The following is a 115,343-nucleotide window of genomic DNA, read 5'->3' as shown; positions in this document are numbered from 1 at the left end:
GACGCCCTGCAGGGCTCCCCGGTGCGCACCGGGGCGCACGTGGTCGGCTTCGACCAGGACGAGGACGGGGTCACCGTGCGCTTCGCGGACGGCGGCAGCGAGCGGGGCGACCTGCTCATCGGGGCCGACGGCATCCACGGCACCGTCCGCGACTGCCTGTTCGGCCCCGCCGACAACCGCTACAGCGGCTACATCGCCTGGCGCGGCCGCTCCCCCCTCCAGCACCCCGACATCCCGGCGGGGACCTTCAACGCGATGTTCGGGCCCGGGGTCCGGTTCACCTACTACGACGTCGCTCCCGGCCTGGTGCACTGGATGAGCGTGGCCAACGGGGCCGCCGGCGGACGCGACGAGCCCGGCGTGCGCGAGATGCTGCTGCGCCGGCACCGCGGCTGGGGCGGACCGGTCGCCGACATCCTCGCCGCCACCCCGGAGGAGGGCATCATCCGGGGCGACGTCGAGGGCCGCCGGCCCGAACGCCGCTGGGGCCGCGGCCGCGTCACCCTCCTCGGGGACGCCGCGCACCCCATCACCTTCAACATCGGCCAGGGCGCCTGCCAGGCGCTGGAGGACGCCCTCGTGCTCGCCGAGCACCTGGCACACGCCGGCAGCGACCCGGTCGCGGCGCTGCGCCGCTACGAGCAGGAGCGCCGCGCCCGCACCGCGCCGCTGCAGCGGATCGCCTGGCGGATCGGGCGGATGGGCGCGGTGGAGAATCCGCTGCTGATCCGGGCGCGCGAGGCGTTCATGCGCAAGAACTGGAACACCAAGGCCTTCGCCGCGGCCGAGAAGGGCCAGGTCGCCTACGGCACCCGCTGGGCCCGCGAGACCCGCCCGGACAGCCCGGTCCCCGCCCCCCGCACCACCGTGGACTGACCCCGGGCCCGAACTCCGTTGGCCCCGCCCCGGGTTCGTGCCCTCGCGGACCGGTCCCGGGCCCGTACCACGGTGGACCGGCCCCGGCTCGAACTCCGGGGGCTGACGCCAGGACCGAACTCCGGTGGGCTGACGCCGGGCCGCCAGCGCCGTGGACCCGTCCCGGGCCCGAACCGTCGTGCACCGGCCCCGGGCCCGCACCGTCGTGGGCCAACGCCCCCGTCCGGCCCGGGCCCCGGCCCGCCCGGTCCGGGGCGTGCCTGGCCAGGGGTGCACCTCGGACGGGGGCGCGTCATGCTCCAGGGCGCACCCTGGTCCGGGGTGCGCCCCTGGTCCGGGCTCCGCCTCCGGTCCGGGGCGCGCCCGAGCGCTCCGGGCCCGAGCGCTCCGGACCCGAGCGCTCCGGACCCGAGCGCCCCCGCCGCCCGTGCGCGTCGGCCGCCGGGGCATCGTCCCGGGCCGCGTTCCCGCCGGCGAGGGCGGCGGCGTCCGGAGTGCCCGCCTGCCGCAGCCGTCGAGCGGGGCCGCCCGCCCGAGCACCCCCGCCTGCGCACCCTGGCCCGTCCCCGAAGCCCCGGGCCGGCCTCCGCGCCGACCCGCCCCACCGCGCCCTGGTGCGGCACTCCGGCACCCCGGCCGCATCCGCAACTTCCCGCCGCCGCGGCCCGCGTTCACGCCCCGCAGGGCACAGCTCACGATCCACGCCGGGACCGGCCGCACCCAGTACCGGCCCCGCCCGCGCGTCGGCGCCCGCCCGGAACGCCCGCCCGCAGGACGGGTTCGACGGGTTCCCCGGCACCGAACCGCAACAGGACCCGAAGCAACGACATGGACGCTCTGTCGGGAAACACCCCCGGCCGAACCTTCCGCACCCACCCACCCCCGGGTCAGCCCGGCGGAGCCGCCCGCCGCAGCGCCCCCGGCCGCACCCCGGCCCGTGCCGCCGGGTACAGCCCGTCCCAGACCGGGTGGTCGGGCGGAAACCCCAGGGAGACCAGGACGTTGACCAGCATCCCGTACGCCATGAACGTGGTGGTCCGGCCGGTGTCCGCGCCGAGCGGGAGATGGACGGTGTCCCACAGCCGCTGCCACTCGGCGCGGACCGCCTCGCCGAACCCGGCGTCGCCCTGCGCCTCGCACGCCGCCACCGCGACGTACACCTGCATCTGCATCAGCAGCCGTTCCGGCTCCTTGAGGATGACGCGGGTGTACGCGTTGGCCATCGCGCCCAGCGCCTCCTCGCCCGTCAGCCCCTCGGTCGCCTCGGCGAACAGCCGCGTGGTGTCGGCCAGGCAGCGCCGCGCCGCCGCGAGGAACAGCGCCCGCTTGCCCGCGAAGAGGCGGAAGAGGTACGGCTGCGACACCCCCGCGCGCCGGGCGACGGCCTCGGTGGAGGTGCCGTCGTACCCGCCCCGGGCGAACTCGCTCAGGGCCGCGCGGATGACGCTCTCGCGCCGCTCGTCTGCACTCATCCTCACCATGACCGCAAGTTAGTGGTTGATCACTAACTTGGTCAAGGGGGGCGGGGCGGGAAAAGCCCGGCCCGGGTGGAATCCGGGTGGAATCCCGGCGGACCCCGGGCGGAAAGGACGCCGCCGGGACGGGGGGAATCCGGTGGAGGAAATCCAGCGTGGTGGTGCCGGTCCAGACGCATTCGAGGAATGCGCCAGAACTCCGTGCCAGATTCACAGAATCGAGATCCGCTCGCCGACGGCTCGATGACCTTTCTCCGGCGCTTTCGTCAACTCAGTGAGGCAGGAACGGGGATGATCGACAATTTCTTCACGATGTTTCCCGGGCAGGGCTCGCAGCGCGCGGGCATGGCCGGGCATCTGCTGCGTGAGCACCCCCGCACCGCCGGACGCGTCCTGGCGCGCGCGCAGGACGCCACCGGCCTGCCGCTGACCGCGCTGTGCAGCACGGCGGGGGAGGAGGAGCTGGCCCCGACCGAGATCGCCCAGCCCGCCATCGTCGCCACCAGCCTCGCGGTGCTCGAAGTGCTGCGCGAGGAGGCCGGGTTCGTGCCGGCCGTGGTGGCCGGGCACAGCCTGGGCGAGTACACGGCGCTGGTCGCCGCCGGGGTGCTGGGCGCCGACGAGGCGCTGCGGCTGGTACGCCGCCGCGGCGAGCTGATGGCCGGCGTCTCGCGCCGGGCCGGCGGGGCGATGACGGCCGTACTGGGCCTCGGCCCCGCCCGGATCGAGGAGATCTGCGCGGGCTGCGCCCCGCTGGGCGTGGTGGAGATCGCCAACTACAACGAGCCGGGCCAGACGGTGATCTCCGGGCAGCGCGCGGCGGTCGAGGAGGCCGCCCGCCTCGCGCTGGCGGCCGGCGCCGAACGGGTGGTGGCGCTGAAGGTCTCGGCGCCCTTCCACTGCTCGCTGATGCGGGCGATCGAGGACGAGTTCGCCGCCGAACTGGAGCGCGTCACCTTCGCCGCGCCCCGGCTGCCCGTGATCAGCTCGGTCACCGGCACCCTGGTGCGCGACGGCGCCCACGCCCGTGACCTGCTGCGCCGTCAGCTGGCCGGGCCGGTGCGCTGGGTGGACGTGCTGGGCGCCGCGGGAGCGCACGGGACGGGCGGCTGCCTCGAGGCCGGCCCCGGCCGGGTGCTGAGCGGCTTCGCCAACCGCACCGGCGTCCACTCCGTGGTGCGCAGCACCCACGACGCGCGCCGCATCACCGCGCTGCTGCGCGAGCTGAGGCAGGAGTCCGCCCCTGACGCCGCCGCCTGACCCGCCGCGCGGGGCGGCCCCCGTCCCACGGGCCCCCGCCCCGCCTCCCGCCCCCCGCACCTGCTCCCGCCGTCCGTCCCGTCCGTGCTGTTCGTGTTCCTCCCGTCCTGTTCCCTCTTCTCCTTCTTCCCTCTCCCGTTCCCGTCCGTGCGGTGCCGGCCTTTGGCGCCGGCACCGGAGAACGACCCATCCGAAAGGCAGCCAACGGTGTCCGAAACCCTGACTTCCACCTCGACCGACTACTTCTACGCGGTCCAGGCCGCCATCGCCGACGCCCTCGGCATCGACGAGTCCGAGGCGGTTGCCGAGGCGACCCTGCTCGGGCAGCTGGGCGCCGAGTCGATCGACCTGCTCGACATCCTCTTCCGCATCGAGCGCGCCACCAAGGTGAAGATCACCGTGGCCGACATCGCCGCGCTGCTCCAGGGCGGCATCCCCGACGAGGAGTTCGGTGACGAGAACGAGGTCGTCAACGACACCGGCCTCACCCACCTGGAGAAGGTCCTGCCGCAGTTCGACCGCAGCCAGCTCGCCGAGCCGCTGACCGCCGAGGGCGTGCTGGGCCTGTTCACCGTGCAGAACCTCACCGACCTGCTGACGGAGCGGGCCGCGGCACAGAACGCCGCCTGACCCCACCCGGCCGGTGGTGTGCGGGCAGGCGGCGTCCCGCGCACCACCTGGTGCCTCCCGCCCCCTCGCCCACCCGCGGCCGGCCGGCCGCCCGCCCCACGGGCGGCCGGACGGCCGGCCGGGTGCGGCCCCTGTCCGCGCGGGCCCGGCAGCCGCCGCCCGCCTCGTAGCAGAAACGGGAAGAGACAGATGAAGCTGAAGGACCGCACCGCCCTGGTCACCGGTGCCTCACGCGGCATCGGCCGGGCCATCGCCCTGGCCCTGGCCGAGCAGGGGGCGGCCGTCGCCGTCAACTACCGCTCCCGGCAGGAGGACGCCGCCGCGGTCGTCAAGGAGATCGAGACCGCGGGCGGCCGGGCCGTGGCGATCGGCGCCGACGTCGCCGACCCGCAGCAGGCCGCCCGCCTGGTGCAGGAGGCCACCCGCCTCCTCGGCTCCCTCGACGTCCTCGTCAACAACGCGGGCACCAGCGACGACGGCCTCATCTACGACGCGCCGCCGGACGCCTGGCTGAACGTCATGAAGGTCAACTTCGGCGGCGCGTACCACTGCACGCACGCCGTCATGGAGCAGTTCATGGCCCACGGCGACGCCACGATCGTCAACATCTCCTCGGCCATGGGCGAGCGCGGCTGGATCGGCCAGGCCAACTACTCGGCGTCCAAGGGCGCGCTGAACTCCTTCACCCGCTGCGCGGCGATCGAACTCGCCCGCTTCGGCGTGCGGGTCAACGCGGTCCTGGCCGGGTTCACCCCGACCGACCTGGTGGACGGGGTGATGCAGCGCGACGGCGGCCGCAGCATCAAGCGGCAGATACCGCTGCGCCGCTTCGCCACCGTCGAGCAGGTCGCCGCGGCAGCGGTGTTCCTGGCCGGACCCGACTCCGGCTACACCACCGGCGAACTGCTCTGCGTCGACGGCGGGTTCTCCGCCCAGCTGGGCATCGGCCGTCCGTAACGGACCGTGAGGGAACGGAAGAAGAGACGACGATGCGATTCCATCTGATCGACCGGATCGAGACCTGGACGCCGCGCGAGGACATCACCGCGCGCAAGGTCACCTCCGTCGACGAGACCTACTGGCAGGACACCGGGAGCGGACCGGCACTGCCCTTCGGGCTGGCCCTGGAGGCGCTGTGCCAGTCGGCGACCTGGCTGATCATGCTCTCCACCGACCACCGGCTGCGTGCCGCGCTCCTCGCCGTCGGCGAGGCCACCGCGCACCGCGCCGTACGCCCCGGGGAGGTACTGCGCATGCGGGCCACCATCGAGTCGATGACCGAGGAGGCCGCCCTCCTGGACGGCACCGTGACCGCGGACGGCGAGGACGTCCTGAGCGCGAGCGGCATCCTGTGCGCGCTCATCGACGCCGAGCGCCTCGACGACCCGGCCGACACCCGGCGCATGGCGCACCAGTTGCAGGGCGGAGGGCCGGTGGGATGACCCGTGTAGCCATCACCGGAGTGGGGGCCGTCACCCCGCTCGGCAACGACGCCGAGAGCACCTGGCAGTCGCTGGCCGCCGGACGCAGCGGCGTCGGCCCGCTCACCACCTTCGACGCCTCCGGCTTCCCGGTGCGTATCGCCGCCCAGGTCAAGGACTTCGACGCGGCCACGGCGATCCCGGCCCGGGTGGGACGCAAACACCTCTCCCGGGTCGGCCAGTTCGGCGTCGCGGCCGCCTGGGAGGCACTGCGCGACGCGGGCGCCGACGAGCTCGGCGAGGACGTGTACCCCTTCGACGAGCGCGGTGTCGCCATGGGCGCCAGCGTCGGCCGGCCCGAACTGCAGGCCCTCCTCGACGTCGGCCACCTGCGCGCCACCACCGGCCGCCCGGACGCCTTCCTGTGCCACCCGCCGGCCGTCACCCTGACCGACGACCAGAACGTACCGCTGAGCGCCATGGCCCGGATGATGTCCGCGACCGGCCCGATGATCGGCATCTCCACCGCCTGCTCCGGATCCGGGCACGCCATCGGGGAGGCCTTCCGCGCCATCCAGGAGGGCGACGCCCAGCTGATGGTCGCCGGCGGCTACGACTCCCTGACCACCTGGCTCGACCTGCTCGGCTTCAGCCTGCTGGGCGCGCTGACCGACCGTCACAACGACGACCCCGAGCACGCCTCACGGCCCTTCGACGCCGACCGCTCCGGCTTCGTGGTCGGCGAGGGCGCCGTCGCCGTCGTCCTGGAGGACCTGGACGCCGCCCGCGAACGCGGCGCACCCGTCCTCGGCGAGGTCCTCGGCTACGGCTCCACCCTCAACGCCTGGCGCATCACCGACTCGCCGCCCGACGGCTCCGGCGCGATCCAGGCCATGCAGGCGGCCCTGGCCGAGTCGGGCGTGGGCACCGGCGGCATCGACTACGTCGTCGCGCACGGCACCAGCACCCACGGCAACGACCAGTCCGAGACCGTCGCCATCAAGAAGGTGTTCGCCGACGACGCCCACCGCCTGGTCGTCAGCGCCCCCAAGTCGATGGCCGGCCACCTCACCTCGGCCAGCCTGGGCCTGGGCGTGCTGGCCGCACTCGGCGCGATCCGCCACCGCCTGGTCCCGCCCACCGTCAACCTCGACCGGCCCGACCGCGGTCTCGACCTCGACTACGTGCCGCACACCGCCCGCCCGATGCCGGTGGACGCGGCCCTCATCAACGCGTTCGCGTTCGGCGGCAGCAACACCAGCCTCGTCATCGGCGCCCCGCGGGAGGACACATGACCACCACCGCCCCGCAGGCCGCCACCACCGTCCCGCAGCCCGCCGCCACCACCGTCCCGCAGGCCGCCGCCGTCGCGCAGGCGCCGGCCGGCACCGGGGGACTGCCGGCCTTCGACCGGCTGCTGGAACTCGCCGAGGGCGAACGGGCCGTGGCCGTGCGCAACGTGCCGGCCACCCTGGAGTGCTTCACCGCCCACTTCCCGCGCCACCCCGTCCTGCCCGGCGTGCTGCTGCTGGAGAGCCTGGCCGCCCTGGCCCGCACCGCCGCCGGCCCGGGCGCCTGGCGCCTGGCCGGCGTGCGCGGGGTGCGCTTCAAGCACTTCGTCGGACCCGGCGACCAGGTGCACCTCACCGTCGAGGTGAGCCGGCACAGCCGGCAGCGCACCGAATGCCGGGCCACCGCCCGGGTCGAGGGCCGGGTGGTCGCCACCGTCCGCGCCCTGACCCTGCTCAGCGCCACGACGACCCGGGAGGGCACAGCATGAGCGAGCAGCGCCGCCGCGTGATGGTCACCGGCATCGGTCTGATGACCGCGATCGGCCAGAGCGCCGCCGAGACCTGGGACAGCCTGCTGGAGGGCCGCTGCGGCATCGGCCCGCTGCGCGCCTACGACCCGGCCCCGCTGCGCACCGGCATCGGCGCCGAGATCCACGGCTTCGACCCCACCCGGTGGGCCGGCCGGCGCACCCTGCGCATGCTGTGCCGCGGCGACCAACTGGCCCTGGCCGGCGCCACCCTCGCCCTGCGCGACGCGGGCCTGGACGGCGAGAGCGACCTGGGACAGCGCACCGGGCTCTTCCTCGGCAGCAACAAGGAAATGCCCCGCATGGACGAACTCATCGCCCAGCTCCAGGCCGTCCGCGCCGACGACGGCACCCCCGACCTGCACCGCCTCGGACGCACCGCCTCCTCGGTCATCGCCCCGCTGTTCTTCGTCGAGGGACTGCAGCCCGCCGCCGCCTTCCACATCTCCGAGAAGTACGGCATCCGCGGCGCCAACGCCTACTTCGCCGGCACCGCCGACTCCGGCGCGATGGCGATCGGCCGGGCCATGCGCACCGTACGCCGCGGCGAGGCCGACGTGGTCCTCGCCGGCGGCTACGACGACGCCACCGGCTGGTGGGCGATGTCCAAGATGGACGGCCTCGGCGTCCTGAGCACCCGCACCGACCTCGGCCAGGAGGCCTTCCGCCCCTTCGACCGCGACCGCTCCGGCTCCGTCTTCGGCGAGGGCGCCGCCCTGCTCGTCCTGGAGGAACGCGCCCACGCCCTGGCCCGCGGCGCCCACTGCTACGCCGAAGTCACCGGATTCGGCGCCGGCAACGACTGCGTCCGCCCGCCCAGCCCCCAGCCCCGCGCCCGCGGCCTGGCCCGCGCGATCACCCGCGCCCTGCGCGACGCCGAACGCCCCTTCCCCGACGGCGGCTACATCGCCGCACACGGCTGCGCCACCCTGCAGGGCGACGCCAGCGAGACCGTCGCCCTGCACGACGCGCTCGGCACCGCCGCCAAGTCCGCCCAGATCAGCAGCGTCAAACCACAGACCGGGCACCTGGTCGGCGGCGCCGGCGCACTGAACGCGGCCGTCGCCGCGCTCGCCCTGGACAGCGGCACCGTGCCCGCCACCCTCAACCTGCACCACCCCGCCCCCGAGTGCGACCTCGACTACGTCCCGCTCAGCCCCCGCCACACCCGCCCCGACAGCGCCCTGGCCCTGGCCCGCGGCCTGGAGGGGCAGGCCGTCGCCGTCGCCCTGGGACGGCCCTCGTGACCCGGCAGCCCGACACACCCGCCATACCCCGCACACCAGACGCACCCGGCCCGCCCGACACACCCGGCACGCCGACCATGCCCAACACGCCCAACACGCCCAACACGCCCAACACGCCCGGCACATCAGCAGCACCCGGTTCACCCGCCATACCCGCGATACCCGCAGCAGCTGGAATGCCCGCAACACACGGCATCCCCGAAAGGAGTGCGGCCATGACCGACGTCTACGACCACGACACCCGGCCGGACGCCGCGGCCCGGCCCCGGACCGTGGTGGTCTGCGGCGTCGGCGCCGTGACCGCCCAGGGCGAGGGCGCCACGGCGCTGTGGGAGGGCATCCGGGCCGGGCATTCCGCCATCGGCCCGGTCCGCGGCATGCCGATGGACGGCTACGGCACGGCCATCGGCGGCGAGGTGCCCAACCCCTCCCGGCCCGCCTACGACTACCTGGCCTCCTTCGGCGGCCGCGAGCGCGAACCGGCGATGGACTTCGCGCTGACCGCCGCCCAGGAGGCGATGGCCGGCGCGGGCCTCGGCACGCTGCCCGCCGAACGCTGGGGCGTCGCCTTCGGCTCCTGCAACGGCGGCCTGCGCACCGCCGAGAAACTCGCCCGCCGCAGCCGCGAGGGCACCGCGCCCCCCGACGACGGCCGGCACTACCTGCTGGTCCCCCCGCAGGCCATCGCCGAGGCACTCAGCAGCGCCTTCCGTCTCAAGGGCCCCGCGCTGAGCGTCAACACCGCCTGCGCCTCCGGCGCCCACGCCATCGCGCACGCCGCCGAGGCGATCTCCGCCGGCCGCGCGGACGCGATGCTCGCCGGCGGCAGCGACGCCTTCACCGAGACCGCGTTCGCCGGCTTCACCAGCCTGCAGTCCCTGTCCACCAAGCCCGCCGCCCCCTACTCCAAGGACCGCGACGGACTCTCGCTCGGCGAGGGCGCCGGCATGCTGGTCCTCGCCGAGGAGTCCGTGGCGCGCGCCGCCGGCGCCCCCATCCTCGCCGAGGTCCTCGGCTACGGCCTGTCCGCCGACGGCTACCACGCCACCGCCCCGCACCCCGAGGGCGAGGGCGCCGCCCGCGCCATCCGCGGCGCCCTGAAGGCCGCCGGCATCACCCCGCAGGACGTCGGCTACATCAACGGCCACGGCACCGGCACCCCCAAGAACGACTCCGCCGAGTCCAACGCGGTGCGCGCCGCGTTCGGCGAGGCCGCCGACAAGACCGCGCTCAGCAGCTCCAAGTCGATGATCGGCCACCTGCTCGGCGCGGCCGGCGCGGTCGAGGCCATCGTCACCGTCCAGGCCCTGGTGGAACAGACCGCCCCGCCGACCGCCAACTTCACCGGCACCGACCCCAAATGCGGACTCGACGCCGTCCCCGACACCGGCCGTGAACTGGCCATGAACGCCGCCCTGTCCAACAACTTCGCCTTCGCCGGCGCCAACGCCTGCGTCGCCTTCGGCTGGCCCTCCGGCCGCCGCTTCTCCGTACCGGCCCCGCCCGCCGCGGAGAAGGTCGTCATCACCGGCGGCGCCGCCATCACGGCGGCCGGCGAAGGCCTGGAAGCACTGTGGGAGGCCTGGCGGCACGGCGGACGGCTGGGCGCCGAGGAGGACGGCCTGCACGTCGCCCGCGCCGACTTCGACCCCGCCGCACACATCGGCGCCCGCGACCGCCGCCGCATGGACCGCCTCTCCCAGCTCGCCGTCGCCTCCTGCCGCGCCGCCCTCGCCCACGCCGGCCTGGACGCGGACGAGCACACCGGCGTCGTCCTGGGCACCGGCCTCGGCCCCATGCGCAGCATCGAGGACTTCCTGCTGCCCGTCCTGGACGGCTGCCCCGCCGAGGGCAGCCCGGCGGTCTTCCCCAACACCGTCTTCAACGCCGCCGCCGGCCAGGTCGCCATGCACGTCGGCGCCAAGGGCCCCACCTCCACCGTCACCACCGGCCACGCCGCCGGCGCCTCCGCCCTGACCGTCGCCCACGACCTGCTGCTCCAGCACCGCGCCGACGCCGTCCTGTGCCCGGCCGTCGAAGACCTCTCCCCGGGCGTCCTGACCGCCTACCGCGGCCTGCCCCTGTTCACCGACACCGGCTACACCCTCGCCGAGGCCGGCATCACCCTGGTCCTGGAACGCGAGTCGAGCGCCCGCGCCCGCGGCGCCCGCATCCTGGCCGAGTTCGCCGGCCACGGCACCGCCGGCGACGCGGCCGGCGTCGGCCGCTGGGACGAGAGGGGCGAAGGCGTCGAACGCGCCATGCACGCCGCCCTCGGCCACGCCGGAGTGCACCCCGGCGAGGTCACCGCGATCTTCGCCAACGCCGCCGGCCTCACCCGCGCCGACGCCCCCGAGGCACGGGCCACCGGCCGGCTCGCCGCCGAGTCCGGCTGCCCCGTGCACACCCCCAAGCAGACCCTCGGCGAACCCGTCGGCGCCGGCGCGCAGCTCGCCGCCCTGCTCGCCGTCACCGGCTGGCAGGAAGGCACCCCCGCCGGCCCGGTCCTCATCAACAGCTCCTCCCTCGGCGGCACCCACATCAGCCTCGTCCTGCGTCCCGCAACGGAGAACTGACCATGCCCCACACCCCCGCCCCGCCCCCCGCACCCGCCGAACGCCACGTGTCCGTCCTGGCCACCGGCGCCCACCTGCCCGGCGAGGCCCTCGACAACGACGCCCTCGCCCGCGTCTGCGGACCGCTGCCCGACGACGTCCTGGACGGCATCCAGGTCGAGCGCCGGCACTGGATGGTCGACCCCGCCACCGGCGCCCACACCACCAGCACCTCCGCCATGGCCACCGCCGCCGCCCGCCAGGCCCTCGACCGGGCCGGCGTCACGCCCGACGAGATCGACCTGATCGTCGTCTCCACCGCCAGCCCCGACTACCTGCTGCCCGTCGCCGCCACCTACGTCCAGGAACAACTCGGCCTGGAACGCTGCGCCGTCATCGAGGTCCGCGCCGGCTGCGTCGGCGCCGTCCAGGCCCTCGACATCGCCCGCCGCCTGCTCGCCGACGGCACCTACACCACCGCCCTGGTCATCGGCGCGGAAGCCGTCTCCCCCCTGCTCGCCCCCGTCTTCCTGGGCCGCGAACCCGAACGCGTACGGATGCGCGACCGCCTGACCGTCTACACCTTCGGCGACGGCGCCGGCGCCATGGTGCTGCGCGCCGGCGAGGAAGGCTCCGCCGCCGGCCGCCCCCGCCCCGTCTTCGCCACCCGCTCCCTGGGCGGCACCCGCAAACCCGGCATGCACATCATCGGCGGCGGCACCGACGCCCCCCTCGCCGAACAGCAGCGCCGCCCCCGCCTCATGGACATCCGCCTCGACATCCCCGGCACCGCCCGCTTCGGCCCCCGCGTCTTCGTCGAAGGCATCCACGACATGCTCCACCGCTCCGGCCTCACCCTCGACGACATCGACGCCTGCGTCCTGCCCGAGGGCAACGCCGAGTACTTCGCCAGCGAGTACGGCACCGCCGGACTGTCCGCCGCCGACCAGACCACCCTCAGCAAGACCATCGTGGAAAACCTCACCGACGTCGGCGCCACCGGCTCCGCCGCCGTACCGCTGGCCCTGGACGCCGGCTGGAGCGAGGGCCGCATCACCCCCGGCGACACCGTCCTGCTGCTCGCCATCGAGGCCAGCCGCTACGTGTACGCGGGCCTCACCCTCACCTGGGACGCCCCCTTCCCCGGCCGGTGACGGGCCCCCGCCCGCCCCCGCCCGCCCCGACCCGCCCCCTCGCGGGCGCCGACGCCATAAGGATGGAACGTGTCGATACAAGAGACGGTGCGCACCGCACAGAGCGTGGAGGAGCGCAACAAGAAGACCATCCGCCGGGTCTTCGACGCCTTCGTCAACCAGGGCGACTTCTCGGTCGTGGACGAGATCTACAGCCCCGACATGGTCGACCACCAGCCGCTGCCCGGAGCCCCCGAAGGACTCGAAGGAGTCCGCTACACCATCGCCGGCCTGCGCGAGGGCTTCCCCGACCTGCACGTGACCATCGAGGACATGAGCGCCCACGGCGACCACGTCGTCATCCACAACACCTGGCGCGGCACCCACCTGGGCGACTTCCTGGGCGCCGCCCCCACCGGACAGGTCATCGAGTTCACCGGCGTCGTGGTGTGGCGGCTGCTGGACAACGGCCTGATCGCCGAACGCTGGGGCATCGGCGTGGAGTCCAACATGCTGGCCGTGCTCGGCCTGCGCCGGCTGGCCCCCGCCGCCCGCACCGCCGCCCGCGCCGCCGCCCGCCGGGCGGTCACCGGCGCCTGCGCCCTGCTGCCCCTGACCGGCGGCGCGGCCGAGGGCTGGCGCCGCCTGCAGGCCGAGCTCGCCGGACCGCGGCTGCACGCCTACGAGGCCTCCCGGCGCCGCGCCGGCATCCTCCAGGAGTCCTTCGACCTGCGCCCCCTCGACGGCCAGGACGTCCTGGTCCACCAGATCGAGGCCCGCGACCCGCAGGCCGCCGCCCGCCGCCTGCTCACCTCCGCCGACCCCTTCGACCAGTGGCTGCGCGAACAGGCCACCGAGGTCCTCGGCACCGACCCGTGGACCCGCCTGGCCGAGAGCGCAACCGCCGGCACGGGCCACACCTGGGCCTCCGTCACCAGCGAACTGGCTACCGCCGGCTGACCCGCGAACCGCCCGCCGCCCGCCGCCCGGCGCGCCCGGTGACCGGCGCCCCTCACGAACGAGCCGCCGGCCGGCCCCCGCGAACCGGTCGCATGCCGGCCCCCGCGAACCGGCCGAGGGCCGGCGGCGAACGGGTCTGCGGCCCGGGGGGCGTTGACGCCCGCGCACGGGCCCACAGGCGCCGACACCGGTGGACGACGGTTCGGACCCAGGGAGCCGGCACCGGTGAACGAGCCCGTGGCTCGGGGGCGTTGTCACCGCGAACAGGCCTCCGGTCCGTGCCGGAGCCAACGCCGGTGAACGGGCCTGCGGCTCGGGGGCGTTGGCACCGCGAACGGGCCTCGGTCCGTGCCGGAGCCGGCGTCGGTGAACGGGCCCGTGGCTCGGGGGCGTTGTCACCGCGAACAGGCCTCCGGTCCGTGCCGGATCCGGCACCGGTGAACGGGCCTGCGGCTCGGGGGCGTTGTCACCGCGAACAGGCCTGGGTCCGTGCCGGAGCCGGCACCGGGAACGGGCTTGCGGCCCAGGGGGCGCTGTCGGTGAACGGGTTTCCGGTCCGGGAACGACGCCGACGAGCGCACCCCCGGCCCGCGGGCGTCGACACCCGTGCACGGGCCTCCGGCCCAGGGGAGCGCCCCCGCGGACGAGGGACTTCCGGCCCCGCGGCAACCTGGTGAACGGGCCCCCGCCGCAAGGGCGTTGCTGCGGACGCAGGCCTGCGCATCCCGGGGGAGTCGACCCCGCGTACGAGCTCGCGGCCCACGTGCGCGCCGGCGCCGGCGAACGGGCCGAAGGCGTACGGGGGGCCGGACCCGTGAACGGTCCCAAGGTGTACGGGGCCAAGGTGTACGGGCCCGGAGTCGGAGCCTTGAACCAGCCCTCAACGTACGGGAGTTGCTGCTCCATGTACGGGCCCCCGGCCCGGGAGAGCACCCCCCCGCGTAGGGGCCCCGGCCCACGAGAGTTGCCCCGCGCAGCGGCCCCCCGGCCCCCGGCCCGGGAGAGCACCCCCCGCGTACGGGCCCCGGCCCAGGGGAGCGAACCCCTGTGAACGGGCCTGCCGTCCGGCGGAGTCGGCGCCGGTGAACGGGGCGTGGGCCGGCCGGCGAAGCGCGGCCCCAGTACTTCTCTAGCAGGGGCATCAATACTGTCACTGCTAATTCCCGGGTGGTGCCGGCACCGGCCACCCCCGGGGACGACAACCGCGCGCACGGCTCAGGAAGGAACCGATGATGCGGCAACGAACACTCGGCAGCCAGGGGCCGGCGGTCTCCGAACAGGGACTCGGCTGCATGGGCATGACCTTCGCCTACGGCCCCGCCGACGACCAGGAGGCCCTGCGCACCGCGCACCGGGCACTCGAGCTGGGCGTCACCCTCCTCGACACCGCCGACTTCTACGGCCCGCACAGCAACGAGGAGTTCGTCGCCCGCGTCATCGCCGGCCGCCGCGAGGACGTCGTCGTCTCCTCCAAGGTCGGCAACGAGATCACCGAGGACGGCACCATCACCGGCCGCCTCAACAACCGCCCCGACTACATCCGCACCGCCGTCGAGGGCACCCTGCGCCGGCTGGGCACCGACCACCTCGACCTGTACTACCTGCACCGCGTCGACCCCGCCGTGCCCATCGAGGAGTCCGTCGGCGCCCTGGCCGAACTGGTCGAGGCCGGCAAGGTGCGCCACCTCGGCGTCTGCGAGGCGTCCGCCGCCACCATCCGCCGCGCCCACGCCGTGCACCCCCTGGCCGCCGTACAGACCGAGTACTCCCTGTCCACCCGCGACGTCGAGGTCAACGGAGTCCTCGCCACCGTCCGTGAACTGGGCATCGGCTTCGTCGGCTACAGCCCGCTGGGCCGCGGCCTGCTCACCGGCCGCATCCGCAGCCTCGACGGGCTGGCCGAACACGACTTCCGCCGCATCGCGCCCCGCTTCCAGCAGGGCAACCTCGACCAGAACCTGCACGTCGTCGAACGGCTGCAGCACCTGGCCGCGGCCAAGGGCATCACCGCCGGGCAGCTCGCCCTGGCCTGGGTGCTCGCCCAGGGCGACGACGTGGTCGCCATCCCCGGCACCAAGCGCGTCCCGTACCTCCAGGAGAACCTCGCCGCGAGCGACGTGGTCCTGAGTGCGGACGACCTCACGGCGCTCGACGAGATCGCCCCCCACGGCTCCACGGTGGGGGACCGCTATCCCGTCGGCGCCATGGCCACGCTCGACGGCTGAGACCAGACCGGCCGCGGACCTTCGAAGGCGAGTGAGAGCGACAACCATGGCGAACATCACGATCATCGGCGGCGGACTGGCCGGCCTGACCGCGGCGATCTCCGCCGCCGAACAGGGCGCCCGCGTCACCGTCCACGAGGCCCACTCCCACGCGGGCGGCCGCGCCCGCTCCGCCTCCGGCCCCTACGTCACCAACGACGGGCCGCACACCTTCTTCGACAACGGCGACGCCTGGCACTGGCTGCTGCAGCGCGGACTGGCCGGCCGCTACGTACGGCTGTCCTTCCACGAGTGGACCCGGATGCGCTTCCGCCACCAGGGCCGGCTGCGGATGACGCTGCCCGGCGGCTACATGAGGATGACCTGGATGCACCGCGGCATCGACGTCCCCGTCGACCGCTCCTTCCAGGACTGGGCGAGCGAACGCTTCGCCCAGCAGACCGTCGACGAGGCCCTCGGCTTCCTCGGCCCGATCCTCTTCGACGGCGACCCCGGACGCCTCTCGGCGGCCTTCGTGTGGGAACGCCTGCTGCGCGTGGGCACCCCCCGCTTCCCGCTGCCCAGCCGCTACTTCATGGGCGGCTGGGGCGCGTTGATCGAGCGCATGCAACGCGTCGCCCGCGCCCGCGGCGTGGTCATCGAAACAGGCTCCCGGCTGACCGAACTGCCCACCGGCGGACCGGTCATCGTCGCGACCTCGCTGGCCTCCGCCCGCAGCCTGCTCGGCGACGACTCCCTGCAGTGGCCCAGCGGCACCGCCGCCCTGCTCGACATGGCCGTCACCCACTCCAAGAAGGACGGCAACGTCTCCTTCGACATGGACGAGGGCGGCTTCACCTCCCAGTACTCCGACCACGACCCCTCCCTCGCCCCCGAAGGCCAGGCCCTGTTCCAGGGACAGATGCCGATCAGGCCCGGCGAGTCGAAGGCCGACGCGCTGGCCCGGCTGGAGAAACTCTTCGACCTGACCACACCGGGCTGGCAGCAGCGCATCCTGTGGCGCCGCGAAGGCGTCTCCCGGGGCCGCACCGGCGCCCTCGACCTGCCCGGCCTCAGCTGGCGCGACCGGCCCGCCGTCGACCGCGGGGACGGGGTGTTCCTGGCCGGCGACAGCGTCGCCGCCCCCGGCATCCTCGCCGAGACCTCCATCAACAGCGCCCTGCGGGCCGCGGAACTCGCCCTCAGCGCCCGGCCGGCCGCGCACCGCTCCGCGGTGCTCGGGCGATGAGTCCGCCCCGCGTCCCACCCCACCCCGTTAGGGAGCGCAGCACATGAGAATCACCCTGTCCGAGCGCGGCACCCCGGACTGGCAGACCGCCGCGGACCTGGCCCGGCTGGTGTTCGCCAAGCAGTACCGGGCCAGCATCACCCCCGACCCGGACGGCTTCCTCGCCTTCTTCGAGGACACCGCCGACGGCCAGGAGGAAGTCCTCGCCTGCGCCGGCCTGTCCTTCCCCGAGGAAGAGACCATCCTGCTGGAACGCTATCTCGACGCTCCCGTCGAAGACGTCATCACCCAGGCCGTCGGCACCCCCGTCAAACGCTCCCAGGTCCTGCAGATCGGCTCCATCGCCTCGGTGCGGGCCGCCGCCGGCGCCGAGATCATCAAAGCGATCCCGCTGATCATGGCCTGCCTGGGCCGCCCCTACGCCGTCATGACCATGACCGGCCGGCTCGCCGCGCTCATGCAGCGCCTCGGCTGCGTCTTCCACCCCCTCGCCGACGCCTCCCTCGAACGCCTGCCCGTCGACGAACGCGCCGCCTGGGGCACCTACTACGACACCCGGCCCGTCGTCGGCTACGCCGAGGCCGCCGAACAGTCCACCCTGCTGCTGGCCGCCATCGGCCGCTACTGCTTCACCTCGGTCGACATGCGGCTGCTGAGCAACCGCCCCGACCGGCAGGGGGTGCTCACCCGTGCCGCCTGACACCACACCCCTGTCCCTGGCCCGCGGACTGCTCCAGCAGGCCGACAGCGACGCCGTCATGGTCCGCGTCCTGGCCGCCGACGGCGGCGAGGGCACCGCCTTCGGCTACCGCGACCTCATCCGCACCGCCCTGGCCCTGGCCGCCGACCTCACCGACCTGGCCCGCACCCTGGGCCGGCCCGCCCGGGTGGGACTGCTCGCCGAGAACTCCCCCGAATGGGTCGCCGCCGACCTCGCCGCCCTGTTCGCCGGCGCCGTCGAGATCCCCGTACCCACCGCCTTCACCGCCCAACAGGCCGCCTCCCTCCTGGAGACGGCCGACCTGTGCCTGACCGACACCGCCGGCAGCGCGGCGCTGGCCCGCTGGACGGCCACCACCCCCGACCCCGTCCTGCCCGCGGGCTGCCCCACCACCGCCCTCGACCTGCCCGCCCTGCTCGCCCGGCCCCCCGCCCCCCACCCGCCCGTCCCCGACCACGACGCCGTCGTCAAGGTCATCCACACCTCCGGCACCACCTCCGCCCCCAAAGGCGTGCAGATCCGCCGGCACGGCCTGGACGCCCTGCTCACCTCGCTGCGCACCCGCACCCGCCCGGCGATCTTCGAGCGGTACCTGTCCATCGTCCCCCTCAGCCTGCTCATCGAACAGGTCGCCGGCCTCTACATGCCCTTCCTCGCCGGCGGCTCGGTGTCCTTCCTGCCCCCCGGCACCGCCCTGGTCGGCACCGCCGCCGACGCCGCACCCCGCATGCTCACCCTGCTGCGCCAGGCCCGCCCCACCGCCCTGGTCGTCCCGCCCACCGTCGCCGGCCTCTTCCTCGCCCTGTGCGACCAGCAGCCCGCCGAGAGCGTCACCGAACGCCACCGGCGGATCTTCGGACACGACGGCCCCGTCTTCATCGCCTGCGGCGGCGCCCCCGTCCCGCCCGAGATCCTCCAGCGCCTGCACGCCCACGGACTGACCGTCCACGAGGGCTACGGACTGAGCGAGAACTCCTCCGTGGTGTCCTGGAACTTCCCCGGCGAAGTCCGCTTCGGCACCGTCGGCCGCCCCCTGGACCACGTCCACGCCGAACTCGCCGACGACGGCGAACTCCTCATCCGCAGCACCTCCCTGTTCGCCGGCTACACCCGCGAGGACCCCTCCAGCGTCGTCGTCGACGACCAGGGCCGCCTGCACACCGGCGACCTCGCCGAGATCGACGACGACGGCTACCTGCGCATCACCGGACGCAAGAAGAACCTCGTCATCACCGCCGGCGGCCGCAACGTCGCCCCCGAATGGGTCGAGGCCCGCTACCGCGAACTCGGCTTCATCCGCGAGGCCGCCGTCATCGCCGACGGCCTCGACCACGTGCACGGCCTGTTCGTCATCGACGCCGGCCTCGACCCCGACACCGCCCGCAGCCGCATCACCGAATTCGGCAGGCACAAACTCTCCGGCATCGAACGCGCCGCCGTCGTCCACCTCATGTCCGAGGACGACCCCGCCTACGCCACCTGCTTCACCGTCACCGGACGCCCCCGCCGCGACGTCATCCGCCACCACGTCCTCAACCAGCCCCCCGCCGCGGCCGCGGCACCCCAGCAGACCAAGGAGAAGGCATGAGTACGGCTGTGCAGACCACGCCCTACGGCACCGGCAGCGGCCTGCTGGTCCAGCCCGCGGGCCCCGGCGGCCTCGACGGCATCGACCCCAAGGAACTGCGCGACCTCATCGCCCAGGCCGGCTTCCTGCTGCTGCGCGGCTTCGGCGCCGACATGGACGCCTTCACCGCCCTCGTCCAGAACACCTCCACCTCCACCACCCTCGACCCCGCCCGCGACTTCTACTCCGAGGTCGCCCAGAAGGTCGACGCCGGCTTCGACGAGGTCGGCCTGCACACCGAGAACGGCAACAGCCCCTTCCGCTCCCACCTCGCCTGGTTCTTCTGCGAGAAGGCCGCCTCCGCCGGCTCCCAGACCACCGTCTGCGACGGCTACCGCGTCTGGGACGCCCTCAGCGACCAGGCCCGCACCGCGTTCGCCGCCCAGGACATCGTCTACAGCCGCTACGTCGCCGAACCGCAGTGGCGGGCCATGGCCCACCACCTGCTGGGCCGCACCAAGCCCGCCGACCAGATCCAGGTGGCCGAACTCCTCGCCCTGGCCGGACAACTGCCCGGCACCGAGATCACCCCCCAGGACGACGGCGGCGTGCGCTACTCCTTCCGCACCCCCGCGGCCGGCCCCACCGTCTTCGGCCCCCGCCCCTCCTTCGCCAACAGCATCCTGGGCCCCTCCTTCAACTACGAGAAGCCCACCATCACCTTCGCCGACACCACCGAACTGCCCGCACCCCTGCTCGCCGAGGTCGAAGAGGTCACCGCCCGCCTCACCGAGAACCTCGACTGGCAGGACGGCGACGCCGCCGTCATCGACAACACCCGCGTCATGCACGGCCGGCGCGCCATCACCGACCCCGACCGCACCATCTACAACGCCCTCAGCTACATCGAGGCACCCGCCGCCTGACCGGGCCGCCCCCTTCCCGGCCACCCGCCCCAAGGGCGGCGCCGGGAAGGGGGCGGGAGGCAGACCTGTCCGAGAGGGAGCCATGACCACCGACCACCCCGCCGCCGCCCGCACCAGGAACCGCACACCCGACGCCGACGGCGCCGCGGCCGACCCGCGCCGCTGGCGCCTGCTCGTCTTCGTCGCCCTCGCCCAGTTCATGGTGCTCCTGGACACCACCGTGGTGAACCTCGCCCTGCCCGCCATCCAGAGCGACCTCGGCGCCGGCCCCACCGCCATCGAATGGGTACTGACCTCCTACATCCTGTGCTTCGGCGGCCTCATGCTGCTCGGCGGCCGCACCGCCGACCGCTGGGGCAGGCGACGCACCTTCCTGCTCGGCGCGCTGCTGTTCACCGCCGCCTCCCTGCTGTGCGGCCTGTCCGGCGACGCCGGCCTGCTCATCGCCGCCCGCGCCCTGCAGGGCTGCGGCGCCGCCTTCCTCTCACCCGCCGCGATGTCCCTGGTCACCACCACCTTCCCGCGCGGACGCGAACGCACCACCGCCCTCGCCGTGTGGGCCGCCCTGGCCGGCCTCGGCGGCACCCTCGGCGTCATCGCCGGCGGCCTGATCACCGACAGCCTCAGCTGGCGCTGGATCTTCTACATCAACCTCCCCTTCGGCGCCGTCGCCGTCGCCGGCGTCCTGCTGCTCTCCCGCGGCCGCCCCGACACCGCCGTCCGCGGCTCCCGCCCCGACCTGGCCGGCGCCGCCACCGTCACCGCGGGCCTGGCCGCCCTCGTCTACGCCATCGTCAACATCCAGGACCACGGCGCCGGTTCACCGCCCTACGTCCTCGCCCCGGCCGCCGCCGCCCTCGTCCTGCTGGCCGCGTTCGTCCTCATCGAACGCCGCGCCGCCGACCCGCTGATGCCGCTGCACCTGTTCGCCACCCGCTCCCTGGCCACCGCCGGCCTCGGCCGCGTCCTGACCAGCGGCGTCCAGGCCTCCGTCCTCTTCCTGTGCAGCTACTACCTGCAACGCACCCTGGGCTACTCCACCCTCAAGTCCGGCTTCGCGTTCCTGCCCCTGGGCATCGTCGCCATCCTGGTCACCGCCCCCGCCACCCGCGTCATGCACCGCGCCGGCCCCCGCCCCGTCTACCTGGCCGGCGCCGCCGGCTCCCTGCTGGGCCTGCTCCTGCTCACCCAGGCCCCCGCCGACGGCGACTACCTGCGGCACCTGCTGCCCGCCCTGCTCATCCTGGGCGCCTCCATGCAGTGCTGCGGCATCCCCGTCAACGTGCACGGCGTCTCCGACATCCCGCCCCACCAGCAGGGCATCGCCTCCGGCGTCCTGGTCGCCGCCTTCCAGGTCGGCGCCTCACTGGGCGTCGCCACCGTCGCCACCAGCGCCCTGACCCGCACCACCAGCGAACTCACCGCCCGCACCGACCCCGCCCTGGCCTGGCTGGACGGCCTCCACCTGGGCTTCTGGATCGCCGCCGGCATCGGCGTCCTCAACCTCCTCACCGCCTACTTCGGACTGCCCCGCCACCGCACCACCCCCGCCGGCACCCGCACCGCCTGACCCACCCCGCCACCCCCCTCACCGGACGAGAAGAGGCACCCGATGGCCCGCCCCGGAGACACCCTCCGCCTCGGAAAAGACACCCTCACCTTCCTGACCACCGCCGCCGAGACCGACGGCGCCTACGTCGAGGTCGCCGTCGAATACGCGCCCGCCGTCATCAAACCGCCCCAGCACTACCACCCCCGCCAGACCGAACACATGCGCCTGGAAAGCGGCCGCCTGAGCCTCCAGCTCGACGGCACCCTCCACGAGTACGACCAGGGCGCCGACTTCCACATCCCCCCGGGCGCCGTCCACTCCATGTGGAACCCCGGCCCCGAAACCACCCGGGTCATCTGGCGCACTACCCCCGCCTACCAGACCGAAACCGTCTTCGAGACCCTGTGGGGACTGACCAACGAAGGCCGGCTGCGCCCCGACGGCACCCCCCGCCTGCAGATGCCCCTGCTCGCCCTCGCCTTCCGCGACGAGTACCGCGTCGTCACCGGCCGCCCCTTCCCCCTCGACATGGGCCTGTGCCTGCTGCTCGCCCCGCTCGGCCTGGCCTGCGGCTACCGCCCCACCTACCGCCCGCCCCAGGACACCGCCCGCCTGCAGCCCACCGCCTGACAACCCCCACCACCCGCCCCGGGCCCGGCGGTTCGAGCCGGAAACGAGGGCCGAGCGAGCGCGCCGCCCTAGCGTCGGCGGCAACCGAACAGGCCGATGCGTGGAGGAATGGTCATGGCCACCGAAGCACACGAGTTCACTCTGCCCGGCGCGGATCTCCCGCAGCCCGACGCCGAACTGCGCAAGAAGCGCGAGGCGGTCGTCCTGCAGCACACGGTCGCCGAGATCGCCTGGGACATCGACGGCGTGCTGGCCACCTTCCCGCGCGGCGGCGTCTACCGCATCCAGGCCTTCGAAGAGGGCCCGCTGATCGGCGAAGAAGCCATCAAGAAGGGCTACTTCGCCGACCTCAAGGCGGCCTTCCCCGACCTGGAGCACGACCTGCACCACGTGCACCACACCCCCACCGCGGTGATCCTGGAGGCCCAGGCCCGCGGCAAGCAGCACGCGGACTGGCGCGGCATACCCAACCGCGGCAAGTCCATCGACGCCCCCGTCGCCGTCTTCTTCCACTTCGACGGCGACGTCCTCGTCGACGAGACCCTCTACTTCGACATCGCCACCTTCCAGCGCCAGCTCGCCTGACCGGGCCCACCGCCGCCCGCACGCCGCGGCGCCCGCCTGCCGACACCGGTACGCGGGCCCCGCGGCGCCGCCGTGCCCGCACCCCGCACCGGCGCCCACCGGGGCTCGAGGAGGAGTCGAGTACGCGTCCGTAGCGTCGTCGGCGCCGGACCGGCCCGGTGGCGACGGGTGCGCCGGCGCAGGCCGGACAGGTCACGGCGAAGAGCATCTCGCACTGACCAGCCTCCAGAAAGGATGCTCGATGAGCACCGTCAACCCCCCATCCCCGGGCGGTGAAACCAAGAGGGTGGTCTTCTGGGCCATTCTCACCACCAGCCTCGCCTCGTTCATGGCGGGACTGGACAACCTCGTCATCATCACGGCGCTGCCCACCATCCGGGAGAAACTCGGCGGCAGCCTCACCGACCTGGAATGGACGGTCAACGCCTACACCCTGTCCTTCGCGGTCCTGATGATGTTCGGCGCCGCCCTCGGCGACCGCTTCGGCCGCCGCAAGGTCTTCAGCCTGGGCCTGCTGCTGTTCACCGCCGCCTCCGCGGCCGCGGCCCTCGCGCCCGGCATCAACGAACTCGTCGCCGCCCGCGCCGTCCAGGGCATCGGCGCGGCCATCATCATGCCGCTGTCGGTGACCCTGCTGACCGCCGCCGTGCCCGCCGAGAAACGCGGCGCGGCCCTGGGCATCTGGGGCGCCGTCAACGGACTGTCCATCGCCGCCGGCCCGCTGGTGGGCGGCGCCATCGTCGAGCACCTGTCCTGGCAGTGGATCTTCTGGCTGAACGTGCCGATCGGCCTGGCCCTGGCCCCGCTGTCCTTCCGCAAGCTCGCCGAGAGCCGTATCGCCCACTCCCGCCTCGACGCCGTCGGCACCGCCCTGGCCAGCCTCGGCCTGTTCGGCATCGTCCTCGGCCTCATCAAGGGCCACGGAGACGGCTGGACGTCCCCGCAGGTCCTGGGCGCACTGATCGGCGGCACCGCCGTGATGGCCCTGTTCGTCGTCTGGGAGAACCGCACCGAACACCCGATGGTGCCGATGCGCATGTTCCGCAACCGCGCCTTCACCGCGATCAACCTGGCCGGCGCCCTGATGTCGGTCGGCATGTTCGGCGCGATCTTCCTGATGACCCAGTTCCTGCAGAACATCCAGGGCTACACCGCCATGCAGGCCGGCGTCCGCCTGCTGGCCTGGACCGCCATGCCGATGGTCGTCGCCCCCATCGGCGGCATGGTCTCCGACCGCATCGGCGGCAAACCCGTGGTCACCCTCGGCCTCGCCATGATGACCGCCGGCATGGTCTATTGGGCCTTCGTCCTCGAACCGGACGTCTCCTACGCCGCCCAGCTGCCCTCCCTGATGATCTGCGGCGCCGGCATGGCCCTGTTCTACGCCCCGCTGATGAACCTCACCATGGGCTCGGTCGCCGAACACGAACAGGGCATCGCCTCCGGCGTCACCGCCGCCACCCGCGAGGTCGGCGCCGCCCTCGGCGTCGCCCTGCTCGCCTCCATCTTCAGCGCCAACGGCGGCTACGCCTCACCCCGCAACTTCGTCGACGGCCTCGTCCCCGCCATGTGGGTCGGCGCCGTCGCGGTGGCCCTGGCGACCTTCTCCATGCTGCTCGCCCCCTCCCGCCGCCCCGCCGCCGCGCCCACCCGCGCCCCGGCCGCGCAGCCCGCCCCGGCCGGGCAGCACACACCGGCGGGGGAGAGCACCCCCGCCCCGCTGCACTGACCCGCACACCCACCCGGGGTCCGCGGCGCCGACGGCCGCGGACCCCGCACCCCTCACCACCCACGCACCGGTGCATCGGCGGCTCGTCAGCCACGACCGGACGATCCCACGACCCGACGACCCGAACCGAGGAAGCATGGCCATTGAGGAGATGAAGGTCCGCGACGCCTTCCGGATCACGCCGTCGCAACTGCCGGACAACCGGGGCCGGTTCTTCGAGGCCTGGCGCCTGGGTGAGCTGACCGGAAGCAGCGGCCAGCCGTTCACCGTCCGCCAGGTCAACTTCTCGGTCTCCCACCGCAACACCCTGCGCGGCATCCACGGCACCACCCTGCCGCCCGGCCAGGCGAAACTGGTGACCTGCGTCCGCGGCGCCGCCCTGGACGTGGTGGTCGACCTGCGCGTCGGCTCCCCGACGTTCGGCATGTTCGACACCACCCTGCAGGAGGCCGGCTCCGGCATCGGCGTCTACCTCGCCGACGGCCTCGGCCACGCCTTCCTGGCCCTGACCGACGACACCTGCATGAACTACCTGTGCTCCGAGGAGTACGTCCCCGGCACCATGGTCGACATCCAGGCCCTCGACCCGGCCATCGGCATCCCCTGGCCCACCACCACCTCCCTGATCCGCTCCGAGAAGGACGCCGCCGCCCCGAGCCTGTCCGAGGCCGTCGCACGCGGCCTGCTGCCCACCTACGAGGAGGCACTCACCTCCTACGGCCCCTCCTGGCAGCTCCCGCACCCCCAGCACCTCGGCCGCTGAACGCCCCCGGCGGCCCGGCGGCAGCACCGCGCCCGGCACCACGGTGACCGCCTGGGCAGGGCACCCGGGACACCGGACACCGCACCCGGCCCCGGCCACCGCGCGGGCCATCACCACACCGGCCCCCGCCGCGCCGGTCATCACCCCGCCGGGCCCCGCCGCGCCGCGCCGGACTCCGGCCGTTGCCGTCATCACCCCGCCGGTCCCCACCGCGCGGGGCTCCGGCCGTACCGGCTCCGCCCGGGCGTCCCGGCCGCCCTCCGGCGAGGCCCCCTCCGTCCTCCGGTGAAGCCTCCTCCTCCTCCTCCGTCCGGCCGCGGCGCCCGGTGCGCCCCGTGCCGTCGCGGAGCGCCCCACCGCCCACCGGGAGTTCCTCGCGAGGCCGCCGGCGTCGTCGCGGTCGCCCGGGTGCGGCGCGCTCGGCGGAGCAGACGGCCCCGAGGTGCGCGACCCTCCCTTTCGCCACCGCCCGCGGCGCGCCCCGTGCCGTCGTCCGCGGGCGGCCCGGCACACCGGTGCCCCGAAGACCCGTACAGGTCTCCGGGGCACCGTTAGGGAGCGTGCGGGCCGCCGGGGGCTCACCCGCTCACAGGGCGGCCCTGTGCTTGAGCGGTTCCCACCAGGAACGGTTGTCGCGGTACCAGGCGAAGGTCTCCGCCAGGCCCTGGGTGAAGTCCTTGCGGGGCCGGTAGCCCAGCTCGCGGGAGATCTTGCCGCAGTCGACCGAGTAGCGCAGGTCGTGGCCGAGCCGGTCGGGCACGTGCTCGACGCTGTCCCAGCCCGCTCCGGCCAGGTCCAGCAGCAGCGTGGTCAGTTCCTTGTTGCTCAGCTCGGTGCCGCCGCCGATGTTGTAGACCTCGCCCGGCCGGCCGCCGGTGCGCACCAGTTCCAGGCCCCGCACATGGTCGTCGATGTGCAGCCAGTCCCGTACGTTCAGTCCCTCCCCGTAGAGCGGGACGCGGTGTCCGTCGAGGAGGTTGGTGACGAACAGCGGGATGACCTTCTCGGGGAAGTGGTGGTGGCCGTAGTTGTTGGAGCAGCGCGTCACCCGTACGTCCAGGCCGTGGGTGCGGTGGTAGGACAGGGCCACCAGGTCGGAGGAGGCCTTGGAGGCGGCGTAGGGGGAGTTGGGCCGCAGCGGGTCGCTCTCCGGCCAGGATCCCTCGGCGAGGGAACCGTAGACCTCGTCGGTGGACACGTGCAGGAAGCGGGCGGGGTGGCCGGGCCGGCGCAGCGCCGCGTCGAGCAGGGTCTGGGTGCCCAGCACGTTGGTGGTGATGAACTCGGCGGCGCCGAGGATGGAGCGGTCGACGTGGGACTCGGCGGCGAAGTGCACGATCTGCTCGTGTCCGGCGACCAGTTCGGCCACCAGGCGGGTGTCGCAGATGTCGCCGTGCACGAAGCGGAAGCCGGGGTGGTGGCGGACCGGGTCGAGGTTGGCGGGGTTGCCCGCGTAGGTGAGCTTGTCGAGGACGGTGACGTGGACGTCGCCGGGGCCGGCCGGGCCGAGCAGGGTGCGCACGTAGTGCGAGCCGATGAACCCCGCGCCGCCGGTGACGAGGATGCGTGTGGTGGTCATGAGGATATCTGCACCTTGCTGTGGTCGCCGAGGATGAGCCGGTGGGCGGCGGGGATCCGCGGGGCGGGGGTCACCTCCACGTTGCGTCCGATGATGGAGGCCTCCACACGGCGGGCGCCGTGCACCGAGGAGCCGTCCAGGACGATGGAGAACTCGATCTCGCTGTCGGTGATGCGGCAGTCGGCGGCGATGGAGGTGAACGGGCCGACGTAGGAGCCGGTGATCACGCTGCCGGCGCCGATGACGGCCGGGCCCACGATGCGTGAGCCGGTGACGCGGGCGCCCTCGTCGATCCGCACCCGGCCGATGATCTCGCTGGTGTCGTCGACGTCGCCCTCGATGCGGGGTTCGGCGTGTTCCAGGACGGACCGGTTGACCTCGAGCATGTCGCCGACGTTGCCGGTGTCCTTCCAGTACCCGGAGATCGTGGTGGAGCGGACGTCGCGGTCCTGGTCGATCAGCCACTGCAGGGCGTGGGTGATCTCCAGTTCGCCGCGCCAGGACGGCTTGATGGCGCGGACGGCCTCGTGCACGGCGTCGGTGAACAGGTAGACGCCGACCAGCGCGAGGTCGCTCTTGGGGTGCTCCGGTTTCTCCTCCAGGCCCACGATCCGTCCGCCGGGGCCGAATTCGGCGACCCCGAACTGCTGCGGGTCGGAGACCTGGGTGAGCAGGATCTGGGCGGCGGGCCGCTGCGCGCGGAAGGCGTCGACCAGGTCGGAGATGCCGCCCACGATGAAGTTGTCGCCGAGGTACATGACGAAGTCGTCGTCGGCGAGGAACTCGCGGGCGATGAGGACGGCGTGGGCCAGTCCCAGGGGAGCGGACTGGGGGATGTAGGTGACGGCGAGGCCGAACTTGGAGCCGTCGCCGACGGCTTGCATGATCTCGTCGGCGGTGTCCCCGACGATGATGCCGACCTCGGTGATGCCCGCGTCCGCGATCGCTTCCAGGCCGTAGAAGAGAACCGGCTTGTTGGCCACGGGCACCAGCTGCTTGGCGGATGTGTGGGTGAGGGGGCGCAGGCGGGTTCCGGCCCCGCCGGAGAGTACGAGAGCCTTCATGGCTTCGACGCTAGGAGCGGGCACTTGAGCCGGGATCGGGGATGGGCCGCGCCCACAGGCGCCCTCCAGAGCGGCTCCAGAGGCGGTGGGGATCCTCGGTGGGCGGCGGCCGGTGGCGAGCTTCGCGGGGGGACCCGCGGGGCCCCTTCGCCCGCCCGTCCAGTGACGCGAGCCCAGAGAGGCACACAGACATGGCAGACAACCACCGTGAACTCGTCCAGCGCTTCGTCGACATGATCAACAGTCATGACGTGAGCACCATGAGCGCGCACACCGCGCCCGGGCACATCGACCACAACCCGGTCGTCGAGGACGGCATCGAGGCCAACACGGCGTTCTGGGAGCAGATCTTCGCCGCGTTCCCCGACGTCAAGGTCGTCACCCACGATGTGGTCGTGGAGGGGGACCGGATCGCCGGCCGCTTCGAGTACTCCGGCACCCACCGGGGCACCTTCTTCGGGGTCGAGGCCACCGGGCGTCCGCTCAGCTTCCAGTCGATCGACTTCTGGCGGGTCGAGGACGGCCTGCTGGCCGAGCACTGGGACCAGCTGGACATGGCCGGCCTCTTCCGTCAGCTCGGCGTCGACATCCACGTCGGCCAGGACGCGTAACCGCGCCCCCGGCGGGTGGCGGGCGGCCCGGCGTGCACGCGGTGCGCGCCGGGCCGCCCGCATACCCCCGACCCCATCCCGCCCCCGGCTTCCGTCGCGGCGACGGCCGCCGGTCAGGTGGCGGCCGGCCGGGGGGGCGGGGGAGGGGTCGGTCAGGGGGCGGGCGGCCGGGTGGCGGCGGCCTGTTCCACCTCGTCCACGAGCCGGGCGTGGGCCAGGACGGCCTCGGTGTGCGGGGTGAAGTCCTCGCCGTCGAGGACGGCGCGGGCGAAGACGCCCGCGATGTTGGTGAAGTGGGCGTCCGGCGCGAGGCGGATCTCCTCGACGGCGCCGCCGCGTTCGACGTGCAGCACCGGGACGTGCTCGTCGGGGGTGCTGAAGGCGCGGTCCAGCCGCAGCCGCCCCTGGCTGCCCCACAGGTCGTAACCGCTGCGGTAGGCGTGCTCGACACCGTAGGCGAGCTGGGCCGCCGCCCCGGACGGGGCCGTCAGCAGCGCGCCGCCCGCGGGAGCGGGCCCGTGCGGGCCGGCCGGGCGCACATGGGCGCCGGCCACCCGCAGGCCGGGGCCGAGGAAGAGCTGCGCGGCGCGCAGCGGGTAGGCGGCGACCTCGGGCAGGGTGCTGGCGCGCCGCAGGGCGCCGTCGCCGTCGCGGCGCAGCGGGATGCCGAACTCGGAGCCGAACAGCTGCAGTTCGCCGATCAGCCCGTCGTCGAGGAGCCGGCGGACGCGGGCGTGCTGGGAGTGGTGCAGGAACATGAAACTCTCCATCAGCAGCAGGCCGCGCTCGCGGGCGAGAGCGACCGCCTTGTCCGCGTCGGCCTGCCGCAGCGCGAACGGCTTCTCGCACAGCACGTGCTTGCCGGCCGCCAGCGCCCGCAGCGTCCACTCCGTGTGCAGCTCGGGCGGCAGCGGCACGTACACCGCGTCCACGTCCTCGCGCTCCAGCAGCCGCGCGTAGCCGGCCACCGGCGTGCCGCCGAACCGGTCGGTGAACGTCCGCGCCCTGGCGAGGCTGCGGCTGGCCACGGCGCTCACCCGGATGAGCGGCTGGCGGGCCATCGAGGGCAGCATGCGCCGTCCGGCGATGTCCGCGCAGCCCAGCACGCCGACGCGCAGCACGGGTCCTCCCGGCGCGCTCACCGGGCGTACGCCCCGCCGCGCGCCCAGGCCGCGCGCAGCCCGGTCAGCAGCGTACGGGCCTCGATGTTCAGGTAGTTGCTGTGCCGCAGCAGCGCGGACATCTGGTCCACCGTCACCCACAGGAAGTCCTCGGGCACGTCGACGGGGAAGTCGCCGCCCACCTCCATCAGGACGTAGCGGTTGCCCGCGTGGTGGAAGCGCCCGCCCTCCTCGGACTGCACGGTGTCGTACAGCAGTGAGCCGGCCTCGGCCCGCAGGACCAGGTCCAGGAACCGCGGCCGGCGCGGTGCGGGCAGCGTCAGCGCGCGGCCCGGCTGGCACTGCACGGTGGGGCCGAGCTCCGCCACGTCCAGCACGCCCGCCTCGGAGCGGGCGTGCGCCAGCAGGTGCGGCACGCCGCCGATGCGGCGCACCAGGAACGCGGACAGGCCCTGTTCGGCCGGCGCGAGCAGCGGCTGGGTCCAGCGGGTGACCTCGCGGTTGGCGGCGGCCACGGACGCGGCGATGACGGTGAAGTGGTGGCCGCTGTCGTGGGAGATCCCGTCCTCGGTGCGCCGCCAGTGCCGTACGGCCGACAGCGGCATGCTGGTCTGCACCAGCTCCCGGTGCGCCTTGATCTCGGTGAGCCGGTTGAGGAGGTGCTCCATGGAGTGCAGCGGGGGTCCCTCGTCGGCGAAGGACGGGATCAGCGACAGCACGGTACGGGCGTCCATGTTGACCACGTTCGACTCGTGCAGCAGCTGGTGGATCTGGCCGAGCGTCAGCCACACGAAGTCCTCGTGCTCGGGGACGTGGCCGAGCGCCTCCACCACCATGTTCCGGTTGCGCTTGCGCAGGAACCAGGAGCCCTGTTCGGACTGGAGGGAGTCGAACAGCACCCGTGAGGCGGTCCGCGGCGGCGCGAAGTACTCGATGTGGTTCACGGGGGCGCCCCGGTGCACCCCGGTGTAGTTGCTGCGGGTGGCCTGCACAGTGGGGGACAGCTGGACGGTCTCGATGTTGCCGGGTTCCATCTTGGCCTGCATCAGGCAGTGCAGGACGCCGTCGAACTCCTTGACGACGATGCCCAGGATGCCGATCTCCGGCTGGTTGATGATCGGCTGCGACCAGGACGCGGCGTGCCCGTTCCACTCGGTGCGCACGTGCAGGCCCTCGACGGAGAAGAACCGGCCGCTGTCGTGCACCAGGTTCCCGGTGGCGCCCTGGAAGCGCCAGCCGACCAGCTCGCGGAAGGGGATGCGCCGCACCTCGTAGCGGTTGGTGCGGCGCTGCTCGGCGAACCACTCACGGAAGACCGGATTGGGTGTCACCGGGCTGTCCAGGGTCTGGGCCGACAGCGTGAAGCGCCGCCCGAGGCCGGTGAGGGCGCCCGGGGGCACCGCTTGGGTGATGGTCATAAAACATGACTCCTTCGCCGTGTCCCGCGCGCCCAGGGCCAGGCCGCCGCCCACGACCATCCGGCAGGGCGATCGGCCGTTGCTGGAGGGCGCCTCGAAACGCCCCGCACGCCCGCTCGAGGCATCCCCCGGCACCCGGCCCGGGGGAGGGGCGGAGAGGGCCGCCCACGTGGGACGGCCCGCTCGGAGCAGCCGCCCCTCCCGCCGCCCCTTCCCGGTTTCTTTCAATGCTAGATTTATTGTCACTGCTAGACAAAGGGGTGAGGCGTCCCTACGCTGAGGCGGTATGAGAATCCTCTTTGCCAGCGCGGGCAACTTCGGGCACGTCTATCCCCTGCTTCCCTTGGCGAAGGCCGCGCGCGCCGCGGGCCACGAGGTGGTGTTCGCCACCGGCGAGCAGCTCCACCCGGCCCTGCGGGCCGCCGGCCTGGAGCCGGTGGCGGCGGGCCGCTCGGTCCCCGAGGCGTTCATGGAAGCAGTGCGCGGTAGTGCCTCCCTCGAGCACGACGGCGCCGACCTGGGCGCCCAGGACGTGCCGCCGGAGGTGCTGGCGGACCTGCATGTGAAGGTGTTCGGTTCGGTGCTGCCCCGCTGGGTGGCCGCCGACCTCGCGCCCGTCCTCGCCGACCGGCGCCCCGACCTCGTCGTCTACGAGGCGATGAACCCGGGCGCCGCCTTCGCCGCACGGCTGGCGGGTGTGCCCGCCGTCGCGCACGGCGTCGGGGTGATGGCGATGGGCCCCGAAGAGGCCCGGATCCAGGAGGAGTTGCTGGCCACCGCGGCCGACCTCGGGGTGAGCGTGCCCTACGGCCGGCTGCTGGCGCTCGCCGCCACGTACATCGACATCTGCCCGCCGTCGCTGCAGGACGCCGGCTTCCTGGCCGCCCCGCTGCCCCGCATCGAACAGCGCCCCGTCGCCTACGGCGAGCCGGGTGAACTGCCCGCGGGCATCCGCGACGCGGACGGCCCGTTCGTCTACCTGACCCTGGGCACCGCACTGGGCTCGGTGGACGTGCTGCGCACGGTCATCGACGGGCTGCTGCCGCTCCAGGTGCCGGTCCTGGTGGCGACCGGACCCGTGGTGGCCGTCGCCGACCTGGGTGAACTGCCCGAGCGCGTGGTGGCGGTGGAGTGGGTGGCCCAGCCCGAGGCACTGAAGCGGGCGGCGCTGGTGGTGCAGCACGGCGGCGCGGGCACCACCCTGGCCGCACTGGCGGCCGCCCTGCCCCAGCTGATCCTGCCGCAGGGCGCCGACGGCCCCGCCAACGGCACCGCCGTGCGCGACGCGGGCGCCGGCGAGGTGATCCTCGCCGGTGACCTGTCGGCCGACGCGGTCACCGAACAGGCCCGCCGCATCCTGGGCGACGAGAGCTACCGGGACGCGGCCCGCAAGGTCGCCGCCGAGATCGCCGCGATGCCCGACCCCGCCGAAACCGCGGCCCGCCTCCCGCAGTTCACCGCCTGACCGGCCCGACCCGCCCGGCCTGTTCGGTCTGTTCGCCTCCGGGTGCCGATCCGCCGGCCGCCCGGTCCCCGGCTCCGGTGCGCGCGTGCACTCCCCCGGTACGCGCGCACCGGATGCCCCCGTCCGCCGTGGGGCACCCTCGCCTCCCTGCCGTACGACGCCGGTGCGCGCCTGCGTCCCCCGCGTCTCCTGCCCGGCCGCACGCCACGACCTCCCGCCGTGCGGTGAAGGCGCCCGCCCGGCAGTCCGCAAACCGCAGTCCGCAACCCGCAGTCCGCAACCCGCAGTCCGCAAGCCGGAGTTCGGGGCCCGCGAGCCGGAGTGGGGGAGTGCGGAAGAGGTGGGCGGGTCAGGGCAGGGGGAGGGCGAGAGGGCGGCCGGCGGGCGTCTCGTCGCGCGCGGCCGGGGTGTCCGGCAGGTCCTCGACCGGTGTGTGCGGGGGTGAGGTCACCAGTGCCGTCAGGGCGGCGCGCAGCGCGCGGGCGAGCTGTGCGGCCTGCGCACGGGTGAGCTGTGCGGAGGCGAACTCCAGGCTCAGCAGGGGGTGTTCGCGCCAGCGCAGCACCGTCAGGGCGGCGTCCGCGGTGACGGCGCCCGGGTGCCCGTGATGGAAGCGCGCGCTCAGCCCGCCCGCCCGCATGCTCTCGGGCAGCAGCTCGTCGCGGGCCGCGAACGTCACCTGCGTCAGGGCGGCGCGGAAGCGGTCTACGGGCACCCCCGCGGCGCGCGCCGTATCGGCGTCGTCGACATCCGCGTACTGGAGGGCCTCGCTGAACGCGCAGGCGATGCCGCGCAGGAAGTAGTCGACGCCGCCCGCCAGTTCGCAGGCCACCGGCACCGTCGCGGAGCAGGGCACGACGGTGCGCAGCAGCTCCGCGGTGGGCCGGCGCGGCATCTCGGTGCCCACCAGCAGCCGTTCGCGGCCCGCGCGCCGGCCCACCGCCAGTGCCCAGGCCGCCAGCAGCACCGTGCCGTGCGGCACACCGGCCCGCCGGGCCGTCGCGTCGGCCGCGTCCCGCAGCCGCGTGCCGAGGCCGAACAGCAGCTGCTCGCCGCGGTAGTCGAAGGCGGCCGCCGGCCGCGCCGCGGGCGCCAGGTCCAGGCCGCCTGCCAGGGAGCGCAGTTGCTCGGCGCGTTCGGCCGGCAGCACCCGGGCCGGGCCGGGCCGGGCGGCCGGCCGGGTGCGGTGCGGCGCGTCCGGGCCGGGGCGGGGCGTGTGGTCCAGCGGGCGGCGGCGGACGGCGCGGTCGTAGTCGGCGAGCAGTTCCTGCCACAGCAGGGCGGCCGACCGGCTGTCCGCCACGGCGTCGTGGTGGACGAACGACAGCAGCTGCGCACCGGCCGCCAGCGGCGTCAGCGCGAAGACCAGCGGCGGCAGGCCGGGCCGGCCCACCAGCCGCCCCGCCCGCACCGCCAGCCGCGCGTGCGCCGCCGCCACCAGGTCCTCGCCCGGACCCGCGGCCAGCGGCTCCAGCATGACCAGCGGCGGGGGACAGACGGCGAGCACCCGCCGCACAGGGCCGCGCGGGGTGGTGGCGAAAGCGGTCCGCAGGCCCTCGTGCCGCGCACCCAGCGCGGCCAGCGCACGGCGCAGCGCGCCCGCGTCCAGCGGGCCGGACAGCTCGGCGCTGACGATCCGGGCCACCGCACCGGCACCGGCGACCCGCTCGGCGGCGAGCGCCGCCGACTGCCCCGGCAGCAGCGCCCGTACGCCCCCGCCGCCCGCGGCCGGCCCCGGCGCCCGCACCGGCGCCGGACGCGCCCGGGCCAGTACGTCCGCGAGGGGGGCGGGCCCCAGCAGCTGCGCCAGGTCCACGGCCAGGCCCAACTGCTGCTCGGCGCGCGCCTGGAGCCGTACGGCCTGCCCGAGGCCGCCGCCCAGCGTGATGAAGGGGGACCCCGCCGCCGCGGCCGGCAGGACGCGCCGGTCGCAGCCGATGACGTCCGCGGCCAGGTCGAGCAGCTCCTCCAGGGGAGTCGGCGTCAGCATGGGCGGGCCCTCTCTGTGGGCAGTCGTGCCCCGATGCTGGCGCCCGCGCCTCGAAGGCCGCTCGAACGCGGCCGCACGACGGCACCCGCCCCGCCGCACGACAGGACGGCAACCCCCCGAATTTCAAAGGCAGAAAGCCTATCACTGACAGCTCGATTATCGCTGAAAGTGCTAAAGTCGGTCCATGACGCTCCGAGAACGACGCCTGCGCGAGCAGGCCCAGCGCCACCGCCTGATCCTCACCACGGCCCGCGAGATGGCCGAGGCCGAAGGCTGGGACCACGTCACCACGCGGCGTCTCGCGGACCGTATCGAATACAGCCAGCCCGTGCTGTACCAGCACTTCAAGAACAAGGACGCCATCGTCCACGCGGTCGCCCTGGAGGGCTTCGCCGAACTCGCCGCCGCCCTGCGCGCCGCCCGCCTGGGCAAGGCGGAGCCGCGCGGCGCACTGGACGCGGTGGCCCGCGCCTACGTCGACTTCGCCGAACGCGGGCCGGTCCTCTACCAGGCCATGCTCACCCTCGACCCGGGAGGCGACGACGCCCCCGACGACGCCCCCGACGACACTCCGCGGGGCACGTCCGGGGAGACGCCGGCGCCGCTCGCGGACGTCCTCGCCGAGATCGGCCTCGCCGTCGCGCCCCTCGCGGCCGGCCGCGACGGCGCACTGCTGGCCGAGGTCCTGTGGAGCGCCTGGCACGGCCTGGCCGTCCTCACCGGGGGCCGCCGTCTGCGTCCCGGCCTCACCGGCCGGCGGCTGGCCGCGCTGACCGAGGTCCTGCTCGGCCCCGCGGCCCAGCCCGCCTGACGAATCGACGGCGAACCGGCCCACGGGGCCGCACGCGCGCGGCCTCGGACACCCCGTGGCTCCAAGGCTCGGTGCTCCAAGGCGTGGTGGCTCCAGGGCGTGGTGGCTCCAGGGCCGGTGGCCCGGGGGCATGCCGGCCGGTCCGCAGGCGGTGCGGTGGGGGCCCGGTGGTTCAGACCGGGGTCCTGGCCGTCTCGGCCTGCTGCTCCGGCTCGGCGGGTCCGGTCCCGGCGGGCTCGTTCAGGCGCTTGCCGATCAGCACGAACAGCAGGATGAGCCCGACCGTGAGCAGGGTGTGCCCCAGACCCGCGGTGAGCGGTACCGCCTCGGGCACATGGTCGCCGAGCACGGTCTCGGTGCCGTGCACGAACATCATGGCGACGGTGATCGCGATGCCCGCGTTGTAGAACCAGAAGAAGTACGTGAACAGTTTCGTCCCGGACAGCGCGAACTGCTTGTCCAGGGCGAGGACGATGAGGAAGCCCATCATGCCCAGCGCGAGCAGGTGGGTGTGCATGAGCGCCAGCTGGGTTTCACCGTCGAAATCTTTGGCTTTGGTGAACTCCCGGTAATACAGCCCGGAGATCACTCCCAGGATCATGTAGACGTGTGCCGCGTAATACGACTTCCGCATCCCCGTGCCCGCTCCCTGCTGGTCATTGCTGGTCAATTCAGGCCTTCACGGGGGCCATTGAAGCACTCCGGCGTGAACCCTTCGCCCGTTTCCCAAGATCGTTCGAGCCGGCCTCCAGCGGGCCTCGAGGGCCTCTGTGAAGTTCCGGGCCACGCTGGGGCGTCGAGGTTCGTCCCCGCACAACGAGAGGCATCCGCATGAGGCACTCCCGTACGGTCGCGGCCGTCGCCGCGGTCACCGGACTGGTCCTGGCCGCCGCGGGCGCGGCGAGCGCCCAGGTCACGCCCGGACCCGTCACCCCGCCGTCGCCCCGGGACACGGAGGAGGCGGTATGAAGCACCCCCGCAGTGTCACGGGCGTCGCGGCGGCCGTCGCGGCCACCGGACTCGTCCTGGCCGCCGCCGGCGCGGCACCCGCGCAGACACCGGCCGGGCCGGAGCGCATCACCTCACGGGCGCAGCTGGCCCGCAGCATCGCCGGGGCCGTGGCCCGGGAACAGGCCGCCGTGAGCGTGCCGTTGTCCCCGGCGGCCCGGGGCATGAGCGTCGACGTCTCCTCCGTACTGCCGTGCTGACGCGCGACCCCGCGCGCCCGGACGCGGCCGCCGCCGGCCGGGAGCCAGCGCGCCCGGCCGGCGCCGGGGCCGGCACCCCTGCGAGCTGGTGCCCCAGCGGTGCGGCGCACGCGCCGGAGTCGCTGGTCCTGGGCGTGCGCTCCGGCCTCGACGGACAGGTGACGTACCTCGCCGAGGCGGTCCCGGCCGCCGCGGTGCTCGACCAGATCCCCGCGGACATCGAACCGCGCCGGATCCTGCGGTTCGCCTCGCACTGCGTCGCCGACTGCGCCAACCGCCGGGGCGGTGACTGCACCCTGGTGGAGCGGATGGTGGCGGCCTACCCGGTGCCGGCGGGCGGCACCGTGCCGCGCTGCCATCTGCGGGCCGGCTGCCAGTGGTGGGCACAGGCCGGGGTCGACGCCTGCCGGCGCTGCCCGGCACTGGCCACCCGCCACCCCGCGGACGACGAACTGGCCACCCTGGTCGCCGACCCGGACGTCACCCCCGAACAGCTCGCCGCCTGGACCGCCGCCCGCCAGGACTGAACACCCGTCCGCCGCGCCCTCGTTCGCCGCGCCCTGGTTCGCCGGGCCTTGCGCCGCGCCCCCGGCCGGCCCGGCTCAGGAGGGGACGTCGCAGGTGGTGAGGGCGGTGAAGGCGGGCCGGCGCAGTGCCTCGGCGAGCGACGTGCGCCAGTGGGGGAGAGCGGGCAGCCCCGCCGTGGCCCAGCGGGCGTGGCCCAGGACGCTGAACGCGGGCCGGCGCGCCGGGCGGGCGAAGGCCGCCGAGGTGGTCGGGCGCACCCGGTCGGGATCCAGCCCACTGAGTTCGTACGCGGCCCGGGCCAGGCCGTACCAGGTGGTGCGGCCGGCGGCGGTGGCGTGGTAGACGCCCGGCGGGGCGCCGCCGGCCCGGCCGAGCGCGACCAGCAGCCCGGCCAGGTCGTAGGACCAGGTGGGCTGTCCGTGCTGGTCGTCGACGACGTCGACGGTGTCCCTGCGGGCGGCGAGACCGAGGACGGTGGCGACGAAGTTCTGCCCGTGTTCGCCGTACAGCCAGGCGGTGCGCACGATGTAGCCGGTGTCGGGCAGGAGTTCGGTGACCGCCCGTTCGCCCGCCAGTTTGCCGCGGCCGTAGGCGTTGACCGGGCCGGTCGGGGCCGACTCGGGGTAGGGCTCGGTGCCGTCTCCGGGCAGCACATAGTCGCTGGAGACGTGCAGCAGCCGGGCGCCGGTGCGGCGGCAGGCGAGGGCCAGGTGACGTACGCCCGTCCCGTTGACGGCGGTCGCGGCGGCCTCGGCCCTCTCGGCGCCGTCGACGTCCGTCCAGGCGGCGCAGTTGACCACCACGTCGTGGCCGGCGACCGCGGCCCGCACGGCCCGCGGGTCGGTGATGTCGAGGCCGGCCCGGTCGAGCGCGGTGACCTGTCCGCCGGCCAGCCGCGCCCGCACCTCGCGGCCCAGCGCCCCGCCGCTCCCGGTGACCAGCCAGCGCGTCATCGACCGCTCCTCGCGTGGAAGGCCCGGCCACCGGGCCGGGGAGGAAACACACACGTCCCGCGCCCAGGGCGTGCGGCGGCACGGCGCACCGCCCCCGCGTCCGGCGCGCGCCGCCCGCACGGGCCGACCCGCACGTCCCGCATGTTCGGCCCGTCCCGCACGTCCCGCACGTCCCGCACGTTTCGCATGTTCGGCCGCGTTCCCGGGCCCGCGTCGGGCACCGCCGCACGGCCCACACCTTCCCGCACCCGGCCCGCCGGCACACCGGCGGCCACGACTTCCCGCACCGCACACCCGCGACGTCCGGACACGGGCCGTGCGGCGGCCCGCGCGGGCCAGGCGGACCAACGGGCCCGGCGGCCCAACGGGCCAGGAGGCCAACGGGCTAGGCGGACCGGGCGGGTTGGGCGGACTGGGCGGACTGGGGGGACTGGTCGGGCCCGGCGGAGTGCGCCACAACCGGGGCGGCGGTCAGCGAGCGCACCTGGGCGCTGCACAGCGCCGCCGCGGTCGCGCACACCACCAGCGCGGCCCCGCCCAGCAGCGCGCCGCTCGTCCCGGTGTGCGCGGCGATCGGACCCGCGGCCATCTCGCCCACCGGCAGGGCCACGAACGAGCCCAGCGCGTCGTAGGAGTACACGCGCGCCAGCCGGTCGGCGGGAACGTTCTCCTGCAGCGACACGTCCCAGGCCACTCCGAACTGTTCCAGCGCGATGCCGTTGGCGAACATCGCCGCGCCCAGCAGCAGCGCCCCGCCGCCCTGGGCCAGCACCACCAGCGGCAGCGCCTCCACCGCCACCGCCGCCACGCCCACCAGCAGGATCCGCCGGGCCTGGGAGCGGGCGGCGAGGACACCGCCCAGCAGCGCCCCGGCCATCTGCGCGGCCAGCACCGCGCCCCACACACCGCGCCCGAACGTGGCATCGGCGACGGCCGGTCCCAGCACCTGGATGCCGCCCGCGACGACGGCGTTGACCACCATGAACTGCCCCACCACGATCCACACCCAGCGGCGCGCGGTGAACTCCCGCCAGCCCGCCCGCAGTTCCCGCAGCGGATGCGTGCGGCCGGGCGGGGGGCCGGGCGTGTCGGCGGGCGCGGTGCGCACTCCCAGGAAGCACCAGGCCGCCGCGCCGAACGCCGCCGCGCTGCAGGCCAGTCCCCAGCCGGCCCCGCATCCGGCCGCGACCGCGCCGCCCAGCGACACACCGGCGATCATGCCGAGGTTGGTGCCCATCCGCATCAGCGCACCGGCCGGGCGGATCAGGCCGGCCGGCACCGTCTGCGGGGTCAGGGCGGCGGAGGCGGGCAGCGACAGTGCGGCCAGCGCGCCGTTGAGGACGCTGAGCGCGGTCAGCAGGGGAAGCGAGGTGAGACCCAGCAGGACGCTCAGCGCGATCGCCGTCTGCGCTCCGCACGCGGCCAGCGCGGAACCCCGTACGACCAGGGTGCGCCGTATCCGGTCGGCGACGACCCCGCCGGCCAGCAGCAGCGCCACGTTGGCCACCGAGCGTGCCCCGACGACCAGGCCCAGGGCGGTGGTCGAGCCGGAGGCGTCGAGGACGGCGAAGGCCAGGACCACGGGGGCCATCGCGTTGGCGCAGTACACCAGCGCCCGTCCGGCGGCCAGCCGGCGGAACGAGCGGTGGCCGAGCGGACCGCGCAGACGCGGGGCGTGCCCGGGCGCGGCGGTGGCGGGGTTCATGGCGGGCTCCCTACGGACGGGGCAGGACGGTGAAGTGCACCCGGGAGACGCTCATGCCCAGGTCCTGTACGGCGAAGGGGCAGAAGTAGTAGGCCTGCGGGGCGGCTCGGGGGGCCAGGTCGAGGGTGAACTCGGCGTGGGCGCGCTGTCCGGCGACCGCCTCGACGCGGCGCAGCACGGGGCCCACCCGGGCGTCGAGGTAGAGCGGCAGCACGATGCCCAGATTGAGGGTGCCGTCGCGGGGTGCCACCGCCTCCACCACCACGTGCAGGGTGCCGCCCGCGGCGGCCTCGGCGGGTGCCTTCACGTGCAGTTCGACGGCGCCGGTGTGGGCGTTGGCGACGTCGCCGCAGCGCGCGCACACCGTCTGGACGGTGTCGGCGATCGCCGGTACCCGGCCGTGGCGGCGGTAGGAGCGCAGCGGCCGGCCGCAGGCGCACGGGGTGTCGAGCGCGACGGGCGCTGCGGCGGTGCTGCGCTCGCCGAAGTAGGTGGGGAAGGCGAGGGCGGGGTCGTCGTGGTGCTTGGCGAAGCGGTGGGCCAGTGCGAGGTCGAGGGACTTGGTCTCGGCGGCGATCGCGGCCAGTGCCGGGCCGGCGTCCGGTGCGGACCGGGCCACGGTGCGCACCGCGTCGCGCAGCACGGTGTCCGCCAGCGCCCGCAGCCGGGGGCGCAGGGGGTAGTCGGGGCCCAGCAGCCCGCTGTCGAGCAGGCCCGACAGGCGGGCGCCGAGCCGGTGCAGCGGCGGGTACGGGGCAGCCGGGCCTTCCTCCCCGCTCCCGGTCCCGTCCGCGTGCGTGTCCGCGTGCGTGTCCGCGTGCGTGTCCACGGCCCCGTCCCGGGCGCCGCCCGCCGTGTCCGCCGAGACCGCCGGGTCCGGGCCGGAGGGTTCCGCGAACCCGGAAGAGCCGGTGGAGCCGGTGGAGTTGAGGGGGCTGGGGGAATCGGAGGGTCCGAAGGCGTCGGTGCCGGCGGGGGAGTGGGGGTGGGGGTGGGACGGTTCGAGGCCGGAGGACTGCAGGCCGGCCTGGACGAACGCGGGGTAGGGGTTGATGTCGCGCAGTTGCCGGTTCATGGCGAGGGCCGCGCTGCCGGCGGCCGTGGTGGCGGTGAGCCAGGCCAGGTTCTCGGGGCGCTGTCCGTCGCAGGCGGTGAGGGTGGCGACGACGGTCTGCGCGGGCCCGTCGAGCGCGTTGAGGAGGATGAGGTATTTCGGGTCGTACATCGCGTGGCCGGCGAGGGCGCCGCTGAAGCAGTTGGCCAGTACCAGTTCGGCGGCCCGGATGCCGCGGGCGGGGATGAGTTTGTCCTGCGGTTTGGTGCAGCCCAGGCCGTAGGCGCAGCGGGGACCGGGCCCTGCGGGTGCGGCCGCGGCGGGGCTCGCTCCGCACAGGGTGAACTGGCCGAGGTTGAGCTGGTCGTCCTTGCCGTTGCCGTGGAAGAGGACCCGCCGCCACACCCGGCCCAGCGCGATCTGCTGGACGTCGAGGCGGTGGACGTCGCCGGCGCCGAGCCATACGTCGGCCTGCGGTGCGGGGGCGGCGGTGTCGAGTTCGGACAGGACACCCACCGGGGCGTTCGCGGTGACGCGGGCGTACTGCTTGGCCGCCATCCAGCTGAGGCTGTGCACGTCGCGGCCGGTCAGCAGGGACAGGGGGCGCCCGGTGGCGTGGGCGGCGTCGAGGGTGTGCTGCACGGCGTCGGCGCGCAGGTGGGCGTATGTGCCGACCAGCAGCACGGATCCGGTGTCCGGCAGGTCGTGGGGGTCGTCCACCCAGTGGCGGGCCAGCGGGCGGATCAGCGCGTTCAGCGCGGCGGGCAGCGGGCCGCCGGCCACGACGCCGGTGTCGCAGGGTTCGGGGGTGCGCAGGCCGCTGTAGACCTCTTCGGCCAGGGCGATGCCGTCCAGCAGGTCCGTGCGGGGGCCGGTGAACACCGGCAGGGGGCCCCGGCCGCCGGCCACGGCCCGCGTGTAGTCGCCGAGCGAGGTGTACGGGGCGAACAGCGGCGGCCGCCCGGTACCGGGGCCGGTGTCCGCGGTGGCCGAAGTCCTTGTGGCGGCCGGGGTGTTCGCGGGGCTCGTGACGGCGGGGGTGTTCACGGCGGCTGAAGTGCTCATGACGGCCGGGGCGGTGGGGGTGCTCACGGCGTTCACGGGTGGTCCACCTTCAGCTCGAAGTGGTCGAGGACGGCGTGCATGCGCTGTTCGACCTCGTCGGCGGTGGCGCCCTCGACGTGGACGTAGCCGGTGGAGGCGTGGGAGGCGCGGGGCGGGTCGAGGACGTCGCCGGGGGCGGCGTCCAGGTGGGCGCCGATCACGCCGGGCAGCCGCAGCAGTTCCTCCTCGGAGCTGATGTGGACGACGCGGCCGGGCCGGGTGGGCAGGAGCAGGTCGCCGACGGCCCGGTCGCGGGTGTAGACGGGGTGCGGGACCCGGTCGAGGTAGGTGTCGAGGATGACGTGCAGGAAGTCGAAGCCGTAGGCGAGGGAGTGGTTCACGGGGACTTCGCAGCCGCTGAGGCGGGCGGCGACCTCGCTCATGCGGAAGGAGCCGTCGTCGGTGAGGAAGAACTCGCCGTGCAGGTAGCCGAAGGGCAGGTCCAGGCCGTCGGTGAGCCGCTGGGCCAGGGCCCGCGCGTCGACGGGAAGGTGTTCGCCGGGCGCGTAGGTGATGTTGGCGTTGATCGCGCCGTCGAGGACCTCCAGGATCGGGCGGGGGTTCTTCGACAGGTAGGCGTCCACGACCCGGCCGCGGGCGACGACGGCGCACAGCTGGAACTCGCGGCCGCGGACGAACTCTTCGGCCATCCAGTCCAGGCCGGGGTCGAGCGGCGGGATCGCGGCGAGGGCGGCGGGGGAGTCGACGCGGTAGGTGTGCAGGCAGGAGTCGGAGTCGACGGGCTTGAGGACGACCGGCCAGCCGTGGGTGTCGCCGAACGCGGCGACGTCGTCGAGGCTGTGCACGGCGCGGTAGGCGGCGTGCGGGATGCCGAGCTCGGCGTAGCGGTCCTTCATGGTCTTCTTGTTGCGCACCCAGGCGACCTGCCGGGGCGTCAGGTGCGGCAGGTCGACGAGGGCGGCGAAGCGCTGGGCGCGCTCCTGCAGCGCCTCGTTGGGGTTGCAGAAGAACCGCGGCCGGGGCAGGCCCCGGGTGCCCTTCATCCAGCGCAGGTAGCGGGCGGCCTCCTCGTGCAGGGGGGCGGCGGTGCGCAGGGTGAACGTGGGCAGGTGCGCGGTGCGCCGGAGGTAGTCCTCGCTCAGCGGCACGGAGTCGAAGCGCAGCAGGACGACGTCCACGTCGTCGCGGGCCAGGACGCTGTCGGTGAAGGTGGCCCGGCGGCTTTCGACGAGCAGGACGGCGGGACGGGAGGGCGTGCTGGGCATGGCGGTCTCCAGAGGTCGGGCGGGCCGGCGGGGCGGGCGGGGGGCGGGGCCGTGCGGGCGGGGGTGTCAGCCGATGACCCGGGTGGCGCCGTCGAGGCGGCCGGGCCGGGTGCGCCGCAGGTCGCGGACGAGGTTGACGCGTTTGAGCCAGCGGTCGGATCCGTCGAAGCCGGCGCTGAAGGGGCGCCGTCCGTGCACCACGTTGCGGTTGTCGAGGAAGCAGACGGCGCCGGTGGGCACCAGCACGTCGGTGAGGTTGGCGTCCAGGTGCGCCACCAGCCAGGCCAGGGCCCGTTCGGCCTCCCGGTCGCCGGGCAGCGCGGTGAAGAAGTCCCGGTCGATGCGGAGCACCGGCAGGTCGCGGTGGCCCGACAGGACGGCGACCGGCTCGGCCGGGGGAGTGTCGGCGGCGAACTCGTGGGAGGTGTCGGGCAGGGCGGCGAACCGGGGCCGGGCCAGCACCTCGCGCACGTCCGCGGGCACCTGGCGCACGTCGACGTGGGCCACGGTGGTGGGCACCCGGCCCGGGTTGCGGAGCGCGAACAGGCCCACCCAGTCCGCCCGGTGGGGGGAGAAGGCGTCCTCGGTGTGCCAGGCCAGTTCCAGTTCGCTGGAGGCGGAGACGAGGCTGTGTTCGTAGCCCTTGCTGGGCAGAACGTCGGTCACCAGCCGGCCGGCCTGCTGGGTGGCCCAGCCGGTGATGTCGCCGAGCAGCGCCGCGTACAGCACCAGCAGGCAGCCGTGGACCTGGCTCGCCTCGGTGTCGGCCGCGCTCCAGTGGCCGGGGGTGGGCCCCAGGGCCGCCTGGTCGACGAGGTGGCCGCGGACCAGGGTGGCGTGGGTGTTCTCGTCGCGGCGGGCGGAGTTGAGGTGGCGGCGCACCGCGAGCGGCAGTTCGTGGGCGATCACCGGGGCCTCGTCGACGAACCGGGGGTCGTCGGCGGCCTTGAACGTCCGCGCGCAGGACGCGGCCAGGGCGTGCGCCGCGCGGGCCTCGCGGGCGGTCAGGTCGAGCACGTGGTGGCGGGGGTCGCCGGCCGGCTCCGGGGCGGGCAGGGGCCCCGCGGCGGCGGCCGGGCGGGCGGAACTCGTGGGGCGGGCGGGGGCGATGACGGTCATGGCGGGTCCCTTACGGCTACAGGAGAGGGTGCGGGTGCGGGTGCGAATGCCGGTGCGGTGGGCGCCGACGGGCGCGGGGCCGGGTCAGCGGGTGGTCTGCAGGTGGTCCAGGCACAGCTCGTACAGGTCCTCGGCGTGGGTCTCGTGCCAGCCCTCGGGGGCGGGTACGGAGGCCGGCCACAGGGCGTGGCGGTCGCGGGCGTCGGACAGGACGACGAAGGTGCCGTACTCGTCGGCGAAGGGGTCGTCGGCCGGGGGCGGGCCCAGCACGGTCAGCCGGCCGTCGGCGTCGATGCGGGCGGCCCGGCCGGTGCGCCACATGAGGGCGGTCTGCTCGCCGGGGCCGGCCAGCGGGTCGGGCAGGAAACGCTCGCCGGTGGCGGCGGGCCGGCCGGCGTAGCCGTGGGCGACGCCGGCGCCCGCGATGTAGAGGCTTCCGGTGCGGCCGGCCGCGGCGGGCCGCAGCTGCGCGTCCAGGACGTAGGCGCGGTGGCCCGGGGCGGGCCGGGGCCCGGCGGGGGTGTGTTCGATCCGCAGCCGGCCCTCCGGCCAGCCGCCGGGCACGCTCAGGGTGAGGTGCTCGGCGGCGGCGCGGGCCAGGAGCGCCTCGCCCGCGGCGCCCAGCAGCACGCTCGCGCCGCAGCCGCGCAGCCAGTCCAGGACGGCGGCGGGTGCGGCACCCTCCAGGGGGCCGGCGGGCAGATGGACACGGGCGCCGCGGACGAGGGCGGCGAGCAGGCCGAGGGCGGTGTCCGCGTCCGGGTAACCGGCGCTCAGCCAGGCCGCGTCGGCGGCCGGGGCGAGGGTGGCGGCGGCGACGGCCTCGGAGCCGATCTCCACCAGCGGGCCCGCCGCCGCGGCCACGTCCGCCGTAGTGGTGGTGTCCGGCGTGCCGGTGGTGTCCGGTGTGGCGGGGGCCAGGACCACCGGGTGCGCGGGGTGCGCGGGGTGCGGTGGGCGGACGGGCCGGGCGGGGATGGCGGGCAGCAGGTCGGCGGCCGGGTCGCGGACCAGGCGGGCGGCTTCGGGTACGGGCGGCAGAGCGCGGTCGGCGGCCTCGTCGAGGAGCAGTACGGCGGGCCGGGCGGAGGCGGGCAGGGCGCGGGCCGGGTCGAGGGGCAGGCAGGCCGCGCCGGTCTTGGCGATGGCGAGGACGGCGACCGCGAAGCCGGTCGGTGAGGCGATCGCGGTGGCCACCGCGGTGCCGGGGCCGGCCCGGTGGGCGAGCAGGGCGTGGGCGAGCAGGTCGGAACGGGCGTCCAGTTCGGCGTAGTCCATACCTGCCAGGGCCGGTGCGCCGGGGGCCCGGGCGGCCTGCGCGGCGAACAGGGCGGCGACCCCCTCTTCGGGCAGCTCCAGCGCCGGCCCCGCCCACCGCCGCGTACCGCCGGCGAGGGATTCGGGCGCGGTGCGCAGCCTGCTCAGGACGGTGGCGGGAGCGTCCAGAGCGGCCTCGAGCAGCGCGGTCAGCAGGCCGGTCAGATGGGCGGCGGCCGTCTCACCGACGCTCTCGTGATCGAAGGCGGCGCTGACGGTGATGCCGGCCGGCGCACCGGCGGGGGTGTGGCGTTCGGTCAGGGTCAGGCCGAGGTCGGCGTCCTGCGCCGGGAGCTGCGGCGGGGCCGCCTGCACGGTGAGCCCGGCCGCCTCGTACTCGCCGCAGCTCTCCGCCAGGACGCTCAGGGCGATGCCGCCGGGCCGGGCCAGGGCCGCGCCGCCGGAGCGGTAGGCGGCCAGGTCGGCGGTGCGCACCCGCCGCAGCAGGTCGGTGAAGGCCGGGTCGCCGGAGGTGTCCACGGACAGCGCCAGCACCCGCCCGTAGGGTCCCACGGCGCGGCGCAGGGCGGCGCTGTCGCGGGCCGGCACCGGCGCGGCCAGGGTGATGACGTCTCCCGCGCCGAGCCGGGCGAGCAGGGCCGCGAGCGCCGCGTGCACCACCATGAACAGGGTGGTGCCCTGCTCGGCGGCCAGCCGGACCAGCCGCTCGTGCAGGCCCGCGTCCCAGTCGAGGTCGAGCCGGCCGCCGTCCCGGCCGCCGGCCGGGGACGGCCCGCTGCCCGGCAGCACCGTGGGCGAAAGATCACCGGCCGCCGCCCGGGGAGCCGCCTCCGGCACGCCGCCGTCCCGGTGCGGGGCGTCACCGGTGGCCCGCGCCCCGTAGGCCAGGGCGAGTTCGGCGGCCAGCGGGGTGTGCGACCACAGGTCGACCAGGCCGGCGGGCACCGTGAGCTCCAGCAGATGGTCGTCGGCGGCCAGGGTACGCAGCCGGGTGCCCGCCGACCCCAGCCGGCTGTTGCGCAGCGCCTCGTGACGCCGCCCGAGGTCTCCGAGCGCCTCCTCCAGCGCCCGTACGCTCAGCGCACCGCGCAGTCGCAGCGGCAGCACCGCGCAGCCCTCCCCGGCGCAGGCCCGGCCCGGACCGGTGGCAGCGGCCGGCCGGTCACCGGCGAGAGCGGCGAACAGCGCGGGAGTGGGCGCCTCGTACAGGGCACGGCTGCCCGGATCGGCGCCCAGCACCGCCCGCGCCCGGGCCAGCAGCCGGGCCGCGGCCAGCGAGTGCCCGCCGATCCGGAAGAAGTCGGAATCGGCGTGGACGGTGCGCCGCGGCACACCGATCACCTCGGCGAACAGATCACGGACGATCTCCTGCAGCGGGGTGCCGGGCGGCGTGCCGGGCCGGTCGGCGCTGAACGCGGGCACGGGCAGCGCGGCACGGTCCACCTTGCCGTTGGCGTTCAGCGGCAGCGCCGCGAGGGTCATCAGCGCCGACGGGATCATGTAGTCCGGCAACTGCTCCTGCAGATAGGCCCGCAGGACGACCTCGGTGTCGACGGTGCTTCCGAACGCGGTCGGCGTGTTGGCGCAGGCCTCGGCGGGCACCTCGGGGCCCGCGTACACACCGGTCAGGGGACCGGCGGGCACCTGTACGGGGTCGACGAAGACGATGTCCAGGAGCCGGCCCTCCTCGGCCGACCAGGTCGGCAGGGCCCGGTAGCCGGCGCGTTCCCCGGCCGCGCACAGCTCCTCCGGGTCGGGCGCGCTCCCGCCGTCGGACAGAAGGGCCACCGCGCCGGCCGGGCCCGCCGTGCCGTCCCGCAGGGCGCGCATCGCCGTCCACTCGCCGTGCACCCGCCGGTTGGGCACCCCGGCCAGCCGCACGGCGGCGGGCCGCCGCGCACGCAGGTACGCCTCCACACCGGCCGGGGAGGCGGCGTCACGGCCCCACACCACACGGGAGGCGGGGGAGAGGTCCAGGACGGGAGCGGCGGTGGACAGCACCGCCTCGTAGCGGTAACGGGTCAGTTCGTTGTGCGCGCCGCCGCGCTTGACCCGCACGTCCACCGCGCGCACGGCGGGCAGTTCACGCGCCCAGGCGGCGAACAGGTCCGGAGACAGCAGCAGTTCGGTCTCCAGCGCCCCCCGCTGCTCGACCGCGCGCCACACGTCCGCGCCGTCGCCCGGCTCCGGCTGCCCGGCGCGGGCGGCGAGTTCGACCCCGGTCTGCAGGCAGGACGCCAGGTCGAGGTTGCGCACATCACCCAGGAGGACCGAGCCGCCGGGCGCGAGCAGCGGCAGCACACCCTCGACGACGGAACGCAGATAGGCGAGATGGGGAAAGTACTGGACCACCGAGTTGACGACGACGGTGTCGAAGTGCCCGGCCGGCAGGCCGTCCAGGTCGTCGGCGCCCCGGCAGCTCAGCCGCACCTTGCCGCGCAGCCGCTCGTCCGCCCCGGTCTGCGCGCGCAGCGCCTCGATGACGGAGGCGGAGAAGTCGGTCGCCCAGTACTCCTCGCACTCCGGCGCGCCGGCCAGCTGCGCCATGAGCAGACCGGTGCCGACACCGATCTCCAGGATGCGCCGCCCGCCGAGCTCACGGATGCGCTCCACCGTCGCCGCCCGCCACTGCCGCATCTGCTCCAGCGGGATGGGCCGGGCGTCGTAACTGCTGTTCCAGCCCGCGAAGTTCTCCCCGTACGCGGCCCCGGCGGCGTCGTCGTAGAGCGTCTCGTAGATCTCCTTCCACTCGGTGAGCTGCTCGCTCTCCCGCGCCGCGGCCCGGTGCGCGGCCGGCACCACGTGCGCCACCAGACGCCGCTCCCCGCCCGCGCCGTTGCCGTCGTTGCCGTCGTTGTGGTCGTTGTTGTCAGCGGTGGTGTGCACCGACACGACCGCCTCGGACACCGCCGGATGCGCGGTCAGCACGGACTCGATCTCGCCGAGCTCGATGCGGAAGCCGCGCAGCTTGATCTGGTTGTCGACCCGGCCGGTGAACTCCATCGCCCCGTCCTCGCGCAGCCGCACCAGGTCGCCCGTGCGGTACAGCCGGCCCCCGCCGGGGGTGAAGCGGTCCTCGACGAACCGCTGCGCGGTCAGCTCGGGCCGGTCCAGGTAGCCGGTGGCCAGTCCCGGCCCGCCCAGCAGGAGTTCACCGCTGCCGCCCGGCGCGGCCGGCCGGCCGTCCGCGGCCACCACGACGGCGACGGTGGCACCCAGCGGCCGTCCGATCGGCACGGTCCGCGCGTCCTTCGCGACCGCGGTCACCTCGTGCCAGGTGGCGAACGTGGTGGTCTCGGTGGGCCCGTACACGTGCAGCAGCCGCTCGGGCCCGCCCGCCGCCAGGACCTGCCGTACCCGGCGCGGGTCGCAGGCCTCGCCGCCGAACAGGACGGTGCGCAGCGGGGCGAAGGCGTCGGGCCGCTCGCGGGCGATCTGGTGGAACAGCGCGGTGGTCAGGAAGACGGTGCTCACGCCGTGCTCGCGGACCGCGGCGGCGAAGCGGGCCGGATCGATGACGGTGTCCTTGGCCAGCCCGACCAGACGGGCACCGGCGGCGAGAGCGGACCAGATCTCGAAGGTGACCGCGTCGAAGGCGGGGTTGGCGGCCTGGGCGACCACGTCGTCCGGTGTCAGACGCACGTAGTCGGTGGAGGCGACGAGGTCCAGGACGGCGCGGTGCGGGACGACGACGCCCTTGGGGGTGCCGGTGGTCCCGGAGGTGTAGCAGACGTAGGCCGCGTCCTCGGGCCCCGGCCGCACGGCCGGCAGGCTCCCGGGCCGGGCCGCGATCAGGGCGGCGTCCGCGTCCAGGTCGACGGCCACCGCGTCCAGTCCCGCGTACTCCCCGGCCCCGGCCCCCTCGGTCAGCACGGCGCGGGCCGCGCTGTCCCGCACGATCAGCCGGCGGCGCAGGCCCGGATGGGCCGGGTCCACCGGCACGTACGCCGCACCGGCCCGCACCACGGCCAGGAAGGCGGTCACCAGACCCGGGCCCGGCCCGAGCGCGGTCACCACCCGGTCCCCGGGACCGACCCCCAGCGCCCGCAGATGGGCGGCGAGACGGTTGGCGGCCCCGCTCAGCTCCCGGTAGGTCAGCGAGACGTCGCGGCCGCCGGCCGAGGGGTAGGTGACGGCGGTCGCCTCGGGCCGCGTACGGACGTGCTGCTCGATCAGGCCGGAGAGTGACATACGGGCTCGCTCCTTCGACAGCGGCTCGGAAGGACGGACGACTCCGCCTTGGCAAAACCTTGCCAAGATGTTGGCAACAGGATCTTGAGAGTGCGTCTCGCACCGCTGGAGCACCGCTGGAGCCGCGGGCGACGGCCGACGGGCGCTTGGGCGGGGGCGGTTGGCGGGCCCGGCGGCAAGGGCCCCTGTGCCCGGCCGGACCAGGACCGTCATCTGGACCGGCCTTGATCCGGACCGCTCGGCCGGGCCGGTGCTCATGGGCCGGCACGGTGCTCAGTGACAGGTGGCGCAGTGCCTCAGGCGTCCGGGCGGCGACATGCCTCCCCCGCCCCCCGTCGGCCGATGTGTACTGCCCGCGCGGCACGCGCCGGTGACCGGGCGCCGCCGCCCACGGCACTGCCCGCGTGCGTCCCGTCCCGGGCCGCGAGGCGGAGCGGGGCGGCGGACCCTCTCCGGTGACCGCCTAGACGTCCCGCCAGCCGGCTTCGAGGCGGTCGAGGAGGGTGTGGAAGGCCGCGCCGGCCCGGTCCCAGTCGCCGTCGGTCAGGGGTGCGAGGAGCAGGCCGAAGGAGGCGTCGACCAGGAGGGAGGCCTCCGTCCCGGCCCGGGCCTCGGCCATGCCCAGGTCGCGGAAGACGGAGGTGAGCAGGCCGGTCCACCCGCTCAGCACGTCGCGCATGACGGGCCCGTACCGCTCGGGGTGGAGCAGGCCGGCGGCCATGACCTCGAGATAGAGGGGGAGTGTGGCGCGCAGGTCGGGGTTGCTGAACTGCTGCCAGGTCTCCTCCATGAAGCGGCGCACCCCCGCCGCGTCCCGGGGGGAGCCGGCGGGGTCGAGCAGGCTCCGGGCGCGCAGGAGCGGTCGCCTCTCGTACACGGTGAGCGCCTCGGCGATCATGCGTTCCTTGGTCCCGAAGTAGTACAGGAGCATGCGGTCGCTGGTCCCCAGGGCCCGGGCGAGCGGGCGCAGGGACAGGTCGGCCACACCGTTGTCGATCATGTATTTGCGGACCTGCTCCAGGAGGTCGCGTCGTTTGGCCGGGTCGGGCGGCCGTGACATGAAGGGCTCCTACCTGCAGTGATGCGGGGCCGAACGAACCCAGCATGTCCGATTCATTAATCTTCGTCCAGGTATTTACCGTAGCACTCGCTACATGTATATTTATTGGCGTAGCGACCGCTACGTGAATGTGAATGTGGGACCTGGCGCAGGCCGCCCCGGACGTCGGACCTCCGCCGTTCCCGACGGTCATCGTCGCCGGCAGTACGGAAGGGACTGATTCCCATGGCCGCCTGGGCCATCGACCTCGCCTCGATCTCACGACGGGGGTGCCTCGCCTGGTTCTCCCGCGGTCGGACGGAGGGGCCCGGGCGGAAGGCTGCCGCGGACCACGCTCAGGACGAGGACCGGTCCGAGAAGGGCGCACCCACCTCCTCGTGGATCACCCGGAGCCAGGCCCTGTGGTCGCGCTCCCTGGAGCCCCTGCGGCCGCTCGACGCGCCGCGCGCCCGGGCCACTGCCTGGGACGCCTCCTGGCCCCTGCCGAGGGAGCTGACCTCGGTCCGCCGGGCCCGGCGCCTGGCGACCGCCCAGCTGAGCGAATGGGATCTGGAGGACCTGGCCGACACCGCGGAACTCCTGGTCAGCGAGCTGGTCACCAACGCCCTGCGGCACACGCGCGGCCCGCTGCGGCTCAACCTGTACGCACGCGGCTCCCACCTGCGGTGCGAAGTGGAGGACACCGACCCCACCGGCCCCGTACGCCGCTTCGTCGACGCCGACGCGGAGGGCGGACGCGGTACCGAACTGCTCGATCTGCTCACCGAGAGCTGGGGCAGCACCCGTACGGCCACCGGCAAGACCATGTGGTTCGAGATGCCCACGCAGACGCTCTGACCCAGGGGGCACCGCGCGTCGCCGCACGCCTCCGGGCCGCCGCCGGGGAACGGACCCGGGCAACGCAAGGAGGCGCGTGACCGTGCCCACCGCACACCGGCAGCGGCCGCATCGTGTCGGCCGCACCGGGTGCTTTCCGTCATCGCCCCCGGTCCGGGCCCCGTCTCGAGCCGTTCTCGTGCAATTCTGCGGCAGCCCCCGGCACGGTGCGTCCACACGGCCATGACGCCGCAAGCCGCGCGATCCCCGACCCCGCTCCCGAACCTCCGCCCGTCAACTCGGCGTCCACCAGCCTCCGTTCGCCCACGGACCGGCCCTGGATCCCCGATCCGCGGCCCCTGACTCCCCGCGCGCCCCCGCCCCTCAACTCGACGTCCACCAACCTCCGTTCGCCCACGGACCGGCCCGCGATCCCCCGATCCGCGGCCCCGCTCCCGCGAACCCCCACCCGTGAACTCGGTTTCCACCAGCCTCTGTTCGCCGACGGACCGGTCCGTGACCCGCGGCCTCGCCCATGCGAACCCTCGCCCCGCAACTCCGTGTCCACCGGCCTCCGTTCGCTCACCGCCCCGCCCGCGATCCCCGACCCGCAGACCCCCCTCCCTGCGTGCCCCCTCCCCTCAACCCACCGCTCACCGGCCCCTGTTCGTCACTGCTCCGCCCGGGATCCCCGATCCGCAGTCCCGCCCCCGCGAACCCCCTCCCCTCAACTCGCCGCTCACCGGCCCCCGTTCGCCAACGCCCCGCCCCCGCCCCGCCCGCCCCGGCGGGGCTCGACCGTCGCACCCGAGCGCGGTCAAGGACCGCGCGAGGCCCCGCTGGCATGCTCCAGGGCAGCTCACCGCACCACCGCGGTGAGAACCCCGCCGCCTGTGGAGGCTGACATGGGTATCCGCGACACGAAGAACGCGATCGACAACTCCGAGAACCCGGAGGAGCTGGCGCAGACGAACATCAGCGCCGAGGAGGAGGACGCCTTCGACTCCCCGAAGACGATCATGAACCAGATCTCCAACGCCTGACACGCCAGACGGCTCTGCCCGGCCGGAACGCCCGCACTCAGCCGAGCGCTCCGGCCGGCGCCCGGACACCGAAGACACCAGAGCCCTGGGGGTCGGGTTGAACACGTCGCTCGTGGACACTCTGCGCGGCGAGGGAATCTTCGCCGACGCATGGAACAAGGAATTCAGGATCCTCCGCGGCGCGGTCGATCCCGCCGACCACCTCTCCTCCGCCTTCATCGAACAGAAGCTGGACGCCAGCCTGCTGCGCTGGCCCTACTTCTCGGTGCTGCGCCACGGAGCCGTACCGCCGGAAAGCGCCTACACCCGCTCCCGGGACGTCATCGGGCACCAGCGACCCGGCTTCCCCGACGCCGCGGCCGTCCGCCGGCTGATGTCGGCCGGCGGCACCCTCAAGCTCAACCAGCTCTCCGACTGGCACCGCCCCACCCGCACCGTCGTCGAACAGCTCCAGGCCGCCGCCCCGGTCGCGGTGGCCTCCTACGTCTTCTGGACCCCGCCCGAGAGCCGCGGCATGCTCCCGCACCGCGACGCCTCCCACGTCGTGGCCCTCCAGCTCGAAGGCCGCAAGGAATGGCAGCTGTACGCCGGCTCGCAGCAGGTCCGTGCCGACGCGGGCCTCGACGTCGACGCCGCCCACCCCACCCACACCTTCGTCCTGGAACCCGGTGACGTGCTCTACCTGCCGCACGGCTGGCCCCACGACGCCATCGCCCGCGACGGCGACTCCCTCCACCTCACCTTCACCCTCACCGAACCCACCCCCGACGACCTCCTCGAAGCACTCGGCCGCCACCTCCTGGACGCGGACTCCGACCTGGCCCACCGCTTCCACACCACCACCCTCGAACAGCGCACCGAGCAGGTCCGCACCGCCCTGCTCGCGCACACCCGCCACCTCGACGACGACACCTGGGCCCACGCCGCCCTCACCGCCATGCGGGAGGTGACAGGATGACCACCACCCAGAAGAGCCAGCACACCCCCGACGCCACCAGCACCCCCAACACCCGGGCCGCACAGACCACTTCGTCCGCACCGGACGCCCCGGCCACCCGGATCACCCTCAAGGACCTGGTCGGCGACACCGACGCGTTCTTCCGCGACCACTGGGCCACCCAGCCCGCCGTCTTCCGCGCCTCGGCCGACCTGACCGGCCTGATCACCGAGCAGGAGATGTGGGAGGAGGTGGACTGCGGGCTGCTGATCCGCCCCTACTTCACCGCCTTCGACGAAGGCGTGCGCACCGCCGTCTCCGAGATGACACGCTCACGCACCATCGTCGGCCACCACGTCCCCGGCTACATCAACCCCGCCCAGATCAAGGCGGACTTCGCCGCCGGCGGCACCTTCAAGTTCAGCCAGCCCGAACACTGGCACCCCCGCCTGCGCGCCCTCGTCCAGGCACTGGCACCCGAATTCCGCGCCGAACTCGAGTCGTTCGTCTTCCTCAGCCCACCCGGCAAGACCGCCATCGCCGCCCACATGGACGGCTCCCACGTCCTCGTCCTGCAGATCGCCGGCGTCAAGGACTGGGTGGTGGGCCGGCTCGACGAGACCTCGACCAGCGACTCCGACCGCTACACCGGCGGCGTCATCCCGTACGACCGGCGCATGGAGGTCACCCTGCGCCCCGGCGACGTGCTCTACATGCCGCACGGCACCCCGCACTCCGCCACCGCCCGCATCGGCACCTCCCTCCACATCGCCGTCACCATCGAGGAACCCACCCCCCAGGACCTCGCCAACGTCCTCCTCGCCGAACTCCTCGGCCTGCCCGAGTTCGAGGCCCTCACCCGGCACCACCACGAACTGTCCCTGGCCGAACGCCTCACCCGGCTGCGCGCCCTGCTCACCCGCACCCTCGACGCGGCGGACGGGACCCAGGTGCTCAAACAGGCCGTACGCCTCAAGGCCGGGCACCTCGGATGAGACCGGTGCTGCGCCCGGCGACCGTGCTGCGCCCGGTGACCTCCGCGGACCTCGACCGGTTCGACACGGAGTTCGCCGGGCCCGACGGACCGGGCCCCTACCAGTGGTTCGGGCACACGCCGACCCTGCGGCTGCGCCGACTGCTCGACGAGCGAGGCCTGCTCGGCGGTGACGAGAACATGCTGTCCGTCACCGTCGACGACACCCTCGCCGGACGCGTCGAGTGGTTCCGCCGCGCGTGGGGACGCGTGGAGACCTCCGCCTGCTGGGAGATCGCGATCGGCCTGTTCGCCGCCCACCGCGGCCAGGGCATCGGAACCCAGGCGCAGCGCCTGCTCGTGGACTACCTCTTCACCCACACCCGGGCCGAACGCGTCCAGGTGTGCACCGACGCCGGCAACCTCGCCGAACAACGCGCCGCCGAGAAGGCCGGCTTCGCACTGGAGGGCCGGGTCCGCCGCGCCCAGTGGCGCGCCGGCACCTGGCACGACCAGCTCCTCTACTCCGTCCTGCGCCCCCTCGGCCCGCCCGCCCCCTGACCTTCCACCGCCCGACCCCGACCCCGTAGCTGCAGCTGTAGCCGTAGCCGTAGCCGTACGACCGAGCGGAGAGCGCGCATGCCCCTGTTCCCGGCCAGTCTGCAAGGCCCCGCACGGCAGCTCGCCGTCCTGCACGGCATCGACGGCATCGGCGTGGGCCTGTACATGTCCGGCTCCGCGGTCTACCTCACCCAGGTCACCGGCCTGAGCCCGGCCCAGATCGGCATGGCGCTGTCCGCCGCCGGACTGACCGGGCTGCTGGCCTCGGTGCTGTTCGGCATGGTCGCCGACCGCACCGGGGCACGCCCGCTGCTGACCTGGCTGCTGATCGGGCTGGGCTGCGGCTACCTCGCACTGCCCGCCGTGCACGCGGCCTGGCAGTTCGTCGTCCTGGCGGTGGCGGTGGGCGCCCTGCAGTTCGGCACCGGCCCCTCCTTCATGTCCCTGATCGCCGAACTCGCCCCCGGCCAGGACCGGGTGAACGCGCGCGCCGCCATCCGCTCCGTCGGCAACGCCAGCATGGGCCTGGGCACCCTGGCCGCCGCGGTCCTGCTCGCCGTCGGCACCCGTGGCGCCCTCCAGGTCATCCCGCTCGCCAACGGCGTCACGTTCCTGGTGGCGGGCCTGCTGGTGCACCGGCTGCCCGCGGCCGCCGCCCGCCCCGCCCCGCCCGCCGCGGGACGCTTCACGGCGCTGCGCGACGGGCCGTTCCTGCGGGTCGTCGCGGTCAACGCGGCGCTGTCGCTGCACGACTCCGTGCTGGCGGTGGCCATCCCGCTGTGGATCGTCGTCGGCACCGGTCTGCCCACCGTGCTCACCCCCCTGCTCATCGGACTCAACACCGTGCTGTGCGTACTGCTCCAGGTCCGGGCGGCCAGGGGCAGCGACGACCTGCCCGGCGCCGCCCGCCTCGCCCGCCGCGCGGGCCTCGCCGGGGCCGCGTCCTGCCTGCTCCTGATCCCCACCGGCCATCTCGACACCCTCACCGCCGGGTTCCTGGTGTGCGCCGCCTTCGTGGTGATGACCGGCGCCGAACTGTGGCACGCGGCCGGGTCCTTCGGCATCGGCATCGGCCTGGCCCCCGAGGACCGGCGCGGCGAGTACCTCGGCGCCTTCCAGCTCCACCACGGCCTGCAGTCGATCCTCGGCCCGCTGATCCTGACCGCGTTCATCGGCCACGGCTCCGGGCTCGGCTGGACGGCGGCCGCGGTCCTGTTCACCGCCGCGGCCCTCCTCGTCCAGCCCGCCGTACGCGCCGCCGCCGCTGCCGCCGCTGCCGCCTCAGCCGCCGAAGCGCCGGCACCCCGGCCCACCGCGGACCAGCCCGCCCTGGACTGACCCCGAAGAGACCGAAGAGGTCAAAGACACCGCAGATACCGGAGGCACGGATGCTGCACCCCGCCGCCGATGCCCGCACCCCCGGCCCCTACGACGGCCGCGAACTGGCCCGGGACCTGCGGGCCCTGGGCGTCGAGCGCGGTGACGTCGTCATGGTCCACACCTCGCTGAGCGCCCTGGGCTGGACGGTGGGCGGGCCCGTCGCCCTCCTGCGGGCCCTGCGGGAGGCCGTCGGGGCGTCGGGAACCCTCGTGGTGCCCGCCTTCACCACCTACCTGACCGACCCGGCGACCTGGGTCCAGCGGCCCGTGCCCCCCACGTGGTGGCCCCACATCAGGGCGTCCCTGCCCCCGTTCGACCCGGACGTGCACCCCGTCCAGCCACGCCTTGGCCGCTTCCCCGAGTTCGTACGGACCCTGCCCGGCGTCCACCGCTCCACGCACCCGCTCTACTCGCTGGCCGCCTCCGGCCCCGCCGCGCCCGCCCTGCTCGCCGCCCACCCGCTGCCCTACGGCCTGGGCGCGCGCAGCCCGCTGAGCGCGCTGGGCGGTGCGGCCGCGAAGGTCCTGCTGATCGGGGTGGGCTGGGACAAGTGCACCGTCCTGCACCTGGCCGAACACCTCACCCCCTACCCGGGGCGCCGCGTCCACCGCATGCGGGTGCCCCGCGCGGGACACGACGGGGCCACCGTCTGGCAGGGCAGCGACCAACTCGTCATGTACGAGGGTGACTACGCGCGCATCGGCGACCGGGCCGCCCGCGCCGGTCTGGTCCGGGAGGGCCCCCTCGCCGCCGCCCGCGCCCTGTTGTGCCCGGTCGCCGACCTCGTGGACCTGGCCTGCGGCTGGCTGGAGCGGCACCGCGACCTGAGCGCCTGGGGCGTGGCACCGAACATGACCGGCGTACGGGAGGCCCCCGCCACGGCACTGTGACCGGCGGGGGCCTGGTATTCCGGCTGTTCCCGGCTGTTCCCGGCACCGTCACCGGCGCCGGGACGCTGTCGAGGGCGGAAGTGCTGTCGAAGGGGCCGCCGCACATGTCCTCGGGAGTGTCCGGGGGAGTGGTGCTGCGGCCGGCGCCGGGGTGTGCGGCAACGGTCAGGCGACGGCCCAGGGACCCAGGTCCCGTGTACGCCGACCGGCTGCCGAGGGCCGGCTCTCGTCCCAGGCCGGCTGCAGCGCGGCGGAGAGGATGCCCCACAGCTGACCGGCGGTCAGGGTGTGCACGGGGATGACGACCTGGCCGGCCAGACTGACCCGGAACGCCGACTCCAGTGCGCCGACGATGCCGATGAGTGCCATCGAGTCCAGCCCGTAGGCCTCCATCGGAACGTCGGCCGCGGGCTCCTTGTCCTTGCCGAGCCCCGGCAGGCCCTGGCGCAGTACGTCCTCGAATTTCGCGTTCCACGGTACGTGGGCCATCGGGCGACTTCCTTCCGGACACGGGAGAGGGGGAGCGGTGCTCCGAGCAGCACCGTGCCGGATCCCGCTCGAGCCGCCGTGGACGCCTGCTCAGGCCGGCCGCCGCGATCGCCCGGCACACGACCGAAGCCCCCGCCACGGCGCTGCCGGCGGGGGCCTCAAGACTCGGTTGGTTCGGTGGGCTCGGTGGGTGCGCCGGGTTGCGGCGGACCTGTGGTCGGATACGGCATCCGTGCCCGTCAGACGGCCGCGACGGTGTCCGCCTTGGGCCAGCCGATGTTGGTGTCGTCGGCCGCGACGGTGTCCGCCTTGGGCCAGCCGATGTCGCCCGTGGCGGTGGCGTAGGTGGCCTTGGGCCAGCCGATGTTGGTGTCGTCGGCCGCGACGGTGACCGCCTTGGGCCAGCCGATGTCGGTGTTGTCCGCGGAGTCGGCCGCGACGGTCGCCGTCTTGGGCCAGCCGATGTCGGTGTTGTCGGCGTAGGTGACGGCGGCGGCCGGCCACCCGATGGCGGAGGAGACCGTGGTGCCCGCCGACTGCGGCCGGCCGATGCTCTGCGCGGCGCTGCTGACGCCGCCGACGGTGAGGACGGCGGAGGCGACGGCGGCGGTGGTGACGGCGATGCGGGCGAGGTTCTTCATGACGGCTCCTCCGTGGCAATGAAGCGAATCTGCGTTGGTAACTTCTTGCCAAGAAGCTTGGCAACGCGAACTCGGGATCCGCTCGGCATTCGCTGGAGATGAGCTGGAGACCGACGAGAGAGGGGGACCTGCCTGCACGGATGCCTGGCAAAGTTTGTCAACGGCCCTGTTTCCGGGCCTGGTCGGGCCCGGTTCCGAAGGGGTGAACAGCGCTTTCGCGGCCCTTTCGCGGCCCCTTCACTAGAGCGCCGCCGGAGCCGACGTTGCCACCACGACCCCCCGCTAGGCAACATATTGCCAAGCACGTTGGCAATGCTTGCTCGTGGGGTTCGCGCACAGCGGCCCCCGCGTCCTGGCAGCCGATGGCCCCGACAGCGGGGGGAGGCCCCGGAAATGAACGCGACGCCGTCATCCACGGATCAGAAGGACCGAAGGGACTGCACGCCCACAAGCGACCGCACAGACCGCACAGACCGTACGGGCCGCACGGACCGGAGTGACCGCACGGACCGCGACAGCCGCAGCGGCCGGGACGACCGGAACACGGCGGGCGGCCCGGCCGGGCGGACGGTCCATCTGGACACGGCGGGCTGGGGCCGTATGCCCGCCGCCGTACGCGCACTCGTCGCCGACTGCGCGGCCCGTGAGGACCGTTACGGGCCGCACGAACTCGAGGAACACCTCGAACACGTCCTGCGCACCGAGATCCACGACCGTCTCGGCGCCCTGCTCGGCGTCCCGGCCGCCGACACCGCCGTCGTCACGGACGCGGCGACCGCCTTCGACGCGCTGGTCCGCCACCTCGGCCCCGGCCGCGGCGACCGGATCTGGACGACCCCCTACGAGGGAGTGGCCAACCTGACGGCCCTGTACGCCCTGCGCGACCGCACCCGCTGCCGGCTCGAGGTCGTCCCGCTGCGTGAGGACGGAGACCTGGACCTGGAATGGATGGCCCGGCACATCGACGACGACGTCGCCCTCGTCTCGGTCGTCCACGTCCCCTCCGGCCGCGGCATCGTCAACCCGGTCGAGACCATCGGGCGGATCCTCGCCCCGCACCGGTGCCTGTACGCCGTCGACGCCTCCTACGCCGCCGGCCAGCTCCCCGTGGACGCCGCCCGTATCGGATGCCATCTGCTGACCGGCGACGGCTGGAGGTTCCTGCGCGGACCCCACGACGTCGGATTCGCCTACCTGGCACCCCGGTTGCGGGACACGTTCGAGGAGGCCGCCGCACACCGCGCCCCGCCGCAGAACGCGGCCGTCGCGGGCCTCAACGCCGCCCTGGCCCACCACGCGGCGACCCTCACCGGGCCCGCCGGACACGACGGACTGCGGCTGCTGCCCGCCCTGCGCGCCGCGGTCGAGGAGACACCCGGCGCCGAACTGATCACGCCGGGCCTGGTCCAGTCCGGCATCCTCGCCTTCCGTCACCGGGAACTGCCCGCCGCGCTCGTGCGCCGGCAACTCGCGGCCCGCGGCGTCGTCTTGTGGAAGACGGTCGCGCAGGAGATCCCGCTCCTGGACCACCCCGCGGGCACCGCCCTGCGCGCATCCCTCCACCACGGCAGCACCCCCGACGACATCACCCGCTTCGGCCACGCCCTGCAGGCCGTCGTCCGCGAGGAGCGCCCGCAGCCCGCCGGCCCCCACCCGGCCGCCCGCCGCACCGCTCCCGCTGCGGCGGCCCCCGCTGCGACACCCGGCCCCAGGCCGCCCACCCGCCGCCACCTGACCCTGTGCCCCAGCCCGTGACCCCGCAACGCCCGTGGTGAGAATGGGGGCGTGCGTCATGACATCAACCCCAGGCTGCTGCGTGCCTTCGTGGCCGTCGCCGAGGAGCTGCACTTCACCCGGGCCGCCGCCCGGCTGTTCGTCGCGCAGCAGGCGCTCAGCCGGGACATCCGGCACCTGGAACGGGTGTGGGGCAGGGCCCTGTTCGAGCGGGACACCCGGCATGTGGCCCTGACCCGCGAGGGGCAGCGGCTGCTGCCCGTCGTGCGGCATGTTCTGGCCGCCCAGGAACAGCTGGGCCGGGAACTGGAGCAGATCCCGGCCGAGGGGAACGCCCGCCCTCTGATCGTCGACGTCGCGCTCCACGGCTCCACCGGGCCACGTGTCCTGGCAGCGGCCAGGGAGGCGGCTCCCGGCCTGGAGTTCGTCTCCCGGTTCCACAGTGGCCTGACGCGGGCGGCGGCCGAGATGGCGGCCGGCCGGCTCGACGTCTCCTTCGGCCGCGTCGCCGGGCTGCCGGCGGCTGTCCGCGCCGGTCTGGAACACCGGCTGATCCGCTATGACCGACTGGCGGTGCACCTGCCCCCGGAGCACCCGCTGGCCGCCCTGCCGCGGGTGCCGCTGGCCGCGCTGGCCGGCGAAACCGTGTACGCCGCCGCGGGCAACGAGGACACCACCGAGTGGACGGACTACGCGCGCGCCCTGTTCGCGGGCCGCGGTGTCGACCTGGCACCGCCCTTCCCGAAGATCGAGGGCGAGGCCGAGTTCCGGCGGGTCATGCGCAAGCAGGGCTGGTCGGTGCTGGCCAACGTCGACTTCTCGGACGTTCCGGAGATGGCCCTGCGTCCCCTGACCGACCCGGTGCCTCTTTCGCCCGTCTCCCTGGTCTGGCGCCGCGGCCTTCGCCACCCGGGAGTGAGAGCGCTGGCCGACGCCGCTCAAGCCCTCGGCTCGGCCGGGAACTGGCTCGAACGGCCGCCGGACTCCTGGCTCCCCGACGCCGACCGCACCCTCGCCGCGGAGCCCTCGCCCGGCCTCTGAACCGCACCGCCACGTCCGCGGCCGAACACGCCGCTGCCCGGTTGCTCCCGGTTGCCGGTGCCGCCCGGGGGGCGTACCGCCCGACGGCCCCCGGCCCTCCCGTCCAACGGCTCCCTGCCGGGCTACGAGTCACTGACCGTCCACCTGCCGTCGGCGCAGGCCACCCTGGTCGCGTTCCTGAACACCGACATCAGTCACGACGGCGCCGCACCCCGCACGCTCTTCGGCGAGGCGGTCACGAGGAGCGTCCCACCGGGACACGTCTTCGACCTGCCCGCGCAGCCCGCGGCGCGCCGACCGCGCACACCACCGGCACCGGCACGCGGCGGTGCACCAACGCCCCTGGGGGCTGCCGCCCCCAGACCCCCGCTCGCCCGAAGGGCTCGTCCTCGAACGCCGGACGGGCTGAAATGCATGACCCTGGGCGTCAGCCTTCGAGGGCGACCCACCAGCGCGGGGCTCGCATCTCCAGCCCGTCCGGCGTTCGAGGACGAGGCCGTTCAGGCCGATGCGGGGTCCGGGGGCGGCAGCCCCTCGGCGTCCCGCACCGTACCGTCAGGGAGCGGACACCGCGCCGTCGCGGGAGCATGGGCATGACCGGCCCCCACGCCGGGCCGCATCCGGCAGACACGGGAGCGCCGGGACACAGCGAGGAGGGACAGGCCGGTGGGCATGGTGGTCTCCGTCGTCTTCGCCCTGCTGGCCGCCGCCAGCAACGCGACCGCCACCGTCCTCCAGCGCCGCGCCGCGCAGGACGTCCCCCTGTCCGAGGGCTTCCGCGCCCGCCTGTTCGTCGACCTGCTGCACCGGCCGGCCTGGCTCGGCGGCATGGGCGCGGTCATGGCGGCGGCCTGTTTCCAGGCGCTGGCCCTGGTCAACGGCGCCCTGGCCGTCGTACAGCCGATCTTCGTCCTGGAACTTCCCTTCGCCCTGCTGATCGGCGGCCTGGTGCTGCGCCGGCGGGTGACCCGGCGCGGCTGGACGGCCGTGGTGTGCATCGCCGCCGGGCTGGGCGTCGCACTGGCCGCGGCGGCACCCTCGGCCGGCACCGACCATGCCGCCGCGGGCGGCTGGGCCGTGGCCATCATCTGCTGTGTGGGCGTCATGGCGGCCGCCGTCCGGATCGCGCTGCGCCTGCCCGCCGGACGCGCCCGCGCGGCCTGCTTCGGCAGCGCCGCGGCCATCGGCTACGCGCTCACCGCGGCCCTGATCAAGGACGCCACCCACGCGTGGCAGACGGGCGGTGTCACCGGCTTCTTCCTCGCCTGGCAGACCTACGCCTTCGCCGCCGCCGGGGTCTGCGCACTGTTCCTGCTGCAGAACGCCGTCCAGTCCGGCCCCCTGGTCGCCTCCCAGCCCGCCCTCACCCTCGGCGACGCCCTGGTCAGCCTCGCCCTGGGCGTCACCCTGTACGCGGAGGAGGTGCGCACCGGCTGGTGGCTGGTCCCCGAGATCGCCGGGGCCGGCCTGATCCTGTACGGAGCGGTCCTGCTGGCCCGGATCCCGCTCGCCCAGACCCTGGTCGCCGCACCCCCCGCCCACCACCGCGGCCGGACCTGATCGCGCCCCCCGCCGCCGCGCCGGGCGGCCCGCCCGCTCCCCAAGCCCAGGTTCCGGGGACTGGTTAGCCTGGAGTGGCAAGGGGGTGGCCAGGCCGACAGCCCGAGGAGGCTGACGTGGCTGAAGCGACGACCGACACCGGAGCGCCAGAAGGACTTCGCCGCGACCCCGGTGCCCCCGGCCCCCGCGGCCCCGGCCCCCGTGGCGCCGACACACCCGCCTACCTGCCGATCGCCGAACACGGCCTGATCGGCGACCTGCGCAGCGCGGCCCTGGTCGGCACGAACGGCACCATCGACTGGTACTGCTGCGCCCGCTTCGACGCGCCCAGCGTCTTCGCCTCGATCCTCGACGCGGAGCGGGGCGGGTCCTTCGAACTGGCCGCGGACGTCCCCGCGCGCACGAAGCAGTTCTACTTCCCCGACACCAACGTGCTCATCACCCGCTTCTTCGCGGAGGACGGGGTCGGCGAGATCCAGGACTTCATGCCGGTCGTCGACGACTCGCGCGAGGCCGGCCGGCACCGCCTGATCCGCCGCGTGGTGTGCGTGCGCGGAACACTGCCCTTCCGCGCGCGCGTCGCTCCCCGCTTCGAGTACGGTTCCGTGCCGCACACCGTGCACGTGTACGACGGCCAGGCCGTCTTCGAGTCGCCCTCCCTCCATCTCGCGCTGACCTCCACGGTGCCCATCGAGGTCGCGGGCCCGGACGTGTGGTCGCTGTTCAAACTCCACGAGGGCGAGTCCGCCGTCTTCACCATCGACCGGATCGGTGGTGAGGTGGCACCGCGTTTCTGCGCCGTGGCCGAGGCGGAGAGGGAGTTCAACGCGACCGTGCGCTACTGGCGGCACTGGCTGTCCCAGTCGCGCTACCGCGGCCGCTGGCGGGAGATGGTGCACCGCTCCGCCCTCACCCTGAAGCTGCTCACCTACGCGCCGACCGGCGCCATCATCGCCGCGCCGACCACCAGCCTGCCCGAGCAGGTAGGCGGCGAACGCAACTGGGACTACCGCTACGTGTGGGTCCGCGACGCCGCGTTCTGTGTCTACGCGCTGCTCAGGCTCGGATTCATCGACGAGGCCGAGGCCTTCATGGGCTTCCTCACCGAGAACGTCGGGCTCGAATCGGCCCGGGCGTCCCAGACCGAGGGACCCCTGCAGATCATGTACGGCATCGACGGCCGCCTCGACCTGCCCGAGCGTGAACTGCCCCATCTCGAGGGCTACCGCGGATCGGCCCCCGTACGCGTCGGCAACGCCGCCGTCGGCCAGCTGCAACTGGACATCTACGGGGCACTGCTCGACTCGTTCTACCTCTACGACAAGTGGGGCAAGCCCATCTCCAGCGGGCACTGGGACAGCATCTGCGAGCTCGTCGACTGGGTGTGCGACCACTGGGACCAGCCCGACGAGGGGGTGTGGGAGACCCGCGGCGGACGCAAGCCGTTCCTGTACTCGCGGCTGATGTGCTGGGTCGCGATCGAACGGGCGATGCGGCTGGCCCAGCACCGCGGCCTGCCCTCCGACATGGTCCGCTGGGGCAGGGTACGGGACGCGATCTACCGGCGGATCATGAGCCACGGGTGGTCCGCCGAACGCCATGCCTTCGTCCAGTACGAGAACAGCTCCATCCTCGACGCGTCGCTGCTGATGATGCCGCTGGCGAAGTTCATCTCCCCGACCGACCCGAAGTGGCTCGCCACCCTGGACGCGCTGGGCGAGGACCTGGTGTCCGACTCACTGGTCTACCGCTACGACCCGCAGGCCAGCCCCGACGGCCTCCAGGGCGAGGAGGGCACGTTCTCGATCTGCTCGTTCTGGTACGTCGAGGCCCTCACCCGCGCGGGCCGGCTGGACGAGGCCCGGCTCGCGTTCGAGAAGATGCTCACCTACGCCAACCACCTCGGCCTGTACGCGGAGGAGATCGGCCACACGGGCGAGCAGCAGGGGAACTTCCCCCAGGCGTTCACCCACCTCGCCCTGATCAGCGCGGCCTTCAACCTCGACCGCAGACTCGGCTAGAAGATCTTTTCCCCCCGCCCGCGGGAGCGCCACACGCCCTCCCGCCGTACGCGGACGGTGACACCCGCCCGGGGATCTCCCCTCCGCCGAGGGTGTGAACGAGGGGATACGGGCCGCATGTTCCGAGGCCGACGGAGTCAAGGCCCGCCGCGCCCGGCTGACCCGGCCGGGCGGGACGACCCCGGCCTGCGGTGGCCGGGGCCCGCACAGGCGCCGGGCGGCACGCGTTCGCGTGATCATCCGGCGCCGCCGGGCCCCGGCCACCGCCTCACCGGCCCCCGGCCACCGCCTCAGCGGCCCCCGGCCGCCGGGCGCGCCGGGGCCCGGCGGGGCCGCGGAGCAGGTTCACCGGTTCGCCGGCCGGTGCGGGGATCTCAGCGTGCGCCCGGGAGCCCGTCGATCATCAGGCCGATGGTGAAGTCGAAGCGGTCGTGGACGGTTCCGGCGGTCAGCTCGGCGGCGTAGCGCTTGGTCTGGGGGAAGGTGTCGGGCAGCGCGGCGAACCGGCGCAGCAGCTCGTCGCGGCTGACGACCCAGCCGTCGTCACCGCGGCCCATCCGGCTGCTCGCCAGGGAGACCTCGAGGCTGTAGGCGTTGACGTAGAGCGACAGCGAGTCGAGCGCCCAGGCGGCGATCTGCGGGTCGATGCCCCCCGCGAGCAGGATGGCGAGCATGCCCTCGCCGACCCGCAGCGTGTCCAGGTTGGACGGAGCGGCGGCGAAGGCCGCCCGGGAGATGCCCGGGTACCGCAGATACTGGTCGCGCAGCTGGGTGCAGACGCCGGCGATCTGCTGCCGCCAGGTGGCGGGGTCCGGCTCGGGCAGCTCGATCTCGGCGCACAGGCGGCCGATGAGCAGCTCGTCCAGATCCTCCTTGTTGACCACGTGGGCGTAGAGCGACGACGGCCCCGTCTCCAGCGCGGTGGCCACCCGCCGCATCGTCAGGGCGTCGTACCCCTCCGCTTCCACGATGCCGAACGCGGTGCTGATGATGGCGTCGACCGTGATCGGCTTCTTGCGCCCGCCGGACGGTCCACGCCGGGCCGCGGGCGCGCTCGAACCGGTGCCGAGCTGGTGCCGGGCCGCGCGCCGTTGCTCCGGAGTCGGTGACATACGGGCAGTCTAACCAATCGACGAACACTGTTCCGCGCCACCAGGAACAGTGTTCGTATTGTTCAGAACGGCGATCCAATGTAGAACAGTGTTCGTGTCCATCGACCAGCGCTCGTCCGAGGCGCCTCCCACCAGCACACCGCCGTCGCGCACCGCCTGGCTCGTCCTGACCGTCGTGGTCATGGCCGACGTCATGGATCTCATCGACTCCAGCATCGCCGGCCTCGCCGGCCCGTCCATCCACGCGGACCTCGGCGGCGGCCAGACCACGGTCCAGTGGGTGCTGAGCGCCTACACCGCGGCCTTCGCGCTCGGCCTGGTCACCTCGGGACGGCTCGGGGACCTGCTCGGGCGCCGACGGCTCTTCCTGCTCGGCATGGCCGGCTTCACCCTGACCTCGCTGGCCTGCGGTCTCGCACCCGACCCGGTCTTCCTGATAGTCGCCCGCACGCTGCAGGGCCTGTGCGGGTCGGTGATGATCCCGCAGGGCCTGGCCCTGGTGAAGGTCGTCTTCCCGCCGCAGCACCTGCGCAGGGCCCTGACCCCGGTCGGCCCGCTGATGGGCCTGACCATGGTGGGCGGGCCCATCCTGGCCGGCTGGCTGCTCCACCTGGACCTGTTCGGCAGCCAGTGGCGCTCCATCTTCCTGATCAACGTGCCCCTCGGCGTCGTCGCCGGCGCGCTCGCCCGGCGCGTCCTGCCCCACCGCGGCGGGGAGGACCCGGCCGCCCGCCTCGACCTCACCGGCGTCGGCCTGCTCACCGCGGCCTCGGCCCTGCTCATCGTCCCGCTCATCCAGGGACGCGACCTCGGCTGGCCCGCCTGGACCTACGTCATGATGGCCGCCTCGGTCGTCCTGCTCGCCCTGTTCGTCGTCTCCCAGCGGCGCAGCCGGCACCCGGTCATCACACCGTCGCTGTTCCGCAAGCGCAGCTTCGTCGTCGGCCTGGTGATCGTGGCCGGGTTCTACGCGTCACTGAGCGCGTTCGTCCTCGTCATCAACCTGCTGCTGCAGCAGGGCATGCACTGGACGCCACTGCGCACCGGCCTCACCCTGATCCCCTGGGCCCTCGGCACGGCCGTCGCCGTGCTGCTCGCGGGCGCCGTGCTCGCCGAGAAGCTGGGACGCGCGAGCCTGCACCTGGGGCTGGCCGTCGCCGTCGTCGGCCTGCTGGCCCTGTGGTGGTCCCTCGCCCACTTCGGCGCCGGCATCACCGTCTGGAAACTGGCGCCCGCGCTGCTGCTGACCGGCTTCGGCTCCGGGCTGGTGTTCGTCCCGCTGGTCGACTTCATCATCGGCGACGCCACCGCCGAGGAGGTCGGCACCGGCGCGGGCCTGCTCAACGCCGTCCAGCAGTTCGCCGGCGCCATCGGTGTCGCCGCCCTCGGCACGGTGTTCTTCGCCCGGGCCGGGCACCCGTCCCTGTCCTCCCGCCTCGCCGCCGCGGAACTGGTCTTCGCCATCGCCGCGGGCCTGAACCTCCTGACGCTGCTGCTGGTGGGCCTGCTGCCCAAACACGCCCAGCAGGCGCACGGCCAGCCCGAACCCGGCACCCAACCCCTGAACCCGGCACCCAACCCCTGAGCTCCGGCACCCAACCCCTGAGGGCGGCGACAACCCCTGAAACCCGGCACCCAACCCCTCAGGACGGCGGACAGCCCGTGAGGGCGGCGGGGCGGCGGACAAGCTCACACCCCGTTCTGTGACCTACGCCCTGTCGCCGCCACAACGGCCGCCCTTACGTTTGCTGCCCACGCGCCTGCCCCCTCCGGCGTCACGAGGCCCGCGACCTGCTCGGCCGGGCACGGGCCACGGCGGGCACCTGCGAAGGACGGTCACCATGCCCAGCGAACTCTCACCCGTCATCAGCGCCTCCGCGCGCTGGCTGCTGTCGGCGTTCCCGCCGGCGGCCGGTTCGCTGAACCATGCCCTGGCCGAGGCCCAGGCGCAGCACGCGGTCACCATCGCCGCCGCGCTGCGCTACCCCACCCCGCTGGACGCCGAACTGCTCGGCCTGCTCGGCCCCGGAGGCTCGGGCCGGCTGGACTACGTGACCGGCGCCGACGTGCACGCGCCGACCGGAGCCGAGTATCTCTGGCGCACCTGGGTCGACGAGACCGTCGTCAGCTGGGCGGCCTGTCTGCTGGCCGACGCCGATCTCGCCGCCGTGGCGACGGCCTGCCTGGCCGCCACCCACCACGGCACCGACGGCATCGGCAGCGCCCGCAGGCTCACCGTCCCCAGCCCCCGCGACCACCGGGCGGCCCCCCTGCTGCGTCACCCGGATCTCCTCGGCCCGATCGCCGACCTCCACCGCGCGACCCTGCTGGTCCTGCTGGACACCACCCCGGCGGCCGGCGCACCCGGCCGGAGGTGACCGCCCCCGCCGCCGTCACCGCGGTCAGGGTGCCGTGAAGAGGCCCGGGAAGCGGGGAGCGAGCCAGGGCCTGCGACCCCAGACGGTGATGCCGCCCCGCCCGATGGCGCTCCACTGGCCACGGCGGCCGAGCGCCATCAGCAGGAAGGTGACCGGCTCGGTCAGGATGGTGCAGTCCGGCCGGGCCGGTGGCCGCGGGTCGACCTGTACGACACCGTCGCTCACCGTGACACCGAACCGGGCACCGCCCCGCAGCCGGATCGTGTAGCGCGCGTCCAGCCCGGCCGCACGGGCGGCGTCGGTCACCCGCGGCATGGCCGTGAGCAGGAACGGCACGGTCAGATCGACCCGGGCGCGGTCGATCATGTGCGGCCGGCCCAGCGCGCGGGCGAGGTCGTATCCGTGACCCAGCATGTGGGTCAGCAGGTAGGACCCCAGCACGTCCGCGCCCATCGGGCCCAGCGGGGTGACGAGGGTTCCCCGCGCGGCACCCGCCTCCCACGCCCGCAGATACGCCTCGGCCTGCGCCTCGATCATCACCGCCAGCGGCTTCGCCCTGCGCTCGCCGAACGCGGCGAGGGCCTGCTCGTTGGCCGCGGCGAGGCTCTGCGGCGTCCCGTCCCCGTAGCCGCGTACCTGCCCTGCCGCGAGCTGCGCCATCAGTTCGTTGGCCTGCGCCAGATGCGCCGCCGCCTCCCCGACGCTCCACCGCGAGCCGGGTACCGGCAGCGCCATGTCCGCATCCCGGCGCAGCAGCGCGGCGATCTCCCGGGCGGTTTCGCGGATGGCCGCGTCCAGCCCCTCGGGCAGTGCACCCTGTACGTCCTGCCCGGCCACTGACTCCACGCCGCTCCACCTCGAGGTCCCGCGTCCGCGCCGGACGCGGGACGGCCCGGCGAGCCGGCAGGCGGACGCCTTGCCGGTCAACCGGGGTACAGAAGACCAGGTGACGCGGCCCGCGACAAGCCCCTGGGCACGGCCGCGCGGGTCAGTTCCACAGGGGGTAGGCGACCGTCTGCCCGTATCCGGCGGGCTTGCTGTCGGTGTAGACGAGGCTCAACCGGGTGTACTGCGAGGACTGGGGGTTCTTCTTCCATGTCTGCGGGCGGTCGAGCCGTACGGTGACGGGGTATTTGCGGAAGGTCCCCGCGGCGCAGTACGGCTTGCAGTCGTTGACCACGTTGACGCCGCTGGCCACCGCGGAGTTGGCGTCCCAGCGCGACCACTGCAACGAGGTGAGGCGGCTGTTGCCGTCACCGCAGGCGAGCACGAAGTTGCCGGGTTCCACCTGCGGATGCCAGAAGCAGTCGACGATGACGGGCTGCGTCGGCACCGAGGGCTGCGTCGACTCCTGCGCGAGGGTGTGCGCGGACCGCGGCGACGTCACCGGAGCGGCATCCGCCGTTCCCATGACAGTGGCGAGCGATACCGCGGCACAGAACGTGACTGCCGCCCTGACGGTGAGTTTTCGCATGTCCGCTCCCGGCCGCGTTCTCCTTGGACTCCCTGGCCCCCACGTCCGTCCGGCCCACCCGCCGGGCCCCGCCTGCACGGCGGGCGCCGACCGGCTGCCTTCCCACGCGGAGGATGCCTCCTCCCACGACGCTACGACCCAGCCGGGAGATCCACCACTCGCACGCAGCAACAGCACTTGTGGAACAGTCCGCCCCGCGCACCGGGCCCCCGCCACCGACCCCGCCACGGCACCGCGAGGCGCCCGCCACGGCCACGACGGGATGATGGCCGGCATGCGCATCCGTATCGACGCCGTCGACCTGCCCGGCCGCACCTGTCCGGCCCCCGCCGACGCCGCCTTCCCCGAGTACCGCGACATCCATGTCGCGGTGCAACGCCGTGACCGTCCCGCCGAACTCCTCGACCCACAGCCCGGCGACGCCGAGTCCGCGACATGGACCCTGCCCTGCACGGCGGCCGCCTCGCCGGCCGGCACCGACATCAAAGGCCCCTACGTGCAGGACCGCCTGGGCCGCCGGTTCGTCTACCTGTCCTGGGGCACCGTCGACGAGTCGGGCGTCTTCACGATGTTCCGCCGCGCCAAGCTGATGCTCGACGCCGTGCCCCCGCAGGTGCTCGCCGCCGCCGCGCGCGAAGGCCTCCTCGTCGGACACCTCGGCCTCAGCGACGCGCACGGCAACCCCCTGTGCGCACGTGTCGAACCTCCGCACATCACCTGGACCGCCGGGCCTGCCCAACCCCTCGGGCAGAAAGGGCACATGAGGGTCCCCGGCGCCACGTCCACCTGAGGGCGCCGCCGCGGCGAAGGGCGCCGGACCGCTCATGAGGGTGAGCGCCGATGGGTGCGGCACGGACATGAAGGTGTTCTTCGGCGCGGACCGGGCCGCGCGGGTACGGCTGCGCATGCCCTCGCGTCAGTCGGTGACCGGGGCCTTCTGCTCCGGGGCGGCCTGCTTCGCGGAGTCGTCGGCCGTACCGGTCCCGGCCGCCGTGTAGTACACCGACGTGCCCTGCTTGCTGCGCTGGGCGCGTCCCTTGGCGACCAGTCCCTCCACCGTGGTGCGCACGACCGTGGCCTTGATGCCGCGCTCGGGGTGGGTCTCGGAGAGCGTGGAGGTGATCTCCGCGGCGGAACGCGGCTCGGACTGCCGGCTCAGGTGGTCGTGGATGAGCTCGACCAGGGTGAGGGTGGGCTTCCCCGCGGCTTCCGGCGCCTTCGCGGCGGCCTTCGTCCCCGCGCTCCTGGGCGTCGTCCGGGCGGCCTTGGCAGGCTTGGCGGCAGCGGCCTTCTTCTGCTGCTTGGCGGGCTTGGGCGCGGACTTGGGTTCGGCGGAAGCCTGCCGCGGCACCGAGGGCACCGTCGCGGCGGGCTCGGCCGCCTTCGCCCCGGCCGCGGCGGGGGTCTCGTCACCCAGCGTCCGCCGCAGGTTGACCAACAGGGCCTGATCGCGCCGCAGTGCCTGCAGCAGCTCCTGGAGGGCCACCACCTCGGCGGCGATACGTTCCTGTTCCTTGGTGTTGCGCTCAAGGTCCGCGGTGAGCTGGGCCGCGTACTGCGACTGGAGTTCGGTGGTCTCCGACTGGACTTGGGTCATGTCAGTTCCTTCTTCCGGGATGTCTGCATCGGTCCTGAGGGCGGATGGTACCTGCATCATCTGGCCATGATCCTGTGCGTGTTCGGGCTCTCGCGCACTGACCGACTCCCAAGGATGCCGTGCTCGGGGCCCACATGACATCAAGGAAGGCCACATGTGAGTGGCACCACCAGCCCACATCGAGGGTGTCTCATTCCCCTCATCAGCACGGGACATCCCCGGGGAGACCAACCCCGCGCGGACCATGGCCGATACCGGCCGCAGCGATGTGCGGCAGGCGCACACACCAACTCCCCTCCGGACCGGGGCCGCTGAGATCGGCCACGTCGTAGGAGGCACAGTCCCAGACAACGGGGTGCGGCATCGGGGAGAACAGCGGAACTCACCCGAACGGCATCCCGTCCGTGGACACTCACGTTGATGGGACCGGTCGCCGGCGCCCACCACCCGCCCGCTACGCGGCGGGCTGAAAACCGGCGCCCCACACCTGCCGCAAGGTGTCGCAGACCTCACCCACCGTGGCTCCGGAAGCCAGTGCCTGCTTCATCGGGTGGAGGACGTTGTCACTGCCCTCCGCCGCCTTGCGTACCGCGATGAGCGCGTCGTCGACCCGGTCGGCGCACCGCCACGCACGCAGTTTGGCCAGCCGCTCGGTCTGCCGCTGTTCGGCGACGGGGTCGAGACGGGCCGCCTCGTACAACCCGTCCCCGTCGAGGCAGCGGTGGTGGTGGGCGGCGCGCTCGATCTCGTCCCTCTGGAAGCCGTGACCCAGGGCGGCGACCGCGCCACCCAGCTCCTCCACGCGCCGCATCAGCTCCAGCGCCGCGGCCTCCAGAGCGTCGGCCGTCCCCGCGGCGGCCCGGCTGCCGGCGAACGGGCGCACGCTGGGAGCGGACCCGTGCGGCCGGCCGCCGAGCACCGCGGCCAGGCCCCGCACCGCCCAGCGCACCGGCAGACGCGACGCGGGGCCGCGCGCACCGAACTGCTCACCCAGCACCCGCGACCAGACACGCCGGGCCGCACGCAGGGTGGCGAGCTCCTCCAGGAGTGTGGCCCGCGCACCGAAGAGGAACGACAGCCGCGGCGCGAAGTCGTCCGCCTCCATCCCGTACGCGACCGCCGTCCGCAGGTGCTCGACACCCTCGGCCAGGGTGAAGGCGATCTCCTGCGCGGGCGTGGCTCCCGCCTCCGCCAGGGCGCGCCCCGAGAACGAGAGCGTGTTCCACCTGGGCAACTGCGCACGGCAGTAGGCGAAGAGGTCCGCCGCCAGCCGCAGCGACGGCTCCGGCGGGAAGACGTACCTGCCCCGGACGACGTACTCCGTCAGCACGTCGTGGTGGACCGTGCCGGTCAACCGGTCGGCGCGCAGGCCCTGTTCCTCGGCGACCAGCTGGTACAGCAGCAGGAGCACGGCCGCCGGCGCGCCGACGGCCATCGACGTCGACACCCGGTCCAGCGGGATCCCGGTGAACAGCACCCGCATGTCGTCGATGGAGTCGACCGCCACCCCCGCCCGGCCCACCTCACCGCTGGCGACCGGGGCGTCCGAGTCGACACCCAGTTGCGTGGGCAGGTCGAAGACGACCGACAGCTCCGTCGTGCCGCGCGCGACCAACCGCCGGTAGTAGGCGTTGGACTCGCCCGCGGTGCCGAAAGCGGCGGACCGGTGCGTGGTCCAGGGGCAGACGGTGAACATCGATGTTCGTCCCTCCGAAAGGCCCGGCGTACCGCGGGAGCGCCGCGGGTCGTCATCGTGGGGGCAGTGACTAAAGCCCGGGCAGCGCGACCATCCCCGCAAGGACCTGCCGAAACCCGCCGACGGTGTGACAGGGACGGCATCCCGGTACTTCCTGCCGTGCAGTCACTGGCCATCGCGCCGGACTCGTGTCGGGCATATGCCTTCCTAGACTGCAGGAACGTGGAGGGAATGCGACCGGGAGGGCGGGCCCATGATGCTCCTGCACCGCGACGACGAATGCGCACGACTCGACAAGGCTCTGCGCGCCTGCAGCGACGGCACCGCTCAACTGGTGCTGGTGGAAGGGGCGCCCGGCTGCGGCAAGACACGGTTCCTGCAGTACGCCGCCGACCTCGCCGCCGACCGCGGACTCACCGTGCTGCACGCCGCCGCCGACCCCGGCGCCCGCCGCGAGGACCACGCGCTGCTGCGCCGGCTCGCCGCCTGCCTCACCGGGGACCCGTCCCGGCCGGCACCCGACCCGGACGAGACAGCCGCCGGCTTCGCCGCCCTGCTGCGCACCGCCTGCGCGAACGGCCCGGTGCTCCTGTGCGTCGACGACCTGCAGCACGCCGACCGCGCCTCGCTCGCCGAACTGCTGCGCCTCACCCACACCCTGCACGAGGCCCCCCTCCTGACGGTGCTCGCCCAGTCCCCCCACCACCGTACGGACGGCTTCGGCCTGCACACCGAACTCCTGCGCCACCAGGGCTTCGTCCGCATCCCGCTGGCCCGCCTGGACGCCCGGGGCACCGCCGAACTGGCCCGCTTCTGGGGCACCCCGGTGCCCGCGGACGCCACCGCGTCACTGCACGCGCTCAGCGGCGGCAACCCGCTTCTGATACGCGCCCTGCTGGCCGAGACGGGCGCCCCCGCCGGGCGGCCCGAGTGGCCGGAGCCCGAACCCGGCGGCCCCTTCGCCGAGGCGTTCGCGACCTGTGTGCAACGCTGCGGCCCCGCCGCCCGCCGGCTGGCCGCCGCCCTCGCCGTCCTGGGTCCGCAGGCCGACGTGGAGCGCGCCGCCCGGCTCGCCCGGCTCGGTGCCGACGCCGCCGCCCGCGCGTGCAACGCCCTGGACGCCGCCGGACTCGTCACCGGCGCCCGGCTGCGCCACGCCGCGGCCGAGTCCGCGGTGCTGGGCATGCTCTCCTGCGAGCAGCGCCGGTCGATGCACCGCAACGCCGCCCGCGTCCTGCACCACGCCCTGGCCGAACCCGCCCTCGTGGCCGGGCAGTTACTCGCCGCCGGGACGGCCACGCACAACTGGGAGATCCAGGCGCTGCGCGACGCGGCCCGGCAGGAACCGTTCTCGCACAGCGACCCGGACGGCGCACCGACCTTTCTCCGGCTGGCCCGTTCCGGCTGCCCCGACGAACCCACCCGGCTGCGGATCACCCTGCAACTCGCCGCCCACACCTGGCGTTTGCACCCGGCCGCGGCCCACCACCTCCTCGACGAACCCCAGGCCGCCCTGCGCGCCGGACAACTGCCCTGCGCCGACGCGGGATGGCTGGCCCGGCTGCTGGCGGCCCAGGGCCGCGTCGAGGAGGCCGACGAGGTCCTGGGCCGAGCCGCCGGGGACGTCCGCCCGGCCCGCGACAACGTGCCCAGCGAACCCCACGCCCAGTGCCCGGTCACCCACGAGCGCCCCACCACCGCGCCGGTCACCCGCGCCGCCACGCTGTGGCTGAGCCCGGGCGCGCGCGAGGACGTACCGGCCGCCGAACGGCTGCTGGCCGACACCCCACTGGCCCCGGCCACCTACGAGTCCCTGGCCCGGGCCCTGCGCACCCTGGTCCACCACCGGCCGCAGCGGGCCGTGGCCTGGTGCGGCCGGCTCGGCGAGGAGATCTCCGCCCGCAACGCTCCCGGCTGGCAGGCCGCCTTCGCCACCGCGCACGCCGAGGCCCTGCTGCGGCTCGGCGACCTCGCCGGCGCCCGGCGGGAGGCGACGCGTGCCCTCGAACACCTCGCCGGCCGCGGCGGCCCGTTCCTCCTCGCCCCGCTCGCCCTGCTGGTCCAGGCCCTCACCGAACAGGGCGAGTACGCCACGGCGGCCCTGCACCTGCATCCCACCCTGCCCGGCGAGCCGTACTCCACCGTGCACGCCCTCGCCTTCCTGCGCGCCCGCGGCCGCTACTACCTGGCCACCGGCCGCCCCCAGGCGGCCCTGGAGGAGTTCCTGGAGGCGGGCCGGGCCGCGGGCCGCTGGGCGACCGACCAGCCCGAACTGCTGCCCTGGCGCACCGACGCGGCGGAGGCACTGCTCCTGCTCGGGCGCCCCGGCGAGGCACAGGCCCTGGTGGCCGACCAGCTCGCCCTCCCGGCCGCCGCCGGCGCGCGGGCGCGCGGGGTGACCCTGCGGCTCAGCGCGGCCACCGCCGAGCCCCGGCGCCGCGTCGAGCTGCTGGTCGGCGCGGTCGACGAGCTCCGCGACTACGGGGACCGCCTCGAACTCGCCCGCGCCCTGGCCGACCTGGGCAGCGCGCTGCGGCTGAACGGCGAGGGGACCCGGGCCGGGACGATCACCCGGCGGGCCTGGCAACTGGCGGGCGACTGCGGTGCGGTGCCGCTGCGCGAGCGGATACGTCCCGTCGACGGCCCGGAGCGTGCCGCGCGTCCCGTCCGCCACCGGGACACCGCACGGCTGAGCGGTTCGGAGGAACGGGTGGCGGCCCTCGCCGCCCAGGGGCACACCAACCGGGAGATCGCGGTCAAGCTCTTCGTCAGCCCCAGCACGGTCGAGCGCCACCTCACCTGCGTCTACCGCAAACTCGGCATCGCCCGCCGCCAGGACCTGCCCTCGGACCTGCGCACCCGCACGTTCGAACAGGCCGGTCACTGAAACCGTCCGCACGGGCCCGGTGACGGCACGCCCCCGCACGCGCCTCGCGCGGGGCGGGAGACCTGTGCCGAGCGGGACGTCCCGGCCCCCGGAGGGCCTGACGGGCCGCACTCCTGACGGGCCGGACTCCCGGCGGGTGCCGCGCAGTCGGTGGCCGCTGCCCCGGCGCGCCGGCACACCTCGGAGGAGGGGCCCGGGACGGGGCGGGGCGGGACGGCCGTACGGGAGCGGACCGGGCTCATCCCGGGACAGGAGATCCTCGGCGGTCCGCCGCACGCCGTGTCCGGTGCGCGCCGCCTCCACCACGACGCCGCCGCAGGGGTGCGATGTTCCCGGGTCCCTGGCCGGTGACGGCCAGGGACCCGGCGGGAGCATCCAGCACGGGGGGCAGGCTGGACCAGGCCGGTTCGGCCGTTCTACTTGATGAACTCCGGGGGCACCCGCGGGGGCCAGTGACCCACCGTCAGCATGCCCAGGGAGTGGGCGCGGGCGACGAGGGCGGCCCGGTTGGGGGCCTTGAGCTTCCGCAGCATGAGCCCGACGTGGTACTCGACGCCCTGCCGGCTGAGGTAGAGGCGCGCGGCGAGCTGGACGGTGGAGGCGCCGGCGGCGACCCCCTCCAGCACCTGCGCGTCGAGCTTGCTCAGCAGCCGCTCGGGGGAGTGGACGGCCGGCTCCTCGGCGGCCGCGCCCTCCTGGTCCGGGCGTACTTGGACAACGATGCCAGCGAGCCCACCTGTGGTGTCGTGGACCGCGATTCCGGTGAGCCCGGCGGAGAACACCCGGCCCGAGTCGCCGAGGCCGACCATCCGCTCGTCGAAGCGGTTGCACCGCCCCTCCGACAGACGCGTGAAGTGCCGGTCGAGATAGGACGGGGAACTCGGGTGGAGCAGCTCGTACAGGCTGCGGCCACAGGTGTCGGCCGAGGTACGTCCGAACCGGCGGGAGAAGTCGGGCTCGGCCGCGACGATGCGCCGTTCGGGATTGAGGTGGGCGGTGTAGGTGCGTCGGCCGGCCGCCGACGCCGAACGGGCGGCGTAGGTGTAGCGGTGCCCGACCGAGGGGTGCGAGGTGGTCGACCGGTCGTTGGTGAGCAGGACATCCGTGATGCTGGTGGTCATGACGAGATACCGGCTTTCTGTATCCAAGTGCGGGACAGCGCATGCCTCGTTGCACGGCCGGCTTTCACACAGCGCCGGGCGATCGCCGGGAATCCGTGCGCGGCGGTTGGGGCGGGGGGATCCTGGCCGCGCCGCTGCCGACGTGCTCGTGATCCCTTCGGCGTGCGGGCAGCCGTTCCGCGATCCCCGTGAGCTCCGCGATCTCCTCGATCGGCTGGATCTCTTCGTTTCCTCCTGAACAGGAAGTGACCTGTCCTACTGCACCACCGGCCGCTTGCGGCTGTGTTGTGTGCGGCATGGGGGATCTCTGTGGCAGCCCTGCGGGGCCCTTTGGGGAGCGCGGACGCAGGCCCGGGAGGCTGGTTCTGTGCGCTCGGCCGCAGGGGGCGTCGGACGCCGCGGCCGGGGTTCTGCCGGCGGCCCGCGCGGTCAACCGTACGAAGGGCCCGCCGCGTCCCGCGGAACAGTCACGGCAGGCGGCGTCGTGACATCGGGCGCCCGCCGATGGCCCGGAATGCCCATCAGACGATGAAGTTCGACTGCGGTGCGGCTTCCGAGTCGGACGTGAAGGTGACCCTGAGCTGACAGCCGCTCAGTTGGCGCAGGGCGCCAGGCGCCACACCCCGGGCCGTACCTCCGACCAGCCCGCGGGCCGGTGGCCCTGACCGTGCACCCGGTCGAGCCACCGCTGCGCGTAGGACTCCAGGCGCGGGTCGCGCAGGGTCGCCGCCAGTACCAGGCAGTCGGCGAAGTGCGCCTCGGCCGCGTCCACGCCGACGTTCTCCAGGGCCAGCAGGCCCAGCACCCGGTGGGCCTCGTAGCGGCCCCGGGGGTCGTCGGCCACCGCGTCGAGCGCGGGGGACAGCAGCGCCGCGGCCTCCTCCAGGCCGCCCGCGTCCAACTGCAGGTCGGCCAGCCCGACCAGGGCCCGGCCGCGTTCGGTGGCCGCCGCCCCCGCGTCGGCCGTCAGCAGTGCCCGCTCGTAGAACTCGCCGGCCGTCGTGAGCTGCCGCCGCTGCCAGGCCAGGTCGCCCAGCGACCGCAGCAGCCGGGCCTCGGCGGCGAGGTCCTCCTGCCTGCGTGCCGCCTCCAGCGCCAGGGCGTGACAGGTCTCCCAGGTGTCCCAGGCCGCCCGGGCCTCCAGGAAGCCGGTCATGGCGTCGGCGAGTTCCACCGTCTGCGCCCACAGGCCGGCCGCGTGACACCGGCGTACGACGTCCACCAGCCCGTCCTGCCGCCGGCTGAACAGCTCCAGCGGATGTATCCCGCACCTTTCGGCGTGGCCGCCCGCCTCGCGCAGCTGCCCGGTGAACTCCTGCGCCAGCCTGGCGGTGGCCGCCCGCGCCTCCGCGGCCGGGCTCTCCGCGGCCAGGCACTCCAGGGCCAGCAGCCGCCACAGCGGATGCATCCGGTGGTGCGTGCCGTGCTCCGGGCCACCCGCCACCCGGCGCAGCAGCTGGGCCCTGACCAGAGCGTCGAGCAGCTCACCGGTCTTGGCCACGTCCTCCCCGAGGACCGCGGCGGCCGTCTGGGTGTCGAAGGGGCCCACGGGCACGAGCCCCAGCAGACGGAAGGCGCGCCGCAGCACCGGCTCCGTCTCCTCGTAGCAGGAGCGCATCCGGTCGTGGAAGCCCGGCGCGGCGGCGCTCAGTTCCGCCAGCCGCCGCTGTTCGCCGCGCAGCCGGGCGGCCAGCATCTCCGGGCCCCAGTTGGGGCGGGAGGCCAGCCGTGCCGCCGCCGCCCGCAGCGCCAGCGGCAGTCCCTCGCACAGCGCGGCGATCTCACGCACCGGCGTCTCGCCGCCGTGCTGCGGGATCAGACGGCCGGCCGCCGCGGTGAACAGCCGGCGGGCCTCGTCCTGGGGGAGCACGTCCAGTTCCAGCACCCGGTCGGTCAGCCCCTCCGGCACGCGCCGGCAGGTGATCAGCGCGGTGCTGCCCGCCGAGGCCGGCAGCAACGTCCGTATGTGTTCGGGGGATTCGGCGCCGTCCAGGATCAGCAGGATCCGCCGGTCCTCGGTCAGCCGGTCCAGGACGCGGCGCAGCCCGGCCACGTCGGTGGGCAGCGGCCCGTCCACCCCGAGCCGCTGCAGCAGACGCGTCAGCAGCTCCGCCGGGCCGGCCTGCGGCGGACCGCCCAGTTCGAGGAAGACCCGGCCGCCGGGGAAGAGGTCACCCAGCTCGTGGCCGGCGGCGACGGCGAGCGCGGTCTTGCCGATGCCGGCCGCCCCGGCGACCGCCGCGCAGCCGCCGGCCGGGATGTCGCGCAACAGGGCGCCCAGCCGGTCCAGTTCGTCGGAGCGGCCGACGAACACCGGGTCCCGCGGGGGCAGCCGGTCGGGTGTGCGGCCGGGCAGCGGGACCTGCCCGAGGCGGCCCGTGTCCGGGGTCGGCGCGGGCCCGGTGTCCTGCGGCACGCTCTCCTCGGACGCCCGGGGGACAGGGGCGGGGTGCAGCAGTTCCGTATCGCCCGCCAGGATCCGCTGGTGGAGCAGCTGGAGCGGCTGCCCCGGTTCGATGGCCAGTTCCGCGACGAGGGTCTGGCGCAGCTGCGCGAAGATCCGTAACGCCTCCGCCTGCCGCCCGGCCCGGTACAGGGCCGTCATCAGCAGCATGTGGAACTCCTCGCGCATCGGCATCTCGGCCACGGCGGAGTGGAGTTCACCGATCAGCCGCTGATGGTGACCGAGCCGCAGCTCGGCACGCATGCGCTGCTCCAGAGCGGCGGCCCGCACCTCGGCCAGCCGCACCGCGGTCCGGGCCAGCAGCGCGCCGTGCGGGGTGTCGGAGGCCAGCGGGGCACGCCACAGCTGCAGCGCGCGGCGCTGCAGATCCGCGGCGGCGGCGTGGTCGCCGCGCAGCAGCGCCTTCTGGCCGTTGTGGTGCAGTTCCTCGAACACCGTCAGATCGAGCTGCGCGGGATCCAGGTGCAGCGCGTACCCGGGCGGACGGGTGACCAGCGCGTCCCGGCCGTACTCCGGGTCGGCGGTGTGCAGCAGCTTGCGCAGCTGCGAGACGTAGACCTGAAGGGTGGTCGTCGCGGTGCGCGGCGGGTGCTCGCCCCACAGCTCGTCGATGAGACTGTCCACCGAGACGATCTCGTTGGCCCTGACCAGCAGGGTCGCGAGCACCGCACGGATCTTGGCCGCCCGGGGCCGGACCGGCTCGGCCGCCGCGGACGAGGTGATCTCCAACGGACCCAGAATCCGAAAACGCATGCTCCCACCCTCTTCTCCGTCGCATCGGCCGGCGGGACCGGACGGCCGACGCGCGCCGGAGCCGCTCGTCGCCCGCTCGCTCCGCGGAACCGCGACGACAGACCGTGCTGCCCCAATGTAGGCGTCGGCCACACCCCAAATTCGGACAGGCGTACCCCTGAATTCTGTGAAGGGGCGGTGCATCGCAAGCGGCGCTTTAGCCCGTGATCTCACGATGAGCTTGCTCGGCGGCAGAGGGGCGTCCTGTGCCCCGCTTCGTATGCGCCATGAGGGGGCTGACGTTGACCGCTGCATTCACCACCTTCACCCAGCTGATGCGGGAACGGGTCGCCGCGCTCGGCGACGCGGACGCCCAGGTGTTCGTGCGGGACGTCAGCGAAGCCGAACACCTCACCTACTCCACTCTCGACCGCCGCGCCCGCGCCCTCGCGGTACGGCTGCACGAACTCGGCGCACAGGGCCGGCCCGTGCTGCTCCTGTACCCACCCGGCCCGGAATTCCTCGTCGCGTTCGTGGGATGCCTGTACGCCGGCGCGATCGCCGTGCCCGCCCCGCTGCCCGGCGACCGGGGCGAGCGGCTGCAGCGGGTCTCCGGCATCCTCCGGGACACCGCGGCCACGCTGGTGCTGACCGACTCCGAGCACGCGGCGGACACCTCCCTGTGGCTGGCCGTGACCGGCCGAGGAGAAACGGTTTGCCTGGCCACTGACCTCGACGACAGCACGGCCGCCGACGCCTGGCGCGCACCGCGCGTCGGCCCCGACGACATCGCCTTCCTGCAGTACACCTCCGGCTCGACCAGCAAACCGCGCGGCGTCATGGTCACCCACCGCAACCTGATGGCCAACCAGGAGGCGCTGCAGCACCTCCTGGGCACCACCGCCGACGACCGCTTCGCCAACTGGCTGCCGCACTACCACGACATGGGCCTCATCGCCCATGTGCTGCACCCCCTGTGGCTGGGCACCCAGTGCGTCCAGCTGTCCCCGGTCTCCTTCATCAAACGGCCCGTCAGCTGGCTGCGCGCGATCGGCGAGTACGGCCTGACCGTGAGCGGCGGCCCGAACTTCTGCTACGACCTGTGCACCCGCCGCGTCACCGACGCCCACCTCGCCGAACTCGACCTGTCCAGCTGGCGCCTGGCCCTGTGCGGTGCCGAACCCGTCCGGGCGCAGACCCTGGACGCCTTCGCCCGCCGCTTCGCCTCGGCCGGACTGCGCGCCGCGAGTCTCTACCCCGGCTACGGGCTCGCCGAGGCCACCCTGGTGGTCTCCGGCGGCCGGCCGAACGTCCCGGCCCGCCGGCTGACCGTGGACGCGGCCGCCCTGGAACAGGACGAACTGCGCGCCCCGGCCGACGGCGCGGCCACCCGCACCCTGGTCGGCTCGGGACGGGCGCACGACTTCGACCTGCGGGTCGTCGACCCCCTGGCGGGCGTGGAACTGCCCCCCGGACGCGTCGGGGAGATCTGGCTGCGCGGCGACAGCGTCGCCCAGGGCTACTGGCGCCAGCCACTGGAGACCGACGAGACCTTCCACGCCACGCTCGAGGACACCCCCGGCGCCTTCCTGCGCACCGGTGACCTGGGCGCCGTGGACGACGGCGAGCTCTACATCACCGGGCGTTTGAAGGAAGTCATCATCCTCAACGGGCGCAACATCTACCCTCAGGACGTGGAGTGGGCGATCCGGGAGACCGGCCCCGCCCTCGCGGCCGGCCACGGCGCGGTGTTCACCGTCGGAGCGGACCGGGAGCAGCTCGTAGTGATCCACGAGGCACGCCTTCCCCGCGCGGACACCGACCGCCTGCGGGAGCTGGCCTGCGGTATCCAGACGCTCGTCGGACAGGACTTCGACGTCCCCGCCGGCAATGTCGTCCTCGTACGCCCCGGCACCGTGCGCCGCACCACCAGCGGCAAGATCCAGCGCACCCTGATGCGCTCGCTGTTCCTGCGCGGTGAGATCACCCCGCTCCACGACGTCCTCGACCCGGCCGTGCGCGCCCTGATCACACCGTCCGAGGTGCCCAGCGGCGAGAACGCCCCCACGATGGTGCGGAGCAGCTAGTGGTGACCTCCGCGCTGCTGACCCAGCCGCCGCTGCACGAGGGCCTGCCCCCGAGCGACGCCCCGGCCCGGGTCGCCCGGCTGGAAGCGCTGCTGGGCGACCCCGCCGACCCGGCCAACCCGGCCGGCTACCGGGCCCTGCTGCACGCCGACCGGCGGGCCGCGCTGTCCGCCGACGCCGAGGGGCTGCTCGACGACTTCGGCATGAGCCGCGAGTTCGTGCCGACGGACCTGGGCGGCCGGTTCGACTCCGCCGAAACCCTGCTGCGGGTGATGCGCGCGGTCTTCCGCCGCGACGTCGCCCTCGGGGCCGGCTACGGCATGACCACCTTCATGGCCGCGTCCGACGTGTGGATGCAGGGCAGCGCCGACCAGCGGGCCTGGCTGGCGGACCTGCTGCTGTCGGGCTCCAAGGCGGCCATCGCCCAGCACGAGACCGCCCACACCAACGACTTCGTCCGCAGCGGGGTGCGCGCCGAGGTGCACCCCGACGGCCTGTCGGTCACCGGCGTCAAACCGGTCATCAACAACCTGCACCGCGCCGACGCCCTGGTGCTGTTCTGCCGCACCGAACCGCAGCCGGGCACCACCGGAGCCCACTCGGTGCTCCTGCTCGATCCGCACACCCTGCCCGCCGACCGCTACCGGGTCACCCGCCGTCCCGCCACCCTCGGTCTGCGCGGCTGTTTCTTCGCCGGAGTGGAACTCGACGCCTGCGTCGTCCCCCGCGACAGCCTGCTGGGACCACTGGGCGGCGGAGTGGTGACCGCCCTGCGCTCCTTCCAGGTCAGCCGCACCCTCATGGCCTCCATGGTGTCCGCCGCGGTGGACACCGGCCTGCGCACCGCCGTCCTGGTGGACCGCAGCCAGCGGCCCGGCCGCACCGGCCTGGACCCCACCGACCCGCAGCACACGGCGGGCACCCTCGCCGGGGCCTTCGTCAACCTGCTGCTCTACGACTGCATGGCCGTGGTGGCCACCCGGGCGCTGCACCTGCTGCCCGCCGAGACCAGCATCTACTCCGCGGCGGTCAAACTGCTGCTGCCCCAGGTGCTCAGCGACACCATGTACGACCTGGCCACGGTGCTCGGCTCGCAGATCTACACCCGCGAGGGCACCGTCGGCATCTTCCAGAAACACATCCGCGACGTGCCGGTGGTCAGCCTCGGACACGCCGGCACGGCCGCCTGCCAGGCGACGATCATCCCGCAGCTCAGATCCCTCGCCGAGAAGTCCTGGTTCACCAGTGTCGAGGCGCCCGCCGCACTGTTTCGCCCCGGTGCTCCGCTGCCGCCCTTCGACTACGGTCAACTGTCCCTGGCCTGTGGCCGGGACAGCGTCAGCGCCTCCCTGCTGGCCACCGCCGCGTCCGTGCCCGGCTCCACCGCCGTCGAGCGCACGCTGCGTCATCTGGCCGGCCAGATGAGCGCCGAACTGCACGAACTGCGCAGCCGGGTCCTGGCGCTGCCGCCCCCCGACGCCGCCCATCCGGTGGGCCCGGCCTGGTTCGCCCTGACCGACCGCTACGTGCTCGTGCTCGCCGCCGCCTGCGTCCTGGGTGTGTGGCACCACAACCGGGGCGGACCCGACCCGTTCCTGGCCGACCCGGCGTGGGCCGCCGCCGCCCTGCACCGCATCGCCCGCCGGCTGGGCATCCCCGCCGCCGACCTGCCCGCCGAGTGCACCGCCCGGGTCCACCGGGAGGTCCTGGCCCGCTACGGCGACCGGCGCAGCTTCGACCTGCACAACACACCGATTCCGGGCTGAGCACGGGCCCGTATCAGGACAAGGAGCCTTCAGGGATGACTCCCTCCCCGCCGTGGCACACCGAGGCCCCGCTCCACCAGTGGCTGATCACGCACCTGGCGGTCTACCTGGACCGGCTGCCCGAGAACATCGAGTCGACGGTGCCCCTGGCCGAGTACGGCATGGACTCGGTGTGCGCGCTCAGCCTGTGCGGCGACATCGAGGACGACTTCGGCATCGTCGTCGAACCCTCCCTCGTCTGGGACCATCCGACGGTGGCCCACCTGACGGCCCACCTGACCTCGCGCGGCGCGGACCCCGACCGGTGGCAACGGTGAACGCCGTCGCCGTGGTCGGACTGGACTGCGTCTTCCCCGCGGCCCACGGCGTCGAGGCCTACTGGGACCTGCTGATGCGCGGCGGCGACGCGATCGGCCCGCTGCCCGAGGACCGCCGCGGACCGGGTTTCGACGACACCGTCCAGGGCGGCTTCGTCGACACCGTCACCACCTTCGACAACGACTTCTTCACCATCGCGCCCCGCGAGGCGGCCGCCATGGACCCGCAGCAGCGGCTCCTGCTGCAGTGCGCCTGGCGGGCCCTGGAGGACTCCGGCCGTGCCCCCTCCGCACTGGCCGGCAGCGACGCCGGTGTCTTCGTCGGGGTGATGGGCAGCGAGTGGGCCCAGCTCCACATGGGTGACTACGCGCGGGTCACCCCGCAGCTGGGCGCCGGCAGCAGCGCCGGCATGACGGCCAACCGGATCTCCTACCACCTCGACCTCAAGGGCCCCAGCCTCGCGGTGGACACCGCCTGCTCCTCGTCCCTGGTCGCCGTGCACCTCGCCGTCAACTCCCTGCTGTCCGGGGAGTGTTCCACCGCCCTGGCGGCCGGCGTCAACATCGTGCTCACCCCCGCGCTCGGCATGGTCTACCAGCAGATGGGACTGAAGGCACCGGACGGACGCTGCAAGCCCTTCAGCATGGACTCCGACGGCATCGGCCGCAGCGACGGCGTCGGCGTGGTGGTACTGCGCCGGCTCCAGGACGCCCTCGACGACCACCAGCGCGTCTACGCCGTCATCCGCGGCACCGCCGTCAACCAGGACGGCCGCAGCAACGGCGTCAGCGCACCCAGCCGCTGGTCCCAGCAGGCCGTGGTGGCCGCCGCCTACCGCAGGGCCGGCGTCGACGCGGACCAGGTCCGCTTCGTCGAGGCGCACGGCACCGGCACCACACTCGGCGACATCATCGAGTGCGCGGCCCTCGGCGAGGTGCACGCCGTGCCCCGCGACGAGCCGTGCGCGATCGGCTCGGTCAAGGGCAACATCGGCCACACCGAAGGAGCGGCCGGCATCGCCGGCCTGATCAAGACCGCCCTCGCCCTGCACCACCGCATCGTGCCCGCCAGCCGCTTCGCCACCCGCGAGAACCCCCAACTGCGGCTCGCCGAACGGGGGCTGAGCCTGCTCAAGGCCCCCCTGCGACTGCCGGCCGAGGAAGTGGTCGCCGGAGTCAGCAGCTTTGGCATGGGCGGCACCAACGCGCACGCCGTCCTGGCCTCCGCACCCCGGACGCCGGTCACCGCCGTGCGCGGGCCGGCCACCGCCGGGGCGTTCACACTCTCCGCCGACACCCCCGAGGCACTGCGCCGCAACCTCACCGCCCAGGCCGAAGCACTGGCCCGGCGGCCACGCGGCGACGCCGCCTCGGTGTGCTGGACCAGCAACCAGGTCAAGACCGGCCTGCCCTACCGGGCCGTGTTCATTGCCCGCGACACCGCCGAACTCGCCGACGCCCTGCGCACGGCCGCCGCCGACGAACCGACCCTGGACCGCGTCACCCACCGCGCCCTGCGCCCGCCCGCCGTCGCCTTCCTCTACCCCGGACAGGGCTGCCAGGAGCCCGGCATGACGGCCGCCCTCTACCGCGAATCCGTCCTCTACCGACGCCACCTGGACGACGCCGACGACGCGCTGCGCCCCCACACCGGTGACTCCGTACGGGACCTGATCCTCGCCGACGACCCCGCGATCCACCACGCCCGATGGGCCCAGCCCGCCCTGTTCGCGGTCGCCCACGCCCTCACCCGGACCCTGGCCGAGCTGGGCGTGGTGCCCGACGCCGTCCTCGGCCACGGCACCGGCGAGATCGCCGCCGCCGTGGCCGCGGGGATGCTCACCCTGCCGGACGCCGCACGCCTGGTCGCCGCCCACGCCACCGCGGCCCACGACCTGCCCGACGGCGGCATGCTCAGCGTGCGCGCCACCCCGGAGGAGACCGCCGGCATCCTCGCCGCCCACCCCGGCCTGTTCCTGGCCGCCGTGGACGGCCCGCACGACACCGTCCTGTCGGGCACCGCCGACGTACTGCGACAGGCCGCCGCGGACCTGGCCGCACACGGGCTGAACACCCGCCGCCTCCGGGTCCCGCACGGCGCCCAGGGCTCGGCGGACACCGCCCTGGCGGCCCGGATCGCCGACCTGGCCGGCCCGGTCACGGCCGGCCCCGCCCGCATCGCCCTGGCCTCGGCCCGCCACGGCCGGATGCTGCGCGACGAGATCCCGGACACCGCGTACTGGGCGGACCTGGCCGTGCAACCGGTACGGTTCGCCGACGCACTGTCCGCCCTGATGACCGAGGCCGCCCCGACCTGCCTCGTCGAACTCGGCCCGGCCGCACACCTGTTGAGCCTGGCCCGGCAGGACGGCCTGCCCACCGGCATCCGGCTGCTGCACCCCGCCCCCGGCCGCGCCGCCACCTTCACCGACCTGGCCGAGACCGTGGGCGGCCTGTACCTGAGCGGCGTCGAACCGCGCTGGGACGCCCTGTACGAGCCGGCCCACCGCCGCACCGAACGCCTCGCCCCCTACGTCTTCTCCGGCGCCCACCGCTTCGGACAGACCGCCGCGGCCCAGCCCACCGCCCAGCCGGCCGCACCGGACACCACCCCGCGCCAGGCGGCCACCGGCCCGGCCCACCCGCCCCACCCCGGCGGCCCCGGCACCCCGGCGGACCGGCCCGACCCCGCGCTGAGCGCGGTCATCGAAGCCGTCGTCGAGGTCGGCGCCTACGCACGCGAACAGGTCAACGCCGAGGCCCGGCTCTACGAGGACCTCGGCTTCGACTCGGTGATGATCATGCAGTTGAAGAACCGGATCGAGCAGCAACTCCCGCGGGGCGCGGACATCACCGTGCCGCAACTGCTGCCCGCGCTGAAGTCCGTGGGCACCCTCGCCGCCTTCGTACGCGAGCTGACCAGCACGGGGGCCACGGTATGACAGCACACACCGCACTCATGCACATCGCCGGCACGGGCAGCGCGCTGCCCGCCGAACCCGTCGACAACGCCGCACTGAGCCGCGCCTTCGGGATCAGCGAGGACTGGATCGACCTCTTCGTGGGAACCGGCACCCGCCACTTCGGCTGGGACCTGGCGACCGGAAAGGTCACCCACACCCTCGGCGACCTGTGCGCCGAATCCGCCGCCCGGGCACTGGCCGCCGCCGGACTGGCCGCCGCGGACCTGGACTTCCTGGTGCTGTCCACCGCCACCCCCGACACCCTGCTGCCCACCACCGCCAACGAGACCGCGGACCGGCTGGGCCTCAACCACCTGCCCACCTACCAGATCCAGGCCGGCTGCTCGGGCGCCGTCCAGGCCCTCGACGTGGCCCGCGCCCTGCTGGCCGGCGGCCACCGCACCGGCCTCGTCGTCTCCGGGGACGTCACCGCCCGCTTCCTCGAAGCCGGCCGGGACGCGACCACCCTGGCCGGCCAGGAACTCGTCAACTACGTCCTGTTCGGCGACGGAGCCGCGGCCGCGGTGGTCACCGCACGCCCGCACGGCGACGCCCTCGCCGTGCACGGCCTGCTGCACCGCTTCGCGGGACGCGGACGCCCACCGGGACAGATCGTCGGCTGGCACGGGATCACCGAACCCGAACCGGACCGGCAGATGCTCTTCGAGGACTACAAGACCATCGAGGAAGAGGTACCCGCCCTCGCCGGCGAGATCGTGTGGGAACTGCTCAGCACGGCGGGCTGGACCCCACAGCAGATCGACGCCGTCCTGCCGCCCCAGCTGTCGGGGCACATGACCGACCGGATCGTCGCCGGCCTCGGCCTGCCGCCCGGCTGCCGGGAGGTCTCCTGCGTACGCGAGACCGGAAACACCGGCAACGCCCTGCCCCTGCTCCAGCTCGACCGGCTCATGGACCGGCTGGCCCCGGGGGAGCGCGCCCTGTCCGTGGTCGTCGAGTCCAGCAAATGGATCAAGGCGGGGCTGGCGCTGGAACGGCCCGCCGGTCCCGGGGAAGAAGGGCACACCCGATGACCACCGCCCTGGACGACCTGCGCACCCTGCACCGCACCGGCCGGCTGGCCGCGGCCTACCCCGACGTGGCCCCGCTGCTGACCGGGGTCACGGACGCGGCGGACCGCTCCGAGGAACAGACCGCCGACGAACTGACCCGCTGCGGAAGCCTGCTGACACGGCTGCGCCCCGAGGACGTCCTCGCCCACCACCCGCACACCCCCGTCCTCACCGTGGCCGTCACCGGCCACTCCGCCACCGCCCAGCTCACCGACCCGCTGACGGCCGAACTCGCCCGGCACGGCCTGCTCGGCCGTCTCGTCACCGGGGACCACGGGGCCTACCTGCGCGACCTCACCGACGAACACGGTGAACTGCGCCGCAGTCGACCGGAACTGACGGTGTGTGTGCTCGGCGCCGACGCCGTCTTGGAACAGCTCGTACCGCCGTGGACGGTCGACGACGCCGAACAGGCCTGCGCCCGGCTGCTGGACCAGCTGCGCGGCGTCGCCGACGCACACACCGCGCACGGCACCGGAGTCCTGGTCCTCAACACCCTTCCGCTGCCCCGCGGCGCCACCCACCAGATCATCGACCAGCGGCAGCGCGCCCTGCTCGGCGCGGTGTGGCGGGAGTTCAACGCCCGCCTGCTGCGACTGGCCGGCGAACACCCCGCCCTGGCCGTCGTCGACCTCGACCCGCTCGTCGCCGGCACCGGACCGGCCACCGACCCCCGGCTGGCCCTCTACACGCGAAGCGCCTTCAGCGCCGCCGTCTTCGCCGCACTGGCCCGCGAAGCCGTGCACGTGCTGCGCGCCCGGCGCGGCATGACGAAGAAGTGCCTGGTGCTCGACCTCGACTACACCCTGTGGGACGGGGTGCTGGGGGAGGACGGACCGGACGGCATCACCTGCGGGCCCACCCCGCAGGGCGAGCCGTACGCCGCCCTCCAGAAAGTCGTCAAACAGCTCGCTGCCCAGGGCGTGCTGCTCGCCGTCAGCAGCAAGAACGACCCCGGCCCGGTCCGGGACGTCCTCGCCCACCACCCCGAAATGACACTGCGCGCGGAGGACTTCGTCAGCGTGCAGGCCGGCTGGGACCCCAAGGACACCGCCCTGCGCACCATCGCCGACCAGCTGGGCATCGCGACCGACGCCCTGGTGTTCGCCGACGACAGCCCGGCCGAACGCGCCCTGATCCGCCACCGTCTGCCGGACACTCCCGTCGTCCCGCTGGGCACCGAGCCGGCCTGGCACATCACCCGGCTGCTGGCCGACGGCTGGTTCGACACCCCGCACGTGACCGACGAGGACCGCGACCGCACCGCGCAGTACCGCGGCGCCGCCGCCCGGGCCCGGATGCGCGGCACGACCGGCTCGCACGAGGAGTACCTGCGCGAACTCGGCATCGTCGTCCGCATCGCCCCGCCCCGCCCCCACGAACTGCTCCGGGTGTCACAACTCTCCCTGCGCACCAACCAGTTCAACCTCACCGGCGAACGCGTCCCGCCGGAACGCATCCTCGCCGAAGGCCGCCGCCCGCTGACGGTGCACGTGAGCGACCGGTACGGCGACAGCGGCCTGGTGGGCGCGATCTTCGCCCGGGAGACCGCGGACGGCCTGACCATCGACAACATGCTCCTCAGCTGCCGGGTACTGGCCCGGGGCATCGAGGACGGCTGCCTGGCCGCGGTGCTCTCGCACGCCCGTGACCTCGGCCTGCCCGCGGTCCGCGCCCGCTACCGCGCCACCCGCGGCAACGGCCGGGCGAGCGGCTTCTACCCCTCACTGGGCTTCGTACCGGACACCCCCGGCGACAGCGCGGAGACACTGTTCCGGCACGACCTCAAGGACATCCCCGCCCCGCCCGGTCACCTGACCGTGGAGGCCGACTTCGAAGGAGACGCCGATGAGTCGTGACAGCACGGCCGGCCTCGCCGGCTTCCTCGAAGCGGTGCGCGACGGCCTGGGCCTGGACCTGACCGAGGAACAGGCCGCGGCGGACTTCGACCTGCTGCCCGACTGGGACTCGGTGCACCTGCTGCGCCTGCTGATGCTCCTGGAACGCGAGACGGGCTGCAGCATCCCGGTCAGCCGCCTGCTCGAGGCGCGTAGCATGCGCGAGATCCACTCACTGGTCACCACCGAGGGGAGGGACACCCGATGAACGCCGTCGGCGGGGGCCTGATCGGTGTGACAGCGGAGGACAGCGACTGGGCGGCGGTCCGCGAGGACCTGCGGCGCTACGGCACGGCGGTGGTCCACGGCCGGCTCGCCGACTGGCGTCCGCGCGCACCGGACGGTCCCGCTCTGCGCGCGGTGCTGGGCCGCGACTGGTCGCGCTACCGCGACATCGGGCACCCGGACATCCAGAGCCGGTACGCGGCTTCGCGCCGGCTGCTCAAACACGCGGCCGCGGCCGCCCTGCGGGCCGAGGCGATCGACCTGGAACTGGCCTACGGGCCGACCGGACGGCCGTATCTGCGCGGCTGCGACCAGATCGACATCAGCCTCAGCCACACCGACGACCTCCTGCTGGTCGGCCTGACCAGCAGCGGCCTGATCGGAGTGGACGCGGAACGCGCCGACCGCAGCATCTACGCCCGCGGCCTGGCCCGGCTCATCTGCACACCCGACGAGCAGCGGATGCTGTCGGGACTGCCCGAGCCGGAACGCAATCCGAGCCTGGTGCGGCTGTGGACGCTCAAGGAGGCCTACAGCAAGGCGATCGGCCAGGGCATGCAGTTCCGCTTCAACGAGTTCGGCTTCGGCCCGCAGAGCCGGCCCGTCCAGCTGAACCGGCCCGACGGCACGCCGGGTGCGGGCGACGAGTGGACGCTGCGGACCCTCGTCCTCAACAGCGGCGGCACCGAGTTCGTCGTGAGCATCGCGGTCTACGACGCGGGCATGGGCCGCACCCTGGACACGGAGATCACCACGATGCTCGACGCCGAGGCCGTCGCGGCCATCCACGAGGCGCTGGACGCCGAACAGGAGGAGTGGTCACAGATCCTCGACGACTGACACCGCCGCCTCCGTCACCGCCCTCCCCGCCTGGGTCAGGGCGAGCGTCATCGCGACCAGCGGCCGCCCCAGCGCGTCCTGCGCGGCCGACTGCGCCACCGCGACACACCGCAGCGGCAGGTCGGGCTCGGCGTGGCCCCGGAAGTGCGTGTGCATGGCCACGGGCGCACAGTGCCGCGGATCCAGGCCATGGAGCCGGTGGGCGGTCAACAGCGCCGTCTGACGCAGTACTTCGAGCAGCAGCGCGGACGAGGGCACCTTGTCCGGCCGGCCCGCGCCGGCCCGCCATGTGTCGGGCGCAAGCACCGCCGCGGACAGCCGCTGTCCGTTGACGGTCACCGGGGACCGCAGCAGGACGTTGACGGCGCTGGCGCGCCCCACGTCCGCGGGAGCGGGGCCCGGTGACCTGCCGAGGGGGTCCTCGTGACCGGGATGCTGGTGCCCGGCCGTCGCGAGGACGGTGTGACGGGAGTGCTCACGGTGGCTGCGGTGCGCCATCGGGGCGAGGAAGAGCAGATTGGCCGAACCGGTGCCCGCCGCGACCCCGTCGATCTCCAGGCGCGCGTCGAACTCCAGGGCCCGCGGGATTCCGGAGATCACCTTGTCGGGCCGCACCCGCATGGTCGTCGTCAGCGTGCCGGGGCCGGCATGCCGGCGCCAGGCGCTGACCTCGTCCATCTCCAGGCCGAACCGGTAGAAGATCGGCACCCGGTCGGCCGCGACACCGAAGTGGGCCTGACCGATACCCCCGCTGACCTGGCGGACCATCGCCATGGCCGCCTGCAGATCGTGGAAGCGGTCGTGTCCGTCGTTGAACAGCGGGTGAGAGGTGGGAAGTTCACCGGTCAGGACGAATTCCTGGGACCGGTCGTCGGGGCTGTCGGGCGTCTGGGGGCCGAAGCACTGCGGCCGGTGCACCAGATGGCGGCTGCCGTGTCCGTACCCTGGCGGCGCGGGCCGGGAAGTCTCCAACGCCTCACTCTCCTCGGCGGTGTCCTGGCTCGATGTGACTGGTCGTACCAGCCTGCCGGGGAGCAGGGCAGGAAGGCCACTTGCGTCCGGTGACAGGTTGTGGCCTGACAGGCAGTGCCGGACCGGGCTACTGGAGGTCGGGCAGCCCCGTCAGCGCGATGTGCACCCCGGCCTGGAAACGGCTGTTGGCGTCGACACTCAGCATGATCTGGGAGATGTACCGGCGGCAGGTGCGCACCGACATGCCCAGCCGGCGGGCCACGAGCTCGTCCTTGTAGCCCTGCGCCATGAGCCTGATGATCGACCGCTTCAGGTCGTCGGTGATCTCGCTGCTGTCCTCGGCCCCGGGGACGAACTGGGTGGCCCCGGACCACAGATGCTCGTAGACCCGGCAGATGAAGGCCACCAGGGTCGGCTCGCGCACCACCACCGCCCCGGGGGCCCGGCCGCCCACGTGCTGCTCGGGAAGGAAGGCCACCTCCCGGTCGTAGATGACGATCCGGTCGATCAGCTCGTCGGTGGTGCGCACCTCGGCCCCGTGCTCGGTGATCGCCCGCACATAGGAGGCGGTGGCGAGGTCACTGCGCGCGGTGTGCTGGTAGAGGTGGCGTATCTGCACCCCGCGTCTGAGCCGTTCCAGGGTCCTGGGCCGGGCGTTGGCCAGGAGGCTGGAGGGACGGGCACCGCCGGGCTGCGCGCTGAGCATCTCGGTGCGGCAGCGCTCGCCCTGCTCGTCCAGCACGGCCTGCAGCGCGTTGATGTCGCTGATCACGTCGAAGGCCTCGGCCTGGTTGCGCTGCTGGCGGCTCTCGAAGTAGGTCGCGCGCAGCGCGCCCATCTGGTCACGGATCTCGGTGACCTCCCGCTGCAGGTCCCGTATGCGGCCCTCGGCCGGCCCCACGAGGTCGGCCACCGCCGTGTCGGGGCTCACCGGTACCAGCAGTTCCGGCTCGCCGGGCAGGGGCCGCAGCAGGCTGAGCGCCGTCAGACGCTCCTCGACTTGTGCCACCTTTTCCAGGGAGACGCCGAGGGCGGTCGCCATCTCCTCACGGACAAAGCGGCCCAGCAGGACTGCATTGCGGTACGCCTTCGCTTCTGCGTCATCCAGCATGGCGAAAGCGCCTGCAGGGAGAGAGCTTTCAGGCACTGGAGGCTCGCATTCCCGCGCGACGGAACTTCTTGTCAGGCAACTTTACGACACCAGGAATGGGTTGGGCGGAGAACCCCGGTCGGCGAGTCTTGCTGCTGCAAGGCCAACTGTCGAACGTGGGGGTAGCTATGAGCAAGCTTGTACTGCGAATCACGACCGCCGGACTTCTGGCCACCGCCGGATTCATCGGCACGCTCGGGGCCCACATTACGGTTCCCGCCATTGCACACGGCCAGGTGGCCGTGTCGTCGCCCTTCCCGGCGCATTCCGCACACGCGGCGCCGCTCGGGGACGACCAGTGGGGCTGATGAATCAGCTGTGACGCGGGCGGGCCGGTGCTTCCCGGGCCGCCCGTCGGCATGTCCGCAAAGCGGGCTTTGCTCATGTTTCACCCCGCCGGGCCGGCCCCGACCAGCCGGCCCGGCGAGCCGGTCCCCGACCGGGCCGGCCCCGAACGGTCGGACGGCCCGCCGCGGAAACCGGCGGGCCGTTCTGCTGTGCGGGGCCGGCCGGGCCGCCGCCGGGCTTCCGGGAGCGGACGCAGCGGCCCGCCGCGGGCCGCCGCGCGGCCCCTCGGCCCCGCCGTGGGGCGGGTGCGGCGACGTGCCGGAACCCGCCGGGGCGGGGCGCCTTCCGGAGTGCGGGGCGGCCGGGTCCCCGCTCCGGCCGGAGGGCCCGGCGGCTGCCGGACACCTCGGCGAATTCCGGCTGTCACACATGACTTCGGCGGCCTGGGGCATCCGGACCGGGACGACGTAAGGCCTGTTCGGTGGCTCGGACAGGTGTCGCGGCGCGCGGCCGGTGCCGTCCGGCGCGGCTCCGGCGCGGGAGTCGGCCGGGCCCGGCGGCCTGGCCGAATCCAGGGGCCTGCCGGACCCGGCCGGTGACCCGCGGGGCACGGCGGCCGTGCCCCGCGGGTCACCGGCCGCACCCTGCCCGGCACTCTGCCCGTAAGGCCCTGGACGAGGTGCCCGCTCCTGTGCATGGCGGCGGCCCGCGGGCCTGGTGGAGGAGGCCGTACCGGGCGGTCGGTCGGTCTGTGGCGGCGGGGTGCGTGCAGGGTGGCCGTGTGTTCCCGATACGGCCGCCGCCGGCACGGCCGGCCGGCGTCCTCCCCGGACGGGTCCCGCCCGTCATCCGGGGCGCCCGATCCCCCGGCACCGGTCCGGACCTGCGCATCGTCCCCGCCGGTGGGTGTCCTGGCGCCGGGGCGGCCCGGGGCTTTGTGGCCGCAAAGGTGCCCGTAGCGGGCGTACCGGGTCCGCTTGTCCCCGGTTTTGCCAGGGGCACCGGCCACCGGCAAGGCCGCCCGCGCGGGCGGGCCCCCGTGCCACCGTCCGTTCACCTGGACCGGTGCGGGCGCCCTCCGGGTGCGGGTGAACGGACGGTTGCCGGCCGCCGCGGAGCGGGCCCGCATTCCTCCCCGGGGGCCGGGAATTCGGACACCGGAAGGGAGAGGAGGAAGACGACCTGCGCCCTTGATTTCACCCCGAGTTTTTTGAATATGCGTCCGAGGTGGGTTTCCACGGTCTTGATGCTGATGTTCATGCGGGCCGCGATCTGTTTATTCGTCAGACCCGGGCCTATAAGCATCGCGATTTCTCTCTCACGCGTACTGAGCGGAATTCCCAAATCTTTCCCCGGATGGTGCTCGGGACCCCTTTCAATGAATTCGAGGAGATCCTGCGCGGCGGCTGCCGAATCATATGCGGTGAGTCGGTCGAATTCGGTGGCGGCGAAAGGGGCGTGCGCGGCCGCGGCGGTCAGGTCCCCGGAATCCAGACAGGCCCGTGCCAGCCCCAGCGCGAAGGAGCCGAGCAAATGCCCCTGCCCGTGGTGCAGGGCGAGGTCGAAACCGAGCTGGAAACACTGCCGGGCCCGTCGGCCGTCGCCGTCCGCCACGGCCTCGCCCAGCCAGCGCCATGCCTCCACGACCGGTGCCGCCCCCTCCCGGCCGAGCCCGGACAGCAGCGGTCCGGCCTCCCCGGCCGCCTCCCGGGCCGCCTCGGCCGCCCCCTGCGCCGCGTGCGCGGCGGCCAGCAGCGCCAGCGCATGGCTGTGCGCGGCCACGTCGCTCTCCGGCGCGCAGCGCACGGCGCGGCGCGCGGCGCCGAGCGCGGCCCCCCGGGTCGGCTGCCCCGACTCCAGCAGCAGCGCGGCCAGTTCGGCCTGGGCCGCGGGGACGGCGGCACGGTCCTCGGCGGACACCGCGCGCAGCACACGTCTCGCCTGCGAGCGGGCCCCCAGCAGCCGCAGCGCCCGGGCCCGCCACACCGCGGCCTCGGTCCACTCCGTGACCCCGGCGGGGGGCCGTGGCGCCTCCTGCGGGGGCCACAGCCGCGCGTACTCGGTCAGTGCCCGCGCCGGCCGCCCGCACAGCACCAGGGCCTGGCACCGCAGCAGCCACGCGCCGGGCGGGGCGCCGGGACGTTCCGCCGCCCGGCGGGCGGCCCGCTCGGCGCGGGCCGGCTGGGTGAAGACCGTGGCGCGCGCGTACTTCTCCAGGAGGTCCGCCTGCGCGGCCGTGGGCGGCGCGGCGGTCTCCAGCAGCGCGGGGACCGCCGCGCCGGTGTCCTCGCCCGTGGCCGGCGCGGCGAGCGCCCGTTCCCGGGCCGCCCGCCCCCGCGCGGCCCCCGCGGCCTGGTGCAGCAGGGCCCGGGCCGCAGGACGGCGGAAGCGGAACCACCCCGCCCGGCGGTCCGGTCCGACGATGCCCTCGCTGTGCAGTTCGTCCACCGCGCGCAGGGCTTCTTCGACGGACAGCAGGGCCGTGTGCGCCACCGTCTCCACGGTGAAGGGGTCGCCCGCGGCGGCGGCCGCGTCCGCGGCGCGCCGGGCGGGCGGGGACAGCGCGCCCAGATCCAGCGCCTGCACGGACGGCGCCAACGGGGAGGGGCCGCAGGCCAGTTCGAGGCTGCTGTGGGGGACACCCCCGGTGTCGGGCGGCTCGCCGTCGGACAGCGCCCGCAACAGCCCCGGAACCCCCGCCGCGTCCCGCAGGATCAGCTCCCGGTGCAGCGGGGCGAGCCCGTCGGGCAGCAGCGCGGCGGCCGCCGCGCGCGGCAGCGGCCGCAGCGGGATGTGGCGCACGGCGCCGTCCGGGTGGGCGAGCGAAGCCAGCCGGCCGGCCCCCGGGCCGCCGCCGCGGTGGACGAGCACCGTGAGCACCGGGGCGTCCGGCGGGCGGCGCAGCAGGTGTTCGGCGAACTCGGCCACCTCCCGCCCCGCGCGGTGTGCGTCGTCCAGCACCAGCAGGAGCCCGCGCCGGCCCGCCAGCTCTTCCAGCACGGCGCGGACCGCCCGGGCGACCGCGTGGACGTCGACGTCCCGCGGGTTTTCCGTGAAGGCGCCGCCCAAGGCCGGGAAGACCTGGGCCAGCAGGCGCAGGCGGGCCGGGCCCAGCCGCCGCAGGGCGGCGGGATCCGCCGAGGCGAGCTGGTCGTCGAGCGCGTCCACCAGCGCGTGGAAGGGGCGGCCGGTTCCGTCCCGGGCGGCCCGGCCGCATGCCACGGCCCACTCCCGGTGTGCCGCGGCGCGGGCCAGGCGAAGCGCCAGACGGGTCTTGCCGACCCACGGTTCACCGCTCAGCCGCACGAACCCGGCCGACGTCCGCGCATGATCCAACTCCTGCGTCAGAAGAGCCAGTTCGTGTGCGCGGACACCCTGCCCCGGCTCACCGGCCTGCCCGTGCGGCACGGGGCCTCCCTCGTCGCTGCGGCTGACGGGCAGGCTGGCGCACCGTCAGGCGCGTTCCAAGAGGTTGCTGCTGGCCGGTGCCTGCATGGCAGGAAGTGCAGGTGGGGGTGGGTGCGGGATGGGGCGGTGTCGGGGAATTCCCCGACAGGTGGCCAAGCGGCCGAATGCGCGGTGCAGCGACAAGAAGAGAGGAAAGCGGTCGTAAATTGACGTTCGCGTTGCGGGATTCAACCGTCTTTCGAGTGAGTCTCCAGCGAGTCTCAAGTTTGCGTCGCCCTTCCCCGGATATGCCCGAACCAGGCTTTCCCGCATGGAGGTTGGGGCCCACGAGGCGGCCCGCGACAACGGCGGAGCCCCGCCGGGGCCAATCACCGGCCGGTGTCCGGCCCGCGGCGCCGGCGGCCGGACACGTTCTCGCTCATTTGACGTGCGTCAGGAGAAGCGGCGGCGGCCCGTGACGTGTGCGCCGTATTCGGTCGGGTTATGCCTGCGGGCCCGCTGTGACCGCCGACTTCACAACCCCGCCGGGACCGCCGCGTCCACCGCGCCCCGGCGACACCTTCACGTCACCTTCACCGTTCCCGCGGTCCGTGAGGTGACCGCCGGGTGCGGCCGTCCGCACACCCGGCGCGGAGGGGCTCGCAGGGGCGCACCCGGCCGGTGCGCGCGGCACCACCCGGCTGTCGACGGCAGGGCCGCCGTGCCCGCGGCGGGCGCCGGGGCGGCGGGCCGGGGGTTTGCTCGACAACGTGGCGCCCAGGAACGCCCGTACGGCTCCTGCCGCGTTCCGGGGCGGCAGGTACCGGCGCGGATGCCGAGGTGGGGGCCGTGATCGACGGCCTGCGCGCGGCGCGCGGCACCGGCCGCGCCCCGGGGGCGCGGGGTTTGCGGCGGCGATCCGGGGGCGGCGGGCGGATGCCGCCCGCCGCCCGCGGGTGCCCGTTTGCGGCGGCCCGCACGGACGGCGGGACCGGACGGCCCGAGGCGGCTGCCGCACCCGGCGGGCGGGCACCCCGCCGGCTAACTCGACACCGACCGACACCGACCACACGTAACCGAGTAATCATCTCGAAGTTACCTATGTAGCGCGAAAGATCCGAATTAAACGACCGTTAAGTCTGTCGCGCCGCAGACCGGCTCCGGCCGGGTGTCAGCGGGAGAAGATCTTCCGGAAGGTGCCCGAGCGGTACAGCGAGATCTGCGTGACGACCTGGAGCACGATCCAGGTGGCCGCGTACAGGGCCGCGTCGAGCGCGGGCACGCTGTCGACGGGCAGGGAGTAAGCCATGATCAGACGCAGCAGGGCGTCCACGAGGAGCCCCAGACCCCACAGGACGGTCACGGCACGCCACACACGGCGGAACGCGGCGTCCTGTTCCCACAGACTCTCCAGCCGCGCCGACCGCCCGGGCAGCAGCGCCTTGACGGCCTGATAGGTGAACGGGCGGGCGGTGAAGAGGGTGACCAGCAGCCACACACCGGCGAGGGCGGTGAACAGGCTGTTGCGTGCGAGCACGATGCGCGGGCTCGCGGTCAGGACCGAGGCGAGGGCGCTCACCACGAGCAGCGTGATGGTGAAGACACCGAGGGCGTCGACCTTGCGGTGCCGCACCGCCGAGTACAGCGTGTGCAGGGCGGGCGCCGATCCGCTGACCAGCAGCGCGGTGATCTCGTCGGCGCCCAGGTCGCGCAGCACGTAGTAGAGGCCGGCCGGCAGGACGATGTCGCAGACCACGGTGGCGACGAAGCCCCATGCCCCGGCCGGGGCCCTGGGGGACGCGGGGGCCTCGTCCGCGTCCCCGGCGGGCGGGGGCGGCGGACTGTCGTAGGCGGAACCGGGGGAGGTGGGGGGAGCCATGAGGACACTCCTCTGGTGCGGCCGGCATCCGGGCCGGCCGGTGGGCTTGGCGGGACGGTTCTCGGGGGTGGCGTGCTCCGCCCGTCGGCTTCCGGGCCCTCCCCTTGGATGGTCTGCCCGGCAGTGGACCACGGGCGCCCGCACGGGGAGGGCGATTTCCGGTCGTCGTGTACGGCGGGACGCCAGGATCGTGGAGACGGTGCTTGGAGACGGTGCTCAGTCGCTGCCGGTGGGTCTGTCCCGTTCCTCCCGGCCGTCGCCCACGGGCACCCGCACGGCCACCTTGTTCACCAGATCGACCAGGTCCATGCCCGCCACCACGGCTCGGCGCCTGTCGGCCTCCTCCGCGCCGCCCGCGTCGCCCCGCCGGACCGCGGCCGCGAACTCGGCCAGACAGTTGTGGAGTTGGTCGGCGGCCGGGAGCGTGAACCGCTCCTCGTGATCCTGCTCCTCCAGCACGAGCACGGGCTGGTGCGCGGGCGGCGGGGTGAAGGCGCGCGTCACCGACAGACGCGCCGTGTCACCCCACAGCGCGTACGCCGACGCGTACGCGTGCTCGAAGCCGAACGTCACGTTCGCGAGGACACCGGACGGGGAGACCAGCAGCGCCTGACCCGACAGGTCCAGCCCGTCCGGGCGCGTACGCAGCACCGCCCCGGCCACCTGGAGCCCCCCGCCCAGCAGCAGCTGGGCGGCGCGCAGCGGATACACCCCCACGTCCAGCAGGGCCCCGCCACCCATGTCGGGCACGTAGCGGATGTCGTCGGCGGGCAGCGGCGGAATGCAGAAGGCGGCGTGCATCGCACTCAGCCGGCCCAGCCGCCCCTGGCGCACCAGGTCCGCGGCGAAGGCGTGCTGCGGGTGGTGCAGGAACATGAAGTTCTCCCGCAGCACCAGCCCGCGCTCCCGCGCCAGGTCGGCCAGTTCACGTGCCTCGTGGGCGTCCACCCCGACCGGCTTCTCGACCAGCACGTGCTTGCCCGCCCGCAGGGCCCGCGCCGCCCAGGTGCGGTGCAGCGCGGTCGGCGTGGAGATGTACACCGCCTCCACGTCCGGGCGCTCCAGCAGCGACGCGAGATCCGCCTCCGCCGCACACCCGAACTGTTCGGCGAACGCCGCCGTCTTCTGCGCCGACCGGCCCGCGACGGCGACGAGTTCCACCTCCGGCGCGGCCACCGCCTTCGGCAGCGTACGACGGCGCGCGATGGACGAGGTCCCCAGCGCACCCAGCCGCAGCGGCCGGGCCACGGCGCCGCTCACAGCGCCCTCAACGCCGCGACCAGCGTCCTGGCCTGCACGTTCAAATGATGGCTGTAGCGCAGCAGTTCATCCAGCTGATGCGACGTCAGCCAGCGGAACTCGTCCGACACGGCGGGGAAGTCGCTCTCCGTCTCGATGACCATGTAGTGGCTCTGCGCGTTGCGGAACCGGCCGCCCTCCTCGGACAGCACCACGTCGTAGCGGGCACTTGCACGGCGCGCCAGCGCCTGCGCGAGATACGGCGGCCGGTCCGCCTCGGGCAGATGCTCGTAGTTCTCCGGCACACACTGCACGGTCGGACCCAGCTCCACCACGTCGAGGAAGCCCGGTTCGGCACGGGCCCGCAGCAGCGCGTGCAGAACCCCGTCGATCCGCTTCACGAACAGCGCCGCGATGCCCGTGCCGCGGGGCTCCAGCAGCGGCTGCGACCAGGCGGGCACCTCACGCCCGCGGGAGGACACGTCCACCGCGACGACATCGAAGTACAGGCCGTTGCAGTGCGTCACCGCGTGCTGCGTCCGCAGCCAGCCCTGTGCCTGCGCCAGCGGGATCGGCGCCGCGCTCACCTCGTGCTCCGCACGCCGCCGGGTGATCCAGGTGCGGACCTCCCGGTCGGTGTGCAGCGACCAGCCGGCGTCCTCGACCAGGTTCTCCTCGCCGCCACGCCAGTCCGGCAGGCAGGACAGCACCGTACGGGCGTCCATGTTCACCAGGTTGTCGTGCCGCAGCAGCATGTTGACCTGCCCCAGCGTCAGCCAGGCGAAGTCCTCGCCGGCCTCCACCTCCGGGCCCACCTCCACGACCATGTTCCGGTTGCGCTTGTGCAGGAACCACGACCCCTGCTCCGACTGCAGGACGTCCGCCACCACCTGCCCCGCCCCGGGCCTGCGGAAGACGTCCATGTACGGCACCGCCGAACCACCGTGCACACCCGTGTAGTTGCTCTTCGTCGCCTGCACGGTCGGCGACAACTGCACGCCGTTGACGTTGCCCGGCTCCGACTTCGCCTGCATCAACAGGTGCGGGACACCGTCGAAGTCCCGCACCGCGATGCCCAGGATCCCTATCTCCGGCTGGTGGATGATCGGCTGCGACCACGACCGCACCGGCCCGAAGTCCGACTGCACCGCCAGCCCCAGCACCGAGAAGAACCGCCCGCTGTCATGACGCAGATCGCCGGTGCGGTGGTCGAAGCGCCAGCCGCGCAGCGCCGCGAACGGCACCCGCTCGACATGCTGCTGCTGCTCACGCTGCCGCTCGTCGATCCAGGCGAACACCTCCGCATTGCTCATCACCCCGCCCTCGACCACCGCCGCCGACGCCGCCAGCCGGGACACGAGGGGAGGGTCCGCGGCACGTGACGGCAACACCAGGTTCATCGCGGTCATGGATGCGCCTCTTCTCCTTCAGGGGTACAGCGATCGGCCCGCGCGCACGACGCTGACGGCACACGGGCACAGGCCTCGCGGCAGTCGGCTGCCGCCCCTTGAGCGTGCCGTCCCCAGTTCGGGCAGACGCCTAGACTTGACCCCTTGCCCGGACCCGCCCTCCCTCGCTATGGAGGCAGGTCCCAGCGCCCGCGAAAGGCACTTCCCGGGCACCCGGGCACCGCTTAGGAATTCCCCTAGAGCACCTGGCAGGAGCGCGGAGCGCGCCGGACACCGTGCAACCGTGAGGGCTGCCCCGACCCCGTCGCCTTGGTGTTTGGAGTGCCATCCATGAACGAGCCGGTACCCGCGGACGCCCGGACCACCGTTTCGGCCCACGAACCCGTGGCCGTGGTCGGCCTTGCGTGCCGGCTGCCCGGCGCGAGCGGACCGGACGCCTACTGGAAGCTGCTCGCCGACGGCCGCAGCGCCATCACCGACGCCCCCGAGGACCGTCGTACCGGCGCACCGCACGACGACGCCTTCACCACCGGCCGGGGCACCACGATCCCCTACCGCGGCGGCTTCATCGACGCCCCCGCGGACTTCGACGCGGCCTTCTTCGGCATCTCGCCCCGCGAGGCCGAAGCCATGGACCCGCAGGCACGGCTCGTCCTCGAACTGGGCTGGGAGGCACTGGAACACGCCGCACTGCCGGTGACCGGCCTGCCGCACGCCACCGGCGTCTTCGTCGGCGCCGACGTCTCCGACTACGCCGCACTCGTCCACCAGCAGGGCAGCGAAGCCGTCGGCCACCACACCGCCACCGGCCTCAACCGCGGCCTCATCGCGGGCCGCCTCTCCTACGCCCTCGGCGTCAGCGGCCCCAGCCTCACCGTCGACAGCGCCCAGTCGTCCTCCCTCGTCGCCGTCCAGCTCGCCTGCGACAGCCTCCGCGGCGGCGACTGCGAACTCGCCCTCGCCGGCGGCGTCCACCTCAACCTCACCCCCGACAGCACCCTGGCCCTCGCCGAGTTCGGCGGCCTCAGCCCGGACGGCCTGTGCCACACCTTCGACGCCCGCGCCAACGGATTCGTCCGCGGCGAGGGCGCCGGCTTCGTCGTCCTCAAGCCCCTCTCCCGGGCACTGGCCGACGGCGACCGCATCCACGCCGTCATCCGCGGCGGAGCCGTCAACAACGACGGCACGGGCGCCAGCCTCACCACTCCCGACGCCGCCGCCCAGGAGGCCGCGATCCGCAGCGCCTGCGCCCGCGCCGGCGTCGCCCCGGCAAGCATCGACTACGTCGAACTGCACGGCACCGGCACCCGGGTCGGCGACCCCGTGGAAGCCGCCGCGCTCGGCGCCGCCGTCGGCACGGACCCCGACCGCAGGACCCCCCTGGCCGTCGGCTCGGTGAAGACGAACATCGGCCACCTGGAGGGCGCGGCGGGCATCGCGGGACTGCTCAAGGTGGTCCTCTGCCTGGCCCACGGCCAACTCGTCCCCAGCCTCAACCACACCACCCCCAACCCGGCCATCGACCTCGACGGACTCGGCCTGCGCGTCCAGCTGGAGACCACCGAGTGGACCGCCCCGGACCCCGGCCGCCCCCTGCGCGCGGGCGTCTCCTCCTTCGGCATGGGCGGCACCAACGCCCACCTCGTCCTCGAACAGGCACCCCCGCGCACACCACCCGCACCCCGGCCCGCCGGCACCGGACAGACCGCCGACCACACCGAGCGACCCGTGGTGCCCTGGCTGCTGTCCGCCCGCAGCCCCGAAGCCCTGCACGCCCAGACCGCACGACTCGCCGCACACCCCGCCGCGCACGCCGACCCCATCGACGTCGGCTGGTCCCTGCTCACCACCCGCACCCCCCTCGAATACCGGGCCGTCGGCGCCGCCACCGACGCCACCGGCATCCTGAACCACCTCACCGCCGCCCTCCCCCCGGGCCCCGCGGGCGGCCACCTCGACCGGCCCGTCTTCGTCTTCCCCGGCCAGGGCAGCCAGTGGGCCGGCATGGCGGACGAACTCATGACCACCGCGCCCGCCTTCGCCGCCCGCATCGCCGAGTGCGAGGCCGCACTCGCCCCGCACGTCGACTGGTCGCTCTCCGCCGTCCTGCGCGGCGACGCCGACGCACCCTCCCTGGACCGCTCCGACGTCGAAGTCGTCCAGCCCGTCCTGTGGGCCGTCATGGTGTCCCTGGCCGCCCTGTGGCAGGCCCACGGCGTACGCCCGGCAGCGGTCGTCGGACACTCCCAAGGGGAGATCGCCGCCGCCTGCGTCGCCGGCGCGCTGAGCCTGGAGGACGGCGCCCTGGCCGTCGCCCAGCGCAGCAAGGCACTCATCGCACTCAAAGGCCTCAGCGGCATGATGTCCGTGGCCCTCCCGGAGCCCCAGGCACGCACCCTCATCGCCGCCTGGGACGGCCGCGTCGCCGTCGCCGCCGTCAACGGCCCCTCCTCGGTCGTCGTCTCCGGCGACACCACCGCCCTCGACGAACTGACCGCCGAGGCCGAGCACCAAGGCGTACGCGTACGCCGCATCGACGTCGACTACGCCTCCCACTCCGCACACGTCGAAGCCGTCCAGGACGAGGTGCTGCGCCTCCTCGCCCCGCTCACCCCCCGCACGCCCGACATCCCCTTCCTGTCCACGGTCACCGGCGACTGGCTGCGCGACGCCCGCACCGACGCCGCCTACTGGTACGCCAACCTGCGCCGGCCCGTCCTCCTGGAACCCGCCGTACGGGCCCTGGCCGCCGCCGGACACACCGTGTTCGTCGAGGTCAGCCCGCACCCCGTGCTGACCACCCCGGTCCGCGAGACCGCCGAGGCCGCGGCCACCCACCCGGAACACACCGTCGTCACCGGAACCCTGCGGCGCAACGACGGCGGACTCACCCGCTTCTACACCTCGCTCGGAGAACTCTGGACGCGCGGCGCCGACGTCGACTGGACCCCGGCCTTCGCCGCCCACCAGCCCCGCACGGTCGACCTGCCGACCTACGCCTTCCAGCGCCGCCGCCACTGGATCGACGCCACCCCCGCAACCCGCGCACACCCCCGCACCGCCCCGACGGCGCCCGCCCACCAGCCCCCGGCACCCGCCACCCCCTCCAGCACAGGCACCGGCACCGGCGACAGCCTGCGGCTCGTCCGGGAGAGCGCGGCCCTCATCCTCGGCCACACCGACGCCGACGCCATCGACCCCGCACGCTCGTTCAAGGACCTCGGCTTCGACTCGGTCACCGTCGTCGAACTGTGCGACCGCCTCAACCGGGCCGCCGGCCTGCGCCTGCCCGCCACCGTCGTCTACGAGCACCCGACCCCGGCCCGCCTGGCCCGCCACCTCGACGCCGCACACGACGACACCGGCGCCGGGGCGGCTGTGCCGGTGGCGCGCGGTGTCGTGGACGGTGACCCGATCGCGATCGTGTCGATGGGGTGCCGGTATCCGGGTGGGGTGCGTTCGCCGGAGGATCTGTGGCGGCTGGTGCGCGCGGAGGCCGATGTCATCTCGGAGTTCCCCACGGACCGTGGCTGGGACCTGGACGCGCTCTACGACCCGGACCCCGACCGCAGCGGCACCAGCTACGTCCGCGAAGGCGGCTTCCTCCACGACGCGGCGGAGTTCGACGCCGCGTTCTTCGGGATCTCGCCGCGCGAGGCCCTCGCCATGGACCCGCAGCAGCGCCTCCTGCTGGAGACCGCCTGGGAGGCACTGGAGCGCGCCGGCATCGACCCGCACCGACTGCAGTCCACCGCCACCGGCGTCTTCATCGGAGCCACCGCCCCCGAGTACGGCCCGCGCCTGCACGAAGCGGTCGAAGCGGTCGAAGGCCACGTCCTCACCGGCACCACGGCGAGCGTCGCCTCCGGCCGTATCGCCTACACGCTGGGCCTGGAGGGTCCCGCGGTGACGGTCGACACGGCCTGTTCCTCCTCACTGGTCGCCCTGCACATGGCCGTCCAGTCACTGCGCTCCGGAGAGTGCTCCCTCGCCTTCGCCGGCGGCGCCACCGTCATGGGCGCCCCGGGCATGTTCGTGGAGTTCAGCCGGCAGCGCGGGCTCGCGGCGAACGGGCGGTGCAAGCCGTTCGCGGAGGGCGCGGACGGCACGGCCTGGGCCGAGGGAGTGGGTGTCCTGCTGCTGGAGCGCCTCTCGGACGCGCACCGCAACGGACACGAGGTCCTCGCGGTCGTCCGGGGCTCCGCGATCAACCAGGACGGCGCCTCCAACGGCCTGACCGCCCCCAACGGCCTGTCCCAGCAGCGTGTCATCCGCGCCGCCCTGGCCAACGCCGGTCTGTCGGCGGTCGACGTCGACGTGGTCGAGGCGCACGGCACGGGCACCAAGCTCGGTGATCCGATCGAGGCGCAGGCCCTGCTGGCCACGTACGGGCAGGACCGGGCCGCGGACCGGCCGTTGTGGCTGGGCTCGGTGAAGTCCAACATCGGTCACAGTCAGGCCGCTTCGGGGGTGGCCGGGGTCATCAAGATGGTGCAGGCGATGCGGCACGGTGTGCTGCCCAAGTCGCTGCACGCCGACGAGGTGTCGTCGTTCGTGGACTGGTCGGCCGGCGCGGTCGAGGTCCTCTCCGAGGCACGGCCCTGGGAGGAGGACGACCGCCCCCGACGGGCCGGCGTCTCCTCCTTCGGCGTGAGCGGCACGAACGCGCACGTCATCATCGAACAGCCCGCCGCCGAGCAGCCCGGACCGGCGGCGGCCACCGAGCCCGCTCCCGAGACGGATGAACCGGCGGTGCCCCTGCTGGTCTCGGCCCGCTCGGAGAAGGCGCTCGACGACCAGACGGAGCGCCTTGTCTCGCACCTTCGGGACGCGGATCTGCGGGAGGCGGGTACGCGTCCTGTCGATGTGGCCTGGACCCTGTTCAATCACCGTTCGGTGTTCGAGAACAGGGCGCTGGTGATCGGCTCCGAGGTGGTCGCCTCCGGTGTCGCCGGATCCGCCGCCACACCTCCCTCCGCTGTCTTCGTGTTCCCGGGTCAGGGTGCGCAGTGGGCGGGCATGGCGGTCGAACTCCTGGATTCCTCACCGGTGTTCGCGGCTCGCTTTGTTGAGTGTGCGGCGGCGTTGGACGGGTTCGTGGAGTGGTCGTTGATGGATGTGGTGCGGGGCGTGGAGGGTGCTCCGGGGCTGGACCGGGTGGATGTGGTGCAGCCGGTGTTGTGGGCGGTGATGGTGTCGCTGGCGGCGTTGTGGGAGTCGTTCGGTGTGCGTCCGGCGGCGGTGGTGGGTCATTCGCAGGGTGAGATCGCGGCCGCGGTCGTCGCGGGTGCGCTGTCGTTGCAGGACGGTGCGCGGGTGGCGGCCTTGCGCAGCCGTGCGATCACCGCACTCGCCGGCCAGGGTGGGATGGTGTCGGTCGCGTTGTCGCGTGAGCGCGCCGAGGAACTGATCGCGGGCTGGGACGGTCGTATCTCGGTGGCCGCGGTGAACGGTCCGACGTCGGTCGTGGTCTCCGGTGACGCGGACGCGCTCGATGAGTTGGTGGAGCAGGCGGGCGCCGAAGACATTCGGGTGCGGCGGGTGGAGGTGGACTACGCCTCCCACTCGGCGCATGTCGAGCTGATCCGTGAGGAGCTGCTCGAGGTTCTTGCTCCGGTTGTTGCACGTGAACCCGGGGTGCCGTTCTTCTCGACGGTGACGGGTGGGTGGCTGGAGTCGGCGGTCACGGATGCCGGCTACTGGTACACGAACCTGCGTCAGACCGTCCAACTGGAGTCTGCAGTACGTGAGTTGGTGGGTTCGGGGCATGGTGCGTTCCTGGAGATGAGTCCGCATCCCGTGCTGACCGTTCCGGTCGCGGAGACGGTGGAGGCGGCCGGTGGTGAGGCCGTGGTCACCGGCACCCTGCGGCGCAACGACGGCGGACTCACCCGCTTCTACACCTCTCTCGGTGAGGCGTGGACGCGTGGTGTCACCGTCGACTGGAGTCCGGTGTTCGCCGGGCGGCGTCCGCGGCGGGTGGAGCTGCCGACGTATGCCTTCCAGCACCAGCGGTTCTGGCTGGAGCTGCCGAAGGCCTCGGCGGTGGTGGCGGACCCGGTGGACGAGGCGTTCTGGAAGAGTGTCGAGGACGGTGACCTGGAAGGGTTCGCGCGCACTCTCGGTATCGAGGACCAGGAGTCACTGGGTTCGGTGGTTCCGGCCCTGTCGTCGTGGCGCAAGGGACGCCAGACCCGTTCCACCCTCGACAGCTGGCGCTACCGCATCGTCTGGCGGCCGCTGTCCACCCACGCACCCGCCGGCGCACACGCCGACGGCACCTGGCTGCTCGTCGTCCCCGAGACGTTCGACGACGCCCCGCTGTTCCGGGCCGTCCTCGGCGCTCTCACGGAACGGACGGACGGCGTCAGCGTACTGACGGTCGGCACCGCGGACTCCGAGCGGCAGCGACTGGCGGAACGCCTGCGGGCCGAGGCCGAGAACCGCACCTTCGGCGGCGTCCTCTCCCTGACCGGCCTCGACGAACTGCCGCACCCCGAGCACACCTCCGTACCCCGGGGCCTGGCCGTGAGCCTGACCCTCGTCCAGGCGCTGGGCGACGCGGGGATCCAGGCACCCCTGTGGTGCCTCACCCGTGGCGCCGTCGCGACAGCCGACGACAGGGCACCCGCCGCTCCCGTCCAGGCAGGCGTCTGGGGACTCGGCCGCGTCGCCGCCCTTGAGCACCCGAAGCGCTGGGGTGGTCTGATCGACCTCCCCGAGAAGACCGACGAGTCCACCCTGAAGCTGCTCGTGCACCTCCTCGCCGGCGAGGGCACCGAGGACCAGATCGCCGTCCGCGCCGGCAAGGCCTTCGGCCGCCGGCTGATCCGCGCGCCGTACGGCCACGCACCCGCCGCCCGCTCCTGGAAACCGAGCGGCACCGTCCTCGTCACGGGCGGCACCGGCGCCCTCGGCGTCCGCATGGCGCGCTGGCTCGCCGGCCAGGGCGCCGCCCATCTCGTACTGACCGGACGCCGCGGCGCCGACACACCGGGCACCGACGAGCTCCGCCGGGAACTCGAGGAGCAGGGCACCGCGGTCAGCATCGTCGCCTGCGACATGGCCGACCCGGACTCCGTCACCGGGCTGATACGGCACCTGGAACAGGAGGACGTGCCGCCCGTCCGCACGGTCGTGCACGCCGCGGGCATCAGCGCCCTCGGATCCCTCGACGACGCGGGGATCACCGACCTGGTGTCGACCCTGTCCGGCAAGGTCCTCGGCGCCGACCACCTCGACACCGCACTCGACCCGGCCGCACTCGACGCCGTCGTCTACTTCTCCTCCATCTCCGGGACATGGGGCGTCGCCGACCACGGCGCGTACGCCGCCGCCAACGCCATCCTCGACGCACGCGCCGAGCAGCGCCGCGCGGACGGCGTGCCCGTCCTCTCGGTCGCCTGGGGCCCCTGGGCGGGCGGCGGCATGATCGCCGAGGACCTTCAGGACACCCTCCGCCGCCGCGGCGTGCCCGTCATCGACCCGGACACCGCCGTCACCGGCCTCCAGCAGGCGCTGGACCACGACGAGACGCTCATCGCGCTCGCCGACGTGGACTGGCAACGCTTCGCCGGGGTGTTCACCTCGGTCCGGCGCAGTGACCTCCTCGCCGAACTGCCCGAGGCACAGCCCGCCGACGACGAGAACCGGACGTCCGCGACCGATCCCGCGCCGCTCCAGCACCTGACGCACCTCGACCCGGCCCGGCGCCGCACAGCCCTGCTGGACCTGGTGAGCCGACAGGTGGCCACCGTCCTCGGCCACGACAGCGCGGAGCACATCGACACCGAACTCGCCTTCAAGGACCTCGGTTTCGACTCGCTCACCGCCGTCGAACTGCGCAACCGCCTCGGCCGGACCACGGGGCTGCGGCTGCCCACCACGGTCGTCTTCGACCACCCCAGCATCTCGGCACTGGCCGACCTCCTCGAAGAGCAGGCCTTCGGCTCCCCGCAGGACCCCGCCGGGGCGGCTGTGCCGGTGGCGCGCGGTGTCGTGGACGGTGACCCGATCGCGATCGTGTCGATGGGGTGCCGGTATCCGGGTGGGGTGCGTTCGCCGGAGGATCTGTGGCGGCTGGTGCGTGCGGAGGCCGATGTCATCTCGGAGTTCCCCACGGACCGTGGCTGGGACCTGGACGCGCTCTACGACCCGGACCCCGACCGCAGCGGCACCAGCTACGTCCGCGAGAGCGGCTTCCTCCACGACGCGGCGGAGTTCGACGCCGCGTTCTTCGGGATCTCGCCGCGCGAGGCACTGGCCATGGACCCGCAGCAGCGCCTCCTGCTGGAAACCACCTGGGAAGCACTGGAGCGCGCCGGCATCGACCCGCGGGCGCTGCGCGGCAGCAGCACCGGTGTCTACCTGGGCATGACCGATCAGGAGTACGCCACCCAGCTGCGCGCCGCCGCCGGGGAGGCCGAGGGCTACCTGGCCACCGGAGCCGCGGCGAGCGTCGCCTCCGGCCGTGTCGCCTACACGCTGGGCCTGGAGGGTCCCGCGGTGACGGTCGACACGGCCTGTTCCTCCTCACTGGTCGCCCTGCACATGGCCGTCCAGTCACTGCGCTCCGGAGAGTGCTCCCTCGCCCTCGCGGGTGCCGTCACCGTGATGTCCGGGCCCGGCCCCTTCATCGCCTTCAGCAGGCAGCAGGCCCTGTCCCGGGACGGCCGCTGCAAGCCCTTCTCCGCCGAAGCCGACGGCTTCGCCCTGTCCGAGGGAGTGGGTGTCCTGCTGCTGGAGCGGCTCTCGGACGCGCGCCGCAACGGACACGAGGTCCTCGCGGTCGTCCGGGGTTCGGCGATCAACCAGGACGGCGCCTCCAACGGTCTGACGGCCCCCAACGGACCCTCCCAGCAACGAGTGATCCAGGCGGCGCTGGCGAACGCGGGCGTGGCCGCCCAGGACGTCGACGTGGTCGAGGCGCACGGCACGGGCACGAAGCTCGGTGATCCGATCGAGGCGCAGGCGCTGCTGGCCACGTACGGGCAGGACCGGGCCGCGGACCGGCCGTTGTGGCTGGGCTCGGTGAAGTCCAACATCGGTCACAGTCAGGCCGCTTCGGGGGTGGCCGGGGTCATCAAGATGGTGCAGGCGATGCGGCACGGTGTGCTGCCCAAGTCGCTGCACGCCGACGAGGTGTCGTCGTTCGTGGACTGGTCGGCCGGCGCGGTCGAGGTCCTCTCCGAGGCACGGCCCTGGGAGGAGAACGGCCACCCCCGGCGCGCCGGCGTCTCCTCCTTCGGTATCAGCGGCACGAACGCCCACGTCATCATCGAGCAGCCCGAACCTGTTCCCACCGAGCCCGCCCGCACGGACGTGCCCGACCCCGCGGGAGCGAGTGTCCCCCTGCTGGTCTCGGCCCGCTCGGAGAAGGCGCTCGACGACCAGACGGAGCGGTTGCTGTCCCATCTGCGGGAGACGGACACAGAGCTGGGGGAGAGGGATCTGCGGGAGGCGGGTGCGCGTCCTGTCGATGTGGCCTGGACCCTGTTCAATCACCGTTCGGTGTTCGAGAACAGGGCGTTGGTGATCGGCTCCGAGGTGGTCGCCTCCGGTGTCGCCGGGTCCGCCGCCTCGCCTCCGTCCGCTGTGTTCGTGTTCCCGGGTCAGGGTGCGCAGTGGGTGGGGATGGCGGTCGAACTCCTGGATTCCTCGCCGGTGTTCGCGGCTCGTTTCGGTGAGTGTGCGGCGGCGTTGGACGGGTTCGTGGAGTGGTCGTTGATGGATGTGGTGCGGGGCGTGGAGGGTGCTCCGGGGCTGGACCGGGTGGATGTGGTGCAGCCGGTGTTGTGGGCGGTGATGGTGTCGCTGGCGGCGTTGTGGGAGTCGTTCGGTGTGCGTCCGGCGGCGGTGGTGGGTCATTCGCAGGGTGAGATCGCGGCCGCGGTCGTCGCGGGTGCGCTGTCGTTGCAGGACGGTGCGCGGGTGGCGGCCTTGCGCAGCCGTGCGATCACCGCACTCGCCGGCCAGGGCGGGATGGTGTCGGTCGCGTTGTCGCGTGAGCGCGCCGAGGAACTGATCTCCGCGTGGGGCGGTCGTGTGTCGGTGGCCGCGGTGAACGGTCCGACGTCGGTCGTGGTCTCGGGTGACGCGGACGCGCTCGATGAACTCGTGGAGCAGGCGGGCACCGAAGACATTCGGGTGCGGCGGGTGGAGGTGGACTACGCCTCCCACTCGGCGCATGTCGAGCTGATCCGTGAGGAGCTGCTGGAGGTTCTTGCTCCGGTCGTTGCACGTGAGCCCGGGGTGCCGTTCTTCTCGACGGTGACGGGTGGGTGGCTGGAGTCGGCGGTCACGGATGCCGGCTACTGGTACACGAATCTGCGTCAGACCGTTCAACTGGAGTCTGCAGTACGTGAGTTGGTGGGTTCGGGGCATGGTGCGTTCCTGGAGATGAGTCCGCATCCCGTGCTGACCGTTCCGGTTGCGGAGACGGTGGAGGCGGCCGGTGGTGAGGCTGTGGTCACGGGTACTCTGCGTCGCGGTCAGGGCGGCCTGGCCCGTTTCTACACGTCGCTGGGTGAGGCGTGGACGCGTGGTGTCACCGTCGACTGGGCCCCGGCGTTCACGCCCTACGCGCCACGCCGAGTCGACCTGCCCACCTACGCCTTCCAGCACCAGCGCTACTGGCTGGAGTTGCCGAAGGCCTCGGCGGTGGTGGCGGACCCGGTGGACGAGGCGTTCTGGAAGAGTGTCGAGGACGGTGACCTGGAAGGGTTCGCGCGCACTCTCGGTATCGAGGACCAGGAGTCACTGGGCGCGATCGTGCCCGCCCTGTCGTCCTGGCGCCGCAGCCGGCGCGAGCGTTCCACCCTCGACAGCTGGCGCTACCGCATCGTCTGGCGGCCGAAACCCGCGCCCGCACCGGGCACACCCGCCCCGACCCTCGACGGCACCTGGCTCGTCGCCGTCCCCGAAACCCACCAGGACGACGATCTCGTCGCGGCCGCCCTCGGCGCCCTGCACGCCGCCGGTGCCCGGACCGTCGAGCTGGCCGTGCCCGACTCCGCCCAGCGCGGCGAGCTGGCCGGGCGACTGCTCGCGGACCTCCCCGCGGACGTGACACCGGACGGCGTCCTGTCCCTGCTCGCCCTCAACACCCGTGCGAGCCAGCACAGTCCGGGCGTCTCGTACGGGCTGCTCGGATCGATGGCGCTCGTCCAGGCACTCGACGACGCCGGGATACCCGGCCGGCTGTGGAGCCTGACCCGAGGCGCGGTCTCGACCGGCGAAGACGACGGCGCCCCCGATCCGGCACAGGCCGCCGTGTGGGGACTCGCCCGGGTGATCGGCCTCGACGACCCCGACCGCTGCGGCGGCCTCGTCGACCTGCCCGCCGGCGACACGGAGTCCGCCGTACGCCTCGTACTTCCGGCTCTGCTCACCGCGGAGCCCGGGGGAGACGGCGGCCGGGAGACCGAGTTCGCGGTACGCGGGGGAGGGGTCAGCGTCCGCCGCATGGTCCGTACACCGCTCCACGCGCCGGTGACCGACGGCGACACCTGGCGACCGCGCGGCACGGTCCTCGTCACGGGCGGAACGGGAGCCCTCGGCTCGCAGGTCGCCCGGTCCCTGGCACAGGACGGCGCCGAACACCTGATCCTGACCAGCAGGCGCGGCCCCGAGGCGCCCGGAGCCGCCGCACTGCGCGACGAGCTCACCGCCCTCGGCTGCGGCGTGACCATCGCCGCCTGCGACGTCGCCGACCGCACCGCGCTCGCCGCGCTGCTTGACCAGGTGCCCGACGCCTCGCCCCTCACCGCGGTCGTCCACACGGCGGGCGCGGTCGAGACGGCACGGCCGCTGGGCGACCTCACACCCGAGGACGCCGTCGGCGTGATGCACGCCAAGGTGCTCGGCGCGCAGAACCTCCACGAACTGCTGACCGGACACTCCCTGGACGCCTTCGTCCTGTTCTCCTCCGGCGCCGGCGTCTGGGGCAACGGAGGACAGGCCCCCTACGCCGCCGCCAACGCCCACCTCGACGCCCTCGCCGAACAGCGCCGCGCCCAAGGGCTGCCCGCGATCTCGATCGCCTGGGGAGCCTGGGCGGGCGGCGGCATGGTCGACGAAGAGGTCGGCGGGCAACTGCTGCGCCGCGGGGTCCCGGCGATGGCTCCCGAACTCGCGGTCCGCGCCCTGGCCTGGGCGAGCGCCGGGCGGGAGAGCACCCTCGTGGTCGCCGACATCCGCTGGGACCGCTTCCTGCCCGCCTACTGCGCCCACGGACACCGGCCGCTCGTCGACGAGGTGCCCGAGGTACGGGAACTCCTCGCCGCACAGAACGCCGCGCGGCCCGAGACCCAGGACGACGGAGCCGACGCGGCCACCGCTCTGCTGGCCGAACTGGCGGCACTGCCCGAGGCCAAGCGACGACGCCGGCTCGTCGACCTGATCCGCACCCATGTGGGCGCGGTCCTGGGACACGGCCCGTCCGACACCGTCAAACCGGGACGCGCCTTCCGCGACATGGGATTCGACTCCCTGACCGCGGTGGAACTGCGCAACCGGCTCAGCGGGGTCTTCGGCACCCGCCTCTCGGCGACCATCGTCTTCGACCACCCGACGCCGAACGCCCTCGCCGACCACCTGGACGCGGAACTGCTGCCGGCCGTGAGCGGACCGGCCACCGATCTGCCCGCCGGTCTGCAACAGCTCGAAGCCGCCTACCGGCAGGCGTCCGACCCCGCCGCACGGCAGGCACTCACCGCATCACTGCGCGCGCTGCTGGACACCTGGGCCGCATCCGAAGAGCCGGAAGAGGCGACGGTCGACGAGGAACTGCTCGCCGCCTCCGACGAGGACATGTTCGACCTGATCGACAGGGAACTCGGGATCTCCTGAGCGGAACCCCGTCATGGCTCCCGATTCTCGAAGGGCTGACTTTTTGCCATGGACAACAACGAGGACAAGCTCCGCGACTACCTCAAGCGGGTCACCACGGACCTGCGGCAGACGCGCCGCAGGCTCGCCGAGTTCGAGACCCGCGAGCACGAGCCCGTTGCCATCGTGGCGACCGCCTGCCGCCTGCCCGGCGGAGTCCGCACCCCGGAGGACCTCTGGACGGTGGTGAGCGAGGGCACCGACACCGTCGCGGCCATGCCCACGGACCGCGGCTGGGACCTCGACGCGCTCTACGACCCGGACCCCGACCGGACCGGCACCAGCTACGTCCGCGAGGGCGCCTTCCTCTACGACGCGGCGGAGTTCGACGCCGGGTTCTTCGGGATCTCGCCGCGCGAGGCACTGGCCATGGACCCGCAGCAGCGCCTCCTGCTGGAAACCACCTGGGAGCTCTTCGAGCGGGCCGGCATCGACCCCGACACCCTGCGCGGCAGCAGCACCGGCGTCTTCATCGGCTCCAGCAACCAGGGCTACGCCGTCGACGGCAGCAACGCGCCCGACGACGTCGAGGGGCACCTGCTGACCGGCGGTTCCGCGGCCGTCCTCTCCGGCCGGCTCTCCTACAGCTTCGGCTTCGAGGGACCCGCGGTCAGCCTCGACACCATGT

81 protein-coding genes (2 of these 81 running past the window's edge) are annotated in these 115,343 nt (G+C 74.0%); 52 read left to right on the top strand and 29 right to left on the bottom strand.

The genetic code is table 11. The features are described from left to right. Nucleotides 1-876, top strand: the 3' portion of a protein-coding gene (locus tag OG199_RS00850) for an FAD-dependent monooxygenase (protein WP_405827276.1). Its footprint begins 348 nt before the window's first position; the window shows 876 of its 1,224 coding nt (coding positions 349-1,224); the start codon falls outside the window, past its left edge; its stop codon occupies nt 874-876. An 887-nt stretch (nt 877-1,763) separates the two neighbouring features. Here the strand turns inward: OG199_RS00850 and OG199_RS00845 are convergent. Next, a complete protein-coding gene (locus OG199_RS00845; RefSeq protein ID WP_356807823.1) occupies nt 1,764-2,357 on the bottom strand; it encodes a TetR/AcrR family transcriptional regulator in 594 nt (197 codons plus the stop codon). Between the two features lie 285 nt (nt 2,358-2,642). Here OG199_RS00845 and fabD point away from each other — a divergent pair, with 285 nt between their 5' ends. From fabD to OG199_RS00745, 20 genes are all read left to right on the top strand, one after another. Then, nucleotides 2,643-3,611, top strand: a complete 969-nt coding sequence (gene fabD / locus OG199_RS00840) for an ACP S-malonyltransferase (RefSeq protein WP_401808785.1) — start codon at nt 2,643-2,645, stop codon at nt 3,609-3,611. Between the two features lie 207 nt (nt 3,612-3,818). After that, on the top strand, nt 3,819-4,241 hold the full coding sequence (locus OG199_RS00835) for an acyl carrier protein (RefSeq protein WP_401808788.1): 423 nt from the start codon (nt 3,819-3,821) through the stop codon (nt 4,239-4,241). A gap of 189 nt (nt 4,242-4,430) precedes the next feature. Then, nucleotides 4,431-5,198 carry an SDR family NAD(P)-dependent oxidoreductase gene (locus tag OG199_RS00830; RefSeq protein WP_266708833.1) on the top strand — a complete coding sequence of 256 codons (768 nt, stop codon included), beginning with the start codon at nt 4,431-4,433 and terminating at the stop codon, nt 5,196-5,198. A gap of 32 nt (nt 5,199-5,230) precedes the next feature. Next, a complete protein-coding gene (locus OG199_RS00825; RefSeq protein ID WP_356807821.1) occupies nt 5,231-5,683 on the top strand; it encodes a 3-hydroxylacyl-ACP dehydratase in 453 nt (150 codons plus the stop codon). Next, complete coding sequence (locus OG199_RS00820) at nt 5,680-6,957, top strand: beta-ketoacyl-[acyl-carrier-protein] synthase family protein (protein WP_356807819.1); 1,278 nt, start codon at nt 5,680-5,682, stop codon at nt 6,955-6,957. Before OG199_RS00825 ends, OG199_RS00820 begins: the two co-directional genes overlap by 4 nt. Next, the gene (locus OG199_RS00815; RefSeq protein ID WP_401808792.1) at nt 6,954-7,442 is read left to right on the top strand and encodes a 3-hydroxyacyl-ACP dehydratase FabZ family protein; all 489 of its coding nucleotides are present in this window, start codon (nt 6,954-6,956) and stop codon (nt 7,440-7,442) included. Before OG199_RS00820 ends, OG199_RS00815 begins: the two co-directional genes overlap by 4 nt. Next, nucleotides 7,439-8,728, top strand: coding sequence for a beta-ketoacyl-[acyl-carrier-protein] synthase family protein (locus tag OG199_RS00810; protein ID WP_356807815.1), 1,290 nt, complete (start codon nt 7,439-7,441; stop codon nt 8,726-8,728). The genes OG199_RS00815 and OG199_RS00810 overlap by 4 nt, the downstream gene beginning before the upstream one ends. A gap of 215 nt (nt 8,729-8,943) precedes the next feature. Beyond that, entirely contained in the window at nt 8,944-11,304 is a 2,361-nt protein-coding gene (locus OG199_RS00805; RefSeq protein ID WP_356806424.1) for a beta-ketoacyl-[acyl-carrier-protein] synthase family protein, read from the top strand. A 2-nt stretch (nt 11,305-11,306) separates the two neighbouring features. Then, on the top strand, nt 11,307-12,437 hold the full coding sequence (locus OG199_RS00800) for a 3-oxoacyl-[acyl-carrier-protein] synthase III C-terminal domain-containing protein (RefSeq protein ID WP_356806422.1): 1,131 nt from the start codon (nt 11,307-11,309) through the stop codon (nt 12,435-12,437). Nucleotides 12,438-12,506: 69 nt separating this feature from the next. Further along, nucleotides 12,507-13,376 carry an ester cyclase gene (locus OG199_RS00795; protein ID WP_401808796.1) on the top strand — a complete coding sequence of 290 codons (870 nt, stop codon included), beginning with the start codon at nt 12,507-12,509 and terminating at the stop codon, nt 13,374-13,376. A 1,232-nt stretch (nt 13,377-14,608) separates the two neighbouring features. After that, nucleotides 14,609-15,601: an aldo/keto reductase gene (locus OG199_RS00790; RefSeq protein ID WP_356806425.1), complete on the top strand. Its 993-nt coding sequence runs from the start codon at nt 14,609-14,611 to the stop codon at nt 15,599-15,601. 31 nt (nt 15,602-15,632) lie between these two features. Beyond that, entirely contained in the window at nt 15,633-16,829 is a 1,197-nt protein-coding gene (locus tag OG199_RS00785; protein WP_356806418.1) for an FAD-dependent oxidoreductase, read from the top strand. A 43-nt stretch (nt 16,830-16,872) separates the two neighbouring features. Further along, the gene (locus OG199_RS00780; protein WP_356806417.1) at nt 16,873-17,529 is read left to right on the top strand and encodes a thermostable hemolysin; all 657 of its coding nucleotides are present in this window, start codon (nt 16,873-16,875) and stop codon (nt 17,527-17,529) included. Beyond that, a complete protein-coding gene (locus OG199_RS00775) occupies nt 17,519-19,138 on the top strand; it encodes an AMP-binding protein (RefSeq protein WP_405827269.1) in 1,620 nt (539 codons plus the stop codon). The genes OG199_RS00780 and OG199_RS00775 overlap by 11 nt, the downstream gene beginning before the upstream one ends. Continuing rightward, nucleotides 19,135-20,043: a TauD/TfdA family dioxygenase gene (locus tag OG199_RS00770; RefSeq protein ID WP_356806413.1), complete on the top strand. Its 909-nt coding sequence runs from the start codon at nt 19,135-19,137 to the stop codon at nt 20,041-20,043. The genes OG199_RS00775 and OG199_RS00770 overlap by 4 nt, the downstream gene beginning before the upstream one ends. 82 nt (nt 20,044-20,125) lie before the next feature. Then, on the top strand, nt 20,126-21,613 hold the full coding sequence (locus tag OG199_RS00765; RefSeq protein WP_401808801.1) for an MFS transporter: 1,488 nt from the start codon (nt 20,126-20,128) through the stop codon (nt 21,611-21,613). 42 nt (nt 21,614-21,655) lie between these two features. After that, nucleotides 21,656-22,225: a cupin domain-containing protein gene (locus tag OG199_RS00760; RefSeq protein ID WP_356806410.1), complete on the top strand. Its 570-nt coding sequence runs from the start codon at nt 21,656-21,658 to the stop codon at nt 22,223-22,225. 114 nt (nt 22,226-22,339) lie between these two features. Continuing rightward, nucleotides 22,340-22,810 carry an ester cyclase gene (locus OG199_RS00755; protein ID WP_356806408.1) on the top strand — a complete coding sequence of 157 codons (471 nt, stop codon included), beginning with the start codon at nt 22,340-22,342 and terminating at the stop codon, nt 22,808-22,810. 241 nt (nt 22,811-23,051) lie between these two features. Further along, nucleotides 23,052-24,539: a DHA2 family efflux MFS transporter permease subunit gene (locus OG199_RS00750; RefSeq protein ID WP_405827265.1), complete on the top strand. Its 1,488-nt coding sequence runs from the start codon at nt 23,052-23,054 to the stop codon at nt 24,537-24,539. A gap of 136 nt (nt 24,540-24,675) precedes the next feature. After that, on the top strand, nt 24,676-25,302 hold the full coding sequence (locus tag OG199_RS00745) for a dTDP-4-dehydrorhamnose 3,5-epimerase (protein ID WP_351726601.1): 627 nt from the start codon (nt 24,676-24,678) through the stop codon (nt 25,300-25,302). A 586-nt stretch (nt 25,303-25,888) separates the two neighbouring features. On the opposite strand, the gene rfbB is transcribed toward OG199_RS00745, so the two are convergent. After that, nucleotides 25,889-26,881, bottom strand: coding sequence for a dTDP-glucose 4,6-dehydratase (gene rfbB / locus OG199_RS00740; RefSeq protein ID WP_401808808.1), 993 nt, complete (start codon nt 26,879-26,881; stop codon nt 25,889-25,891). Next, on the bottom strand, nt 26,878-27,945 hold the full coding sequence (locus OG199_RS00735; RefSeq protein ID WP_405827262.1) for a glucose-1-phosphate thymidylyltransferase: 1,068 nt from the start codon (nt 27,943-27,945) through the stop codon (nt 26,878-26,880). The genes rfbB and OG199_RS00735 overlap by 4 nt, the downstream gene beginning before the upstream one ends. A gap of 191 nt (nt 27,946-28,136) precedes the next feature. Here OG199_RS00735 and OG199_RS00730 point away from each other — a divergent pair, with 191 nt between their 5' ends. Then, nucleotides 28,137-28,556, top strand: a complete 420-nt coding sequence (locus OG199_RS00730) for an ester cyclase (RefSeq protein WP_405827260.1) — start codon at nt 28,137-28,139, stop codon at nt 28,554-28,556. Nucleotides 28,557-28,708: 152 nt separating this feature from the next. Here the strand turns inward: OG199_RS00730 and OG199_RS00725 are convergent, their stop codons facing one another. Further along, nucleotides 28,709-29,677, bottom strand: a complete 969-nt coding sequence (locus OG199_RS00725) for a Gfo/Idh/MocA family protein (RefSeq protein ID WP_405827258.1) — start codon at nt 29,675-29,677, stop codon at nt 28,709-28,711. A 17-nt stretch (nt 29,678-29,694) separates the two neighbouring features. Continuing rightward, nucleotides 29,695-31,095 carry an NDP-hexose 2,3-dehydratase family protein gene (locus OG199_RS00720; protein ID WP_405827256.1) on the bottom strand — a complete coding sequence of 467 codons (1,401 nt, stop codon included), beginning with the start codon at nt 31,093-31,095 and terminating at the stop codon, nt 29,695-29,697. A 286-nt stretch (nt 31,096-31,381) separates the two neighbouring features. Between OG199_RS00720 and OG199_RS00715 the strand changes: the two genes are divergently transcribed. Further along, nucleotides 31,382-32,560 (top strand): nucleotide disphospho-sugar-binding domain-containing protein, encoded by a 1,179-nt coding sequence (locus tag OG199_RS00715; RefSeq protein WP_356803241.1) that lies wholly within the window; start codon nt 31,382-31,384, stop codon nt 32,558-32,560. A 349-nt stretch (nt 32,561-32,909) separates the two neighbouring features. On the opposite strand, the gene OG199_RS00710 is transcribed toward OG199_RS00715, so the two are convergent. Further along, the gene (locus OG199_RS00710) at nt 32,910-34,550 is read right to left on the bottom strand and encodes a condensation domain-containing protein (RefSeq protein ID WP_405827254.1); all 1,641 of its coding nucleotides are present in this window, start codon (nt 34,548-34,550) and stop codon (nt 32,910-32,912) included. Between the two features lie 184 nt (nt 34,551-34,734). Between OG199_RS00710 and OG199_RS00705 the strand changes: the two genes are divergently transcribed. Next, nucleotides 34,735-35,361 (top strand): TetR/AcrR family transcriptional regulator, encoded by a 627-nt coding sequence (locus OG199_RS00705; RefSeq protein ID WP_405827252.1) that lies wholly within the window; start codon nt 34,735-34,737, stop codon nt 35,359-35,361. 172 nt (nt 35,362-35,533) lie between these two features. Here the strand turns inward: OG199_RS00705 and OG199_RS00700 are convergent, their stop codons facing one another. Then, a complete protein-coding gene (locus OG199_RS00700) occupies nt 35,534-35,995 on the bottom strand; it encodes a DUF2871 domain-containing protein (RefSeq protein WP_266708779.1) in 462 nt (153 codons plus the stop codon). Nucleotides 35,996-36,192: 197 nt separating this feature from the next. Here OG199_RS00700 and OG199_RS00695 point away from each other — a divergent pair, with 197 nt between their 5' ends. The 3 genes from OG199_RS00695 to OG199_RS00685 are packed head-to-tail and all read left to right on the top strand — an operon-like array spanning nt 36,193 to nt 37,096. Then, nucleotides 36,193-36,330, top strand: coding sequence for a hypothetical protein (locus OG199_RS00695; RefSeq protein WP_168525281.1), 138 nt, complete (start codon nt 36,193-36,195; stop codon nt 36,328-36,330). Beyond that, nucleotides 36,327-36,569, top strand: coding sequence for a hypothetical protein (locus OG199_RS00690; RefSeq protein ID WP_356803246.1), 243 nt, complete (start codon nt 36,327-36,329; stop codon nt 36,567-36,569). Before OG199_RS00695 ends, OG199_RS00690 begins: the two co-directional genes overlap by 4 nt. Then, complete coding sequence (locus OG199_RS00685; protein WP_405827249.1) at nt 36,563-37,096, top strand: hypothetical protein; 534 nt, start codon at nt 36,563-36,565, stop codon at nt 37,094-37,096. Before OG199_RS00690 ends, OG199_RS00685 begins: the two co-directional genes overlap by 7 nt. Nucleotides 37,097-37,171: 75 nt before the next feature. Here OG199_RS00685 and rfbD read toward each other — a convergent pair whose 3' ends face one another. The 7 genes from rfbD to OG199_RS00650 form a co-directional block, all read right to left on the bottom strand. Then, on the bottom strand, nt 37,172-38,050 hold the full coding sequence (rfbD, locus tag OG199_RS00680; protein WP_405827247.1) for a dTDP-4-dehydrorhamnose reductase: 879 nt from the start codon (nt 38,048-38,050) through the stop codon (nt 37,172-37,174). Between the two features lie 385 nt (nt 38,051-38,435). After that, nucleotides 38,436-39,755: an MFS transporter gene (locus OG199_RS00675; RefSeq protein ID WP_405827245.1), complete on the bottom strand. Its 1,320-nt coding sequence runs from the start codon at nt 39,753-39,755 to the stop codon at nt 38,436-38,438. A 10-nt stretch (nt 39,756-39,765) separates the two neighbouring features. Then, entirely contained in the window at nt 39,766-41,910 is a 2,145-nt protein-coding gene (locus OG199_RS00670) for a hypothetical protein (RefSeq protein ID WP_405827243.1), read from the bottom strand. Further along, on the bottom strand, nt 41,907-43,139 hold the full coding sequence (locus tag OG199_RS00665) for an ATP-dependent carboxylate-amine ligase (protein ID WP_356803255.1): 1,233 nt from the start codon (nt 43,137-43,139) through the stop codon (nt 41,907-41,909). Before OG199_RS00665 ends, OG199_RS00670 begins: the two co-directional genes overlap by 4 nt. 66 nt (nt 43,140-43,205) lie before the next feature. Continuing rightward, nucleotides 43,206-44,258 carry a guanitoxin biosynthesis L-enduracididine beta-hydroxylase GntD gene (gntD, locus tag OG199_RS00660; protein WP_405827241.1) on the bottom strand — a complete coding sequence of 351 codons (1,053 nt, stop codon included), beginning with the start codon at nt 44,256-44,258 and terminating at the stop codon, nt 43,206-43,208. An 84-nt stretch (nt 44,259-44,342) separates the two neighbouring features. Next, entirely contained in the window at nt 44,343-49,727 is a 5,385-nt protein-coding gene (locus tag OG199_RS00655; RefSeq protein WP_405827239.1) for an amino acid adenylation domain-containing protein, read from the bottom strand. 463 nt (nt 49,728-50,190) lie between these two features. After that, nucleotides 50,191-50,787, bottom strand: coding sequence for a TetR family transcriptional regulator (locus OG199_RS00650; protein WP_405827237.1), 597 nt, complete (start codon nt 50,785-50,787; stop codon nt 50,191-50,193). A 225-nt stretch (nt 50,788-51,012) separates the two neighbouring features. Here OG199_RS00650 and OG199_RS00645 point away from each other — a divergent pair, with 225 nt between their 5' ends. From OG199_RS00645 to OG199_RS00615, 7 genes are all read left to right on the top strand, one after another. After that, nucleotides 51,013-51,624 carry an ATP-binding protein gene (locus OG199_RS00645; RefSeq protein ID WP_401808836.1) on the top strand — a complete coding sequence of 204 codons (612 nt, stop codon included), beginning with the start codon at nt 51,013-51,015 and terminating at the stop codon, nt 51,622-51,624. Nucleotides 51,625-52,508: 884 nt separating this feature from the next. Beyond that, nucleotides 52,509-52,646, top strand: a complete 138-nt coding sequence (locus OG199_RS00640) for a hypothetical protein (protein ID WP_168500444.1) — start codon at nt 52,509-52,511, stop codon at nt 52,644-52,646. Between the two features lie 112 nt (nt 52,647-52,758). Beyond that, nucleotides 52,759-53,604 carry a JmjC domain-containing protein gene (locus OG199_RS00635; protein ID WP_401808840.1) on the top strand — a complete coding sequence of 282 codons (846 nt, stop codon included), beginning with the start codon at nt 52,759-52,761 and terminating at the stop codon, nt 53,602-53,604. Further along, entirely contained in the window at nt 53,601-54,578 is a 978-nt protein-coding gene (locus OG199_RS00630) for a JmjC domain-containing protein (protein WP_401808843.1), read from the top strand. The genes OG199_RS00635 and OG199_RS00630 overlap by 4 nt, the downstream gene beginning before the upstream one ends. A 5-nt stretch (nt 54,579-54,583) precedes the next feature. Beyond that, on the top strand, nt 54,584-55,117 hold the full coding sequence (locus OG199_RS00625; RefSeq protein WP_405827233.1) for a GNAT family N-acetyltransferase: 534 nt from the start codon (nt 54,584-54,586) through the stop codon (nt 55,115-55,117). A 78-nt stretch (nt 55,118-55,195) separates the two neighbouring features. Continuing rightward, nucleotides 55,196-56,455, top strand: a complete 1,260-nt coding sequence (locus OG199_RS00620) for an MFS transporter (RefSeq protein ID WP_405827231.1) — start codon at nt 55,196-55,198, stop codon at nt 56,453-56,455. Between the two features lie 50 nt (nt 56,456-56,505). Beyond that, complete coding sequence (locus OG199_RS00615; protein ID WP_401808848.1) at nt 56,506-57,387, top strand: aminoglycoside N(3)-acetyltransferase; 882 nt, start codon at nt 56,506-56,508, stop codon at nt 57,385-57,387. 165 nt (nt 57,388-57,552) lie between these two features. Here OG199_RS00615 and OG199_RS00610 read toward each other — a convergent pair whose 3' ends face one another. Both OG199_RS00610 and OG199_RS00605 read right to left on the bottom strand, forming a co-directional pair. After that, complete coding sequence (locus OG199_RS00610; protein WP_351725100.1) at nt 57,553-57,876, bottom strand: acyl carrier protein; 324 nt, start codon at nt 57,874-57,876, stop codon at nt 57,553-57,555. A gap of 239 nt (nt 57,877-58,115) precedes the next feature. Beyond that, entirely contained in the window at nt 58,116-58,517 is a 402-nt protein-coding gene (locus OG199_RS00605; RefSeq protein ID WP_405827229.1) for a hypothetical protein, read from the bottom strand. A 393-nt stretch (nt 58,518-58,910) separates the two neighbouring features. On the opposite strand from OG199_RS00605, the gene OG199_RS00600 reads away from it, so the two are divergent. From OG199_RS00600 to OG199_RS00585, 4 genes are all read left to right on the top strand, one after another. After that, nucleotides 58,911-60,272 (top strand): aminotransferase class V-fold PLP-dependent enzyme, encoded by a 1,362-nt coding sequence (locus tag OG199_RS00600; RefSeq protein WP_405827227.1) that lies wholly within the window; start codon nt 58,911-58,913, stop codon nt 60,270-60,272. Between the two features lie 30 nt (nt 60,273-60,302). Then, nucleotides 60,303-61,292, top strand: coding sequence for a LysR family transcriptional regulator (locus OG199_RS00595; RefSeq protein ID WP_405827225.1), 990 nt, complete (start codon nt 60,303-60,305; stop codon nt 61,290-61,292). 672 nt (nt 61,293-61,964) lie between these two features. Then, nucleotides 61,965-62,852 carry a DMT family transporter gene (locus OG199_RS00590; RefSeq protein WP_401808909.1) on the top strand — a complete coding sequence of 296 codons (888 nt, stop codon included), beginning with the start codon at nt 61,965-61,967 and terminating at the stop codon, nt 62,850-62,852. Between the two features lie 224 nt (nt 62,853-63,076). Continuing rightward, entirely contained in the window at nt 63,077-64,873 is a 1,797-nt protein-coding gene (locus tag OG199_RS00585) for a glycoside hydrolase family 15 protein (protein WP_405834375.1), read from the top strand. A 374-nt stretch (nt 64,874-65,247) separates the two neighbouring features. Here the strand turns inward: OG199_RS00585 and OG199_RS00580 are convergent, their stop codons facing one another. Continuing rightward, nucleotides 65,248-65,985 (bottom strand): TetR/AcrR family transcriptional regulator, encoded by a 738-nt coding sequence (locus tag OG199_RS00580; RefSeq protein ID WP_401808860.1) that lies wholly within the window; start codon nt 65,983-65,985, stop codon nt 65,248-65,250. 94 nt (nt 65,986-66,079) lie between these two features. Here OG199_RS00580 and OG199_RS00575 point away from each other — a divergent pair, with 94 nt between their 5' ends. Next, nucleotides 66,080-67,570: a DHA2 family efflux MFS transporter permease subunit gene (locus tag OG199_RS00575; protein ID WP_401808863.1), complete on the top strand. Its 1,491-nt coding sequence runs from the start codon at nt 66,080-66,082 to the stop codon at nt 67,568-67,570. Between the two features lie 256 nt (nt 67,571-67,826). Continuing rightward, entirely contained in the window at nt 67,827-68,363 is a 537-nt protein-coding gene (locus tag OG199_RS00570; protein ID WP_356808351.1) for a hypothetical protein, read from the top strand. Nucleotides 68,364-68,387: 24 nt separating this feature from the next. Here OG199_RS00570 and OG199_RS00565 read toward each other — a convergent pair whose 3' ends face one another. Further along, nucleotides 68,388-69,209 (bottom strand): maleylpyruvate isomerase family mycothiol-dependent enzyme, encoded by an 822-nt coding sequence (locus OG199_RS00565; RefSeq protein WP_401808865.1) that lies wholly within the window; start codon nt 69,207-69,209, stop codon nt 68,388-68,390. Nucleotides 69,210-69,351: 142 nt separating this feature from the next. Continuing rightward, nucleotides 69,352-69,837 carry a hypothetical protein gene (locus OG199_RS00560; RefSeq protein WP_356808355.1) on the bottom strand — a complete coding sequence of 162 codons (486 nt, stop codon included), beginning with the start codon at nt 69,835-69,837 and terminating at the stop codon, nt 69,352-69,354. 274 nt (nt 69,838-70,111) lie between these two features. Between OG199_RS00560 and OG199_RS00555 the strand changes: the two genes are divergently transcribed. Then, nucleotides 70,112-70,627 carry a DUF5990 family protein gene (locus OG199_RS00555; RefSeq protein ID WP_405827221.1) on the top strand — a complete coding sequence of 172 codons (516 nt, stop codon included), beginning with the start codon at nt 70,112-70,114 and terminating at the stop codon, nt 70,625-70,627. Between the two features lie 126 nt (nt 70,628-70,753). On the opposite strand, the gene OG199_RS00550 is transcribed toward OG199_RS00555, so the two are convergent. Then, nucleotides 70,754-71,434 carry a hypothetical protein gene (locus OG199_RS00550; RefSeq protein WP_356808357.1) on the bottom strand — a complete coding sequence of 227 codons (681 nt, stop codon included), beginning with the start codon at nt 71,432-71,434 and terminating at the stop codon, nt 70,754-70,756. 454 nt (nt 71,435-71,888) lie between these two features. After that, nucleotides 71,889-73,295: a methylmalonyl-CoA mutase family protein gene (locus OG199_RS00545; RefSeq protein ID WP_405834373.1), complete on the bottom strand. Its 1,407-nt coding sequence runs from the start codon at nt 73,293-73,295 to the stop codon at nt 71,889-71,891. 88 nt (nt 73,296-73,383) lie between these two features. Here OG199_RS00545 and OG199_RS00540 point away from each other — a divergent pair, with 88 nt between their 5' ends. Beyond that, nucleotides 73,384-76,017, top strand: coding sequence for an AAA family ATPase (locus OG199_RS00540; protein WP_405827219.1), 2,634 nt, complete (start codon nt 73,384-73,386; stop codon nt 76,015-76,017). Between the two features lie 416 nt (nt 76,018-76,433). Here OG199_RS00540 and OG199_RS00535 read toward each other — a convergent pair whose 3' ends face one another. Then, on the bottom strand, nt 76,434-77,138 hold the full coding sequence (locus tag OG199_RS00535; protein ID WP_356807380.1) for a LuxR C-terminal-related transcriptional regulator: 705 nt from the start codon (nt 77,136-77,138) through the stop codon (nt 76,434-76,436). Nucleotides 77,139-77,730: 592 nt separating this feature from the next. Further along, nucleotides 77,731-80,355: a BTAD domain-containing putative transcriptional regulator gene (locus OG199_RS00530; RefSeq protein WP_405827216.1), complete on the bottom strand. Its 2,625-nt coding sequence runs from the start codon at nt 80,353-80,355 to the stop codon at nt 77,731-77,733. Nucleotides 80,356-80,636: 281 nt separating this feature from the next. Between OG199_RS00530 and OG199_RS00525 the strand changes: the two genes are divergently transcribed. From OG199_RS00525 to OG199_RS00490, 8 genes are read left to right on the top strand one after another with little or no spacing between them, the layout of a single operon-like run. Continuing rightward, nucleotides 80,637-82,421 carry a fatty acyl-AMP ligase gene (locus tag OG199_RS00525; RefSeq protein ID WP_405827214.1) on the top strand — a complete coding sequence of 595 codons (1,785 nt, stop codon included), beginning with the start codon at nt 80,637-80,639 and terminating at the stop codon, nt 82,419-82,421. 2 nt (nt 82,422-82,423) lie between these two features. After that, a complete protein-coding gene (locus tag OG199_RS00520; protein ID WP_356807385.1) occupies nt 82,424-84,187 on the top strand; it encodes an acyl-CoA dehydrogenase family protein in 1,764 nt (587 codons plus the stop codon). A 35-nt stretch (nt 84,188-84,222) separates the two neighbouring features. Beyond that, nucleotides 84,223-84,504 carry an acyl carrier protein gene (locus OG199_RS00515; RefSeq protein WP_351725730.1) on the top strand — a complete coding sequence of 94 codons (282 nt, stop codon included), beginning with the start codon at nt 84,223-84,225 and terminating at the stop codon, nt 84,502-84,504. Beyond that, nucleotides 84,492-87,446: a type I polyketide synthase gene (locus tag OG199_RS00510; RefSeq protein ID WP_401808880.1), complete on the top strand. Its 2,955-nt coding sequence runs from the start codon at nt 84,492-84,494 to the stop codon at nt 87,444-87,446. Before OG199_RS00515 ends, OG199_RS00510 begins: the two co-directional genes overlap by 13 nt. Continuing rightward, on the top strand, nt 87,443-88,501 hold the full coding sequence (locus OG199_RS00505; RefSeq protein ID WP_405827211.1) for a 3-oxoacyl-[acyl-carrier-protein] synthase III C-terminal domain-containing protein: 1,059 nt from the start codon (nt 87,443-87,445) through the stop codon (nt 88,499-88,501). Before OG199_RS00510 ends, OG199_RS00505 begins: the two co-directional genes overlap by 4 nt. After that, a complete protein-coding gene (locus OG199_RS00500; protein ID WP_405827209.1) occupies nt 88,498-90,399 on the top strand; it encodes an HAD-IIIC family phosphatase in 1,902 nt (633 codons plus the stop codon). The genes OG199_RS00505 and OG199_RS00500 overlap by 4 nt, the downstream gene beginning before the upstream one ends. Further along, nucleotides 90,389-90,646, top strand: a complete 258-nt coding sequence (locus OG199_RS00495; RefSeq protein ID WP_405827207.1) for a phosphopantetheine-binding protein — start codon at nt 90,389-90,391, stop codon at nt 90,644-90,646. Before OG199_RS00500 ends, OG199_RS00495 begins: the two co-directional genes overlap by 11 nt. Further along, nucleotides 90,643-91,503: a 4'-phosphopantetheinyl transferase superfamily protein gene (locus OG199_RS00490; protein WP_351725740.1), complete on the top strand. Its 861-nt coding sequence runs from the start codon at nt 90,643-90,645 to the stop codon at nt 91,501-91,503. The genes OG199_RS00495 and OG199_RS00490 overlap by 4 nt, the downstream gene beginning before the upstream one ends. Here OG199_RS00490 and OG199_RS00485 read toward each other — a convergent pair. The 6 genes from OG199_RS00485 to OG199_RS00460 all read right to left on the bottom strand — a co-directional run bounded on the left by OG199_RS00485 (nt 91,483) and on the right by OG199_RS00460 (nt 101,827). Beyond that, a complete protein-coding gene (locus OG199_RS00485; protein ID WP_351725743.1) occupies nt 91,483-92,475 on the bottom strand; it encodes an AfsA-related hotdog domain-containing protein in 993 nt (330 codons plus the stop codon). The genes OG199_RS00490 and OG199_RS00485 overlap by 21 nt on opposite strands. A gap of 127 nt (nt 92,476-92,602) precedes the next feature. Continuing rightward, a complete protein-coding gene (locus tag OG199_RS00480) occupies nt 92,603-93,586 on the bottom strand; it encodes a hypothetical protein (protein WP_356809000.1) in 984 nt (327 codons plus the stop codon). A 1,380-nt stretch (nt 93,587-94,966) separates the two neighbouring features. Beyond that, entirely contained in the window at nt 94,967-97,321 is a 2,355-nt protein-coding gene (locus OG199_RS00475) for a LuxR C-terminal-related transcriptional regulator (RefSeq protein ID WP_405827204.1), read from the bottom strand. Nucleotides 97,322-98,471: 1,150 nt separating this feature from the next. Beyond that, the gene (locus tag OG199_RS00470) at nt 98,472-99,179 is read right to left on the bottom strand and encodes a VC0807 family protein (protein WP_405827202.1); all 708 of its coding nucleotides are present in this window, start codon (nt 99,177-99,179) and stop codon (nt 98,472-98,474) included. 216 nt (nt 99,180-99,395) lie between these two features. Next, a complete protein-coding gene (locus OG199_RS00465) occupies nt 99,396-100,439 on the bottom strand; it encodes a Gfo/Idh/MocA family protein (protein ID WP_405827200.1) in 1,044 nt (347 codons plus the stop codon). Further along, the gene (locus OG199_RS00460; RefSeq protein ID WP_405827198.1) at nt 100,436-101,827 is read right to left on the bottom strand and encodes an NDP-hexose 2,3-dehydratase family protein; all 1,392 of its coding nucleotides are present in this window, start codon (nt 101,825-101,827) and stop codon (nt 100,436-100,438) included. Before OG199_RS00460 ends, OG199_RS00465 begins: the two co-directional genes overlap by 4 nt. 330 nt (nt 101,828-102,157) lie before the next feature. Here OG199_RS00460 and OG199_RS00455 point away from each other — a divergent pair, with 330 nt between their 5' ends. Next, nucleotides 102,158-114,676, top strand: a complete 12,519-nt coding sequence (locus OG199_RS00455; protein ID WP_405827196.1) for a type I polyketide synthase — start codon at nt 102,158-102,160, stop codon at nt 114,674-114,676. A 48-nt stretch (nt 114,677-114,724) separates the two neighbouring features. Next, nucleotides 114,725-115,343, top strand: the 5' end (the start) of a protein-coding gene (locus OG199_RS00450) for a type I polyketide synthase (protein ID WP_405827194.1). 14,564 nt of this gene lie beyond the right edge of the window; the window shows 619 of its 15,183 coding nt (coding positions 1-619); its start codon is at nt 114,725-114,727; its stop codon lies off the right edge, out of view.

The organism is Streptomyces sp. NBC_01176 (genome assembly GCF_045039825.1).
Lineage (GTDB): Bacteria > Actinomycetota > Actinomycetes > Streptomycetales > Streptomycetaceae > Streptomyces.
The sequence above is the reverse complement of the archived record's forward strand: the minus strand, read 5'-3'. Positions and strand labels throughout refer to the sequence as shown.

Bases quoted from the DNA above. Each gene is read 5' to 3' on its own strand.
- OG199_RS00830 (WP_266708833.1), top strand. From the start codon at position 4,431: ATGAAGCTGAAGGACCGCACCGCCCTGGTCACCGGTGCCTCACGCGGC.
- fabD (WP_401808785.1), top strand. From the start codon at position 2,643: ATGATCGACAATTTCTTCACGATGTTTCCCGGGCAGGGCTCGCAGCGC.
- OG199_RS00650 (WP_405827237.1), bottom strand. From the start codon at position 50,787: ATGTCACGGCCGCCCGACCCGGCCAAACGACGCGACCTCCTGGAGCAG.
- OG199_RS00530 (WP_405827216.1), bottom strand. From the start codon at position 80,355: ATGCGTTTTCGGATTCTGGGTCCGTTGGAGATCACCTCGTCCGCGGCG.
- OG199_RS00665 (WP_356803255.1), bottom strand. From the start codon at position 43,139: ATGCCCAGCACGCCCTCCCGTCCCGCCGTCCTGCTCGTCGAAAGCCGC.
- OG199_RS00495 (WP_405827207.1), top strand. From the start codon at position 90,389: ATGAGTCGTGACAGCACGGCCGGCCTCGCCGGCTTCCTCGAAGCGGTG.
- OG199_RS00645 (WP_401808836.1), top strand. From the start codon at position 51,013: ATGGCCGCCTGGGCCATCGACCTCGCCTCGATCTCACGACGGGGGTGC.
- gntD (WP_405827241.1), bottom strand. From the start codon at position 44,258: ATGACCGTCATCGCCCCCGCCCGCCCCACGAGTTCCGCCCGCCCGGCC.
- OG199_RS00760 (WP_356806410.1), top strand. From the start codon at position 21,656: ATGGCCCGCCCCGGAGACACCCTCCGCCTCGGAAAAGACACCCTCACC.
- OG199_RS00500 (WP_405827209.1), top strand. From the start codon at position 88,498: ATGACCACCGCCCTGGACGACCTGCGCACCCTGCACCGCACCGGCCGG.
- OG199_RS00815 (WP_401808792.1), top strand. From the start codon at position 6,954: ATGACCACCACCGCCCCGCAGGCCGCCACCACCGTCCCGCAGCCCGCC.
- OG199_RS00460 (WP_405827198.1), bottom strand. From the start codon at position 101,827: ATGACCGCGATGAACCTGGTGTTGCCGTCACGTGCCGCGGACCCTCCC.
- OG199_RS00675 (WP_405827245.1), bottom strand. From the start codon at position 39,755: ATGAACCCCGCCACCGCCGCGCCCGGGCACGCCCCGCGTCTGCGCGGT.
- OG199_RS00780 (WP_356806417.1), top strand. From the start codon at position 16,873: ATGAGAATCACCCTGTCCGAGCGCGGCACCCCGGACTGGCAGACCGCC.
- OG199_RS00750 (WP_405827265.1), top strand. From the start codon at position 23,052: ATGAGCACCGTCAACCCCCCATCCCCGGGCGGTGAAACCAAGAGGGTG.
- OG199_RS00590 (WP_401808909.1), top strand. From the start codon at position 61,965: ATGGTGGTCTCCGTCGTCTTCGCCCTGCTGGCCGCCGCCAGCAACGCG.
- rfbB (WP_401808808.1), bottom strand. From the start codon at position 26,881: ATGACCACCACACGCATCCTCGTCACCGGCGGCGCGGGGTTCATCGGC.
- OG199_RS00605 (WP_405827229.1), bottom strand. From the start codon at position 58,517: ATGAAGAACCTCGCCCGCATCGCCGTCACCACCGCCGCCGTCGCCTCC.
- OG199_RS00535 (WP_356807380.1), bottom strand. From the start codon at position 77,138: ATGACCACCAGCATCACGGATGTCCTGCTCACCAACGACCGGTCGACC.
- OG199_RS00800 (WP_356806422.1), top strand. From the start codon at position 11,307: ATGCCCCACACCCCCGCCCCGCCCCCCGCACCCGCCGAACGCCACGTG.
- OG199_RS00825 (WP_356807821.1), top strand. From the start codon at position 5,231: ATGCGATTCCATCTGATCGACCGGATCGAGACCTGGACGCCGCGCGAG.
- OG199_RS00630 (WP_401808843.1), top strand. From the start codon at position 53,601: ATGACCACCACCCAGAAGAGCCAGCACACCCCCGACGCCACCAGCACC.
- OG199_RS00515 (WP_351725730.1), top strand. From the start codon at position 84,223: ATGACTCCCTCCCCGCCGTGGCACACCGAGGCCCCGCTCCACCAGTGG.
- OG199_RS00710 (WP_405827254.1), bottom strand. From the start codon at position 34,550: ATGCTGACGCCGACTCCCCTGGAGGAGCTGCTCGACCTGGCCGCGGAC.
- OG199_RS00745 (WP_351726601.1), top strand. From the start codon at position 24,676: ATGGCCATTGAGGAGATGAAGGTCCGCGACGCCTTCCGGATCACGCCG.
- OG199_RS00790 (WP_356806425.1), top strand. From the start codon at position 14,609: ATGCGGCAACGAACACTCGGCAGCCAGGGGCCGGCGGTCTCCGAACAG.
- OG199_RS00845 (WP_356807823.1), bottom strand. From the start codon at position 2,357: ATGGTGAGGATGAGTGCAGACGAGCGGCGCGAGAGCGTCATCCGCGCG.
- OG199_RS00620 (WP_405827231.1), top strand. From the start codon at position 55,196: ATGCCCCTGTTCCCGGCCAGTCTGCAAGGCCCCGCACGGCAGCTCGCC.
- OG199_RS00470 (WP_405827202.1), bottom strand. From the start codon at position 99,179: ATGGCTCCCCCCACCTCCCCCGGTTCCGCCTACGACAGTCCGCCGCCC.
- OG199_RS00615 (WP_401808848.1), top strand. From the start codon at position 56,506: ATGCTGCACCCCGCCGCCGATGCCCGCACCCCCGGCCCCTACGACGGC.
- OG199_RS00770 (WP_356806413.1), top strand. From the start codon at position 19,135: ATGAGTACGGCTGTGCAGACCACGCCCTACGGCACCGGCAGCGGCCTG.
- OG199_RS00805 (WP_356806424.1), top strand. From the start codon at position 8,944: ATGACCGACGTCTACGACCACGACACCCGGCCGGACGCCGCGGCCCGG.
- OG199_RS00540 (WP_405827219.1), top strand. From the start codon at position 73,384: ATGATGCTCCTGCACCGCGACGACGAATGCGCACGACTCGACAAGGCT.
- OG199_RS00505 (WP_405827211.1), top strand. From the start codon at position 87,443: ATGACAGCACACACCGCACTCATGCACATCGCCGGCACGGGCAGCGCG.
- OG199_RS00765 (WP_401808801.1), top strand. From the start codon at position 20,126: ATGACCACCGACCACCCCGCCGCCGCCCGCACCAGGAACCGCACACCC.
- OG199_RS00700 (WP_266708779.1), bottom strand. From the start codon at position 35,995: ATGCGGAAGTCGTATTACGCGGCACACGTCTACATGATCCTGGGAGTG.
- rfbD (WP_405827247.1), bottom strand. From the start codon at position 38,050: ATGACGCGCTGGCTGGTCACCGGGAGCGGCGGGGCGCTGGGCCGCGAG.
- OG199_RS00455 (WP_405827196.1), top strand. From the start codon at position 102,158: ATGAACGAGCCGGTACCCGCGGACGCCCGGACCACCGTTTCGGCCCAC.
- OG199_RS00560 (WP_356808355.1), bottom strand. From the start codon at position 69,837: ATGCGAAAACTCACCGTCAGGGCGGCAGTCACGTTCTGTGCCGCGGTA.
- OG199_RS00480 (WP_356809000.1), bottom strand. From the start codon at position 93,586: ATGCTGGATGACGCAGAAGCGAAGGCGTACCGCAATGCAGTCCTGCTG.
- OG199_RS00705 (WP_405827252.1), top strand. From the start codon at position 34,735: ATGACGCTCCGAGAACGACGCCTGCGCGAGCAGGCCCAGCGCCACCGC.
- OG199_RS00820 (WP_356807819.1), top strand. From the start codon at position 5,680: ATGACCCGTGTAGCCATCACCGGAGTGGGGGCCGTCACCCCGCTCGGC.
- OG199_RS00755 (WP_356806408.1), top strand. From the start codon at position 22,340: ATGGCCACCGAAGCACACGAGTTCACTCTGCCCGGCGCGGATCTCCCG.
- OG199_RS00735 (WP_405827262.1), bottom strand. From the start codon at position 27,945: ATGAAGGCTCTCGTACTCTCCGGCGGGGCCGGAACCCGCCTGCGCCCC.
- OG199_RS00550 (WP_356808357.1), bottom strand. From the start codon at position 71,434: ATGACCCAAGTCCAGTCGGAGACCACCGAACTCCAGTCGCAGTACGCG.
- OG199_RS00610 (WP_351725100.1), bottom strand. From the start codon at position 57,876: ATGGCCCACGTACCGTGGAACGCGAAATTCGAGGACGTACTGCGCCAG.
- OG199_RS00695 (WP_168525281.1), top strand. From the start codon at position 36,193: ATGAGGCACTCCCGTACGGTCGCGGCCGTCGCCGCGGTCACCGGACTG.
- OG199_RS00690 (WP_356803246.1), top strand. From the start codon at position 36,327: ATGAAGCACCCCCGCAGTGTCACGGGCGTCGCGGCGGCCGTCGCGGCC.
- OG199_RS00720 (WP_405827256.1), bottom strand. From the start codon at position 31,095: ATGACCATCACCCAAGCGGTGCCCCCGGGCGCCCTCACCGGCCTCGGG.
- OG199_RS00555 (WP_405827221.1), top strand. From the start codon at position 70,112: ATGCGCATCCGTATCGACGCCGTCGACCTGCCCGGCCGCACCTGTCCG.
- OG199_RS00640 (WP_168500444.1), top strand. From the start codon at position 52,509: ATGGGTATCCGCGACACGAAGAACGCGATCGACAACTCCGAGAACCCG.
- OG199_RS00730 (WP_405827260.1), top strand. From the start codon at position 28,137: ATGGCAGACAACCACCGTGAACTCGTCCAGCGCTTCGTCGACATGATC.
- OG199_RS00490 (WP_351725740.1), top strand. From the start codon at position 90,643: ATGAACGCCGTCGGCGGGGGCCTGATCGGTGTGACAGCGGAGGACAGC.
- OG199_RS00810 (WP_356807815.1), top strand. From the start codon at position 7,439: ATGAGCGAGCAGCGCCGCCGCGTGATGGTCACCGGCATCGGTCTGATG.
- OG199_RS00580 (WP_401808860.1), bottom strand. From the start codon at position 65,985: ATGTCACCGACTCCGGAGCAACGGCGCGCGGCCCGGCACCAGCTCGGC.
- OG199_RS00600 (WP_405827227.1), top strand. From the start codon at position 58,911: ATGAACGCGACGCCGTCATCCACGGATCAGAAGGACCGAAGGGACTGC.
- OG199_RS00655 (WP_405827239.1), bottom strand. From the start codon at position 49,727: ATGTCACTCTCCGGCCTGATCGAGCAGCACGTCCGTACGCGGCCCGAG.
- OG199_RS00715 (WP_356803241.1), top strand. From the start codon at position 31,382: ATGAGAATCCTCTTTGCCAGCGCGGGCAACTTCGGGCACGTCTATCCC.
- OG199_RS00570 (WP_356808351.1), top strand. From the start codon at position 67,827: ATGCCCAGCGAACTCTCACCCGTCATCAGCGCCTCCGCGCGCTGGCTG.